Below are 115,343 nucleotides of genomic sequence, written 5' to 3'. Positions count from 1 at the left end.
CCTACGAGGCCGCCGGCATCCCGGCCCGGCTGCTGCACGTCATACCCAACGGGGTCGACCTGCTCCGCTTCCGCCCCGACCCGGCCGCGCGCCGCGCGCTGCGCGCCCGGCTCGGCGTCGCGGACCGGGCGCCCGTCGTCGTCTTCGCGGCCCGGTACGCCGCGATGAAGAACGTCCCGCTGCTGCTGCGCGCGGCCCGGACCTGGCTGGCCCGCGAGGGCGGCGGGCACGTGGTGATGTGCGGCGCCGGCATGACCCCGGACAATCCCGGACTGCGCGTGGACCTCGCCGACGCCTTCGCGGACGCGCCGTCCCTCACCGACCGGGTGCACCTGCTCGGCGTGCGGCACGACATGCCGGCCGTCTACGCGGCCGCCGACGTCGTCGCCCTGACCTCCGTCTCCGGGGAGGCGGCGCCGCTGTGCCTGATCGAGGGCATGATGTGCGGCGCGGTCCCGGTCACGACCGACGTCGGCGACAGCGCGTCGATCGTGGACGGCCTCGGCCGTGTCACCCCGCCGGACCCGGCCGCGATCGCCCTGGCCTGGTCCGCCGCGGCCGCCGCCCGCGGGGAACTGACCCCGGCCCTGGAACGCAGCCGCGAACGCTTCAGCCGCACCCGCATGATCGCGGCCTACGCCGCCCTCCTCGACGAGGTGTACACCGCACACGCCGCCGGGCGGGGGATCGTCGCGCAGCACGCGGTCGGCCTCGGTGCCGGCCTCGATCCGCACCACGGGGGTGTGGGCGAAGAGGCGGCGGAGGAGCGGTAGCCGGGCCCGGCGCACCCGTACCCCGCGGGGTTCAGGAGGTCCGGTCGAGGACCGGGAGGTAGCCGAGGGTCTGCCCCGGGGCCGTGGGGTGGTACGACTCGGTGGGGGCCAGCACGTCGACACTGTGCAGCCAGGGGGTCCGGGAACAGATCTCGTGTCCGGCGAAGGCGGCCCTGACGTCGGCGAAGGTGAACCCGTGGGCGGCGGCGCGACGGGCGATCACCGCGTCGAGGTGGTCCACCCCGTCGTTGATGGCGGCGCGCGCGCTGTCCTGGAGGCCGATCTCGCAGGAGCCCCTGAGGTGGTACAGGTGCGGGTAGCCGAGCACCACGACGCGGGCGGCGGGAGCCCGGTTCCTGATGGCCGAGTAGAGCCGGTCCAGGCTGTCCCCGAGGGACCTGTCCACCGTGGCGCGGGCGCCGGCGACGGCTGACAGGCAGCGGCTGGTGCCGCCCAGCGCGCAGGTCGTCATGACACCGACGAAGCCCGCGTCGCTGCCGCCGACGGTGAGGGTGACCAGCCTGGTGCCGGCGCCGAGCGCACCGAGCTGGCCGGACAGGACGTCGCTCGTCCGGGCGTGGTTGCACGCGGAGAAGGCGAAGGACGCCACCCGGTGCGCCGAGGCCCACAGGACCGGGTACGCCCGGCTGCTGCGCTTGCAGTTCGTGCCGGTGGGCAGGTAGTCGCCGGCACCGAGCCCGGCCGAGTAGGAGTCACCGAGGGCCACGTACCCCGGGCCCGTTCGCAGCGGCGCCGCCTGTGCCGTCCCGGGGGCGGCGACGAGGCAGGCGGCGGCGAGCAGCAGGGCCGACGAGCACGCGGCTGTCCGGGTGTGTCGCATACTCCCATCTTTCGTGACCCGGACGGCGCCGCCCGCGAGGTTCCTCCGTTCGGGTGAGAACGCAGCGTTACCTGGGGCCGCGACCGCGAGAAGGGGCCACCGGCACCGGCCCGGTGGCCCCTCCTCTTCCCTCCTGGCGCGCCTCCGGTCCGTCACTACCGGGGAAGCACCACGACGTACGCCGCCGGATCGCGGTCGGCGGAGGCCATCAGGGCCGTACGGATCACCGCGGCCTGCTGTTCCATCGCGTTCCTGAGCTTCTTCGGGGTGACGTACACGACCGTGATCCCGAGGCGTTCCAAATGTTCGCGTTTACGGGCGTACTCCGACCACTGCGCGTCGTCGTCCTGCCGGGGTGCGCGTGTGTCCAGCTCCACCGCCACCGCCTGGTCGGGCCAGTACGCGTCCAGGCCGCCGAGGTGCGGGCCGCCGGGCAGGCGCAGGTCGACGTTCCAGACGGGGTCGGGCAGCCCGTACTTGGTGACCATCCGGTACAGGCGGGCCTCGGCGATCGAGCGGCCCTCCGCCACCAGTGAGTCCACCGCCTCCACCACGTGCGGCCGGCTCAGCAGCTTGGCCCGGGTCAACTCCCGCACCACCGCGGCCGGTTCGCAGTGGCCGCCGCGCACCGCCTCGGTCAGCAGCCGTCGTACCGCCTCCCCGTCCGCCAGCTCCGCCACCGCGTCCGCCAGCGCCCGCGGCACCGGTGCCACCGGCAGGCCCGCCACCGTGCGGGGGGCGGGCAGGGCGGAGGTGCGCAGGACCCGGACGTAGCCCGTGGAGCGCAGCCGGCGCAGCCGCGGGACCAGGACGTCGACGTGGTCCAGGGCGAGCAGCGGCGGGGTCGTGGCGAAGCCGTGGAGGGAGAGGGCGGCGAGGCCGGTGATCATCGCCTCCGCGTAGAGCGGGCGGTGCGGTTCCTGCGCCGTCGGCTGGGCCGGGACACCCGGCGCGGACTCACGGGCCGCGTACAGCAGGGCCCCGTGCAGACGCTCCTCGCTCGTCGGCGGGCCGGGGTGCAGCAGGATCACGTTCGGCAGCAGCTGCCGCCAGGGCCCGCCGGGACGGCACTGCTCGTTCAGTTCGGCCGTCGTCACGCCGTGGGAGCGGAGCTGGGCCACCGTCAGGACGCGGCGGTGGGCCTCGGAGAGGTGACGAAGGGGGCGGGGGGAGAGCGGGGTGTTGTGCGTCATGGCGTCGGGATTCCCGCGCCCGGTCCCACCCTTAACCGCTGTTACACGGTCGTCGAGGAATGCGGACAAGGCGGGACTAAAGGTCAGGTGTTCGGATGCCGAGTAGGGATGGGAAACCCCTGGTCCGATCGGGTGCGGACCAGGGGTTACGGTTCCGATGGAACGAATTCCGTAACGGTCACCGGCGGCCCAAGCTCAGGCCAACGCTCGGGTGGTGTCAGCCGGCGCTCGCCGTCGCGTCGCACTCCTGTGCGCGCAGCGCCCGCGCCAGGTCGTCCCGCGCCTCCAGCACCAGTCGGCGCAGCGCCGGCGCCGCGTCCCGGTGCGCCTGCAGCCACGCGTCCGTCGCCCGGAGCGTCTCCGGGCGGTCCTGGAGCGCCGGGAACAGGCCCCGTACGACGTCCATGCCGATCTGGATCGACCGCTCCCGCCACACCCGCTCGATCGCCGCGAAGTACTTCTCCGCGTACGGCGCGGTCAGCTCCCGCTGGGAGGGCTGGTCGAAGCCCGCGATGGTCGCCTCCACCAGCGCGTTCGACAACGCGTCGGACTCCACCACCTGCGCCCACGCCTGCGCCTTGACCGCGGCGGACGGGCGGGCCGCCAGGCAGCGGACCTGGTGGCGCTTGCCGGACGCCGTGTCGTCGCGGGCCAGTTCGGCCGCCAGGACGGACTCGTCCGCCGCCCCCCGCGCGGTCAGCGGCTCCAGGAACGCCCAGCGCAGCTCCTGGTCCACCTCCAGACCGTCGATCGTCGTCGTCCCGTCCAGCAGGTCCCGCAGCAGCTTCAGGTCGGGCTCGGCGAACGCCACGTTCGCGAAGAACCGCGCCCACGCCAGCTGCTGCTCGCTGCCCGGCCCGGCCGTCCGCAGCTCCCGCAGCGCGCCCTCGGCCACCAGCTCCTCGCCGGTCGCCCGCCACTCGGGCGCCGCGTAGTGCACCAGCGCCGAGTTCGCCCACGCGTGCAGCATCTGCAGCACGCCGATGTCGGACTCGCGGCCCGCGAACCGCAGCACCAGAGCGACGAAGTCCCGCGCCGGCAGCAGCGCGTCCCGGGTCATGTTCCACAGCGCCGACCAGCACAGGGCCCGGGCCAGCGGGTCGGTCAGCGCGCCCAGGTGCGCCTTGAGCGTGGCCAGCGAGGTGTCGTCGAAGCGGATCTTGCAGTACGTCAGGTCGTCGTCGTTGACCAGGACCAGCTCCGGCGCCTCGGCACCCGCCAGGTCCGCGACGACCGTGCGCGGGCCCTCCACGTCGGTCTCCACACGCGCGTACCGCACGAGCGCGCCCTCGGGCGTACGGCGGTACAGACCCACCGCGACGCGGTGCGGGCGCTCCTCGGGGTGCGACTCGGGCGCCTCCTGCACCACCGCCAGCTCGGCCACCCGGCCCGCCGCGTCCAGCAGCACCTGCGGCGTCAGCGAGTTGACCCCGGCCGTCTGCAGCCACGAGCGCGCCCACGCGGACATGTCCCGGCCGCTGGTCTCGCCCAGCACCGACAGCAGGTCGCCGAGGCGCGTGTTGCCGTACGCGTTGCGCTTGAAGTAGCGGCGGGCACCCTCCAGGAACGCGTCCTGGCCGACGTACGCCACCAGCTGCTTGAGCACCGAGGCGCCCTTGGCGTAGGTGATGCCGTCGAAGTTCAGCTTGGCGTCCTCCAGGTCACGGATGTCCGCCGTGACCGGATGCGTGGACGGTAGCTGGTCCGCGCGGTACGCCCAGGCCTTGCGGCGGTTGGCGAAGGTGATCCAGGCGTCCTTGAAGCGGGTCGCGCCCACGTTCGCGAACGTGCCCATGAAGTCCGCGAAGGACTCCTTCAGCCACAGGTCGTCCCACCACTCCATCGTCACCAGGTCGCCGAACCACATGTGCGCCATCTCGTGCAGGATGACGTTGGCCCGCGCCTCGTACGACGCCTGCGTCACCTTCCCGCGGAAGATGTACTCCTCGCGGAAGGTCACCAGACCCGGGTTCTCCATCGCCCCCAGGTTGTATTCCGGCACGAACGCCTGGTCGTACTTCCCGAACGGGTACGGGTAGTCGAAGTGGTCGTGGAAGAAGTCCAGGCCCTGCTTGGTGACCAGGAAGACGTCGTCGGCGTCGAAGTGCGGGGCGAGCCCCTTGCGGCACATCGCGCCGAGCGGGATCTCCAGCTTGGTGCCGTCCTCGAAGACCCGCTCGTAGGAATCCGTCACATAGTGGTACGGCCCCGCCACCACGCACGTGATGTACGTCGAGATCGGCTTGGTCTCCGCGAACTTCCAGACGCCGTCGGCCCGTTCGCCCGCGCCGTTGCTCCACACCGTCCAGCCCTCCGGGGCCCGGACCTCGAAGCGGTAGGGCGCTTTGAGGTCCGGCTGCTCGAAGTTGGCGAAGACGCGGCGGGCGTCGGCCGGCTCGTACTGGGTGTAGAGGTAGACCTCGCCGTCCTCGGGGTCGACGAAGCGGTGCATGCCCTCACCGGTGCGGGAGTAGGCGCACTGCGCGTCCACCACCAGCTCGTTCTCCGCGGCCAGGTCCTCCAGGGCGATCCGCGCGCCGTCGAAGACCTCACCCGGATCCAGGTCCCGGCCGTTGAGCGAGACCGAGGTCACGCCCGGCGCGATCAGGTCGGCGAAGCTGGACGCGCCCGGCTCGTTGCAGCGGAAGCGGATCGTGGTCACCGACCGGAACGTGCGCGGCTGCCCGTCACCGTCACCGTCCCCGTCGCCGACGGCGGACCTGAGGTCCAGGGACACGTCGTACCCGTCGACGGACAGCAGGGCGGCCCGCTCCCGGGCCTCTTCACGGGACAGATTCTCACCGGGCACTGCGGCACTCCCTTGTGATCGCGTGGATGGCGGCCGGACAGCACCGATCCTGCCATGCGCCCCTGACAGCGGGCAGCAGGGAATGCGGGTCGCGAGGACGTCGTTGAGGCTCGGAAAGAGTCCTTTTCGTTGAGGAGAGCCATGTCCGAGTCCGGCAAGACCCCCGTCGACTTCTGGTTCGACCCGCTGTGCCCGTGGGCCTGGATGACGTCCCGCTGGGTCCTGGAAGTGGAGAAGGTCCGCGACATCGAGGTCCGCTGGCACATCATGAGCCTCGCCGTCCTCAACGAGAACCGGCTGGACGAGCTGCCCGAGGAGTACCGGGAGATGCTCGCGACCAAGGCCTGGCAGCCGGTCCGCGTGGTCACCGCGGCCTGGCAGAAGCACGGCGCGGACGTCCTCGGCCCTCTGTACACCGCGCTCGGCACCCGTATCCACAACAACGGCGAGGGCCCGACCCTGGAGGCCGTCGCCGGCGCCCTCGCGGACGTCGGCCTGCCCGCCGACCTCATCGACTACGCCGAGCAGCAGGACTTCGAGTTCGACGCCGAGCTGCGCGCCTCCCACAAGGAGGGCATCGAGAAGGTCGGCCAGGACGTCGGCACCCCGGTGATCGCGGTGCCCGGCCCCGACGGCGAGCAGATCGCCTTCTTCGGCCCGGTCGTCACCCCCGCCCCGAAGGGCGAGGAGGCGGCCCGCCTGTGGGACGGCACGATCGCCGTGGCCTCGGTGCCGGGCTTCTACGAGCTCAAGCGCACCCGTACCCAGGGGCCGGACTTCAGCAACCTGTGAGTCCCCCGAACGGGCCCGGCCCGCGCCGGGCCCGTTCGCGTGCCCGCGCCAGCAGTTCCAGGTGCTCCTCGTACCCCTTGGCGTAGTACGCCGCCCGGTCCGGGTCCGGCTCGACGACCCGGGCCGGCCCGGTCCAGGCCGCCGTGTCCAGCGGGACGCCGTACCGCCCGGCCGCCGCCAGCACCGCGCCCCGCGCGCCGACCTCGCCCTCCACCACCCTGAGCGGCCGGCCCAGCACATCCGCGAGCAGCCGGGTCCAGGCCGGGCTGCGGGTGCCGCCGCCGCACACCGCGAGCGTGCCGGTCAGCCCCGCCGCCGTCAGACAGTGCCGGGCCGCGTAGCCGATGCCCTCGCAGGTGGCGCGGACCAGATGGGTGGGCCGGGTCTCCAGGGAGACACCGAGCAGCTCGGCCCGCAGCCCCGGCTCCACGAAGGGCGCCCGCTCACCCGAGGGCGCGAAGTACGGCAGCACCCGCACCCCGGACGAGCCGGGCGGCGCCTCGGCCAGCAGGGCGTCCAGTTCCTGGTGCCGGGCGCCCGTCGTGGCCAGCACCCAGTCCAGGGCCGCCGTGCCGACCATCGCGGGCATCGCGCGCAGCCAGTGGCCCGGCCGGTCCGTGGAGATGTGCAGCCCGGCCGGTTCGCCGGCGAGGTCCAGCTCGGTGGTGGCGACCAGGCTCGCCAGGCAGGTGCCGACGATGAGCAGGCCGTCGCCGGGCGCGGTGACGCCCGCGCCCAGCGCGCAGGCCGGCAGGTCGTACGGGCCGTTCGCCAGCCGGGTGCCCGCCGGCAGGCCCTCGCCGGTCGCCTCGCCCGTGGCGACCGGGTCGCCGATCGCGGGCAGCAGCCGCCGCCGGTGGGCCAGCCCGAGCAGCTCCGTCACCCCGTCGTCGTAACGCCGGGTGCGCGGGTCCAGGAACGGCATCGACGCGTCCGACACGTCCGTCACCGCCCGCTCGGCGCCGGTCAGCCGCTGGAACACCATGTCCTTGCAGTACACGGCCGCCGCGGCCCGGTCCAGGGACGTCGGCTCGTGCCGGTCCAGCCAGGCCAGCAAGGGCCCTGGGCAGCCCGGGAACATGGCGCTGCCGGTGCGCCGGAAGACGGCCTCGAAGGTGCCGTCCGCGAGCCACTCGTCCACCAGCCGGTGCGCCCGGCCGTCCATCCAGGAGATCGCCTCCCGCACCGGGCGGCCCGCCGCGTCCACCAGCCACACCCCGTCGCCCTGCCCGGTCAGCCCGGCCAGTTCCACGGGCTGCTCCAGCCGCCCGGTCAGTGCCCGCACGGCACCGACCACGGCCGCGTACACCGCCCGCATGTCCTGCTCCACGGCCCCGTACCGGACGGCGAGCTCCACCGGCCGTGCCTCGACGCCCAGTTGGCGGCCGGCCCGGTCGAAGGCCGCCGCCTTCACCAGGGACGTGCCGACATCGATCCCGATGTACATGTGGCTCCCCCTCAGGTCAGACAGTGCGCGAGCGGCTCCCCGCGCACCCAGCGGCCCACCTCGGCCGCGGCGATCCGGGCCGCCTTCTCGGCCACCGCCCGGCTGGCCCCGCCGAGGTGCGGGGTCAGCACCACCCGGTCGGCCAGCGCGCGCAGCCGGGAGTCCGGCGGGAGCGGTTCGCGGGTGTACGTGTCCAGGGCCGCCGCGCCGAGCCGCCCGTCCGCCAGCGCGTCGCACAGCGCGTCCTCGTCCAGCAGAGGTCCCCGCGCCGCGTTGACCACCACCGCACCGGGCGGCAGCAGCGCCAGCTCGCGCGCGCCGAGCAGCCCCCGGGTCTCCTCGGTCAGCCGGGCGTGCAGGGTGACGACCCGCGAGCGGCGCAGCAACTCCTCCAGCGAGGCCAGCCGCAGACCGTGCACCTCCCCGCGCACATACGGGTCGTGGACCATCACCCGCGCCCCGAAGGCGCACAGCACCCGCGCGACCCGGCTGCCCACCGCGCCGTAGCCGACCAGCCCGACCGGCAGGTCCTCCAGCTCAAGACCGCTGTGCTCGTACGTGTAGTACGCGGCCCCGCCCCAACTCCCCTGCCCGGCAAGGAGGTCGTGGGCCTGCGGGATGCGGCGCAGGGCGGCGAGCAGCAGGCCGACGGTGAACTCGGCGGTGGCGGCGGCGTTGCGGCCGGGCGCGAAGCACACCCGTACGTCATGCCGTGTCGCCGCCTCCAGGTTGACGTTCACCGGTCCGCCCCGGCAGACCACGACCAGGCGGAGCGCGGGGCAGGCGGCCAGGACGCGGGCGGTGACCGGGCCCATCTGGGTGACGAGCACCTCGGCGCCGTCGAGGGCCGCGATCAGCTCGTCCTCGGCGTCGCTGGCCTCGCTCACCTCGGCGACCGGCCCGAACGGCTGAAGCGGCCAGCCGAGCGTCAGCTCCCGCACCTCGCAGTCGGCCTCCTTGCCGAGGGCCGCCGTGATCAGCGGCGGCAGGACGAAGTGGTCGCCGGCGGCCACCACACGCACTCGGGGTGTCATCGCGGGGCGTCTCCCGTCTCGGCGGGCGGGCCCGGAGGACACGGGCCGGGCGCGGGCCGCCGGTGTCCGGGCTCACGTGACTCCGGCGCGGTCATCGCCCTCCCCCGGATCCGTGGCGCACACCTCGTAGCGCACCTTGTGCTCGTCCAGGTCGCGCAGTTCCTCCGGCGAGGCGCCGTCGTCCACCAGCAACAGGTCGAAGCGGGAGAGCGGGGCCACCCGGTGCAGCGCGACCCGGCCCAGTTTGGTGTGGTCGACCAGCAGCACGTTGCGGGCGGCCGCGTCGAGCATCGCCCGTTTCACGGACACGATGTGCTGCTCCTGGTGGTAGGCGTAGCCGCCGTGCACCCCGGACGTCGACACGAAACCGACGTCCACCCGCAACTGCTCGACCGCCGCCACGCAGGACACCCCGAGGAAGGAGGAGTGCAGCGGGTCGTAGTCGCCACCGAGTGCCATCAGGTGGATGCCGCGCTGCCCGGCGAGCAGGTTGACCGCCTCCAGGAAGTTGGTGACGACCGTGAGCGGGGTGATCTCGCCGAGCCGCAGCCGGCGGGCCATCTCCAGGGCCGTCGTGGAGTCGTCGAGGAGGATCGCCATGCCGGGCTCTATCCCCTTCAGCGCCCGCGCGGCGAGGGCGGCCTTCTGCGGGCGCATGGTCTTCAGCCGGTACTGCACGTTCGACTCGAACACCCCCGACGGCTGCGCGGTCACCCCGCCCCGGAACTTCCGTACGACCCCCTGCCGTTCGAGCTCGTCGAGGTCCCGGTGGATGGTCATCAGGCTCACCCCGAACCGCTCGGCGAGCTCGGCCGCGGTCGCCGAGCCCGCGGCGAGGACGAGTTCGGCCACGGCGGCCTGCCGGGCGGCGGGGCCCTGCTGGGCGCCTGTGGTGCTGCTCATCGTTTCCCGATCCGTCGTCCTGGACGCTCCGGCCGGCCGGCCTCGAACGGCAGTGGGCTTGGCAGGGAAGGCGGCGAGGCCTGAAGGGAGCGCGGGGCGAGTCGACTCGACAACAGAGGGTGTAACGGCACGGCAACGCCGTCAATCCCTTGTGCATGGGGAAATCAGCGGGAAATCTCAAGGAGGAGTGGGAAGTTCACAGGGCCGTTCGCGATGTGCGGGAGGTTCGGATGACGGTGGCGTGGCTCGGGATCGATCTCGGCACGCAGGGGGTGCGGGCGCTGCTCGTGACGGCCGACGGCACGGTCCTCGGCAGCGGTGCCGCGCCCCTGGTGCGCGGCCGGCGGGACGGGGTGCGGCACGAGCAGGACCCGGGGGAGTGGTGGGAGGCGGTGTGCGCGGCCTGCCGGAGGGCGCTCGACGGGGTGCACACGCGGGTGGGCGGGCTCGCGCTGTGCGGGACCTCCGGGACCGTGCTGCTCACGGACGACACGGGACGCCCGAGCAGCCCCGCGCTCATGTACGACGACGGGCGTGCGGCCACCGAGGCGGGCGGGCTGCGCTCGGCGGGCCTCGCCGTGCAGGACACCTGGGCGCTGCCGAAGGCGCGCTGGCTCGTGGGCCGGTACGGCGCCGGGCGCGTGGCCCACCAGCCGGACGTGATCACCGCACGGCTGACCGGCAGCCGCGTCCCGGCCGACTCCAGCCACGCCCTGAAGACGGCGTACGACGTGGAACACGACCGCTGGCCCGACCTCACCGGCCTCCCCGCGGGCGCGCTCCCGGACGTCGTACGCCCCGGCACCCGGCTCGGCGAGGTCTGCCCGGCCGCCGCCGACGCCACCGCGATCCCCGCCGGCACCCCGGTGGTCGCGGGCATGACCGACGGCTGCGCGGCCCAGATCGCCTCCGGTGCGCTGCGCGCGGGCGCGTGGAACTCGGTGCTCGGCACGACGCTGGTGCTGAAGGGGGCCTCCGCCGAGCCCGTCCGCGATCCGGCCGGGGTCGTCTACAACCACCGTGCGCCGGACGGCACCTGGCTGCCCGGCGGCGCCTCCAGTGTCGGCGCCGGCGTCCTCACCGCGCGCTTCCCGGGCGCCGACCCGGCCGTGCTGGACGCCCGCGCCGCCGCGTACGAGCCCTCGGGCGCCGTCGCCTACCCGCTCGTCTCACCCGGCGAACGCTTCCCCTTCCGCGCCCCGCAGGCCACCGCGCTCCTCCTCGGCGCCCCCGCGTCGGACGCCGACCTGTGGGCGGCCCTCCTCCAGGGCGTGGCCTTCGGCGAACGCCTGTGCCTGGACTACCTCCACGGGCTCGGCGCTCCCGTGGACGGCCCCCTCACCTTCACCGGCGGCGCGACCCGCAGCACCTACTGGACCCAGCTGCGGGCGGACGTCCTCGGCCGCCCGGTCCGCGTCCCCGAACGCCCGGAACCGGCCCTGGGCATGGCGGCCCTGGCCGCGTACGGCACCGGGGCGGGACGGAGCCTCGCCGCGGTGGCCGAGGGGATGGCCCGGGTGGGTACGACGGTCGAACCGCGCCCCGGCCGGACGGCCCTGTTCGCGGAGCCGTACGCGCGGCTGGTGGGGGAGTTGGAGCTGCGTGGATGGCTGCCGGGGGAGGTGGCGGCGCACGCGCTGGCGCGGCTGGAGCGGTGACTACGTGGGCGACGACGTCGGGACCGGCACACCCGGCTTGAGGAAGAACAGGCCCGCGATCGCACCGGACTTGTCGAAGCTCACGCGGAACTCACCGGCGCTGTGCTCCATGCGCAGGGGCACCCGGACCACGGTGAACCGCCCGCTCTTGACGTCCTCGGGCTTCTCGTGGGACCGGTAGCGCCCGAACTGGGCCTGGTAGCTCTTCCACACCCGGCCGAGCACGTCCGGCGGCAGGTGCTTGCGCATGTTCGCGTCGAAGTGGGCGGTGGCGGCCTTGTAGTCGCCCTTGATGATGTCGTTCAGCGTCTGGAGGGCGACCGTGTCGTCCTTGGGCGCGGCCAGTGCGGGACCGGTGGTCGGCAGCAGTGCGGATGCGGCCAGCGCGACCGTGGCCGCTGCCCGGTCCAGTCGCCGCCTGCCGCGTGCGCTGTCTTTGTCGGACATAGGTTCATCGTGCGCCACTCGCCCCTCCCGCGCATGCCGGACGGTCACCGGCGGCGCTGCGGTCCGCGGGGATACTGCTGCCCATGACCTCCGCCACCCTTCTCCTCGTCCGCCACGGACAGACCGTCTGGCACGCCGAGAACCGGTACGCCGGTGTCAGCGACGTCGCGCTCACCGACACCGGGTACGCCCAGGCCGAGGCGCTGGGGAAGTGGGCCGCCGCGCATCCCGTGGACGCGGTGTGGACCTCGCCCCTGTCCCGGGCGATCGCCACCGCCGAACCGGCCTGCCGGGCCCTCGGCCTGACCGCGCGCCGCGAACCCGCCCTGCGCGAATGCGACTTCGGGGTGGTGGAGGGGCATACGCTCGCCGAGTTCGCCGCGCGGAACCCCCGGGCTGCGGACGCGTTCCGCGACGATCCCGTCGCCCATCCCTTCCCCGGCGCCGAGGACCCCCGCGCGGCGGCCGGGCGCGGCACCGCCGCCCTGCGCCGCATCGCCGCCGACCGTCCCGGCGGGCGGGTCCTGGTCGTCGCCCACAACACCCTGCTGCGGCTGGTGCTCTGCTCGCTCCTGCACATCCCGCTCGCCGAGTACCGCCGGGTCCTCCCGCGGCTCGGCAACGCGGCGGTCAGCGAGATCCGCGTGGACGGCGACCACACCGCCCTGCTGTCCCTCAACGTCCCCTGCGCCTGAGGGGAAGACCCCGCGAGTCATGTCCTCGCGGGGTCTTCCGTCCATCCGCCTGCCGCCGTGAAGGGTGAGAAGACGATCACGAGGCAGGACGTTCTCAGGGGGCCAGGAGCAGCGCGTCGGCGCGGGACTTCGCGGCCTCGTAACGGCGGGCGACATCCTGCCAGTCGACCACCTGCCACATGGCCTCGACGAAGTCCGCCTTCTGGTTGCGGTACTGGAGGTAGAAGGCGTGCTCCCAGGCGTCGAAGACCAGGATCGGGGTGGAGCCCTGGCCGACGTTGCCCTGGTGGTCGTAGACCTGTTCCACGATCAGCCGGCCGCTGAGCGGCTCGTACGCCAGCACCCCCCAGCCCGAGCCCTGGGTGGTGGCCGCGGCCTTGGACAGCTGGGTCCGGAAGGCGGCGAAGGAGCCGAAGGACTCCTTGACGGCGTCCGCCAGTTCGCCGACGCCGTCGGCCGCGAGCGGTTCGCCGCCGCCCTCCTTCGGGCCGGTCATGTTCTGCCAGTAGATGCTGTGCAGGATGTGGCCCGAGAGGTGGAAGGCCAGGTTCTTCTCCAGGCCGTTGACCGAGCCCCACGCGTCCTTCTCCCGGGCCTCGGCGAGCTGCTCCAGCGTGTCGTTGGCGCCCTTCACATAGGCGGCGTGGTGCTTGTCGTGGTGCAGCTCGATGATCTCCGGGCTGATCACGGGGGCCAGCGCGGAGTAGTCGTACGGCAGGTCGGGCAGCGTGTAGGCGGGCATGGGTGATCCCCTCCGAAAGCTTATTGCAAAGAGCTTGCAACTACACGCTAGCAACAAGAGTGGCCGGGCAACAGAAAGGCCCCCACGTGTCGCACGTGGGGGCCTGTTGCCGGAGCGGGGCTCAGCGCCTGGCGCGAGCCCGCTGCCAGAGGTAGCCCACGGCCGCCAGGGCCAGGGTCATGCCGCCGGTGGAGTAGAGCTGGACGCGGGTGTCCGGCTCGCGGGCCATCAGGACGAAGATCGCGGCCATGCCGGCCAGCGCCACCCAGGTCAGCCACGGGAACGCCCACATGCGCACGACCAGCTTCTCGGGCGCCTCGCGCTCGATGCGGCGGCGCAGCAGCAGCTGCGAGACCGCGATGAAGATCCAGACGACCAGGATGACCGCGCCGATCATGTTCAGCAGCCACTTGAAGGCGCCGTTCGGGCTCCAGTAGCTGAGCAGGACGCAGACGAACCCGAGGACGCACGAGACGAGGACCGCGATCCGCGGGACCCCGCCGGACAGCTTCGCCAGCGCCTTCGGCCCCTGGCCCCGCTCGACCAGCGAGAAGGCGATGCGCGAGGAGCCGTAGATGTTGGCGTTCATCGCGGAGAGCAGGGCGACCAGGACGACCACGTTCATCAGCTGACCGGCGCCGGGGATGCCGAGGTGGTCGAGCGCGGCGACGTACGGGCCCTTCTCGACGACCTCCTTGGAGTCCCACGGGACCAGGGTGACGACGACCGCCATGGAGCCGATGTAGAACAGGGCGATGCGCCACATCGCCGTACGGACGGCGGAGGCCACGCCCTTGACCGGGTTCTCCGACTCGGCCGCGGCGATGGTGACCGTCTCCATGCCGCCGTACGAGAAGACGGACGCGAGCAGGCCGATGATCAGGCCCTCGCTGCCGTGCGGGAGGAAGTGGGTGAGGTGCGAGGCGCCGGGGGAGTGCGTGCCGGGGAGCACGCCCGCGACGGCCAGCACGCCGAGGACCAGGAACAGGCTGATCGCGCCGACCTTCAGCGCGGCGAACCAGAACTCGAACTCGCCGAAGTTCTTCACGGCGGCCAGGTTCGTCCCGCAGAAGACCGCCATGAACAGGGCCACCCACATCCACTGCGGGGTGTGCGGCAGCCAGCCCTGGATGATGTTCGCGGCGCCGATGCCCTCCAGGCCGACGGCCGTGCACAGCAGGACCCAGAAGGACCAGCCGGCGGCGAAGCCCGCCCACGGGCCGATCGACCGCTCGGCGTGCGCCGAGAAGGAGCCCGACGACGGGTAGGCGGCCGACATCTCGCCCAGCATCCGCATCACCAGCATCACCAGCAGGCCGGAGAGCGTGTAGGCGATGACGATGGACGGACCCGCGGCGGCGATGCCCGCGCCGGAGCCCACGAACAGACCCGCGCCGATCACCCCGCCCAGGGCGATCATCGACAGGTGGCGCTGCTTGAGGCCGTGGGAGAGGGAGACGCCGTCCTGTTGCTGTGGCGGCGTCTCGGTGGTCGTGCTGCTGGGCATGGCGCGGCTCTCCCGGGCAATGGGCTGGCAAAAGCGCCGCCAGTCTGGGCGGCCCGTCCGCTCACGCGAAGGAGCCGCCCAGTATCCGGACACCCGCCGTACGCCGGGTGAGCGGACGGTTACGCCGCGAGCACCGGCGTGTAGTGCGAGGCGTCGCCCTCGATCGAGTAGCTCTCCTTGCCCTCGATGCCGACGGGGACGTCACCGGCGACGGTCACCCGGTGCAGCCGGCGCGGCTGTCCGTCGTAGTTGTCGATGGCGTAGTGCTGGGTGATCCGGTTGTCGAACAGGACCAGCTCGTTCTCCGCCCAGCGGTGGCGCAGGATGTTCTCCGGGCGCGTGACGTACGCCTGGAACAGGTCCAGGATCTTGCGGGACTCGCCGACGGACAGGCCCACGATCCGCTGCGCGAACCCGCCGACGAACAGCCCCCGTTCACCGGTCAGCGGGTGGACGCGGACCACCGGGTGCGCCGTGCGGTACTTGATGGAGGTGAACTGGGCGCGCTGGGCGGCCTTCTCCTCGTCGACCTCCTCCTCCGGCACCGCGTAGTCGTAGTCGTTGGTGTGCTCGGCCCACAGCGTGTCGGCGAGGCGGCGCAGCGGCTCGGGCAGGTCGCGGTAGGCGGCGGCCGCGTTGGCGATCAGGGTCTCGCCGCCGTACGGCGGGACGGTGATCGAACGCAGGGTGCTGGCCTGCGGCGGGTTGAGGACGAAGGTGACGTCCGTGTGCCAGTGGTTGGCGCGGCCCCGCTCGCTGTCCACGGGCAGCACGTTCGGGGCGCCGTCGACCGCGCCGACCGTCGGGTGGGCGGTGGTCAGGTCGCCGAAGTGGCGGGCGAAGGCCTGCTGGCCGGCGTCGTCCAGGCTGCCCGCGTCGAAGACGAGCGCCTTGTGGACGTTCAGGGCCTCACGGATCGCGGAGACGTGCTCCGGGGCGAGCGGCCGGGTGATGTCGACGCCGGTGACACGGGCGCCGATGCGGGCGGTGACCTTGGTGATCTCGATGGACATGTGCGGGTCCTCTCTAGGCGAAGGCCGGGGTCAGGTACTGGTTGGCGGGGCGGGGGAGGCCGTAGCGCTCCCGCAGGGTCTGGCGGGAGCCGTACGCGGTGCGGAACAGGCCGCGGGCGCGCAGGAGCGGCACGACGTGCTCGACGAAGGCGTCCAGGCCGGAGGGCAGTACGGCGGGCATGATGTTGAAGCCGTCGGCGGCTCCCTGCGTGAACCAGGTCTCGATCTGGTCGGCGACCTGCTCGGGCGTGCCGGCGAACGTGAGGTGGCCGCGACCGCCGCCGAGCCGGCCGATCAGCTGCCGGACGGTGAGCCGTTCGCGCCGCGCCAGCTCGACCACGAGCGTGTAGCGGCTCTTGGCACCCTCGACGGCGGACTCGGGCGGCAGATCGGCGGGCAGTGGCGAGTCCAGCTCCAGGGTGCCGGCCGGCAGTTGCAGCAGGCTCTCCAGCCGGGCCACCCCGTGGTCGTGCACGATGTGCTCCTCCAGCAGCCGCTCGGCGGCCCGCGCCTCCGCCTCCGTGGAGCCGAGTACGGGCACGATCCCGGGCAGCACCTTGATGTGTTCGGGGTTCCGGCCCGCCCGCTCCGTACGGGACTTGAGATCGGCGTAGAAGGCCTGGGCGTCGGCGAGGGTCTGCTGGGCGGTGAAGACCGCCTCCGCGTACCGGGCGGCGAAGGCCTTGCCGTCCTCGCTCGACCCCGCCTGCACCAGGAGCGGGTAACCCTGGGGTGTCCGGGGGACGTTGAGCGCGCCCGCGACGCTGAAGTACGTGCCCTGGTGGCGGGGTGAATGGATCTTGCTGTCGTCGCCCCAGACGCCGGCCGCCTTGTCGGCGACGATCGCGTCGTCCTCCCAGCTGTCCCACAGCTTCAGTGCGACGTCGAGGAACTCGGCGGCGCGGGCGTACCGCTCGGCGTGGGCGGGCTCGGCGTCCAGCCCGAAGTTCCGGGCCGCCTCGGCTCCCGCCGTGGTGACGATGTTCCACCCGGCCCGGCCGCCGCTGATGATGTCCAGCGAGGCGAACTTGCGGGCCAGGTTGTACGGGGAGTTGTAGGACGTGGACGCGGTGGCGATCAGCCCGATGTGCTCGGTGGCCGTCGCCAGCGCGGTCAGCAGGGTGAGCGGTTCCAGGGCGCCGGCCGGGCGCTGGGCGAGGTTGCCCCACAGCTGGGGGCCGTCGGCGAGGAAGAGGGAGTCGAAGGTGCCGCGTTCGGCGATCCGGGCCAGCCGCACGTAGTGCCGCAGATCCACGTGGGCGTACGGGTCGCTCTCCGGCAGCCGCCACGACGCCTCGTGGTGCCCGGTGTTCATCAGGAACGCGTTCAGGTGAAGTCTTCTCTGTGTCACCGGTGGTCCTCCGTGACGCCCAGTGCGGTCAGCAGTCGTTCGCGGTACTCGCCGAGGACGGGCTGGCGGTGGGAGCGGGGGTGGGGGCGGTCGATGGTCGGGTCGAGGCCGATGCGGGCCTGGTCCGGGGCGAGGGCCCGGTCGGTGGGCAGGGGGTGCCTGCGGCGCTTCCGCGGTCGGGGCGGGTGGCCGGCGTTTCTTGGTGGGGGGTTCGGGCGGGGGCGGCGGGTCATCCGTGGTCCTCCGTGACGCCCAGTGCGGTCAGCAGTCGTTCGCGGTACTCGCCGAGGACGGGCTGGCGGTAGGAGCGGGGGTGGGGGCGGTCGATGGTCAGGTCGAGGCCGATACGGCCCTGGTCCAGGACGAGGACCCGGTCGGCGAGCACGATCGCCTCGTCCACGTCGTGGGTCACCAGCAGCACCGACGGCCGGTGGCGCTGCCACAGGTCGCGCAGCAGGTTGTGCATCCTGATCCGGGTCAGCGCGTCCAGCGCGCCGAACGGCTCGTCGGCCAGCAGGAGTTCGGGCTCGCGGACCAGGGAGCGGGCGAGCGCGGCCCGCTGGGCCTCGCCGCCGGACAGCTCGCCCGGCCAGGCCCGTTCGCGGCCCTTCAGCCCGACCTCCGCGAGGGCGGCCCGGCCCCGCTCCTCGGCGTCCTTGCCGTCCGTGCCGAGCAGGACGTTGTCCAGTACCCGGTACCAGGGCAGCAGCCGGGAGTCCTGGAAGACCACCGAGACCCGCTCGGGCGCGGTCAGCCGGCCCGACCCGGCAACTCCGTGGTCGAGGCCCGCGACCGCCCGCAGCAACGTGCTCTTGCCGGAGCCGCTGTGCCCCAGCAGGGCCGTGAACTGGCCGGCGGGCAGGTCGAGGTCGATGCCGTCGAGGACCGTACGGCCGTCGAACGATCGGGTCAGGCCGCGCAGCCGTACGGCCGGCCGGGTCAGTTGCTCAGTGTGCGGCGCCACGACAGCACCCTCCGTTCGATCAGACGGACCACGCTGTCGGAGACCAGGCCGAAGACGCCGTAGACCAGCAGGCCGACCAGGATGACGTCGGTCTGGCCGTAGTTCTGCGCCTGGAACATCATGTAGCCGAGACCGCTGGTGGCGTTGATCTGCTCCAGGACCACCAGCCCCAGCCAGGAGCCCGTCACACCGAGCCGGAGTCCCACGAAGAATCCGGGCAGCGCGCCGGGGATCACGACCCTGCGGACGAAGCCGAGCCTCGACAGGCCCTGCACCTCGGCGAGTTCGACGTACCGGCTGTCGATGCCGGCCAGCGCGGCATGCGTGTTCAGATAGATCGGGATGTAGACGACGATCGCGATGATGGCGACCTTGAAGGTCTCGCCGATGCCCAGCCAGAGGATGAACAGCGGGATCAGCCCGAGGGTCGGGATCGCCCGGTTGAGCTGCACGGTCCCGTCGATCAGCGCTTCCCCGGTCCGGCTGAGCCCGGAGGCGAGCGCGAGCAGTACGCCCGCGGTCAGACCGATCGCGAACCCGTACGCGGCCCGCCTGAGGGAGGTCACGATGTCGGTGGGCAGGGTGCCGTCGGTCCACAGGTGACCGGCCGTCCGCACCACCGTCCAGGGCGCCGGTATCGCACCCGTGTCGAGTGCCCCGGCGGCCGAGGCGGCGGCCCACAGGGCGAGGAGGACGAGCGGGCCGGTCAGCCGGGCGGCGGGCAGCCGGCGGCCGGGGGAGAGACGACGGCGCCGGCGGACCTGGGGGAGTTCCCCGGCCTGAGCCGCCGCGACGGCGGTCGTCGTGGTCATGGCGGTCATTTCCGGTACTCCTCGGGTACGGCCTTGGCGGCGATCGACTCGAAGCGGTGGTCGAAGAGGGTGGAGACGTCGAACTTCTTCACGAACCCGCCCTCGGCGAGCAGATCGGCCGTCTCCTGCTCCCACTTGATCGCCTCGTCCCAACTGGTCGGGAACAAGGGCTTGTTGGCGAGCGCGGTGATGGACTTCGCCTGCTCCAGGGTCAGGTTCTGCGTCTTGACGTAGAACTCCTCGTTCCAGGCGTCCGGGTGCTCGTACTGCCACACCAGCCCCTTGGCCCACTGCGGGATGTAGGCGGCGATCGCGGCGGCCTTCGCGGGGTCGTTCAGCACGGACTGCGGGGCCCACAGCAGGTTCAGCAGGTCGACGACGTCGGTGGAGACGGTGCGGGCGCCCTTCGCCGCGTACTGCTTCAGATAGGCGGGGGCCTGGTTGATGGCGAGCGGGGCCACGTCGACCTGCCCGGACTGCAGGGCGGTGAAGAACTGGTTGCTGGTCAGCGGGACCAGCTTCACCTCGTCGTAGGCGAGGCCCGCCTTCTTCAGCGCCCGCAGCAGGACGACGCCCTGGGCCTGGCCCTGCGAGAACGCCAGCCGCTTGCCCTTGAAGTCGTCGACGGTGTGGATGTCGCTGCCGGGCTTGGTGGCGAAGAGGTAGTTGGGCTTGCGGGTGAGGTCGATCGCCACGATCTTCGCGTCGAAGCCCTGGTAGTGCGCCTGGATCGGCGGGATGCCGGCGTTGTTGGAGAGGTCCAGGGACCCCGCCCGGAACGCGTTGATCACGTCCGGGCCGGCCCCGATGTTCACCCAGCCGGCCACCGTGAACGGCAGCTTGGGCAGCTTCGCCAGCCGGAACTGCAGCTGCTGCTGGCCCAGGTAGGAGGCGATCTTCAGGCTGGTGCCCGCGGGGACCTTGTCCGCGAGCGGCTTGGTGGCGGCGCCCCGGGTGTCGGCGGCGGTATCGCCCTTCGCGCAGCCGCTGAGGCCCACGGCGGCGGCGGACGCGCCCAGCAGGGAGGAGAGAAAGACACGACGGTGCATGGGAGGACTCCCGGGAGGAAAAGGCCGGAAAGACAGGAGGAATTCCGGAAAAGGCAAGCCGAAGGAAGAGAACTCACGCAGTGGGAAACACGCGCTTCATGCGCGGCAATGTGTCAGCAACAGAGGGTGCGACAGCTCGTGAGGTGGCTCATGACCAGCATGTTCCCGGCCATGAGTGGCCCCTGTCAACATTCCGAGTTTCTGAATTAAATAGCCTCAGGTGACGCGCCCAGCGGATCACGGAAGACCATGTCAAGGGCCACCGAACCGCCCGCCACCGCGAGCACGGAATCCGGGAAACTCGTCGGTACCACCGCCGTGGAGCGATCCTTTCCGGCCGCTTCCCTGAGCGCGCTCAGGCAGTCCTCGAAGTGGATGACACCCACCTCGGTCACCACGACCGTCTCCGGATTGAGCACGTCCAGCAGCAGCCCGGCCGCCCGCCCGGTCGTCCGGGCCCGGTCCACCAGCAGCCGCCGTGCCACCACGTCACCGGCCGCCGCGGCGGCCACCACGTGCATCGGATTGGCCGAGCCGGTCACCCCGGCCGCACGGGACCGCCGGCACAACGTCCGCTCGCTCAGCTCCACTTGGAGGCAGCCGCTGCGGCCGCACGGGCAGGGCTCGGTGCCGCCCGGCACCGGCAGATGCGCGATCGCGCCGGCCGCCGAACGCGGCCCGTGGTGCACCTCGTCGTTGGTGGCGAAGGCCGCGTCGACCACATTGCCCACGAACAGATGCAGCACGCTCCGGCTGCCCCGGGCCCGCCCGAACAGCCGCTCCCCGTGCACCAACGCCCGCGCGTGCCCGTCCACATGGACCGGCAGACCGGTGCGGGCGCCGAGCAGCTCCCGCACCGGCACCTCGCGCCAGCCCAGCAGCTCGTGCTCGACCACGGTGCCCGTCTCCCGGTCCACCCAGCCGCCGACCGCCACCCCGACTCCCAGCGGCCGACGGCCCGGCACCCCGGCGAGCAGCGCCGCGAGCGCCTCCGCGGCCCGGGCCAGCACCCGGCCGGGATCGGTCCGTTCGTGCTTCAGCTCACGCCGGGCCACCACCCGGCCCCGCAGATCCAGCAGTGCGACCGTCGTGTACGGCACGGCCACGTGCACCCCGCCGACCACGAAACCCGTGACGTCCAGGTCGACGGGGACGTGCGGCCGGCCGACCCCGTTCGAGCGCCGGGGTGCCACCGACTCCCGGATCAGGCCGAGACCGGTGAGCCGGGCACAGTGCTCGGTCACCGACGCGGGGGACAGCCCGGTCAGCCGGGCGACGGTGCTGCGCGCCACCGGGCCGTGCTCCAGCACGGACCGCAGCACGAGGCTGGCGCTGGTGCGCAGCCGGTCGCTGTCGGCGGCGCGGGGAACGGGCGAGACAAGGGGGGGTACCGCGGTACGGGGCATGGGAACCGTCCTCGGGAAACGGGGCCGACACGTCTCGGAAGGCGGGGCGTGCCGAGCGGTCCGCCCCTACCCCGGGCGGCGACAGGTGGCCGTGCCCTGGCGTCGCAGGTCGACATAGCGACGCGACGTGAGGTACCGGGCCTGGGCAACCATGGCTGGAAGGGTAGGCCAGGAAAGGTGAATCCGACCAGACGACCAGGATTCGTTTGGTGGGACCCCACAGTCCCCTCGGCGCCCGGCCGAGTGAGCGACGCGTCCCTGCCTCAGTGACCAGTGTCACGCCCTGATCGGTGTAACCCACACTCTTTGTCCGGAGCCCACCAAGCTCTCGTTCCGCCATTTGTCGAGCGCTGACGGTGATCGGCCCGAGGCGGCTGGGATAGCGTCACCGTGTCCCAGCATGTCCCCGTCACCCGCGGAGTCCCCATGAGCACGGCCACCACCCTCGCCCGCCCCGGCGCAGTCCTCGCCGACCTGCTGCCCGCGTCCCGTGTCCGCGACGCGGCCCTCGTCGTCGGCGGCGCCGTGCTCACGGGCCTCGCCGCCCAGGTGGCCGTGCCGGTGCCCGGCTCCCCGGTGCCGGTGACCGGCCAGACCTTCGCCGCGCTGCTCGTCGGCACCGCCCTCGGTGCCCGCCGCGGCGTCCTCTCGCTCGCCCTGTACGCGCTCGCCGGCGTCGCGGGCGTGCCGTGGTTCGCGGACGGCACGTCCGGCGCGGCCTCGGTCTCCTTCGGCTACGTCCTCGGCATGCTGCTCGCCTCCGCCGCCGTGGGCGCCCTGGCCCGGCGCGGCGCCGACCGCTCCGCGCTGCGCATGGCGGGCACGATGATCCTCGGCGAGGCGGTCATCTACGCGGTCGGCGTGCCCTACCTGGCCCTCGCGGCCCATCTCTCCCTCTCCCAGGCCGTCGCGGCCGGGCTCACCCCGTTCCTGCTCGGCGACGCCCTCAAGGCGGCCCTGGCGATGGGCGCGCTGCCCACCGCCTGGAAGTTCGCGAACAAGCGCTAGAGCTCAGGCGCTGACGCCGTAGTTCCTGCGGAAGAGGTTCGCCGGGTCGTAGGTCTCCTTGACCCGGGCGAGCCTCTTACGCGTTCCGGGGTCGTACAGGCCGGAGTTCCTGTCCCCGGCGCCGAAGGCGAAGTTGAGGGACCGGCCGAGGGTGTCCCCGGACAGCAGCGCGAACGCCGGATCGAGCACGCCGCGCGCCCGCTCCCGGTCCCCGGCCGTCAGCAGCCGCACCAGGAACCGGCCCTCACGGTAGGGCACCGCGTTCGGCGCCGGCCGGGCGAGCGCGCCGCCCAGGTGGTTGATCTGCAGGACACACATCAGGTCCGCCTCCGGTCCCGTCGCCCGCAGCAGCGCACTGGCCCGCTCGGTGTCGAGGTCCCGCAGCACCGCGCTGTCGCCGTAGTAGGCGTGCGGGAAGTCAGGGTCGCTGTGGATGGTGTGGCTCTCGGCGTACGGCATCTCGCGCAGCGAGTCCGACAGCGCCGGGCCGATCTCCCGCAGCGGGGCGGTGATCCGCTCGCCGTCGCCGCCGGTGTGCGCGACGCGGACCGAGACGACGTACTTCCCGCGCAGGTGCGGGGGCAGGGCGGGCAGGTCCGGGTACGGTACCGCGGCGAAGGACGAGGTCAGCCCGTCGGGCACGGTCCGCGTCCAGGCCTCGTAGGCCCGCAGTACGGCCGCCGGGTCCACCGCGCGCCCGTCGAAGGCGAGCGAGCCGCCGTACAGCGTCCGCACCGGTACGAGCCCGATCTCCAGCTCCGTGACGATGCCGAGGTTCTGCCCGGCGCCGAGCACCGCCCAGTACAGCTCGGGGTCGGAGTCCGGGGCGACCCGGCGCGGCCCCCCGTCGGCGGTGACCAGCTCCAGCCACCGCACATGGTCGGCCGCGTACCCGAACTGCCGGGCCAGGATGCCGAGTCCACCGCCCAGGGTGTACGACACGGCGCCCACACCCGGCGCCGAGCCGTTCAACGGCGCCAGCCCGTACGGCTCGGCCGCCGCGACCACCTGCCCCCAGCGCACGCCCGCCCGCACCCGGACGGTACGGGCCCCGGGATCGACCACGATCCCGTCCATCCTCCGGGTGCTGACGAGGACCCCGCCCTCGTAACCGCCGGGCAGCCCGTGCCCGGTGGCCTGCACCCCGACGGGCAGGCCCCCGGCCGCCGCGTACCGTACGGCGGCCACCACGTCGGCGGTCGAGCGGGCGGGCACGACCACGGCCGGCCGCTGGGGGAAACCGAGCTGGAAACCGGCGAGTTCGTCGTCGTAACCGGTGTCGCCGGGGCGGAGGAGGGGCAGGTCCAGGCGGTCGTCCACGTGGGTCATGGCACGCAGCATGGCCGCATAACCTGACAACTGTCGTCAGGTTATGCGGCCATGTGCAGCCGGAGGGCGGATCAGCCGACGGACACCTTGTCGGCCGGGGCCTCGACCGCGGGGGCCGGGCGGTTCTTGGTGAGCGCCTGCTTGATCACGGCGATCACCACCACGACCGCCGCCACCGCCACCGACAGCAGCACGGTCGTACGGCCGCTGCTCTCGCCCTTGGTGTCGGTCAGCATGTAGCCGAGGACGAAGACGATGAAGGCCGCCGTCACCCAGGTGAGGTACGGGTAGAGCCACATCTTCACGACGAGCTTCTCCGGCGCCTCCCGCTGGATGATCTTCCGCATCCGCAGCTGCGAGAAGCAGATCGCCAGCCACACGAACAGGGCGACGGCGCCACTGGAGTTGAGCAGGAAGAGGAAGACGGTGTCCGGGTACTGGTAGTTGAAGAACACCGCCACGAAGCCGAACACGACCGAGGACAGGATCGCGGCCATCGGCACACCACGGGCCGTGGTGCGGGCGAACGCCTTCGGGGCGTCACCGCGCTGGCCGAGCGAGAAGGCCATGCGGGAGGCCGTGTAGAGGCCGGAGTTGAGACAGGACAGCACCGACGTCAGCACGATCACGTTCATGATCTCGCCGGCGTGCGCGATGCCGAGGGAGTCCAGGGCGGCGACGTACGAGCCGTTCTTCTGGATGGACGCGTCGTTCCACGGCAGCAGCGAGACCACGACGAGGATCGAGCCCAGGTAGAAGACGCCGATACGCCAGATGATGCTGTTGGTGGACTTGGTGACCGCCTTCTGCGGGTCCTCGGACTCGCCGGCCGCCAGGGTCGCGATCTCGCTGCCCATGAAGGAGAAGACGACCAGCAGCACACCGGTGAGGATCGAGCCGGGTCCGTGCGGCAGGAAGCCGCCGTGGTTCGCCAGATTGCCGAAGGACGCCTTGTCGGCGTGAACGCCCGGCAGTACGCCGAAGATGGCCAGCAGGCCGACGACGATGAAGGCGCCGATGGCGACGACCTTGATGCCGGCGAACCAGAACTCGAACTCGCCGTAGGAGCCGACGGAGACCAGGTTGGTCGCGGTCAGGACGGTCATCACGATGAGCGCCCAGCCCCACTGCGGTACGGCCGGCACCCAGCCCTCGAGGATCTTGGCGCCGGCGGTGGCCTCGACGGCCAGCACGACGACCCAGAAGAACCAGTAGAGCCAGCCGATGGAGAACCCGGCCCAGCGGCCGAGGGCACGGTCGGCGTGCGCGGAGAAGGAGCCGGAGGTGGGGTTGGCGGCGGACATCTCGCCGAGCATGCGCATCACGAGGACGACGAGGGTGCCGACGAGGGCGTACGACAAAAGGATGCCCGGTCCCGCGGTAGCGATACCGGAGCTGGAACCGACGAAGAGGCCGGCTCCGATGACACCACCGATCGCGATCATCGTCAGGTGGCGGTTCTTGAGTCCTGCTTGGAGGCCCGAGCCAGGGGTCATGGACGGATTTCCTTTTCGCCAGGCGGAGCATTCGTACGAGCGGTGTACGAGCCGGTCCAGTGAATCCGAGGTGAACGGATTCGGGAACCTCTGAATCCGTATCGTTACTTGAGGTTCCCTTGAGGTTCTATGGCCCCGCTCACATTTTCCCGAGGCCTGGCGGGGTGTCCCTCGGCGCCCGGCGGGGGTGCCGCGCCCCGAGGCTGCTGCCCGGAATGGGGCGTGTCACACTCATGGCATGCGCGTGTATCTCGGCTCCGACCATGCTGGCTACGAACTCAAGAACCACCTCGTGGAGTGGCTCGAGGCGGCGGGTCATGAGCCCGTCGACTGCGGGCCGCACATCTACGACGCCCAGGACGACTACCCGCCCTTCTGCCTCCGTGCCGCCGAACGTACGGCCGCGGACCCCGACGCCCTCGGCATCGTGATCGGCGGCTCCGGCAACGGAGAGCAGATCGCCGCGAACAAGGTGAAGGGCGTGCGGGCGGCGCTGGCCTGGAGCGAGGAGACGGCGACGCTGGGGCGGCAGCACAACAACGCCAACGTGGTCGCGGTGGGTGCGCGCATGCACAGCACGGAGGAGGCGACGAAATTCGTCGAGGTCTTCCTCAACACCCCGTTCTCCGGTGACGAGCGTCACATCCGCCGGATCGACATGCTGTCGTCCTACGAAACGACGGGCGACCTCCCCCCGATCCCGGCCCACCACCCCCAGCAGTAGCCCCCGCGGGCCGGCCCCCCTCGGCCCGCCGGAGGCCCGGACCGTACTCGTTCGTCCCTGGGCCGAGTGAGTCGGCTCGCCCGGCCCGTGCGCCGTTGGACCGGGCGGGCCGGCCCGCCCCGCTCGTCCGTTGCCCGGCCGATCGAGTCGGCTCGGTCGCTCGGGCACCGCTCGAGCGACCGACCGCTTCAGCCCCCGCTCGTGCACCTCTCGACCGACCGGATTGCGTGGGCGGGCGAACGACTCCGAAGGGACACCTCGCCGTGCCGGAAGGGCACACCATCCATCGGCTGGCCCAGGACTACGCCGCCCACTTCCTCGGCACGGCCCCGCGGGTGACCAGCCCCCAGGGCAAGTTCTCCGACGCCGCCGCCCTGCTGGACGGAGCCGCGCTGACGGCCACCGAAGCCCACGGCAAGCACCTCTTCCTGCGGTTCAGGGACAGCGACTGGGTCCACATCCACCTCGGCCTCTTCGGCAAGGTCGGCTTCGGACCGACACCCGCGCCCCCGCCGACCGACACCGTCCGCCTCCGCCTCGCGAACGACACCGCGCACGCCGACCTCCGCGGCCCCACCACCTGCGCGCTGATCACCGACACCGAGAAGCGGGCCGTACACGACCGCCTCGGCCCCGACCCGCTCCGCGACGACGCCGACCCGAGCACGGCGTACCGCAGGATCTCCCGCAGCCGTACGTCGATCGCCGCGCTCCTCATGGACCAGAAGACCGTCGCCGGCGTCGGAAACGTCTACCGCGCCGAGGTCCTCTTCCGGCACGGCATCGACCCCTGTCGCGCGGGCAGGGACGTCACACCGGCCGAGTGGGAGACCATCTGGGCCGACCTCGTCGAGCTGATGCGCGAAGGGGTCAGGAACAACAGGATCGACACCGTCAGGGCCGAGCACACCCCGGAGGCCATGGGCCGGCCACCCCGCGTGGACGACCACGGAGGCGAGGTGTACGTCTACCGCCGCGCCACCCTGCCCTGCCACATCTGCGGCGACGCGATCCGCACCGCCGACCTCGCCGCCCGCAACCTCTTCTGGTGCCCCACCTGTCAGCAGAGGTGACCGCGTATTAGAAGCCGTGCGGCAGCCACGGCGCCACCGGTGAGCCGAACCCCACCGAGGCCTCCGCCAGCGCCCCCTGCCGCAGCTCCCGTACCCGTCCGGCCGCCGCCAGCGACAGCAGCGTCACCCCGCCGAGATACGCCGCGCCCAACTCCCGTACGGAAAGGGACAGATCAGCGGCGTCGGTCGTACGTTCGCAGCACGCGCCCTTCGGGTCGCCGGTCAGCCGCCAGCGCCCCGCGTTCCACGGGCAGAAGGTGTCCTCCACCTCCAGCACGACGTCCACGGGCGCCTGGTACGTACGCGCCGCCAGCGCCGTACCCACGTCGACGAGACGGACGTACGCGTCGTCCCGCAGGCGCGGCCGGCAGCGGCGGGTGTCCGAGACCAGGTACCGCCAGGCGTCGTCGACCGGTCGCGACCCCACCGACAGCGTCGTCATCAGGTCGATGCCGAACAGGAACCGCCACAGCGCCGCCTCGGTGACAGGATCGACCGCGGCCAGGTCCTTCAGCTGGACCGTGCCGTCGTGCCCGCTCTCGCCCCAGCCGATCCTGGTGGTGAACCGGGCGTACCCCGTGACCTCGCCGTCCCGCTCGGCCACCACGCACTGCAGCGCAGACGCCCCGCCCCGCTCGCTCTCCGGGTCGAGGAGAGGGGCCCGCTCCCAGCCGGGCTGCCGGGCCAGCATCCCGGGCCGCAGCGGCACCAGCGCCGCGTACACCGCCTCGCACACGTCGAGGACGTCCGCGGGCGCCGCGTACCGCAGCCGTACGTCCTCGACGCCGGCCGGCAGGGACAGCGTCACCCGGCTCGTGTCGATCTCGGCGGACGTACGGAAGGTCGCCGCGGCGTACCCGAAGCGGCCGTAGATCGCGGGCTCGGACGCGGTCAGCACCGCGAGCGGCTCGCCCAGCGCCCGTACGTCGTCCAGTTGCCGGCGCATCATCGAGGTCAGCACCCCGCGCCGCCGGTGCGTGGCCGCCACCCCCACCATGGTCACGCCGGCCGCGGGGACCGCCGTACCGCCCGGCACGGTCATCCGGAAGCTGAACGCCCCCGCAGCACCCACGATCTCGTCGCCGTCCCATGCGGCGAGCGAACGGCCGAACTCGGTGAGGGACTTGTCCAGTTCGCGTTCCTCGGACGGTACCGCCGCGGCGCCGAAGGCGCGGAACAGGACGTCGTACCACCGGTCCCAGTCGGACTCGCGCAGCACCTTCAACTCGGTTCCCCGGTCAGTCCCCATGAACCATGCCTACCAGGGCATTGGCGGACGAGCCAGCGAATTTCTCCCGGACGGCCGCTCGCCGGGCCCGCGTGCCGTTCACTGTGAGGACGAACCGCGAAGTGGAGCCTCGCACGGGGGACAAGTGGGACCTCCCGTGCCAAGCAGCCGGTCCGATGGATAGGGTCCCGAACTAATGGCAGCAGGACGAGAGCGGCGCGCGAAGGCCGAGACGTTCACGGCCCGGTGGAAGATGCAGTGGCACCGGGTCCGTACCGGGCTGCGCAGAAGCGCCGTGGACTACTTCCGCGGCGACGGCTCCGACTGGATCGCCTTCGCCGGACTGCTGCTGACCGTGCCCGTCCTCGCGGGCATGACGCTCGTGGACTCGGTGTGGTGCTCCCCGGCCACCCTGGTGCTGCCGATCGTCGCCGGCGGCCTGCTGCTGCGCCCGGCCAGCCTGCTCGGCCTGTACGCGGCCGCGGCCACCGCGCTGATCGTGGAGTCGGTGCGGCTCGGCCCGTACACCGAGGGGCCCTCGCGGGTCACGCCGGGCGTGGTCCTGGTCGTGGCCGCGTGCGGTTTCTTCGGTCTGCTCACGGCCCAGTTCCGCAGCCGGGTCGGCGTGCCCTGGCGCCGCGGCGGCACCATGCTGTTCGACCTGCGCGAGCGGATCCGGGTGCAGAGCACGCTGCCGAAGCTGCCGCTGGGCTGGCACCACGAGATGGCGCTCCGCCCGGCCGGCGGCCAGTCCTTCTCCGGTGACTTCGTCGTCGCGTCCTGCACGAACGGCGGCCGGACGCTGGAGGTCGTGCTCACGGACGTGTCCGGAAAGGGCATGGACGCGGGCTCGCGCGCCCTGCTGCTGTCGGGGGCCTTCGGGGGCCTGCTGGGCTCCCTTCCCCCGCACGCCTTCCTCCCGGCCGCGAACGGCTACCTCCTGCGCCAGGACTGGGACGAGGGCTTCGCCACCTCCATCCATCTCGTCCTGGACCTCGACTCCGGCGACTACGAGCTGTACTCGGCCGGCCATCCGCCGGGGCTGCAACTGAGCGCGGGCAGCGGACGCTGGGAGGAGAAGGCCGCCGAGGGCCCGCTGCTGGGTGTGTACGACGGCGCCCAGTTCGACCCCGTGAAGGGCTCGCTGCGCCCCGGTGACGTGTTGATGCTGTTCACGGACGGTCTGGTGGAGACCTCCGACCGCGACATCGTGGAGGGCATCGACCGGCTCACCGGCGAGGCCGACCGCTATGTCGCCGGCGGCTTCCACGGCGCCGCCTGGCACCTCATCGAGGCGGTGGCCAAGGACGTCAACGACGACCGGGCGCTGCTCCTGATCTGCCGCCAGGCCACGGCGACGCTCCGCTGAGCGGCACGCCGACCGGCCCCGTGAGCGAGACTGGGGCGATGACACAGCTCACGCTCGCCGAGGTCGAGTCCCTGGCCCGAGCCGCCCATGAGGGCCAGACCGACAAGGCGGGACGGCCGTACGCCGACCACCTCGCCGCCGTCGCCGCGGGTGTGCGCGCCCGGGGCGGGGACGCGGAGCAGATCGCGGCGGCCTGGCTGCACGACTCCGTCGAGGACGACGCGCTGACCCGGGAGTGGCTCGCCCGGGCGGCACTGACCGCGCGTACGAAGGCCATCGTGGACGCCCTCACCAAGCGGCCGGGCGAGGAGCCGGAGGCGTACGCCCGGCGGATCCTCGCCACGGACGGCGCGCGGCTGGTGAAGGAGGCCGACCTGGCGCACAACGCCGACCCGGTGCGGCTGGCGGTCCTGGACGAACCGACCCGGAAACGACTGACCGGGAAGTACGCCCGGATGCGCGCGCTTCTCGGCCTCGACGAAAGGCTCGGCCGGGAGGTCGGCCGGGAGGCCGGCCAGGGACGAGACCAGGGACTCGACGAGGAGCGAGGCAGCTAGGCGCCGACCTTCTCGCGCTCCTTCTTCTGCCGCTCGCGGGCGAGTTCGGCCGCGTCCTGCTTGAACGCCCACTCCATCCTCGGCTCCATCGCGAACCGGAAGAGGCGCTGTACGGGTTTGGTGCACAGCACGGTGACGGCGGCGCCGAAGAGGACGGTCACCGTGATCTCGCCGAGCGGGTGGTGCAGCCAGCGGTGGTCGAACCAGCCGCGGTAGTCGGCGAACTTCACCAGGAAGCCGTGCAGCAGATAGCCGTACAGGGTGCCGGCGCCGAGGGGCGTGAACCACATCTTCCGGCCGGGCACCCAGGAGAAGAAGCAGGCCGTCAGCAGCAGCGAGCAGCCCATCATCGCGAGCGTCATCACCGGGCCGCACCACCAGGGCGCACCCAGCTCCTGCGCGGAGTCCCGGTGGTAGAACCACGCGGTGTTCATGCGCGGCACCGCCCACCAGCCGACGGCCAGCGCGGCGGCGAACACCGGCACCGCCGCGATCCGCACCGAGCGGCGGCGCACCAGCCGGAAGTGCTCGGGCTTCATGCACAGGCCGAGCACGAAGTATGGCAGGAACTGCAGGACGCGCTGCAGATCGAGGTCGTCACCGATGTTCGGGGTGACGGACGCCAGCATGGCGATGCCGAGGGCGACCGCGAACGGCGAGCGCACCAGCTTCCAGATCGGCGTCGTCAGCCGCCAGATGAACAGGGCGACCAGGAACCAGGTCAGATACCAGGGATCGAGGAGACTGATCTCCTCGTGCGAGCCCGTGATCAGGTTCTTGAAGGTCGGGTACGCGGTCTCGAAGACGACGTACGGCACCACGACACCGGTGATCAGCCGCTTCAGCCGGTCCGGGCGCATGTCGAAACCGCGCGAGAAGAAGCCGGAGATGATGATGAACGCCGGCATGTGGAAGGAGTACACGACCGTGTACACGCCCTCCAGGATCCGGCTGTCGCTCTTCAGCGGCTCCCACGAGTGCCCCATCGCGACGAGCACGATGGCCAGGTACTTGGCGTTGTCGAAGAACGCGTCGCGCTGTTTGCCGTTGCCCTGTTTGCCGGGTCTGTCCGCCTCGGGCTGCCCCTTCCGCGCGCTCATCGGGGTACGCGGACCGGGCACTCCGTCCGCCGGCGACTGTGCCGGGGGGAGTGGCCTGCGGTTCTGGCCGGGGGACGAGGCGGCGTCAAACATCTCAGGCACCCTAGCGTCGTCTGTGGGATTTCGTAAAACCCCCGCAGTCATTCCTGGTTATCGCCCTCGACTACCCCCGATTTACCGAACTTGGCATCTCTGTCTACGTGATGGTGCGCACACGAAGTCGGCGGATCGCCCCTCGATGTCCAGATTCATCCTGACTAAATGGGGCATACGGCCTCTCTGTGCCATCAATTCGAATTACCTGCGCACGGGATGTGTGGAGGCGGAAACGAAGTCGCGCAATTACCAGGGAAGTCGTGTGCAGGCGGCTCCGTCGAATTACTGTGCGGGCGGTCGTCCGGGGCGGTGGGGTGCCCGACGTTGTGTCACGGGCCGCATGGGCGGGCCGGGTTGGTGGCACGATGGTTCTGGCGGGGGTGCGCGGGCCGTACCCCCGGGCCGGGAGAGCGGACCGACCGAGGGTGTGATCAGTTGTGGCCATTTCACTGTCTGTGGTGCTGCTGTTGGCGATCATCCTGGTAGTGCTCCTCAGAGGGGGGAGCATCAAGGCGGGCCCCGCGATCGTCGCGGTCCTCTTCGGCTTCTTCCTCGCCTCGACCGGCATGGCCCCGTCCATCGACCGCTTCCTGAACTCGATAGCGGACTCCATCAGCTCGATCAAGTTCTGACCGGAGCGGGGCCGGACCGCCTCGGCAGCGGCGGCACGGGCGTGGTCTCCCTCGCCCGGTCCGCCTCCGGCCACCGGCTCGCGGTCGAGGCCGTCCACGGCCGGTACGCCGCCGACGACGGGTGCCGCTTCCGGTTCAGCCGCGCGCCAGGTCAGTGGGTGTCATCACGGCCCCGCGGTGGACGCGGGCGTCGACGCCCCGGGTCGCCACGCCCCGCGTCCCCGGCGGGGACCTGCGCACCCACGTCCGCAGAGGCCCGTACGGCGCGGGCGTCGTCCACCGGGACGCGGAACCGGCGAACGTCATGCCCGCCGAGGACGGCCCGCGCCCATCACCCCCGGAGTCTCCCGCGCCCACCACCGACGCCCTGCGCCACCCGGCGCGACCCCTTCGGCGCCCGGACGGCGCCCCGGCCTACAGACCTGGACCGCCGTTCGCGGAGACTCCCTGCTGTTCCCCGTCGGCCGCTTCCTCCTCGGGCATGCAGGGAGCACGTTGTCACTCGTAGAACCGCGCCGCACTCAGGGCCCGAGCCATGAACGTCCAGTCACCGTCGGCCGGTAGCTCTCGGCCGTGGTGCGCGTACCACCCCGGGGCGTCGCCCACCCACGCTTCCAGGGCCTCCAGGAAGCTGTTCAGCGTCCGGTTCTCCCACTGGTCGCCACTCGCTTCGAAGTCCTCCCGCAGACGCCTCAGAAAGCCGCTCAGGGCCTCGCGATCGGCAAGGCCCTCGTCAATTGTCAGTGGGAGGGGTTCGCGCTCGTCTCCCCAGTCATCGAGCCTGAGCTTGACTTGGCAGTTGTGCTCCGCATGGTCGACAACCCTCCCTCTGATCATGAACCCCAGCGGGGGAGGGACGGTTCCAGGCGGTGAGCCACCGATCTCGGCCATGCCCAGGGCGTACGGCGCCCCATCGATCTGCACGAACACGCCGAAGCGCTGCCGGCCGATGACCCTGCCGGTCACGCGGGCGCCCACTGGCAGTGCGGTCATGGTCGCCGGCCAGGCGCGTCTTATGTCCTCGGACGTCGGATCATCCACGCCGTTCGGCCACGTGTACTCCGTCATGCGCCGTATCCCCCGACGATCGTGAACCTGGACCTGTGGCCGCATCCTTATCAGGTCGATCACGGGGTGCGGCACCGTCGGTCAACCGGCTCTGCGCCTCGATCGATCGTCCACCAAGCTCCGGCGCCGACCGCTGCTGTTCGCTTTCAGCCGGCTGTGGCACAAGGCCTGCGACTACGCCGGGATCAAGGGCCTGCACTTCCATGATCTTCGGCACACCGGCAACACCCTCGCCGTCTCCACCGGAGCGAGCACGCGGGAGCCGATGACGCGCATGGGCCACAGCACCGCCCGCGCCGCGCTGATCTACCAGTACGCCGGCGCCGGCCGTGACCGGCTGATCGCCGACGCCGTGAGCAACCTCGCCGGCAAGGGTCGCAAGAAGAACCAGAAGGCGAAGAAGAAGCAAGATCGAAAGCCGGAGGGGCACGCGGGGGACACGGCGGACTGGTCCGGGCCCCCGGAAACGATCAGGGCCAGGCGGAGGAATCATCCTCTGACCTGGCCCTGAGCCGTACAGAGCGGGCGACGGGAATCGAACCCGCGTAGCTAGTTTGGAAGACTAGGGCTCTACCATTGAGCTACGCCCGCAACACCGCGCCGCAGGTCGGTGACCGCGGCACTGGACGCATCGTAGCGGGTCGCCCGGCGCCGAGGCCAACGAGTTGATCCCCGACGGCCCCGCGCGTGCCGCCTCTAAGAATGCGGCCGACGCGACCGGCGGGGGCATGTACCCTACGTGTCGCACCAGACGGGGTGTGGCGCAGCTTGGTAGCGCGTCCGCTTTGGGAGCGGAAGGCCGTGGGTTCAAATCCCGCCACCCCGACCAACGGCTCGCGACGTCGCGATGATCGCCTTTTGGGGCGCTGACCGGCTCCGGTTACTATGCAAGCTGCGCGCCCGTGTGTCCCGGCCCACTCGGCCTACGAACTCCTCCGGGCGGCGAAATCCGCCGGACCAGTCTGGCTCCGGCAGAAACCAAGAAGTCAGCCACAAGGAGACCGAACCGTGAAGAGCGCCGTGGAGACCCTGAACCCGACCCGGGTTCGGCTCACTGTCGAGGTGCCCTTCGAGGAGCTCAAGGACAGCCTCGACGCGGCGTACAAGAAGATCAACCAGCAGGTCACGGTGAAGGGCTTCCGCAAGGGCAAGATCCCGGCCCGCGTCATCGACCAGCGGTTCGGCCGCGGGGCGGTGCTGGAGGAGGCCGTCAACGACGCGCTGCCCAAGTTCTACACCGACGCGGTCAACGAGGCCGAGCTGAGCCCGCTGGGCCAGCCCGAGGTCGACATCACCGAGCTGAAGGACGGCGAGACGCTGAACTTCACCGCCGAGGTCGACGTCCGCCCGGCCCTGGAGATCCCGGACTACTCCGGCATCGAGGTCGAGGTCGACGCCGTCGAGGTCACCGACGAGGACGTCGAGAAGTCGGTCGAGCAGCTGCGCGAGCGCTTCGCCTCCACCTCCCCGGTCGAGCGTGCCGCCGAGGACGGCGACGTCGTCACCATCGACCTGGAGGCCAAGGTCGACGGCGAGGTGCTGGAGGACGGCATCGCCAACGGCGTCTCCTACACCATCGGCTCCGGCGAGCTGCTGGACGGCATCGACGATGCCGTGAAGGGCCTGGAGGCCGGCGCCGAGGCCACCTTCACCTCCGAGCTCAAGGGCGGCTCCGCCGCGGGCAAGGAGGCCGAGGTCACGGTCAAGGTCACCCAGGTCGCCGCCCGCGAACTGCCCGAGCTGGACGACGAGTTCGCGCAGCTCGCCTCCGAGTTCGACACCCTGGACGAGCTGAAGGCCGACAGCCGCAAGCGCCTCGCGAACATGAAGCAGTTCGACCAGGCCACCCAGGCCCAGGAGCGCGTCCTGGAGAAGCTGCTCGACCTGGTCGAGGTCCCGGTCCCCGAGAAGCTGCTCGAGGACGAGATCAACACCCGCAAGCACAACCTGGAGCACCACCAGCTCGGCCAGATGGGCCTCACCCTCGACAAGTACCTGGAGCTCCAGGGCAAGACCGCCGAGGAGTTCGAGACCGAGACCCGCGAGGCCGCGGTCAAGGGCATCAAGACCCAGTTCGTCCTCGACGAGCTGGTCAAGAAGGAGAACCTCAACGTCAACCAGGAGGAGCTCACCGAGCACCTCATGCGGCGTGCGGCCTCCTCCGGCATGTCCCCCGACCAGTTCGCCCAGGCCGTCGTCGAGGGCGGCCAGGTGCCGCTCCTGGTCGGCGAGGTCGCCCGCGGCAAGGCTCTGGCCGTCGTGGTCGAGGCCGCCACGGTGAAGGACACCAACGGCGAGGTCGTCGACCTGGACGACGAGGAGGAGGAGACCGAGGCCGCCGAGGCGTCGGAGACCTCCGAGGAGACCACCGAGGGCTGAGCGGCCCTACGGTGCCGGTAAGGCACGTACGACGGGCCCTGGGGACTGTCCCCGGGGCCCGTTCGTCGTTCCGGGGGCGGTGCCGACCTCGGGGGCGCGGGGAACCGCGCGAACAACCCCCGTGCACCGGCAGCCCGGCGATCACCTGCACCACCCCCCACGAGCCGCACCGGCCCTCCAGCGGAGCGCTACGCCCCCGGCGAACACCCGCATTCCCGGGATTCCCCGAAGGGACCATCGCGTTAGGGTCCATGAAAGGCAGAACAATGAGACGGCCCGGCGCCGTCGTAAGACGAGCAGGTGGATACGTGACGAATCTGATGCCCTCCGCCGCCGGCGAGCCTTCCATCGGTGGTGGCCTCGGCGACCAGGTCTACAACCGGCTGCTCAACGAGCGGATCATCTTCCTCGGCCAGCAGGTTGACGACGACATCGCCAACAAGATCACGGCGCAGCTGCTGCTCCTTGCCGCCGACCCGGACAAGGACATCTACCTCTACATCAACAGCCCGGGTGGCTCGGTGACGGCCGGCATGGCGATCTACGACACCATGCAATACATCCCGAACGACGTGGTCACGATCGCGATGGGCATGGCGGCCTCGATGGGCCAGTTCCTGCTCACCGGTGGTGCGGCCGGCAAGCGCTTCGCGCTGCCCCACGCCGACATCATGATGCACCAGGGCTCCGCGGGCCTCGGCGGTACGGTCTCGGACATCAAGATCCAGGCCGAGTACCTGCTGCGCACCAAGAAGCGCATGTCCGAGCTGACCGCGCAGCACTCCGGCCAGACGGTCGAGGCGATCATCCGCGACGGCGACCGCGACCGCTGGTTCACGCCGGAAGAGGCCAAGGAGTACGGTCTCATTGACGAGATCATCACGCACGCCTCGGGTGTTCCGGGAGGCGGCGGCACCGGTGCCTGACCGGCCCGGCCGCGCCACGCACCGCGAAGACACCACCCCCCGAACGCCACCAGGACGGTGAACCCCATGAGCAACTTCCCCGGCGCCGCCAGCGGCATGTACGAAGGGCCCCGCCCCGACAGCCGCTACGTCATCCCGCGCTTCGTCGAGCGCACCTCCCAGGGCATCCGCGAGTACGACCCGTACGCGAAGCTCTTCGAGGAGCGCGTGATCTTCCTTGGCGTCCAGATCGACGACGCCTCCGCCAACGACGTCATGGCGCAGCTGCTGTGCCTGGAGTCGATGGACCCGGACCGGGACATCTCGATCTACATCAACAGCCCCGGTGGCGACATGACCGCCCTCACGGCGATCTACGACACGATGCAGTTCGTGAAGCCCGACATCCAGACGGTCTGCATGGGTCAGGCGGCCTCCGCCGCGGCGATCCTGCTCGCCGCCGGTACGCCCGGCAAGCGCATGGCGCTGCCGAACTCCCGCGTGCTGATCCACCAGCCGGCGGGCTCCACCGGCCGCGGTCAGCTCTCCGATCTGGAGATCATCGCCAAGGAGTTCACCCGGATGCGTGACCAGCTGGAGAGCATGCTGGCCAAGCACTCGAACCAGCCGATCGAGAAGATCCGCGAGGACATCGAGCGCGACAAGATCCTCACGGCCGAGGAGGCGCTGGAGTACGGCCTCGTCGACCAGATCATCTCCACCCGCAAGCTGAACAACGCCGCGGTCCGCTGACGCGGAGTGGCGCACTCTTTGCCCCTCTTGGCACGGTGCACGTCAAAGTGAACCCTGCCAAGGGGGGCCCGAACACCGGGCCCGGCAAGGTACCGTCGGACATAAGGCAGCACCAGGAGCCGCTGGATTCGAAAGCGTCCAGGCGTCTCCCAGGCGAAGGGGAAGCACACCGTGGCACGCATCGGTGACGGCGGCGATCTGCTCAAGTGCTCGTTCTGCGGCAAGAGCCAGAAGCAGGTCAAGAAGCTCATCGCAGGGCCCGGTGTGTACATCTGCGACGAGTGCATCGACCTCTGCAACGAGATCATCGAGGAGGAGCTCGCCGAGACGAGCGAGGTGCGCTGGGAGGAACTCCCGAAGCCCCGCGAGATCTACGAGTTCCTGGAGGGCTACGTAGTCGGCCAGGAAGCGGCGAAGAAGGCCCTCTCGGTCGCGGTGTACAACCACTACAAGCGGGTCCAGGCGGGCGAGAACGGCGGCGCGAGCGGCCGTGACGACGCCATCGAGCTGGCGAAGTCCAACATCCTCCTGCTGGGTCCCACGGGCTCCGGCAAGACCCTCCTCGCGCAGACCCTGGCGCGCATGCTGAACGTCCCCTTCGCCATCGCCGACGCCACGGCGCTGACGGAGGCGGGCTACGTCGGCGAGGACGTCGAGAACATCCTCCTGAAGCTGATCCAGGCGGCGGACTACGACGTCAAGAAGGCCGAGACCGGGATCATCTACATCGACGAGATCGACAAGGTGGCCCGCAAGAGCGAGAACCCGTCGATCACCCGCGACGTGTCGGGCGAGGGTGTCCAGCAGGCCCTGCTCAAGATCCTCGAGGGCACCACGGCCTCGGTCCCGCCCCAGGGCGGCCGCAAGCACCCGCACCAGGAGTTCATCCAGATCGACACGACGAACGTCCTGTTCATCGTGGGCGGTGCCTTCGCCGGCCTGGAGAAGATCATCGAGGCCCGCGCCGGCGCCAAGGGGATCGGCTTCGGCGCCACGATCCTCTCCAAGCGCGAGCTGGAGGCCAAGGACGTCTTCGAGGACGTCATGCCGGAGGACCTGGTCAAGTTCGGCATGATCCCGGAGTTCATCGGCCGTCTGCCCGTGATCACTTCGGTCCACAACCTCGACCGCGAGGCGTTGCTGAAGATCCTGGTGGAACCCCGCAACGCCCTGGTCAAGCAGTACCAGCGCCTCTTCGAACTCGACGGTGTGGAGCTGGACTTCGAGCGCGAGGCCCTGGAGGCCATCGCCGACCAGGCCATCCTCCGCCAGACCGGCGCCCGGGGCCTGCGCGCCATCATGGAGGAAGTCCTCCAGGGCGTCATGTACGAGGTCCCCTCCCGCAAGGACGTGGCCCGCGTGGTCATCACAGCGGACGTGGTCCTGTCCAACGTCAACCCGACCCTGATCCCGCGGGATGCCCGGGGGCGGGGCTCGGGGGAGCAGAAGTCGGCGTAAGGGCCTGCGCTGCTGGGCGCTTGAAGAGGTGAAGGCCTCCTGAGACCGACGTGGATTGCACATCTATGCCGGACTCAGGAGGCCCTCATGTCCTACGTGCTGGGCCCTAGAGGTGAGCGCGGACGCAGGCTTCTACCGCGAAATGGATTGACGCGTACAAGTCAATCACGGAATCGATCACGTGAATGGGCAGGCGGTGTGGTGGTTGGCTCGAATGGTGTGGTCGCCTGGACTGGTGCGACTTCCTGATGATGTCTACGGTGCCGTACCCAAGATGCGAGAAAGGGCCCCGGTCGTTCGACCTGGGCCCTTCCGTCGTCGAACTGTAGGCGTCGTCAAGCCTTGACGCGCACGTCGTTGCGCAGCTTGGCCGCGAGGTCCGCGGCGTCGTCGACCGATTCGCCCTGGCCCGAGGCGAGGGAGGCGACGCTGTATGACGAGACGACGGCGACAGTGCTGTGGTCGCCCCAGATGCACATCGGCACCTTCATGGCCTTCGGCACCCCCGCATCCGAGGCCGACGAACCGCTGGTGTCGATCTCAGCCACCTGGCACTTCATGACGCCGTTGGAGAAGCCTGCCGGATGGACCGCCTGGGGGCTGCCGATCAGCTTGCCCTTGGTGTCGGAACCGCTCTGGTCCTTCTCGGACTCCGTCTTGACCTTGGCGAACATGGCGTCGACGACCGCCTCGGGGTTGTCGATCGTCCCGTACACGCCGCTGAAGCCGAGGCCCTTCATGGTCAGGCCCTTACCGTTCTGGTACTTGGCACTCACCTCGGTGGGGTTCTTGACGCCCCACTTCTCGAAGTCCGACTTGTCCGAGTCACTGATGTCGTCCGAGGAGTCGGCATTACTGGACTTCGCGTAGGTCCCGTTGATGACCGAGCTCGGCGTGGTCAGCTTGTGAGGCCCGTCGTCCGCCACGCCGTTGCTGCTGCCGCTCGCGCCGAACGCGAAGTACGCCCCCACCGCCACGGCCGCCACCACGGCCACCGAGCCGATGATCAGGCCCGTCTTCTTCTTGCCGCCGGCCGGGGCCGGGGGCTGCGGCATGGCGTAGGGCTGCTGGCCGTAGGGCGGCTGCTGACCGTACGCGTTCGGCTGCTGCGGCGCGCCCTGCTGCGGGTAGCCGTAACCCGGCTGCGGCTGCGGCTGCTGCGGCGGCGCCTGCTGGGGGTAGCCGTAGCCGGGCTGCGGAGCCTGCGGCGGCTGGCCGTACGGGCCCGGCTGGCCCGGCTGCCCCGCCTGGCCGTAGGGCCCCGGCTGGCCGTACGGACCAGGCTGCCCCGGCTGGCCGTAGGGACCCGGCTGCTGGGGCGGCTGGCCGTACGGGCCCGGCTGGTTGTTGCTCATTTCTGGGTTCCCCCTTGGATGCTTATGTGTTCCTGACATCCTGGACCAGGCCCGGAAACCGCACGGCACCGGGGGCCGCACCGTTACAGAACAAACGCGTTTCGGGACCACCCCGTGACACCTCTAAACTGACCCCCGTGACCGAGAACGCTCAGCAGCAGCCACCCGCGCCCGACTCCGAACTGCCGACCCAGTACGCGCCGGCCGATGTAGAGGGCCCGCTGTACGAGCGCTGGGTAGAGCGCGGTTACTTCGAGGCGGACGAGAAGAGCGACAAGCCGCCGTACACGATCGTCATCCCGCCGCCGAACGTCACGGGCAGCCTGCACCTGGGCCATGCCTTCGAGCACACCCTCATCGACGCCCTGACCCGCCGTAAGCGCATGCAGGGCTTCGAGACGCTGTGGCAGCCCGGCATGGACCACGCCGGCATCGCCACGCAGAACGTCGTCGAGCGGGAGCTGGGCAAGGAGGGCAAGTCCCGGCACGACCTCGGCCGTGAGGCGTTCGTCGAGCGCGTCTGGCAGTGGAAGGGCGAGTCCGGCGGGCAGATCAGCGGGCAGATGCGGCGCCTGGGGGACGGTGTCGCGTGGTCGCGTGAGCGCTTCACCATGGACGAGGGGCTGTCCCAGGCCGTCCAGACCATCTTCAAGCGCCTCTACGACGACGAGCTGATCTACCGCGCCGAGCGCATCATCAACTGGTGCCCGCGCTGTCTGACGGCCATCTCGGACATCGAGGTCGAGTACCAGGACGACGACGGCGAGCTGGTCTCCCTGAAGTACGGCGACGGGGACGACACCCTCGTCGTCGCCACCACCCGTGCCGAGACGATGCTCGGCGACACCGCCGTCGCCGTCCACCCGGACGACGAGCGCTACAAGCACCTCGTCGGCAAGCTCATCAGGCTTCCGCTCACCGACCGTTCCATCCCGGTCGTCGCCGACACCCACGTCGACCCCGAGTTCGGCACCGGCGCCGTCAAGGTCACCCCGGCCCACGACCCGAACGACTTCGAGATCGGCCAGCGGCACGACCTGCCGTCCATCACGATCATGGACGAGCACGCCGTCATCACCGCCCACGGTCCCTTCCAGGGCCTGGACCGGCTCGAGGCCCGCTCCGCCATCGTCGCCGCGCTGCGCGCCGAGGGCCGGATCGTCGCCGAGAAGCGGCCCTACGTCCACTCCGTCGGCCACTGCTCGCGCTGCAAGACCACCATCGAGCCCCGCCTGTCCATGCAGTGGTGGGTCAAGGTCGGCCCGCTGGCCAAGGCCGCCGGTGACGCCGTCCGCGAGGGCAAGGTCAAGATCCATCCGCAGGAGATGGAGAAGCGGTACTTCGACTGGGTCGACAACCTCCACGACTGGTGCATCTCGCGCCAGCTGTGGTGGGGCCACCGCATCCCCGTCTGGTACGGCCCGAACGGCGAGGTCGTCTGCGTCGGCCCCGACGACGAGGCCCCCACCGGCGAGGGCTGGCACCAGGACACCGACGTCCTGGACACCTGGTTCTCCTCCGGCCTGTGGCCGTTCTCCACCCTCGGCTGGCCCGAACAGACCGAGTCGCTCGCGAAGTTCTACCCGAACTCCGTCCTGGTCACCGGCTACGACATCCTCTTCTTCTGGGTCGCCCGGATGATGATGTTCGGCCTGTACGCGATGGACGGCACCCCGCCGTTCCACACCATCGCCCTGCACGGCATGGTCCGCGACCAGTTCGGCAAGAAGATGTCGAAGTCCTTCGGCAACGCGGTCAACCCGCTGGACTGGATGGACAAGTACGGCTCCGACGCGCTCCGGTTCACCCTGGCCCGTGGCGCGAACCCCGGTGTCGACGTCCCGATCGGCGAGGACTGGGTCCAGGGCTCGCGCAACTTCGCCAACAAGATCTGGAACGCCACCCGTTTCGCGCTGATGAACGGCGCGACGGTGCAGGGCCCGCTGCCGGACGCCTCGAAGATGTCGGCGACCGACCGCTGGATCCTCTCCCGGCTGAACTCGGTCGTGGCCGAAGTCGACGCCCATTACGAGGACTTCCAGTTCGCCAAGCTCTCCGACGCCCTCTTCCACTTCGCGTGGGACGAGGTCTTCGACTGGTACGTCGAGCTGTCCAAGACGGTCTTCCAGGCGGGCGGCGAACCGGCCGAGGTCTCCAAGCGGGTCCTCGGCGAGGTCCTCGACGTCACCCTCAAGCTGCTCCACCCGGTCGTCCCGTTCGTCACGGAGACCCTGTGGACGACGCTGACGGGCGGCGAGTCGGTCGTCATCGCCGAGTGGCCCAAGGACAGCGGCTTCCGTGACGCCGACGCCGAGCGGGAGATCGAGACCCTCCAGTCGGTCATCACCGAGGTCCGCCGCTTCCGCGCCGACCAGGGCCTGCAGCCCGGCCAGCGGGTCCCGGCCCGCCTGACCCTGGACGGTACGGCCCTCGCCCCGCACGAGGCCGCCATCCGCCAGCTCCTGCGCCTCCAGCCGGAGGGCGACTCCTTCACGGCGACGGCGACCCTCCCGGTCTCCGGCGCGGAGGTCGCCCTGGACCTCTCCGGCACGATCGACGTGGCGGCCGAGCGCAAGCGCCTCGCCAAGGACCTGGCCGCCGCCGAGAAGGAGAAGGCCCAGGCGAACGCCAAGCTCGGCAACGAGGCCTTCCTGGCCAAGGCGCCGGACAACGTGGTGGACAAGATCCGCACGCGCCTGGCCAAGGCCGAGGACGACATCGCGCGGATCACGGCCCAGCTGGACAGGCTGCCGCAGGCGTGAGCGATTCCGCCTGACAGAAGGCCCCGGTGCGTTCGAGGCGCCGGGGCCTTCGCCCGTCCGGGGTGCGCGGAACCGCGCGACCAGCCCCCACGCACCCGCAGCCGGCTCACGAGACAAGACACCCCATACCGGCGCCGCGAAGCCCCCGCCCGCTCCGTAGACTGGCACCGTGAGCGACCACCCCGGTACCAGCGACACCCCCGACCCCCTCGACAGCTTCGAGGAGATCATCGAAGCCGAGACCACCCGCGACCCCGATCTCGCCGTGATCGAAGCGGGCAGCCGCACCCTGCGCACCCAGGGCGGCCCGCCGCAGGCCGACGTGCCCGCACGGCCGGAGGACCCGGAGGTCGACAAGGCCCTGCGCGAGGTCGAGACGGAGCTGGCCACCCGATGGGGCGAGACCAAGCTGGAGCCGTCGGTCAGCAGGATCTCCGCGCTGATGGACGTCCTCGGCGAGCCGCAGCGCTCGTACCCCTCGATCCACATCACGGGCACCAACGGCAAGACCTCCACCGCCCGCATGATCGAGGCCCTGCTCGGCGCCTTCGAGCTGCGCACCGGCCGGTACACCAGCCCGCACGTGCAGTCGATCACCGAGCGCATCAGCCTGGACGGCGCGCCGATCTCCGCCGAGCGGTTCATCGAGACGTACCAGGACATCAAGCCGTACGTCGAGATGGTGGACGGACAGCAGGAGTACCGGCTGTCCTTCTTCGAGGTGCTCACCGGCATGGCGTACGCGGCCTTCGCGGACGCCCCCGTGGACGTGGCCGTCGTCGAGGTCGGCATGGGCGGCTCCTGGGACGCCACCAACGTCATCGACGGTGACGTCGCCGTGGTCACCCCGATCGACCTGGACCACACCGACCGTCTCGGCGAGACGCCCGCGGAGATCGCCGGCGAGAAGAGCGGGATCATCAAGCAGGACGCGACGGTGATCATGGCGCAGCAGCCGGTGGACGCGGCCCAGGTGCTGCTGAAGAAGGCCGTCGAGGTCGACGCCACCGTGGCCCGGGAGGGCCTGGAGTTCGGCGTCGTGGCCCGGCAGGTCGCCGTCGGCGGTCAGCTGCTCACGCTGCGCGGCCTCGGAGGCGAGTACCCCGAGGTGTACCTCCCGCTGTACGGCGCCCACCAGGCGCACAACGCGGCCGTCGCGCTCGCCGCGGTGGAGGCGTTCTTCGGGGTCGGTGCGCAGCGCGCCGAGCCGCTGGACATCGACACGGTCCGCAAGGCCTTCGCGGCTGTGTCCTCGCCGGGCCGGCTGGAGGTCGTACGGCGCTCCCCGGCCGTCGTGCTGGACGCGGCGCACAACCCGGCGGGCGCTCGGGTGACCGCGGCCGCGGTGCAGGAGGCGTTCGACTTCAGCCGGCTGATCGGCGTCGTGGGCGCGAGCGGTGACAAGAACGTGCGGGGCCTGCTGGAGGCCTTCGAGCCGATCTTCGCCGAGGTCGTCGTCACGCAGAACTCCACCCCTCGGGCGATGGACGCGGACGAGCTGGCCGCGATCGCCGTCGAGGTGTTCGGCGAGGAGCGGGTGCAGGTCGAGCCGCGGCTGCCGGACGCCCTGGAGGCCGCGATCACGCTGGCCGAGGAGGAGGGCGAGTTCGCGGGCGGTGGCGTGCTGGTCACCGGTTCCGTCATCACCGTCGGCGAGGCCCGGCTGCTGCTGGGGAAGGGCTGAGGCTCAAGAATGCGTACGCTCTGTGCATCGACGCTGATCGGCGAGTTCTTCGTCATCGGGTTCGCCGGACTGGTCGCCATGAAGGATCCGGGCCTGTCCATGTCCACCGTGTGGCTGGTCAGCGGCATCGCCATGCTGCTGTGCGTGCTGCTGTGCGGCATGGTGACCCGGCCCGGCGGGGTGGCCCTCGGCTGGGCCCTGCAGCTCGCGCTGGTCGTCTCCGGCGTCTTCGTCCCGACCATGTACTTCCTGGGCGCGGTGTTCGCGGGGCTGTGGTGGGCATCGGTGCACTTCGGGAGGAAGGTGGACGAGGCGAAGGCCAGGTTCGCGGCCCGGGCGGAGTCCGGCTCCTCTACACCTGACGCTGCGTAACGGACGTGCGGACACGCCCTGTAACCTCGTCCCACCACCGCAGACGTCCGTCAGAAGGAGTCCTCCCGTGAGCCAGCGCACCCTCGTCCTCCTCAAGCCCGACGCCGTACGTCGAGGCCTGACCGGCGAGATCATCAGCCGTATCGAGCGCAAGGCCGGCTGGCAGATCACCGCGCTGGAGCTGCGCACCCTGGACCGGGCCACGCTGGAGCAGCACTACGCCGAGCACGTCGGCAAGCCCTTCTACGAGCCGCTGGTGGACTTCATGTCCTCCGGTCCCGTCGTCGCGCTGATCGTCGAGGGCGAGCGGGTCATCGAGGGCGTGCGCGTGCTCGCCGGGCCGACCGACCCGATCGCCGCCGCGCCCGGCTCCATCCGTGGCGACTACGGCGTGATCGTCCGCGAGAACCTGATCCACGCCTCCGACTCCGAGGAGTCCGCCGAGCGCGAGGTGAAGATCTTCTTCCCGGGCCGGGTGTGAGTCGCGGCGGCTTGTTTTTCCGCTAATTTTTCTGAGTGGGCGTCAGCTCTGTCCGGTGGCGCCTGACCAGGGACGGCCGTATATTTCCGGCCGTCCCTTGGCATATGCCGTGCCGATCGGGGGAACGCGTGCCCCCGATGGACCGTCTCCACAAGCGGGGCGGGCCGCCATCTGGTGACAATGGCGGAGACCCTCGCGCAGTGTTCGTGCAGGCGCGTTTACGATGGAAGCCTTCACGTCACAGCACCCGCCTCGCCGTCCTGACATGCCCTCAAACGTTCAGGAAGGCCAGATGAATCCGGATGGGGAACTCAATGTCGTTCATCGGCCGTGACATGGCTGTCGACCTCGGGACCGCCAACACGCTGGTGTACGTCAGGGGTCGCGGAATCGTGCTCAACGAGCCGTCGGTCGTCGCGATCAACACCAACACGGGTGGAATCCTCGCGGTCGGTGCCGAAGCGAAGAAGATGATCGGACGGACGCCGGGCAACATCGTGGCCGTCCGCCCGCTGAAGGACGGCGTCATCGCCGACTTCGAGATCACCGAGCGGATGCTCCGCTACTTCATCCTGAAGATCCACAAGCGGCGGTATCTCGCCCGGCCGCGGGTCGTCGTCTGTGTGCCCTCGGGCATCACGGGCGTCGAGCGCCGCGCGGTGATCGAGGCGTCCTCCCAGGCCGGCGCCCGCCAGGTGCACATCATCGAGGAGCCCATGGCCGCCGCCATCGGCTCCGGCCTGCCGGTCCACGAGGCCACGGGCAACATGGTGGTGGACATCGGCGGCGGCACCACGGAGGTCGCGGTCATCTCGCTCGGCGGCATCGTCACCGCCCAGTCCATCCGTGTCGCGGGCGACGAACTGGACAACGCGATCATCCAGTACATCAAGAAGGAGTACAGCCTTCTGCTGGGTGAGCGTACGGCCGAACAGATCAAGATCACGATCGGTTCGGCGTACGACCTCGACGCCGACGAGCACACCGAAGTCCGCGGCCGTGACCTGGTGTCCGGGCTGCCGAAGACCGTCGTCATCTCGGCCGCCGAGGTCCGCAAGGCGATCGAGGAGCCCGTCAACGCCATCGTCGACGCGGTCAAGACGACCCTCGACAAGTGCCCGCCGGAGCTGTCCGGCGACATCATGGACCGAGGAATCGTTCTGACCGGCGGCGGAGCGCTGTTGCGCGGCCTCGACGAGCGGCTGCGCCGGGAGACCGGCATGCCGATCCACATCGCCGAGGACCCGCTGGACAGCGTCGCGCTCGGCTCCGGAAAGTGCGTCGAGGAGTTCGAGGCGCTGCAGCAGGTGCTGGACGCCCAGCCGCGCAGATGACATAACGCTTCGATTCCGCCGTACGAGACGTTCTCCTCTCGTGCGGCGGATCGTTGATTGCAGGCATAAGCTCCCACAAATGGCCCCCAGGGTTTGCGTTTCGCGCGAACGCCCGCAAAGGGGCTCCCGAATTCCTAGTGAGGAAGGGCACGGCCGCCGCACGTGAGGGACACGAAAGAGAGCCGGCTGCTCCTGGTCCTGCTGGTCGCCATCGCATTCGCACTGATCACGGTGGACATCCGCGGGGGCAGGAACTCCCCGGTGGACGGTGCCCGGCAGGCCGCGGCCGCCGCGTTCGGCCCGGTCGAGAACGGGCTGTCCTCGGTGGTCGACCCGGTCGGCAACGCCGTCTCCGCGATCCGCGACTCCGACGACCGCCACGACCGGCTCGCCCGGCTGGAGAAGGAGAACGCGGCCCTCAAGGCGAAGCTCGGCAGCGACGACCGCAACCGCAGCCGGCTGAACCAGCTCGACAAGATGCTGAAGATCGCCGGCGAGGGTCAGTACGGCATCAAGGGTGCCCAGGTCATCGCCATAGGGGCGGCGCAGGGCTTCTCCTGGACCATCACCATCGACGCCGGCGCGAACGACGGCATCAAGCGCGACATGACCGTCCTCAACGGCGACGGGCTGGTCGGCCGGGTCACCACGGTCGGCCCCGACACCTCCACCGTGCTGCTCGCCAACGACCCCGACTTCACCGTCGGCACCCGCATGGAGGGCAGCGACGAACTCGGCTTCGCGTCCGGGCAGGGCGACCGCCCGCTGCGCGTGGAACTCCTCAACGGCCAGGCCCAGGTGAAGAAGGGCGACCGGCTCGTCACCTTCGGCTCCCAGGCGGACCGGCCGTTCGTGCCCGGCGTGCCGGTCGGCGTGGTCTCCCGCGTCGAGCCCTCCAACGGCGGCCTCACCCGCACGATCTACGTCACCCCGTACGTCGGCTTCACCAAGCTCGACATCGTCGGCGTGGTCGTCCAGGCACCGAAGAAGGACCCGCGCGACGAGGTCCTGCCGACCAAGCCCAAGCCGGTCCCGACACCGACGGTGACCGTCACGGTGACGCCCTCCGCCGACCCGAACACGACCGGCCAGCAGCAGTAGGAGCTGACTCTTCCATGCGCCTCAACCGGATCCTGCTCTCCAGCGCGCTGGTCGTCGTGGCCCTGGTGATCCAGGTGAGCGTCCTCGCCCGCCTGCATCTGCCGGGCGCCGTGCCCGACCTGCTGCTGCTCACCGTCCTCGGCCTCGCCATGGTGTACGGGCATGTCGGCGGCGCCCTCGTGGGCTTCGGCGCCGGCCTGCTCGCCGACCTCGCCCCGCCCGCCGACCACGCGGCCGGCCGCTACGCCCTCGTGCTGTGCGTCATCGGCTACTTCGCCGGGCTCATCAAGCCGGAGAACGGCCGCCTGAAGTCGGCGACCGGACCGATGGCCGTCGTGGTCGCCGCCGCCGTCGGTTCCACACTGCTCTACGCCGGTGTCGGCGCCCTGGTCGGCGACACCGCCGCCCGCCATGTCGGCCTGCCCGGGCTGCTGTTCTCGGCGGCCCTGTACGACCTGCTGCTCGCCCCGTTCGTGGTCCCCGGGATCATGTGGCTGGCCCGCCGCGCGGACAACGACCCGCTGACCGAGACGGGCCCCGCCGCCAAGGCCGGCAACATCTCCGCCGGCTGGCTGTCCTCCGGCACCGGCCTGCGCATCGGCGGCCAGCGCGGCGGCCTGGGCGCCCTGAAGACCAAGGCCCGGACCCGCTCCGTGCGCGTCGGCCGGATCAAGGGGGTCAAGCGGCTGTGAGGGCGGACGAGTTCACACGGACGGGAAGTCGAACATTCACCCGAACGGGTCAGCTGTCGCGGAACGCGGGCTCACAGGCTGATCGTTCATCATTCGTACGCGCTGACGCATTCACGCACTGAGAGGGGGAGACAGCAGCAGTGACCAACATCCCCGAGACCGGCAGGAGCCCACGGGTCCAGATCCGGCTCGTCGTGATCCAGATCCTCGTCCTCTCCCTCCTCGGGACGCTCGGCGGCCGGTTGTGGTACCTGCAGATCCGCGAGGGCGCCCAGTACCAGAAGGAGGCCTCCGGCAACCACGTCCAGCAGGTCGTCGACCCCGCCGTGCGCGGCGACATCCTCGACGCCCGCGGCGTGCCCCTCGCCGACAACGAGACCCGCCTGGTGGTCTCCGCCTCCCGCACCGACCTGCTCAAGCAGAAGGACGACGGCAAGGCCGTCCTCACCAAGCTGGCCGGCGTCCTCGGCGTGAAACCCGAGGAAGTCATCCAGAAGGTCCGGCTCTGCGACGCCAAGACCCCCAAGCCGTGCTGGAACGGCTCGCCGTACCAGCCGATCCCGATCACCGACGAGGCGACGCCCAAGCAGGCCCTGCAGATTCGGGAACGCGCCGAGGACTTCCCCGGCATCACCGCCGAGCCCGAGGCCGTCCGCCGCTATCCGGCCCCGGGCAAGTCCAACACCGCGCAGGTGCTCGGCTACCTCTCGCCGGTCACCGACGCCGAGATCCAGCAGGCGAAGAACACCGACTCGCCCTATCTGCGCTCCGACATGGTCGGCCGCTCCGGCCTCGAGCGGGAGTACGACAAGGAGCTGCGCGGCAAGGCCGGCGTGACCCGCTACGAGGTGGACAACCTCGGCCGGGTCATCGGCAAGGCCAAGTCGGACGCCGCCGAGCCCGGCTCGAACCTGGTCACCAGCATCGACTCCCGCGTCCAGCGCGTCGCCGAGTACGAACTGGACAAGGCCATGAAGGCCGCCCGCCAGCAGTTCGACAAGAACACCGGCGAGAACTTCAAGGCCGACTCCGGCGCCGTCGTCGTCATGGAGGCCAAGACCGGCCGGATCGTCGCGATGGCCTCGGCACCCACCTACGACCCGAACGTGTGGGTCGGCGGCATCTCAGCCAAGGACTACAAGGCCCTCACCGGCAAGGACTCCGACTACCCGCTGCTCAACAGGGCCATCCAGGGGCAGGCGGCCCCCGGTTCGACGTTCAAGGTGGTCTCCACGGCCGCCGCGGTCAATGCCGGCTACGCCTGGGACGGCGGCTACCCCTGCACCAGCTCCTACTCGGTCGGCGGCCAGGTCTTCAAGAACTTCGAGGGCGAGAACTTCGGCGACATCTCCCTGGGCCGCGCCCTGGAGGTCTCCTGCGACACCGTCTTCTACGGCCTCGGCGACAACGAGTGGAAGAAGGACGGCGGCATCAACCCCAAGAAGGGCCAGCCCAAGGACTACTTCTTCAAGACCGCCCACCAGTTCGGCCTCGGCAAGGAGACCGGCGTCGACCTGCCCAACGAGGTCACCGGCCGCGTCCCCGACCGCCAGTGGAAGCTGGACTACTGGAAGGCCAACAAGGACGCCTGGTGCAAGTCCGGTAAGAAGGACGGCAGTTACGTCGAGAAGATCGCCTACGAGAACTGCCTCGAAGGCAACAAGATGCGCGAGGGTGACGAGATCAACTACTCCATCGGCCAGGGCGACACGCTCGTCACGCCGATCCAGGAGGCGATGATCTACGGCGCCGTCGCCAACGGCGGCACCGAGTACGTCCCGACCATCGGCAAGGCGATCATCAGCCCCGACGGCAAGAGCGTGCAGGAGATCAAGCCCAAGGTGCAGCGCAAGCTGCCGGTCAGCCAGGCCACCCTCAAGGGCATGGACGACGCCTTCGCGGGCGTCATCACCCGCGGTACGGCGGCGTGGAAGTTCAACGGCTGGCCGCAGAACAAGATCACGCTGCACGGCAAGACCGGTACCGCGGAGGTCTACGGCAAGCAGACCACGGGCTGGCTGGCCACGTACTCCAAGGACTACTCGGTGATCATGACGATCTCCCAGGCCGGTACGGGTTCCGGATCCGCCGGTGAAGCCGTGCGCAACATCTACAGCGCGCTCTACGGCGTCCAGGGCGACGGCTCCATCGACAACAAGAAGGCACTGCTGCCCGAGCCGCAGAAGGGCCTGCCGAAGGTGCGCACCGACGGCACCATCGACGCCCCGCAGGTCACCGGCGACCCGGCCAAGGACGCCGAGGCCTCCCAGCAGAACAACCCCACCAACGGCGACAACCAGCAGCCCGCCACCACCAGCCCGCCCACCACGGGCAACCGCAACACCCGCAGGCGTCCTCGCAGGAGGGGAAGCCGGAGGATGCCCTCATGACCGGCGCGAACAGCTTCTCCGTCTCCGGGTACGGCCCCGACCGGGCCGGCTGGACCAGGGTCTTCGCCCGTGACTCACTGGCCCGCAGGCTCGACTGGCCGATGCTGCTGGCCGCCCTCGTGCTGTCGTTGATGGGCTCGCTGCTGGTGTACTCGGCGACCCGCAACCGCACCGAGATCAACCAGGGCGACCCGTACTACTTCCTGGTCCGCCACCTGATGAACCTCGGCATCGGGTTCGCCCTGATGATCGCCACGATCTGGCTCGGCCACCGCGCCCTGCGCAACGCCGTGCCGATCCTCTACGGCGTCTCCCTGCTCGGGGTGCTGCTGGTGCTCACCCCGCTCGGCGCGACCATCAACGGCAGCCGGAACTGGATCGTGTTCGGCGGCGGCTTCTCGCTGCAGCCCGCCGAGTTCGTGAAGGTCTCGATCATCCTGGGCATGGCGATGATACTGGCGGCCCGGGTCGACGCCGGGGACAAGCCGTACCCCGACCACCGCACCGTGGTGCAGGCGCTCGGCCTGGCCACCGTGCCGATCCTGATCGTGCTGCTCATGCCCGACCTCGGCACGGTCCTGGCCATGGTGGCCATCATCCTGGGCGTGCTGCTCGCCTCCGGCGCCTCCAACCGCTGGATCTTCGGCCTGCTCATCGCCGGTGTGCTCGGCTGTGTCGCCATCTGGCAGCTGCACATCCTGGACCAGTACCAGATCAACCGCTTCGCCGCCTTCGCCAACCCGGACCTGGACCCGGCGGGCGTCGGCTACAACACCAACCAGGCCCGCATCGCCATCGGCTCCGGCGGCCTGACCGGGGCCGGCCTCTTCCACGGCTCGCAGACCACCGGCCAGTTCGTGCCCGAGCAGCAGACGGACTTCGTCTTCACGGTCGCGGGGGAGGAACTGGGCTTCCTCGGCGCCGGCCTGATCATCCTCCTGCTGGGCGTGGTCCTGTGGCGCGCCTGCCGCATCGCCCGGGAGTCCACCGAGCTGTACGGGACGATCGTGGCCGCCGGGATCGTCGCCTGGTTCGCCTTCCAGTCCTTCGAGAACATCGGCATGACCCTCGGCATCATGCCGGTCACCGGTCTGCCCCTGCCGTTCGTGTCGTACGGCGGCTCGTCGATGTTCGTGGTGTGGGTGGCCGTGGGACTGCTGCAGTCGATCAAGGTGCAAAGACCCATGTCGGCATAGCCCACCGTATGCCGGGTGGATGTGTGGAATTTTCCGCCGTCTGCCCGGATCGGCCCCTGCCGTGCCGCTCCACGGGCCACTAGATTCGGTTCATGGCGGATACGAAGCGCGAGATCGAGCGCAAGTACGAGTCCGACGACAGCGGGCTGCCCGACCTGACCGGCGTCGGCGCGGTGGCGGCCGTCCTGGACAAGGGCCTGATGGAACTCGACGCCACCTACTACGACACCGCCGACGAACGCCTGGCCGGCGCCTGCCTCACCCTGCGTCGCCGCACCGGAGGGTCGGACGCCGGCTGGCATCTGAAGTTCCCCGTCGCCCCCGGTGTCCGCGACGAGATCCGGGCCCCGCTGTCCGACACCGTCCCCGAGGAGATCGCGGCCCTGGTCCGCTCCCGGGTCCGGGACGCCGAGCTGGTCCCACTGGTCCGGCTGCGCTCCGCCCGCGACGTGCGCCACCTCGTCGACGCCGACGGCACCCTGCTCGCCGAGGCGAGCATCGACGCCGTCACCGCCGAGCGACTCACCGGCCGGGGCGGGGCCGCCCAGTGGACCGAGATCGAGGTGGAACTGGCCGACGACGGCGACCCCGCCTTCCTGGACCTGGTGGAGAAACGGCTGCGCAGGGCGGGTGTGCGCCCCTCGAAGTCGTCGTCGAAGCTCGCCCGGGCCCTGGCGCAGACCTCCGGGCACCGCCGTGAGAAGGTCAGGCCCGCACCGCCGGTGACGGCCGGCGACCACGTCCTCGCCTATCTGCGCGCCCAGCGGGACGTGCTGGTCGAGCTCGACCCCGCCGTCCGCCGGGACGTGCCCGACTCCGTGCACCGCATGCGGGTCGCCACCCGCCGCGCCCGCAGCACCCTGCGCAGCTTCCGCTCCGTGCTCGACCGCACCGTCACCGACCCCGTCGGGGCCGAGCTGAAGTGGCTCGCGGGCGAGCTGGGCGTGGACCGCGACCACGAGGTGATGACCGAACGCCTGACGGCCGCCCTCGACGCCCTCCCGCCCGACCTGGTCACCGGCCCGGTCCCCGAACGCCTCGCCACCTGGGCCGAGGCCCGGCGCGGCGGCGCGCACGCCCATCTGACCGGCGTCCTGGACTCCCGCCGCTATCTGACCCTGCTCGACACCCTGGACGCGCTCCTCGCCGACCCGCCGCTGCGCAAGGCCGCCGGGAACCAGCCGGAGAAGGTGCTCGCACAGGCGGTCCGGAAGGACCTGGCGACGCTGTCCGCCCTCATCGAGCAGGCCCTCGGCGCCCCGCCCGGCGCGGAGCGGGACACCGCCGTGCACGAGGCCCGCAAGAAGGGCAAGCGCACCCGGTACGCGGCCGAGGCGGCCACCGCGGCCCTCGGGAAACCGGCCCGCTCCCTGACCAGGGGCATGAAGTCGCTGACCACCCTCCTCGGCGACCACCAGGACAGCGTCATGACCCGCCTGACCCTGCGCGAGCTGTCCGCGGTCGCGCACGCGGCGGGGGAGAACACGTTCACGTACGGGGTGCTGTACGGGCGCGAGGAGGCACGGGCGGCGCAGGCCGAGGCGGAGCTGCCCGGGCTGTGGAAGGAGATCACGTCCGGGGCGGCCGTCTGAGCGTTCGGGGGAACCTCTCGGCCGGGTTAGGCTTGATGGTCACCCCTGTCAGCTCATGAAGGTTCGCGAGATGCCTGTCGAGTCGGTTTTCCCGCAGCTCGAAGCTCTGCTCCCGCACGTGCAGAAGCCGATCCAGTACGTCGGCGGAGAGCTCAACTCCACGGTCAAGCCGTGGGACGAGTGCGATGTCCGCTGGGCGCTCATGTACCCGGACGCGTACGAGGTGGGTCTGCCCAACCAGGGCGTCATGATCCTCTACGAGGTCCTCAACGAGCAGGAGGGCGTCCTCGCCGAGCGCACGTACAGCGTGTGGCCCGACCTGGAGGCGCTGATGCGCGAGCACGGCGTCCCGCAGTTCACGGTCGACAGCCACCGCCCGGTGAAGGCCTTCGACGTGTTCGGCCTCAGCTTCTCCACGGAGCTGGGCTACACCAACATGCTCACCGCCCTGGACCTCGCCGGCATCCCCCTGGAGTCCAAGGACCGCACCGAGGACGACCCGATCGTCCTGGCCGGCGGCCACGCGGCCTTCAACCCGGAGCCGATCGCCGACTTCATCGACGCGGCGGTCATCGGCGACGGCGAGCAGGCCGTCCTCGACATGACGAGGATCATCCGCGAGTGGAAGGCGGAGGGCCGGCCGGGCGGCCGCGAGGAGGTCCTGTTCCGCCTGGCGAAGACGGGCGCGGTGTACGTCCCGGCGTTCTACGACGTCGAGTACCTGCAGGACGGCCGCATCGCCCGCGTGGTCCCGAACAAGTCGGGCGTCCCGTGGCGGGTGTCCAAGCACACGGTCATGGACCTGGACGAGTGGCCGTACCCCAAGCAGCCGCTGGTCCCCCTGGCCGAGACGGTCCACGAGCGCATGTCGGTGGAGATCTTCCGCGGCTGCACCCGCGGCTGCCGTTTCTGCCAGGCCGGCATGATCACCCGCCCCGTGCGCGAGCGCTCGATCACGGGCATCGGCGAGATGGTCGACAAGGGCCTGAAGGCGACCGGCTTCGAGGAGGTCGGCCTCCTCTCCCTGTCCTCCGCGGACCACTCGGAGATCGGCGACATCGCCAAGGGCCTGGCCGACCGCTACGAGGACGACAAGATCGGCCTCTCGCTCCCCTCCACCCGCGTCGACGCCTTCAACGTCGACCTGGCGAACGAGCTGACCAGGAACGGCCGCCGCTCCGGCCTGACCTTCGCCCCCGAGGGCGGCTCGGAACGCATGCGCAAGGTCATCAACAAGATGGTCTCGGAGGAGGACCTGATCCGTACGGTCGCCACGGCCTACGGCAACGGCTGGCGCCAGGTGAAGCTGTACTTCATGTGCGGCCTGCCGACGGAGACCGACGACGACGTCCTCCAGATCGCCGACATGGCGACGCACGTCATCCAGAAGGGCCGCGAGGTCTCGGGCTCGAACGACATCCGCTGCACGGTCTCGATCGGCGGCTTCGTCCCCAAGCCCCACACTCCCTTCCAGTGGGCCCCGCAGCTCTCGGCGGAGGAGACGGACGCGCGCCTGGAGAAGCTCCGCGACAAGATCCGCGGCGACAAGAAGTACGGCCGCTCGATCGGCTTCCGCTACCACGACGGCAAGCCCGGCATCATTGAGGGCCTCCTCTCCCGCGGCGACCGCCGCATCGGCGCCGTCATCCGCGCGGTCTACGACGACGGCGGCCGCTTCGACGGCTGGCGCGAGCACTTCTCCTACGACCGCTGGATCGCCTGCGCCGACAAGGCCCTCGCGCCCTTCGGCGTGGACGTCGACTGGTACACCACCCGTGAGCGCACCTACGAGGAGGTCCTGCCCTGGGACCACCTCGACTCCGGCCTGGACAAGGACTGGCTCTGGGAGGACTGGCAGGACGCCCTCGACGAGACGGAGGTCGAGGACTGCCGCTGGACCCCGTGCTTCGATTGCGGCGTCTGCCCGCAGATGGACACCCACATCCAGATCGGCCCGACCGGCAAGAAGCTGCTGCCTCTGACGGTCAAGAACGCCGGTCCCGCGCCGGCTTCGAGTGGTCACACGCACTGAGGTGGGCGAGGGCCTCGATCGGGTGGTCGGGGTGCGGGCGGGGGTGGCCGCTGCGCTGGCGGTGGTCGGGGCTCCGCGTCCGCTGCCGCCGGCGCTGTCGGTCTCGCCCCCCGCCCCGCTCCCGTGCCCGGGTGTCGGCTCGCGGATCGTCTCCGAGGTGGAGTGGGTGTGAGGGTGAGGCGCCAGTACCTGGCTCATACGTGACGGTCTGCCCTCAGCCCTGCGCGACCTCAGCCGCGCCGGATCCTGCGGAACGCGCGCTGCCGGTCGGCGGGACTCGGCGACCCGCCCTCACTCCAGGTCTTCCCACGTCCACGTAAGCGCGGCACTCCCGTCGGGCTCCAGCCCCAGCGGGAACGGGTATTGGCGATCGCGGTCCGTCACGAACATGTCGAACTGCTTCAGGGCGGGAAGCCGCATGGTCAGAACCCTGGCCTGTTCGTGCGCCCCCGTCTCCTGCAGCTCCTTCAGCAGCATGGCCACGCTCTGCGGATTGCGGAGGGTGACATGGGCGGCGGGGTCACGCGCCAGCAGAGTGGTGATCTGCTGGTTCGCCCCCGCTTCCCGCAGCCTCAGCAGGAGCATGGCCACGCTGTACGGATTGCCCAGCGTGACGCGGGCGGCCGGGTCACGCGCCAGCAGGGTGGTCATCTGCTGGTTCGCCTCCGCCTCCCGCAGCCTTGCCAGCAGCATGGCCACGCCGAGTGGGTCCTCCAGGGCAACGTGGGTGGCAGCTCGCTCGGCCAGGACGAGCGCTTGTTCCGTGCTCGCTTCCCGCATCCTTGTCAGCAGCATGGCCACGCCGCGCGGGTCGTCCAGCGCAACGCGGGTGGCAGCTCGCTCGGCCAAGGCGAGCGCTTGCTCCCTGGCCTCCGCCTCCCGCAGCCTTGCCAGCAGTATGGCCAGGCCGTGCGGGTCGTCGAGGCGCACGTGCGTGACGGCTCGCTCGGCCAGGACGAGTGCTTGTTCCGTGCTCGCTTCCCGCATCCTTGTCACCAGCATGGCCACGCCGCGCGGGTCATCCAGGGCGACGTGGGCCGCGGCTCGCTCGGCGAAAGCGACCGCCTGCTGGTCCATCCTCGCCTCGCGCAGTTCCTCCAGCAGTTTGGCGACGCCGTACGGGTCGTCGAGGGCGACATGAGTGGCGACCCGCTCGGCCAGTGTGAGAGCCGGCTGCTCCGCCCCCGCCTCGCGCAGTGCCTTCAGCAGCCTGCCCACGCCCCTGGTGCGTACCGCGGCGACATGGGCGGCAGGGTCACGGGCCAGCAAGGCGGAAACCTGCTGCTCCGCCCCCGCGTTGCGCAGCTCCTCCAGCAGCCTGGCCACGCCGTCGGGGTCGTCGAGGGCGACGTGCGCGGCAGCTCGCTCGGCCAGGGCGACGGTCTGCTGCTCGGCCCCCGTCTGGCACAGTTCCTTCAGCAGCACGGCCACGTCATGGGGGTCGTCGAGGGCGACGTGGGCGGCAGGGTCACGGGCCAGCAAGGCGGAAACCTGCTGTTCCGCCCCCGCCCTGCGCAGCTCCTCGAGCAGCCTGGCCACGCCGTCAGGGTCGTCGAGGGTGACGTGGGCGGCCGGGTCACGGGCCAGCAGAGCGGTGATCTGCTGCTTCGCGCCCGCCGCGCGCAGCTCTCCCAGCAGTAGGGCCACCCGGTGAGGGGCGTCGAGGGCGACGTAGGCAGCGGCCCATTGAGCGGGGCGCTGGTCGGTGGGGTGGTGGATGCGGAAGTAGCGAACGAGGAAGGTCGCGGAGTACGGGTTCCCGAAGGCCGTGGCGCGCTTGTGGAGTTGGGCGGCGATGCGCAGGAAACCACGGTCCCAGGCGGCGTCTCCCAGTGCGTTCAGGTCCGCGGGATGGGCGTGGGTGGCGGCTGCACACCAGAACTCGGTGGGCGGGGTCTCCTTGGTGCGTTCGCGGCGGCCGTGCTGGTCGAGATAGTCGGCCAGTTGGTACAGCGGACCTGGCGTGAGCCGCGCGTGGGGATCGGTTGCGGACCTGACGGCACCGCTGGTACGTCGATTGCGGGCGGCGTTGGTGTTGACGAGGGTGAGGATGCCGGGGATGCCGTTGCAGGGCGTGGTGACGTAGTCGAGGGCTTTCGGCAGCCAGTCGTGGCCGGTCTGGTTCAACTCCGTGTCGGTCAGGTAGCCGAGGGCGGTATCGGTGAGCCAGGCGAGCGGGATGTGCGGCCCGGCGCCGAGGCGGCGGGCGTCCATGGCGGCGTGGATCAGAGCGCGGGTGGCGCCTCGGGCCGCCTGGTAGCGGTCGAGTAGGGCGGGCGCTCCGGCCAGGTACTGGATGATGCGGGCCTCGCGGGCGTGTTTGGCTGCCTCCTTGAGGCGGGGATCGACGTCGAGAGTGTCGGCCAGCGCGGCGAGATCGGCGCGTGTGAACGTGTCGGGCACATCGATCTTGTGGCCTTTCAGCAGCTCACGGGCCTGGGGGTGCGCATCCAGGCTGGTGCCGGTGGTCAGGGCGTCCCAGTGCTCGGGCCAGAGGGTGGCCAGGACCAGCACCGGAGCGCGCCCGGGATCGCGCAGGAGGCTCCGCAGTCCCGCGGCCACCTGTTCGCCAAGGGTGTCCGGTGCCAGGTAGTAGTGGGCTTCGTTCAGCCATACGACGGTGTACGGGGCGATGTCGTCCAGTTCCGCCAGGACAGCGTCGGGGCGTGTGGGGCTGATGGGGTGCCACAGGCGCCACCGCTCGGGAAGCTCGCGGACCGCTTCCCACAGCGACCGGGTCTTGCCCGTGGAAGAGCCGCCGACCAGCACCGCGACGCCGCTGTGCCCAGTGACGGCGGAGTCGACCACCCTGGCCAGCGGACCATCGAACTCCCGTGGAACGTAGGCGGGCAGTGCACCGAACCGGCCCTGAGCCGCACCCGTGTCGAGAGCCGGATGAACCTCCAGATCGTCCAGGATGAGCCGGTCGTCGAACTCGGCGATCGGCCGACCCGCGCCCGTCGCCATCCGGGCCTCGATCCATAGCGCCCGGACCCGCGCGGCCACCTCCTGCACGTTCCATGTGGCACCGCGGGCCAGGGCCGTGCTTACGGAGACCGCGTCGGCCTGGCTCGCCGGCAGGGTCGATTCGCTGATGCAGCGCCGGACGGTGTCCCGGCTCGGCGCCCCCGGCAACCTGTCGTCGCCGGCGATGGCGGCGGCGATCTCGTCCAGGCTTGGCGCGCCCGCCGCCAGGTAGGCCTCGTACAGCAGGTCCTTCAACTCCCGCAGCGCTCGAGGCCATCCCACTCGCGCCCGCTCCAGCGTGCGCGGTCGACGGGCCTGGCCGTCCCCCCTGTTGCGGCTCATCGCATCATCATGCCCATCACCCTGCCCGCACAGGGTCTGAACAGGCCCAAGACCCCCGCGTTTTCCGTGGTTGTCGCGACTGGGAGCCGACCTTCGAGCCGGGCCGAGGGTGGATGTCGAGCCGGCTGGCTCTCGATCCGCGACCGCGATCTGTGGAGGTCTCATGCCCCGGTCACGTGTGACACGCCGCGAGCGCCTGGCCGTGGTCCGCGCCGTCCTGAGTGGTGCCGTGTCCGGCATCAGCCGGACCCTCCTCGACCGGCTGCTGAGTCTGCTCTCCTGAGCACGCGCTGCGCTGCGATGGCGCGGACCCGGTCCGGTCCGGTCCGCAAGGACCGGCTGCGGAGAAGAGACCCAGGGATTCGTCCGACCGGCTCGCCCGTGCCGTCGCCGCCCCGTAGGTGTCGGTGCGTGCGGCGATGCCGGCCGGTCTTGGGGGCGCGGTGGTGTCGTACCCGGGCCGCTCGAGACGCGCGGACACTGGTGGCCGCAAGATGACGGATGGCGTTCGGCCTCGGACTGGCGGCCGGGCAGCTGGACGCTTCGCGGGACGGCGCCGATGTCCTGTTGGTACGCGTGGGACGGTGTGCCGGCGGAGCCGGGCCGGGGTTCCAGGAAGTCCCTGATCGGCGCGTCGACGGGTTGGGAGGCCACGCGCACCGACGTGCGCGAGGGCCTCGGTCGGGTGGCTACGCCGGGGTGCCGGAGTCCTGCGTGGAGGCCGCGAACGCCTCGGGGCCCCGTTCCACCGCCGCCGGGTCCATCCACATGACCTGCCAGCCGTGGCCGTCGAGGTCGAAGAAGCTGCGTGAGTACATGAAGCCGTGGTCCTCGGCGTCGTCCGCCTTGGAGCCGCCCGCGGCGAGCGCGGCGGCGCTGACCCTGTCGACCTCCTCGCGGGACGACACGCTGAAGCAGTACAGCGCCAGCGTGTGTGTGGTGGGGTCGGCCATCGGCAGTTTCGCGAATTCCGCGAACTTCTCGCGGGTGAGCAGCATGACGAAGGCGTGCTCGCCGACCAGCATGCAGGCGGCGGTCTCGTCGGTGAACATCGGGTCGAAGGCGAACCCGAGCTCGGCGAAGAACGCCTTGCTGCGCTCGAGGTCCGCCACGGGGATGTTCACGAACAGCATGCGGCCGGGGTGTGCGGGAGTGGTCACGGTGGGTCTCCAGTCGGTGGCTCGATGGCGTACGTCCTGGTGGACCGGACCGGCCGGCGGAACTCATCGGTGGATCCCGGCCCGGTCCGCAGTCGCAGCTCAGGACCGGTGGGACGCAGCGGGCGGTGCGATGCTGGTCGGTGAGAAGGATTCCCTCACGCAGCCTAAACCGCCCAAGTTGTACCGTTTAGCATGGATTCCAGGGATGTAGGCCGCTGCCGGTACACATCCCGCATGCAGCCCAGTGGGTGAGCGGAGGCGACAGTCGACAGTGGTGAACACCAGAAGCGGCGATGCGCCCAACACCGACCCGTCCATGCCCCGCTCCACCCATCCGCGGGGCATGGGGACGATGCAGGCCGTACGGCCCCTGGAACGGCACCGCATGCGGATGCGGCTGCTCGACGCCGTGGACGAGGACCGGCGCGACGTCGACGTGCTGCTGACCGCGCTCCAGCAGGCCGTGGCCGAGGTGCACGGCCTGGGCGGCATGGTGCACCTCCCCGGCGGCGGCATGAGCGGCGTCCTCTACCTGGTCGCCGACAGCGGCCTGCCGGAGTCGATGACCCGGCCCTGGCTGATCATCCCGGCACGGGGCACGGCGCCGCCCAGCAAAGCCGCCCGCAACGACACCACCACCTGGGGGCCCGAGCTGGCCCCGCCCGACCCGGTGCCGGGCCGGGACCCCGCCGCCCTGTGGCCCTCGGGGCTCCCCGCCGGCATCGGTCACCTGGCCGTCCCCATCCCGGGTGGTGGCCGGCGACGTGGCGCGCTCTCCGTCCTCTTCGCCCCGGGCGCCGAGCCCGGCGCGCCCGAGCGCGCGTTCCTGAACGAGGTGGCGGTCTGGATGTCCGTGCGGCTCAGGGCGTCCGGGATCCTCAACCCGTCCCCGACCCTGCTGCGCGCCCTGGAGAACGAGCCGGGACCGCAGGAGTCCGTAGCCCCCTGGGAGGGAGGGCCCTCCCTCACGTACACCTGGGACCTGCGCACCGGCGAGCTGACCGCCGACCGGCCCGTCCAGGAGGTGCTGCCCGACGTCGATCCGGGCGTGATGATCGGCGGCATCGAGGCATGGGCGGCGCTGATACACCCGGACGACCTGCCGGCGGCGGTGGCCGGCTTCGACACGGGCATCCAGCTGCGCGGCGGGTTCCAGAACGAGTACCGGATCCGGCGCCAGGACGGCACGTACATCTGGATCGAGGCCCGTGCCCGGACGCTCACGGACGACGAGGGCACGCCGGTGAAGGTGATCGGCACCCTGCGGGACAGCAGCGAGACGCATGCTGCCGCCGAGTCGGTGGGGTGGGCGTTGCGGCACATGAGCGACGGTTTCGTCTCCCTGGACGCGGAGTGGCGCATCGGATTCCTCAACCAGGCCGCCGAGCGGCTCTTCGGTGCCGCGGGGGACGTGGCCGGGGCCCTGCTCTGGAACGTTCCCGCGGTACAAGCCATGCCGGGGCTGGAGCAACAGTGCCGGGCCACGGTGGCCGAGGGCCGGCCCGCCGGGTTCGACGTACCGGGGCCGGATGGGGCCTCCTGGTACCACCTGCGGCTGGTGCCGGTACCGGAAGGCCTCACGCTCTACATCACCGACACCACCGAGCGGCATCTGCGGGAGGCCGAGCGAGCCGCCGCGGAGCGCGCGTCCGCGGAGCGTTCGGCCCTGGTGCAGCGGATCACGCGGGAGCTGGCCGAGGCGGTCACGGCCCAGGACGTGATGGCGGCGGTGGCCGACGGCGTCATGACGCCCCTCGGGGCCACCGGACTGATCATGCTCGGCGCGGTCGGCGACCGGTTGACCGTGGTCGGCTCCCGCGGATATTCGGAGCGCTTCACCCGAATGCTGGACGGCCTGTGGATGGTGGGGGACACCACGAATCCGGCGGGGGACGCCCTGCGCAGCCGCACCCCCCTCTGCATCTCCTCCCCGGAGGAGTTCCTGAGGCGTTACCCGGCGACCGAGGCCCTGACCCGGTCGAGCGGCAAGAAGGCGTGGGCCTTTCTGCCGCTGGCGGTGTCCGGGCGCGAGATCGGCACGGCGGTGATCTCCTTCGGCGAGCCACGGGTACTGGACGACGACGAACAGACACTGCTGACCGCGCTCAGCGGACTGATCGCGCAGGCGCTGGAGCGGGCCGGGCTCTACGACGAGGCGACGACCCGGGCCCGTACCCTCCAGCGCAGCCTGCTGCCGCAGGCGCTGCCCGAGCTGCCCGAGCTGACGACGGCGGCGCGTTACCAGCCGGCCAAACAGGGAGCGGACGTCGGCGGCGACTGGTACGACGTGATCCCGCTCTCCGCGGCCCGGGTGGCGCTCGTGATCGGCGACGTGATGGGTCACGGCATGGCCGAGGCGGCCACCATGGGCGCGCTCCGCACGGCCGTGCGCACCCTCTCGGAGCTGGAGCTGCCGCCCGACGAAATCCTCGGCCACCTCAACGACATCGTGGCCGAGCTGGGCACCGATGCGTTCGCCACCTGCCTGTACGGCGTCTACGACCCGGTGAGCGGGCGTCTGTCGTACGCCAGCGCCGGTCAGCCGCCCCCGGCGGTGGCCCAGCCCGACGGCACCGTCACCTTCCTGCCCATGACCCCGGACCCGCCGCTGGGGGTGGCCACTCCGCCCTTCGAAACCCTCGAGACCCTGCTGCCCGCCGACAGCCTGCTCGCCCTCTACAGCGACGGCCTGGTCGAGAGCAAGGACAGGGACGTCACCACCGGCATGAACCGCCTTGCCGAGCTCCTCTTCCAGTCCGTGAACGCCATGCCGGGCTCCCCGGCGGACGCGTCCGACCTGGACGCCCTCTGCGCCGGCCTCACCTCCGCCCTCCTCCCCGCCCACGGCGTGCTGATCGACGACGCCGCCCTGCTGCTGGCCCGCACCCACCCGCTGGACGCGGAGAACGTCGCCGAGTGGTCGTTGCCGGAGGACCCGGTGGCGGCGGGCCAGGCCCGCGACCTGGTCCGCGCCCAGCTCACCGACTGGGGACTGGTCGACGAGGACCTGGTCATGACTACCGAACTCCTGGTCAGCGAGCTGGTCGGGAACGTCGTGCGGCACGCCTGCGGCCCGATCCGGCTGCGCATGCTCCGCAGCCGCGCACTGATCTGCGAGGTGTCCGACGCCAGCCTGACCACGCCGCACATCCGCCACACCTCCGCCACCGACGAGGGCGGCCGTGGCCTGCAGCTCATCTCCGCACTCTGCCAGCGCTGGGGCACCCGTCACACCCGCACCGGCAAGTCCATCTGGACCGAACAGCCCCTCCCCACGGCGGCTTGACGTCCGCGGCTCAGCCCTGGAACGTGTCGAGGACCGCGAGGTGGTCGGCGGAGCCGCCGTGCCACTCGATCATGAAAAGGGTGGCGTCGTCGGTGGTGAGCCCGCCGCGTTCCTTCTTCAACGTGTGGGACAGGCGGCGCATGTCCGCACGCACGCTGCCCGAGGGCTCTTCCCCCAGGCGGTTGACGCAGCGGACGAGGCGTTCCTCGCCGAAGGCCTCCCCGCCGGCGACATGCTCCTCGATGATGCCGTCGGTGTAGCAGAGCACCCGGTCGCCCTGCTGGAGCACGTGTTCCCGGACCCGGGGCAGGTCGCCGCCGAAGCCGACGGGCAGCGTCGTCGCGCTGTCCAGCTGGTGCACGACCCGGCCGCCGCGGATCAGCAACGGCGCGGGGTGACCCGCGTTGACCAGCTCCATCACCCCGGTGGCGATGTTCAGGTGCATCAGCTGCGCCGTGACGAAGTGGTCCGGCCCGAACTGCCTGGAAATGGCATCGTCCATGAACGCGTACTTCTCGTCCAGGCTGATGAACACGCGCCGGGCATGCCGGTAGGCGCCGATGGCCACGGTCGCCATCGTGGCGGCGTCCAGGCCGTGGCCCATCGCGTCGATGACGGCCATGTGCAGGAGGTTGCCGTTGAGGGCGTAGTCGAAGCTGTCGCCGGCCACGCGGTAGGCGGGCTCCAGGGCACCGGCCACCTCGACCTGGGGCACGGACATGGTCAGCGGCGGCAGCAGGCTCCACTGGATCTCCGCGGACACGCTCATCGGCTCCCGGCGCCGGGCCTGGAAGAACTGGTCGGTGTAGGCGTTCTTGGTGACCAGCATGTCGGCGACCAGTCTGGCGAGCCTGAGCAGCAGGCGCCGGTCGTCGTCGCCGACCGCGTCCAGGGTGAGGGCCATGACGCCCACCTGGTCACTGCCGTCCAGCAGCGGCAGGTACATGCGGATGCCGCCGCGGGGCTGCGCCACCTCGACCGCGTCCCCCTGGAGGAAGGCCCGTCCGGCGGGGGAGTCGACCACCGGCTCCGGCTGGGCCACGTGCAGTCTCCTGCCCGGCAGCGGCACCAGCAGCTCCTGCGCGTAGTCCTGGAGGAGGATGGAGACGTCACGACCACCGATCCTGGCCACCCCTTCCGCGATCAGCGGGGCGATCATGTGGGGCGGCAGCAGCCGCGCTCTGTCCAGCAGCAGGCCGAGCAGCCGCTCGCCGAATCCCTCCGAACGGTCGATGTTGTCCGTGCCCATGGCCCGGTCCGCCACCCGCCTTCCCGCGTCCACGCCGGTCACCGCCTCCGCACAACGTGACCCTGGAAGCCCCCGGAGCGGTTCATTACGCCATGCGCGGCATGTCGGCCGTATGCCATGTGCGAAACCACGGCCGTTGCGGAAGCATCGTCGGGGGCGGCACGCACCGTACCGGAGCATTCAGATGACGAAACGCAACAGAGGCCGGCCCTCGGACGCTGGGCGATCCGCGACCCAGCGGGACGCCGGGGAGGGGCTGTCCGCCGGAGACTGGGGACTCCTCCTCATCAGGCTGACCTTCGGGCTGTTCATGGCCGGACACGGCTCCCAGAAGCTCTTCGGCCTGTTCGGGGGGCCAGGGCTGACGGCCACCGGCAGGGGTTTCGCCCACCTCGGCTATCACCCGGGGAAGGTCTTCGCGGTGATCGGCGGCCTCTCCGAGTTCCTCGGCGGCCTCGGACTGGCCGTCGGGCTGTTCACGCCGCTCGCGGCCGCGGCACTCATCGGCACGATGATCAACGCCATGGCGACCGTCACCGGGGCGCACGGACTGTGGGAGGCCGACGGCGGCGTCGAGTACAGCGTCGCCATCGCCGTCGTCGCCCTGGCCGTCGCGGCGATCGGCCCAGGGCGGCTGGCCGTCGACCGGTTCTTCCCCTGGGGCACCGGCGGCTGGCCCGAAGCCGCCTTCGCGCTGGGACTCGGAGGCGTGGCTGCCGCGATCACGCTGAGCCTGTGACCCCGCCCGCATTTCACTTTCAGCGTTCCGGGCCGTCTGTCAATCGAGGAAATTTCTCCGCCTCGACCTGCGGTTCAGGGCGTGTCAATTGAGTCGCCTCGAAATGCATCGGTATCCTGTGATATAGGCGAGCAATTCCGGGCGCGCCCTCCAAGTGACCAAGGAGGACTATGTCCATCCAGGGTTTCGCGGGACTGTCCGTACTCGATGTCCACCCACTCAAAGTCGCCCCGTGCGGGGCGGAAGACCGCCCCAAAGCCGTGATCACCCTGGCAGGTGCACTGGCCTGTGTGGTCAACGGCGACACGATGACCGGTGTGCTGCACGAGGCCTCCTGGCTGGTGGTGGCGATCACCGTCCTGGTTCTCGTGCAACTGGTCGCGGCCCGCCTCCCCGGCAGGGCCGCCGAATCTCCCGCCACACCCGACACCAACGCCTGACACCGGCACGGCGCACGCGGGGAGATCAGGGCGGATCCGACAACCGGTCCCGGGCCGCACGGGTCCGCGCTGATCGCCCCGGATGCCGAGGCTTGAATTCTTCTCCTGAATTTCGGGGCGTGAAAGGCCGACTTCTTCGATTTCGAGCGCGCCCCGTCAAATTCAACCACCTGTCCTTGCCCTGTGCGGACTTCAATGTGAGCGGTAATAACGGTGATTCTCGTTCCGGGCTGGATGTGGCGGCTGGGACCGGCGGGCCGCGCCGTGGGCGCCGGACTCCCGGCCGGCGCGTTCTTCGGGGCTTTCGTGCTCGTCGAGGCGGGGTCATGGACGGGTGCCGCGGTCGTCTTCGTGGTGCTGGGCCTGTTCTACGGGACCCGCGTGGCGCGCCGCACGAAGAACGTCTGGCCCGCGGCCGAGGGCATGAGCGGCGCCGATCGCACGGCCGTGGTACGCGCCACCCGGCGGGGCGAGGCCGTTGACGATCCACGGCTGGCGCCCGCGGTCGTCGAGTACGCCCACGCCCTGCGCCGGGCCGCGCAGGAGGACCGGTTGCGCCGCTGGGTCGTCCTGGTCGTGACCGCGCTCGCGGTCGTACTCGCCGTGTACGACACCCTGAGGGGTTCCACCGGGGAGACCGTCGTGTCGTGGCTGGTGGTCGTGCTCCTCGTGGCCGACCTGACGTGGTGGCCCCGCGGCCGGGCCCGCCTGCTGGCCCGGGCCGATCGGGCGGAGGCGTCGGCCCGCCGTACGACGGGCGCGGGCCGCCCGGCCGGGTGAACAACCGGTCGGCACGGGTGACGCCTGCCCTTTTCACCCGGATGTTTGTGGGCACCCAACCGGTATGGGCAGCCCCGTTCCTCCCGGCGCGCCGTCGCGTCGCCTGTCTCCGGTGCCGGAGAGTGCCGCGAGGGCCCGGCGGTTCGTGCGCTCGGTACTGGACGGTGTCGCACCGGATCTGCTGGACACCGCCGAGCTGCTGGTCGGCGAGCTGGTGACCAACGCGGTGCTCCACGCGCGCACCGAGACCGAGGTGCGGGCCTGGGCCGTCGACGGCCGGGCGCATGTGCGGGTCAGTGACGGCCGACCGGACCGTGGGCTGGTGCCGCACGAGCGTCACCCCTACGCCTGCACCGGCAGGGGCCTGGCCCTGGTGGAGGAGCTGGCCACCAGCCACGGCGTCCACGGCGACGGACACCGCAAGACGGTCTGGTTCGAGCTGTGGCCGAAGGCGCCGGCGCCGCCCACGTCCGCGTGGGAGACCGTGCGGCCGTCCGGCCGCACCGTGACCGTGACGCTGAACGACGTGCCGTACGCCTTGTACTGGGCGGCGCAACAGCACTGGGAGGGGCTGCTGCGCGAGCTGCTGCTGGCCACGCACGCCACCGGCTGGACAGGGGGGCGGCAGCGGGACCTCTTCGTCGCTCAGGACATGAGCAACATGATCTGCGCGTGCATGACGGCGGCGGTGGAGCAGGAGAGCCCGGACAGCTCGACGCTCTCCCTGCTCGTCGGCTTCCCGGAGGGCGCCGCGGCAGGCCTGGTGACCCTGCGCCAGGTCCTCGACGAGGCCGATGCGGCGGCCCAGCAGGGAAACCTGCTCACCCTCCCGGCCCTTCCGCAGATCCGGGCCTTCCGGCACTGGCTGTTCGACCAGATCACCGGCCAGCTGTCCGGGGGCGACCCCACCGCGTGGACGCTGATCCGCGGGGCGCCGAGCGCGATGCCCGCGGAACTGGCGCCCTGGGACGCGAGCGAGGTGGAGGCCGCCCATGTGCCGACCATCGCGGCCGACGACCGCAACCGGATCATCGCGGTGAACAACGCCGCGGCGAGCCTGCTGGGCTGGCAGGCGCACGACCTCGTCGGGCAGCGGCTGACCACGCTGATCCCCGAACACCTGCGCAAACGCCACGTGGCGGCCTTCACCTCGCTGCTGCTCACCGGCGAGCCCCGCATCCTCGGCCGCTCCATCCCGGTTCCCGCACTGCACCATGACGGCCGGCTGATCCCCATCCGCCTGGCCATCGAGACCCAGGAGGCGGTGGACGGGCGCACCGTGTTCGTCGCCCAGCTCACCACGACGACGGCTCCGCCCGCCCCGCCGGAGGCGCCGCAGGACGGCCGGCACGCCACGCGCCCGTCGCCGGGCCCGGTGCACCTGCCGAGCAACACCAAAAAGGCGACGGTGACCAGCCTCGACACGGCGGCGCCGGAGTGGCTGTCCCTGTTCGCCGACACCGGCAGAGCGCTGACCAGCACCCTCGACGCACACGGGAGGCTGCAGCGGGTGTGCGACGTCCTGACCCGGCAGCTGGCCGACTGGTGCGCGGTCGATCTCCTCGACGGGTCCGGTCACGTGGAGCGTGTCTGCATCGCTCACCGCGATCCCCGGGTGCCGATTCCCGGGCGGCACCTCGGCAGGCTCCCCCCGCTGTCCGAGACCACGCAGGGATCCCTGCCCCGGGTGCTGCGCGGCGCGGGTCCCCTGCTGATCACCGACATCCCGTCGCTCGGGCAGGCCCGCAGCCCCCTGGACGCCCGGCAACTGGAGCTGGTGGAGCGGCTCGGCGGAAGCAGCGCCGTCATCGCCCCGCTGCGGGCCCAGCGGGAGGTGTTCGGCGCCCTGACCATGGTCCGCGTCCGGGACGAGCACCCTTTCACCAAGGAGGACATCCTCCCGATCGCGGAACTGGTACGCGGTATCGCTCTCGGGGTGGACAACGCCCGTCTGCACCAGTACGCCCACTCCAACGCCGAGAAGCTCCAGCGCGCCCTGCTGCCCGAGCTGCCCCAGGCCGGCCATGTGGAGCTGGCCGCCCGCTACCTCCCCTCCAGCACGACCGCCGAGATCGGCGGGGACTGGTACGACGCCTTCGTCCTGCCCAGCGGAGACACCGCGCTGGTCGTCGGCGACGTGTCCGGCCACGACCTCAAGGCCGCCGTCTCCATGAGCACCCTGCGCAACATGCTGCGCGGTATCGCCGTCGACCGCCAGGAACCGCCCGGGGACGTCCTGCGCCGTCTGGACCTCGCGAGCCAGACGCTCGATCCGCACGCCACAGCCACCTGCGTCTACGCCGTGATCAAGAGCGACGAAGGCGGCGGGAGCAGCCTGCACCACGCCTCCGCCGGCCACCTGCCGCCCCTTCTGACCACCCGGGAGGGCGAGACCCGCTACCTGGAGGACGGCCGGGGCCTGATGCTCGGCATGGACGCCGGCCTGCCCCGCCCGTCCGCCTGCGACCCGCTGCCGCCCGACTCCACCCTGCTGCTCTTCACCGACGGCCTCATCGAGCGCCGCGGCGAGCCCCTCGACGACGCCATGACCCGACTCCGCCGGCACACCCCCGGCCAGGCGCAAGACCCCCTCGACGTCTTCTGCGACGAACTGATCATCAAATTCGGCGCCGACAGCACCGACGACATCGCCCTGCTCGCCCTACGGCCCACCCCGCCCCGCCGTCCCGGCTGAGACCGCCGGCGGCGAAGGCGGCCGGCGTGCCTCCCCGACGCCTGCGAAGGTCAGGCGGAGGAGCCGCACTCGTCGCGCCGGCCATGGTCGGTCAGCCACTCCTCCAGCGCGTCGCGCTCCGCGAGGATCCGGGCCCGCAGGGCGGCGGACCAGCCGGGGGCGAAGGCCGCGAGGGTGCGGTTGGCCGCCCACATGCGGATCTGGGCCACGGTGATCTGGTCGAGTTCCCGGCTGGTGCGCCAGCGGGCGCCGGCTCCCTCGCACAGGGACATGCCGTGGTCGAAGAACTCGTCGATGAGGGCGTGTACCCGGGCATCGCGGTCACGCACGGCGGCCTCCTCGCTCGGCCATGGTCTCGTCACAGCGAGCCGACCCCGACCGCGTCGCGCACCGTCTCGTGCACCTGGAGGTCATGGGTCGGCCTCGCGATGCGCAGTAGCCTGCGCACGCGCCCCTGGGGAACCACCACACGGACCGTGCCTCCACGCCGGACGGCCGTCTGGTGGGCGTTGATGAGCACGCCGAGGCCGTGCGCGTCGCAGAAGGTGACGCCGCCGAGATCGACGATCACCCGGGGACGCCCGCCGTGGTCGGCCACGAGCGCTCCCAGGTCCGTGCGCAGCCCCGGCACGGTGAAGATGTCGATCTGCCCGGCCAGGCTGGCGATCGTCCAGCCGTCGAGGCGGTCCACGGACACCTTCAGCACCGCATGTCCATCCCCCCGCCGGTCTTCCCTGTCCATGGCGCACCTCCACTGACGCCCATACCGGCAGGTTCAGGTGCGCGGCGGTGAGCCGACAGGGGCTGACGGTCCCCGGTGTGGTGCCGTAGGTCCCGGTGCCGTGGACCGTTCGGCTCACGCCGTGGGCAGGGACGCGGGGCCGTGCGCCGGCCGGCGGCGTTCCCGCTGTCGCCGCTGCCCTGTTGCGCGGGCATGGGGCGCGCGTTGGAATCAAGTGTGTGGCACTTCGGCGGCGCCGTGCCGGCCGACCGCCCCGCGCCTGGGGCGGGGGCCGGCCAGAAGGGGCTCAAAAGCGATGCCCTGGGCATGTTCTCCTCGGTGGCCATGGGCCTTGCCTCCACCGGCCCGGCGTACAGCCTGGCCGCCACGCTGGGCATCATCGTGGCCGGCGTGGGACTTCAGGCCCCGATCGTCACGATGCTGGCGTTCGTCCCGATGCTGCTGGTCGCCTACGCCTTCCGGGAGCTCAACGCGAGCAACGCCGACTGCGGCACCACCTTCACCTGGGCCACCCGGGCCTTCGGACCACGCGTCGGCTGGATGGGCGGCTGGGGCCTGATCGTCGCCAACGTCCTCGTCATGGCGAACCTCGCCGAGATCGCCGCTGCCTACGGCTTCCGGCTGGTGGGCCTCGACGGAATGGCGGAGAGCCGGCTGTGGACCACCGTGGGCGGCATCGTCTGCATCGCCGCGCTGACCGTGATCTGCTACGTCGGCATCGAGTTCTCGGCGGCCGTCCAGCGCTGGCTGCTGTGCCTGGAAGTGGCCATGCTGGTCCTTTTCGCCGTCGCGGCGCTGGTCAGGGTCTACACCCACCCGCCCCCGACGGCGATCCACGTGTCCGCCTCCTGGTTCAACCCGTTCGAGGTGCCCTCGATGAGCGCCCTGACCTCGGGCGTCCTCGCGGGGGTCTTCATCTACTGGGGCTGGGACACCGCGTTCACGGTCAACGAGGAAACCGTCGACAGCACGCGCGTCCCCGGGCGGGCCGCGGTCACGTCCACCCTTCTGCTCCTGGTCATGTACGGCCTGGTGTCCACCTCGGCGCAGGCGTTCGCGGGCGTCGGCACCTCGGGCATCGGGCTCGGCAACACGCACAACTCGGACGACGTGCTCTCCGGACTGGGCAGGGCCGTGTTCGGGAGCGACGAGACGGGGCTGACGCTGTCGAGAGTGCTGATCCTGATGGTGCTGACCTCCGCGCTGGCCTCCGCCGAGACCACCATCCTGCCCCTGGCCAGGACCGTCTTCTCCATGGCGGTCCACAAGGCGCTCCCCTCCCGGCTCGCCCGGGTCCACCGCAGGTTTCTCACCCCGACCTGGGGCACGATCGGCATGGGCGCGGCCTCGATCGCCGTCTTCGTCCTGCTGGCGTCGTTCAGCCGGAACATCCTGGCCGACTCGATCGACTCGGTCGGTCTCGCGATCGCGTTCCAGTACGGGGTGACCGGCTTCGCCTGCATCTGGTACCACCGCAAGATCCTCACCCGCAGCACCAGGGACCTGGTCTTCAAGGGGGTGCTGCCGGGACTCGGCGGGTTGATGCTGGCCTCGCTGTTCCTCTACGCGGCCTTCGTCGTCTACGCGGATCCCGAGTACGGCACGACCGCCGTCGATCTGCCGCTGATCGGCAGAACGGGCGGGGTCACCGTCCTGGGCCTGGGCGCCCTGCTGATCGGTCTGCTGCTGATGCCGGTGGTCACCCGTGGCCACGGCGTGGCCCTCAAACTCCAGCGGGGCCTGCTTCCGCGCCGCCTGCCACCGCACGCCGCCGTCCACTCGGCGAGCCGCTACCAGCCCGCAGACAGCCGGTCCGGGGTGGGCGGCGACTGGTACGACGTCATTCCCCTGTCGGGAACCCGGGTCGGCCTGGTCGTCGGGGACGTGCTCGGTCACGGCCTGCGCGCCGCGGCCACCATGGGCCGCCTGCGTACGGGTGTGCGCGTGCTGGCCCGGCTGGACCTGAGCCCGGACGAGCTGCTGTCCCGGCTGGGCGACCTGGTCGAGCAGACCGTGCACGAGGGCGGCTCCGGCCGGGGTCCGGGCCACCGCAGGCCGCACGCCGACGCGGCCCTGGGCGTCAGCTGCCTGTACGCGGTGTACGACCCCCTCTCCGGGAAGTGCAGCCTGGCGCGGGCGGGGGAGCCGGTGCTGGCGGTCGTCGACCCGCAGACGGGCGCCGTCGACCATCCGGACCTGCCGGTCGGTCCGCCGCTGGGCATCGAGGGCCTGCCTTACCAGAGCACGGAACTGCAGCTGGCGCCCGGCAGCCTCGTCGCCCTCTGCACGGAGGGCTTCCTCCAGGCGGCCGACGACCGTGACGCCGGGCTCGCGCAGCTGTCCCGCGTGCTGGCCGACGGCCGGGGGTCCTTGGAGACGCTGTGCGACAGGGCGGTGGCCGCCCTGCTGCCCGGACCGGTGGACGTGGACGCGACGCTTCTCCTGGTCCGCACCCGCCTGCTCGACCGGAACCGGTTCGCCGAGTGGGGGGTCGTCCCGGAGCCGGCGACGGTGGCCACCGTCCGCACCGCCGTCACCAAGCAGCTCGGCGACTGGGAGCTGGACGACCTGGCGTTCACCACCGAGCTCATCGTCAGCGAACTGGTCACCAACGCCATCCGCTACGTCGGCGGTCCGATCCGGGTACGCCTGATCCGCGACCGGACCCTCATCTGCGAGGTCTCCGACACCGGCCACACCGCGCCCAACCTGCGGCACGCCGCGAGCGACGAGGAGGGGGGCCGGGGCCTGTTCATCATCGCCCAGATGACCCACCAGTGGGGCACGCGCTACACCCGCTTGGGCAAGACCATCTGGACCGAGCAGGACCTGCCGCAGGCGGATCACCAGTAGCACAACCGGCGTAAATCCGGGCGATCTTGAGAGCATGAGCCGGATCCACCGGTATGAACAAGGTGAAGTCGTCCCGGTCAACAGCCGTTCAGCGGCACACGATCGCCGTTGAGGGGTCGTTTCTCCGTTCGAGGCGTCACACGTTCCGCTGAAAAGTCGGCGACACAGCGACCGCCGCTCGCGTACGGCGTCCCCTTGATCAAGCTGGTGTCTTCTGCGAAGGAGACGCCACCGTGCGAATTTCTGACATTCAGCGCTGCGAGGTCCGGCCCGGACAGCTCGTCGAGTGGACGATCAGCCCGGCGACCATCGCGGCCGCGGCAGCGCTGCCGCCCGATCCGCGGCCGCCGGCGTACATCCAGGAGTCGCACATCAGAACGGCCCGCTCGGTGCGGGAGGACGGTCTGTTCGTACCGACCTGGCTCGGCACGGCGTTCGACCTGCCGGGCCGGGCCGATCTCGACGCGCTGGAAAGGGCGTTGAGAGGCTGGACGCTGCGTCACGAGACGCTGCGCAGCGGCTTCAGGTGGGCCGGCGACGACATGCAGCGGTTCACGCTCGACGAGGAGGAGGTGTCGCTGCACCGCGAGGTGATCGGCGACTTCGCCGACGCGGGTGCGCTGATCCGGTACCTGCAGGACCGGTTCGACGCCGCGGCGGACGCCCTCGGCTGGCCGAACCTCATCTACGCGGCGGTCGTTCGCGAGGACTGCACCAGCGTGTACATGGCGTTCGACCACACCAACGTCGACGCCTACTCCATCCATCGCATCCCCGACGAAATCCACGAACTGTACACGGCGGGCGTCACGGGGCGGCCCGTCAGCGGCCCGTCCGTGGCGAGTTACGTCGACTTCTGCGAGCAGGAGCGGGCGAACGCGGACGGCATCGACGACACGCACGCGATCGTCGCACGCTGGCGGGAGTTCATCAGCCGATGCGACGGCAGGCTTCCGGAATTCCCCGTCGATCTCGGTCTGCGGCCCGGTGGCGCGCTGCCCGCCCAGAAGTTGGTGTGCGAACCCCTCGTCGACGCGGACGCCGCCGCCGCGTTCGAGGCGCACTGCCGGCCCTACGGCGGCAGCCTGGTGGGCATTCTGGCCGCGACCAGCCTCATCGTCCACGAGCTCGGCGGGCAGCCGGTCTACCGCACGGTCGTGCCGTTCCACACCCGGCTGAAGTCCGAGTGGTCGGACTCCGTGGGCTGGTACGTCGGCGGCGCGCCCATCGAGGTGCCCGCGGCACGGGACTTCGACAGCGCGCTCGACATGGTCCGCGCCGAGTTGCGGGCCAACCGGTCGCTGGCACGCATTCCGCTGGCCCGCGTACTGCGGCTGCTCGGCGCGGACTTCCGCCCGACCTCGCCCGACATGTACTCGATCATTTCGTATGTCGATGCCCGGCTCATTCCCGGCGCGCCCCACTGGGACCAGCGGAAGGCGTACGGGCTGATCCGGGTGTCGTACGGCGATCAGGTGTGCGCCTGGGTCAACCGGCTGCACGAGGGGCTGTGGTTCGCCTGCCGGTACCCGGACACCGACGTCGCCTACAAGAACGTGCGGCTGTATGCCGAGGGGCTGCGCGACCTGATCGCCTCCGTGTCCGCGGGCGGGCGCTCGCGGGTCGCGGAGCCGGCGTTCTCCTGACACAACTCTCGTCCGTCCCGCCCGCGTTCGGCCCGCGCGGCACCGCAATCCATGCCCGGGTGACGCCAGTTGGCATCCATTCGGTGGTTCTGTCATGACACATCCCCATCGGTGCGGATGTCCGGTGTGGAACGCTCCACTCGACTACTGATAGTGTTTGGGTCGTCACGCTAGGCAACACGTTTCACTGCAAAAGAACCGAGGGTTCCATGCGCAAGCTTCAGCAGGTCGTGATCGCGGCGGTGGCGGCGGCCGGCGGTCTGACCGCCATCGGCGCCGGCTCCGCCATCGCCGACACCAACGGCGGTGAGCTGCAGGTGTCCAACCTCTACCGCCCGTACCAGGAGTGCAGCCCGCAGACGGTGGCGGAGAACGACGTCCCGATCGGCGTGCTCGGCCTCGCCGACACCAGCGACACGGCCTGCGGCCAGTACAACAACGCTTTCACCGGCTGAGTCCGGCGGCGTCGTCGTGTGCGACGCCTGGTGCGGGGCTCTTCGTGGTCGGTCTCGAAGGGTCCCGCTTTTCCGGCCGGTTGTCCGAGTGTCGAAGACGGAGCCCGGCGCACCGGGCACCTTTGCAGAGGAGGCACATCACATGTTCGGCAGGAAGAGAATCGCGGTCGTCTCGGGGCTCGTCGGGGGCGTTGCCGCGGCGTGCGTCGGCGTCACCCCGGCGGCGAACGCCGCTGCCGGCCCGGGGAAGTGCACGCGCGATCTCCTGGGCAACGTCGCCTGTGTCCAGCGGATCAGCGGTGAAGTCCCCAAAGGCGCCGCCATCCCGCACCAGGAGCTGTGTCAGTCGGTGCAGCCGACGGAAGTCCCCTCCTTCCTGGGTGGCGGGACGCAGCAGTTCGAGACCGAGGTGACCTGTACCCCCGTGGCCCGGGGCGGCGTGCCCGCAGCGAACCGCGACGAGGTGGAGTCGCCCGACGTGTCCAATTGAGCCCGGACGCCGGACCCTTCCGGTCGACACCTCGTGGCGCCGACGCGACGTGCCGGGGTGTAGATCCTCAATAACTACGGACTGTGTGTATATGCTCACATTAAGTAGTCAAGCCAGGCGCTTCCGCCTGGGTTAGGAAGGGTCAACCATGCGTAAGTTTCAGCGCGTTGCAGTCGTAGCCGCGGCGATCGCGGGGCTGTCCGCCTTCGGCGGCGGCGTCAGCTTTGCCGCCGGCGGCGAGGACGCGCCTCCGCAGATCACCGCCGTGGCCAACTCGACGGCCAACGCCGTTGCGGTCGGCGGTAACAACACCACGGAGACCGAGCCGAAGGCCGGGCAGGAAGCGGGGCCGCAGGACGAGGGGAACTCCGGCCCGGAGCAGGGCGACGACCAGCACCAGGGCGACGAGTAAGGACGTACCGAGGGCTCACCCTCTCGGAGTCGGCGCGGGGCGCACCGGCCTTCTTCGGAAATCTGATGTGCACCGCACGCATTCGGCACACCGGGCCGGCACCGTTTCGGTCTGTTCACCGGTCTGCCGAGTGACACCCGTGGCGAAGGCAGCCCGGACGCACGACGGTCCCGTCGGGGTACGCGTCCGGGCTGCGGCATTTCCGCCATCGGCGCGCTTGGTAACGCATCCAGGCGCGGAATGCTCAGTTTCGACCTTCTCGGGCCCGGGCGCACGCCAGTCAATGGCGCATGCGCCCGGGCCCCTGTCGTAAAGGAAGACAACTCATGTTCACTGTACGGAAGATCGCCACCGTCTCGGGGCTCGTCGGAAGTCTCGCCGCGTTCTGCGTCGGCGCCGGACACGCGTACGCGGACGGGTCCTCGGACGACTGCAGGAGCACCGAGCAGGGCGGCACCGTCTGCGTTCACAAGAACGAGACCCGCACTGACAAGGGCGGGGTGCACGTCGTCAAGCAGCTGCTCGACTGCTCGACGTCCGACCGCCCGCGCCTGGTGTTTCCGGAGGACCAGCTGCTGGACGGCGGTCCCTCCGGAAACGGGCAGCACGTGGACTGCTCGAACACGGAAAAGCTGCCCAAGGGCTTCAAGAAGCCGCACTTCGAGTTCTGAGCGCCGCCAGTACATGCCGGACCGGAGAAACAGTAATCCCCGGTACCCAACCAGTTGTCGGATACCGGGGATTACTGCTCTGCGTTACTTGCCGAACGCCTCGTTGCTGCAGCTCAGCTTCGAACCGGTGTTGTTGCTCTGGGCGCCCGCGTTGCCCTCGTCGTTCAGGCCCAGCAGGCCGTTGAGGAGTCCGACGTTGCCGAGGATGTTGAGGTTCAGGTCGTGCGACCTGCACTGGTTGCTCTGCTGGACGTTGAACTCGTTGCCGTCCTTGCCCCAGCCCTGGTCGGCGTGGGCGGTGCCGACACCCAGGAGTCCGACGCTCCCGAATGCGGCGAGGACAACGGCAGCAGTGCGGAGCTTGTGCATGTGATCTCCGTTGGAATGAGATGGAGGCGATGTGCGAGAAATCGCCGTATGTGCCGACATGAATGCTGATACGAAATACCCGGATGAATCGAGCGACGCGCCGAATGCGAGTGCTTTTTCGCTATCTTGGAGGTCCGTCGGCGCACACGAATGGTCCCGACGCCCGGGCTGGGGCCGGGTGCCGGGACCATTTCACCGCCCGGCGCCTGGGCGCCGCACGCAACTCAGAAGGCGCTGTTGCTGCAACTCAGCGTCGATCCGGTGTTGTTGTTCTGGGCGCCCGGGTGGCCCTCGGGGTTGAGGTCCAGCACGCCGTTGAGGAGTCCGACGTTGCCGAGGATGTCGACGTTCAGGTCGTGCGACTTGCAGTGGTTGCTCTGCATGATGTCGAACCTGTCGCCGCCGTGGTCGCCGCCGTGCTCGCCGCCGGCGTAGGCCGTGCCGCTCATGAGGCCGATGCTGCTGAGCGCGGCTACCAGGACGGCAACATTGCGAAGCTTGCGCATGTCATCTCCGTGGGAGTGGGGGTTTGCGATCTGTGACAGATCGACTTTTTACAGTTACCGGAGATTAGTACGAAATACGCCAAAGCTCGCAACGGCACGCCGTTTCCACAGTCAAGAGGCAGAGCCACCCGAAAGTCGGTATGCGCATGCGAACGGGCTCATCGATCGGGTCGAAAGCCCGTGCAGCGCATTGGACCCAGAGCGTCAGCCCTGATGCTGCGCGCTGGCGAGGGAGTTGGACTGGCTGTTGGCCTGGGTGCAGGCGACGCCTCGGGTCTCGGCGGCCGCGAGCAGGGCGACCGGGATGTTCGCGTCGAGCAGGTTCTGAGGGCTGCACTCCTGGTACGGCCGGAACAGGTTGGTCTGGCCCACCGAACCGCCCTGTGCCGTCTGCGGGGCCTGTGCCGTCTGCGGGGTCGGCGAGGAGATCTGCGGGCTGATCTGCGGGTTGAGCTGAGGGTTGACCTGCGGGGTGACCTCGGTGCCCCGCTGCGGGTACGCCTGCTGCGGCGTGCCGTAGGACTGCGTGGTCGCCTGGGCGGAGGTGGCCGAGGCGGCCTGGGCGTCCGGCTGTGAAACGGGAGTCGGAGCCGCCCCGTTGTAGGCGGGGGCGGCGGAGCTTGGGCCGGCGCCGACGGCTGACAGGCCGCCGGCTGCTGCGACGATGAGCGCGACTTGCTGAAGCTTGCGCATGGAATCCTCGGCCCTTCATTGACCTGTGTACGGAACCTGGTGAAATGCTGACGGGCGGCGCGGTTGTCGCCGCTTTCGCCGCCCTGGACGGCTGCGATGGACCATCGTTCTCGCCCCGAGGGGAACGAAATGCGCGCGGGCTCGGACACGGGCGTCGGCGCGTGGTCACCCATTTGACACAACGACTCTGGCCCGCAATGCCAGTTCCGGTGAATGGCAAATGGGTGACGAGCCGCCAGGAGCCGTGACCGCGGCGGGGGAACCGTCGTTCCGACGAGAGGAGGGCAGCGAACGTGAACTCAAAGAGGAGTGCGAGACTTTGCTGCCGGCTCCGATGCGACGTCCGCGTACCACTCAGGAGTTACCGCTACTGACGGTGCGGTGTGATGAACGCACCAACTGTACGTGTGACCGCACTGAATTCAGTGGGTTTCCCTTTCAGGTATCGAAGGGCCGAGGGTTTTCATGCGCAAGCTTCACAAGGCCGCGCTCGTTCTAGCAGCGGCCGGCGGTCTGTCCGCCATCGGCGCCGGCGTCAGCTATGCCGACTCCCCCGTCGGATATGGCGGTCCCGCTCCGGCTCCTGCGCCGGACCAGCCGGCTCCCCAGGCCGCACCCCCGGCACCTGCTTCGCAGGCTCCGCCGCAGCAGCAGGCCGGTTACGCCGCGGGCTCGACGCAGGGAACGGCACAGGCGACCGTCACGCCGCCGCAGCAGCAGGCCGCCCCCGCCTACCCGCAGCAGTACCCCCAGCCGTACCCCCAGCCGTACCCCCAGCAGCAGGCCGTCCCGCCGCCACAGCAGGCCGGTTACGCCTCCGCCATGGCCTCGTCGCAGGGCTCGGCGCAGGCCACCACCGCGCCGCCCCCGCAGCAGCAGGCCGCCCCCGCGTACCCGCAACAGCAGGCCGCCCCCGCCTACCCGCAGCAGTACGCCCAGCCGCAGGCCGCTCCGCCACCGCCGGCGCAGGTCATCCCGCAGGTCATGCCGCAGGTCGCCCCGCAGGTGGCCGTACCGCAGGCCGCCACCCCGGAGACCCCGATGCGTGTCGGACCGCAGGTGAACCCGCAGGTGAACCCGCAGGTGAATCCGCTCATCAACCCGATGCTCGGGTCGCCGAGCGTGCCGACGCTGGCTCCCGTCGGCCTCGGACAGCTGGCGGCACCTCCCGTCGGTCAGCTGGGACTTCCCCGGCTCGGCTGACGGCCTCACGAAATCGTCCGCAGCCCCCATGCGATCTGTTGCAGATCCCATCCGCTCGACCAACGGAGAACCAATGCGCAAGTTCCACAGGGCAGTCCTCGTGGGTGCCGTGCTCGGCAGTGTCTGCTCCTTCGGCGGTGCCACCGCCTTCGCCCACGGTGAGCCGGGCCATGACAGCGACTTCGACGTCACCCAGAGCAACGAGTGCCGTTCGCACGACATGAACATCGACGTGCTCGGCAACCTCGGCGCCTTCAACGGCCTGGCAGGCAACCTGCTGAACGGCGAGGGCAACCCGGGCGCGCAGCTGAGCCACCTCGGTTCGGACGTGAGCTGCAGCAACCGGGCGTTCTGACGGCCCTCGCCTCCACTCGCTCCACCCCCGAACCGGCGGGGGTGAGCGAGGACGAGGCGGCCGCGGTGGGGCACGGCCCGGATCGTTGACATCTCCCCGACGGGGCGTTCATCGCCCTGCGTCGCCTCGCGTCCGTCCGGCCCGGCACACCTTCACCGCGCGGTGCACCCGGGAAAGCCGGGCCGCCGGATCCGAACCGGCGGTCCCGGCGTCTGTCCCGGTATGGAACCGAACCAGCCGCCTCCTCGGCCCCGGCAGCCGGAAGGGTGCCTCACCGTCGCGATCCGCGTCCCCCTGCGGATCGTCGTCCTGGTGCTGGTGGTGCCGGTGCGCATGGCGTGGGACACACTCGTCGTCGCCGGACGGATTCTGCGGGACACCGTGCTCAGGCCGGTCGGCCGGGCTCTGCTGTGGGCCGGGAAAGCCCTGTTCGTCCGGCCGTTCGTGGGCCTGTGGCGCCATGTCCTCGTCCCCGTCGGCAGGACGCTCGCCCGGCTCGGCACCGTCCTCGTCGTCGTACCGGCCGGGTGGCTGTACCGGCACGTGCTCACCCCCGCCGGCCACGCCGTCGCCGGGCTCGCGCGCGGGGTGGGCACCGGGCTCGCGTGGGTGTACGCGCGCGTGCTCCGTCCGGCCGGGCATGCGGTCACCCGGCTGCTGCGGGACATCGGCGCCGTACTCGCCGCCGTGGGCATCGGCGGGTACACGGCCGTCGCCCGGCTGGTCCGGTATCTGATCGTCGTCCCCGCCCGATGGCTGTACGACCGGGTCCTCGCGCCCGTCGGACGTGCTCTCGCCCGGTGCGGCCGAGGGGTGGCACGGCTGCTGGACGTGATCGCCACCGGCATCGGAGCCGCCCTGTACTGGACCCTCCGCGTCCTCTTCGTCCTGCCCGCCCTCGTGCTGTGGCGCCGGGTCCTCGCGCCCGTCGGCCGGTTCCTCGCCGTCGTCGCCCGCGAGGTGGGTGACGCCCTCGGGCACGCCTGGCGGATCGCCGGACGCGTCTCGCGGGCCGTCGGGCGGGCGCTCGGGACCTTCTTCCGGTGGGTTTTCGTGGAGCCGGTGCGCTGGGCGTACCGCACCGTCCTGACTCCGGTCGGCCACCTCGTCCGGGACGCCGTGCTGCGGCCCGCCGCCGAAGGCGCGCGCGTGCTGGGCCGGGCCGTCCGCGAGGCGCTGACCGGCGCCCGCGACACGGTGCGGCAGGCCCGCGCCGACATCCGGCGGATGCTGTTCGGCGAGCCGCGCCAGCCGGCCGCGGTGAACCGGCGGGAACCTCAGCGGCCCGCGGCACGTACTCTTGGTAGCAGTACGACCGCACTCACGAAGGACTAGGACACTGGGCAAGCGACAGCCCGAAGGCCCGCCGCCCGCACCCGCGGTGCAGCGCATCCGACTGCGCTACACCAAGCGCGGCCGCCTGAGGTTCACCAGCCACCGAGACTTCCAGCGCGCCTTCGAGCGGGCGCTGCGCCGCGCCGAGGTGCCGATGGCGTACTCGGCCGGTTTCACGCCGCACCCGAAGGTGTCGTACGCCAATGCCGCACCCACCGGCACGGGCAGTGAGGCGGAGTACCTGGAGATCGCGCTCACCGCACCGCGCGACCCGGAGACCCTGCGTGTCCTCCTCGACGAGTCGCTGCCCCCCGGGCTCGACGTGATCGAGGCGGTGGAGGCGCGGACCTCCGGTCTCGCCGACCGGCTGACGGCCTCCGTCTGGGAGCTGCGGCTGGACGGCGTCGACCCGGCCGACGCCGGGCGTGCGGTCGAGACCTTCAACCGGGCCGGGACCGTCGAGGTCCAGCGGATGACCAAGAACGGCGTCCGTACCTTCGACGCCCGCCCGGCCGTGGTGAGCCTGGAAACGCACGGTTCACCGGCTGATAGGCCGACCGGCCAGCCCTGTGCGATACTGCGGCTGGTTGTTCGGCACGTGACGCCTGCCGTACGACCCGACGACGTCCTGTCCGGTCTCCGCGCCGTGGCCGACCTGGCGCCGCCGGTCCCCGCAGCGGTGACCAGGCTGGCGCAGGGGCTGTTCGATGAAGAGACCGGCACGGTGACCGACCCGCTCGCGCCCGACCGCGAGGCAGCCGAGGCCCTGACGGCCGCACCGGCCGCCGCCGCGACGGCGCCGGAAGGTCCCGCGTAAGGACGGACGTCGTAGCGCCGCCCTCGTACTCGGGAGCCACCTGGGTCGGGCAGCGCACCGACCAGAAGACTTTCGCCAGGCCGTACCGACAAGGCGTACGGAACCGGCGAGACAGGACACAGAGTGCTCCCGTGCGGCGCCCGCGCCCCGGACGGCGGCCATCGCGGATCGCGCGGGCCGTGGACGTCAACGGCGGACGGTCTTTTCGGACCGTCGCCGGACCAGGCGCGGCGCCCGGGGGCCTGACGGGAGAAACGCCCGCATGCTCGAGCCGACCGAACCCAACGAGGGTTCCGAACTGAACACACCGAGCGACACCCTGCCGCCGCGCAGGCGTCGCCGTGCCGCCTCCCGCCCGGCGGGCCCGCCGGCCGCGGCCGAGGCTCCCGCCGAGGTGACCGTGCCGGCCATACCGGCCGCCGACCCCGACGAGGTCGCCGAGGTGATCGCGGCCGAAGAGGCCGAGGAAACGCTTGTGGCCGCGGAGGACGTCGAGGCCGCCTCGGCACCCGCCGCCGAGGAGGCCCCTTCCGCCGGCCGTCCGCGCCGCCGTGCCACCCGCCGCGCCTCCGCGCCCGCGGGGTCGCCGTCGACCGCCGACGTTGTCGAGACCGTCGTACCGGCCGCCACGCCCGCCGCCGAGACCGAGAAGCCCGCTGCCGTCGCCGAGGGCGGCGAGGTCGTCGTCGGTGAGGAGGCCGCGCCGCGCCGCGTCCGCCGGCGCGCCACCCGCAGCGTCTCCACTCCGGCCGAGCCCGTTTCCGGTGCCGCCGAGGCCACCGCGGACGAGTCCGCCCCCGCCGAGGAGGCCGCGCCCGCCGGACGAACCCGCCGTCGGGCCACGCGCCGCGCCTCCGCGTCCACCGGGTCGCCGGCTGCGGCCGAGGCCGCCGAGGCGACCGTGGTTGCCGCCGAGGCCGGGGAGGCGCCGGAGCAGGCCGTCGTCGAGACGCCCGCCGCCGTGGAAGAGGCCGCGCCCGCCGCCCGTACGCGCCGTCGCGCGACCCGCCGCGCCTCCGCCCCCGCCGGTGCCCCGAAGGCCGTCGAGGAGGCCGAGGCCGTCGAGGCCGCCGTTCCGGCCGCCCAGGAGGCGGAGGGGACCGCGGAGGCCGTGGAGGCGCCGGCTGCCGAGGAGGCGGCCCCGCGCCGCACCCGTCGCCGTGCCACCCGCCGGGTGTCCGCGCCCACCGCCGAGGACGGCGCCGAGTCCGCCGAGGCGGAGGAGGCCCAGGAGCAGCCCGCCGTGCAGGCCCCGGCCGCCGCGCAGGCGCCGCAGGCTCCCGCCGAGGAGGCCGCCCCGCGTCGTGCCCGGCGCCGGGCCGTGCGGCCCGCGTTCGGGTTCTCCGAGCCCGAGCGGACGACGCAGCCCGCGTCGGAGACCACCGAGAGCGAGGCCCCCGAGGACAAGACCTCGCGCCGGCCCGCCCGCCCCGCCGTCGCCGTCTTCCAGGCGCCGGTGTTCACCGAGCCGAGGTTCCAGACCCCGGAGCGCGCCGCCGCCGAGGCCGCCGCGGAGACCGCCGACACGGAGGAGCCCGAGGAGTACACGGAGGCGGACGAGCGCGCCGAGACCGGCTCGCGCCGCCGTCGCCGCCGCCGGGGTGCCGCCGAGGAGACCCGTGTGACCGAGGCCGCCGCCGAGACGGAGGAGGCCGAGGAGGCCCCGGAGTCCGCCGAGGACCTCGCCGAGGGCGAGGAGGGCGAGGAGGCCGAGGAGACGGAGGGCGCCGAGGGCTTCGAGGAGTCCGGCTCGCGTCGCCGTCGCCGTCGTGGCGGCCGCCGCCGTCGTCGCGGTGAGGCCGCCGAGGGCGAGGCCGGCGAGGACGCCGAGGGCGAGGAACTGGCCGCCGAACAGGCCGCGCAGGACGCCGAGGACACCGCCGAGCAGGAGGAAGAGGACGCAGAGGAGGACCGCGACGAGGCCGGTGCCTCCAGCTCCAGCAGCCGCCGCCGGCGTCGCCGTCGTCGCCGTGCCGGTGACACCTCCGTGGACGCCGAGCCCGGCGAGGGCGACCCCGAGCGCACGGTCGTCAAGGTCCGCGAGCCGCGCAAGCCCAGCGAGCCGTCCGACGAGGTGCAGTCCATCAAGGGCTCGACCCGCCTGGAGGCCAAGAAGCAGCGCCGCCGGGAAGGCCGGGAGCAGGGCCGCCGCCGCGTTCCGATCATCACCGAGGCCGAGTTCCTGGCCCGCCGCGAGGCCGTCGAGCGCGTCATGGTCGTGCGCCAGCACGGCGAGCGCACCCAGATCGGCGTCCTGGAGGACGGCGTGCTCGTCGAGCACTACGTCAACAAGGAGCAGTCGACCTCGTACGTCGGCAACGTCTACCTGGGCAAGGTCCAGAACGTGCTGCCGTCGATGGAGGCCGCCTTCATCGACATCGGCAAGGGCCGCAACGCCGTCCTGTACGCCGGTGAGGTCAACTTCGAGGCGCTGGGCATGGCCAACGGCCCGCGCCGCATCGAGTCCGCCCTGAAGTCGGGCCAGTCGGTCCTCGTGCAGGTCACCAAGGACCCGATCGGGCACAAGGGCGCCCGTCTGACCAGCCAGGTCTCCCTCCCGGGCCGCTACCTCGTGTACGTCCCCGAGGGTTCGATGACCGGCATCAGCCGCAAGCTGCCCGACACCGAGCGGGCCCGGCTGAAGACGATCCTCAAGAAGATCGTCCCCGAGGACGCGGGCGTCATCGTGCGCACCGCCGCCGAGGGCGCGAGCGAGGACGAGCTGCGCCGGGACGTCGAGCGGCTGCAGGCGCAGTGGGAGGAGATCCAGAAGAAGTCGAAGAACGGCAACGCCCCGACGCTGCTGTACGGCGAGCCGGACATGACCGTCCGGGTCGTGCGCGACATCTTCAACGAGGACTTCTCCAAGGTCATCGTCAGCGGCGCCGACGCCTGGGAGACGATCCACGGGTACGTCTCCCACGTGGCCCCGGACCTGGCCGGCCGACTGCAGAAGTGGACCTCCGAGGTCGACGTCTTCGCCACGTACCGGATCGACGAGCAGCTCGCCAAGGCGCTGGACCGCAAGGTCTGGCTGCCCAGCGGTGGTTCGCTGGTGATCGACAAGACCGAGGCGATGGTCGTCGTCGACGTCAACACCGGCAAGTTCACCGGCCAGGGCGGCAACCTGGAGGAGACGGTCACCAGGAACAACCTGGAGGCGGCCGAGGAGATCGTGCGCCAGCTGCGGCTGCGCGACCTCGGCGGCATCGTCGTCATCGACTTCATCGACATGGTCCTGGAGTCCAACCGCGACCTGGTGCTGCGCCGTCTGCTGGAGTGCCTGGGCCGCGACCGTACGAAGCACCAGGTGGCCGAGGTGACCTCGCTGGGCCTGGTGCAGATGACCCGCAAGCGGGTCGGCCAGGGCCTGCTGGAGTCCTTCTCCGAGACCTGCGTCCACTGCAACGGCCGCGGTGTCATCGTGCACATGGAGCAGCCGAGCGCGGCGGCCGGCGGCGGTGGCGGCAAGCGCAAGAAGCGCGGCCGGGGTGGTGAGGTGCACGAGCACGTGCACGAGACCGCCGCGGTGGCCGTGGAGACCGGCGAGGCCGTCGAGCCCGAGGTGGAGACCGCCGTCGAGGTGGCCGCCGAGGTCGCCGAGCCGGTCGCTCTCCCCGCCCCCGAGTTCGCGCCGGACGAGGAGCTGTACAGCAGCATCGCCGAGGCGGAGGCGGCGGCCACCCGCGGTCGTTCGCGCCGTCGCGCGAGCCGCCGTTCCTCCGCTCCCGCGGGCGCGCCGAAGGCGGAGGCCCCTCGCGAGCAGGCTCCGAAGGCCGAGGCCCCGAAGGCGGAGGCCGCCGTGGCCGCTGCCGCGCCGACCGCGCAGGACGTCACCGCCCAGGAGGCGGCTGCGCGTCCGGTGCGTCCGGAGCCGGCCGCCGAGGCGCTGGCCGAGCCCGCGGCCGTCGAGGACCAGGTGGTCCCGGCGCCGCAGACCGAGGCCGTCGAGGAGGCCGCGCCCAAGGGCCGTACGCGCCGTCGTGCGACCCGGAAGGTGTCGGCGCCGGCCGGTTCCCCGGCGGGGGCCGAGGCGACCGTGGTGACGGTGCCCGAGACCGAGCCCGCGGCCGAGGTGCCGGTGGCCCGGCCCGCGGCCGAGGCGCCCGCCGAGGAGACCCCGGCCGCGGCCGCCGTCGAGGAGGCGGCCGAGCCCGTCGAGAGCGCGGCCCCGGCCCGCCCGCGCCGTCGTGCCGTACGCAAGGTCGGCGCGCCGACCGCGTCCGAGGAGGCCGCCGTGGTGGTCCTCCCGTCGGCCGCGGCGGAGGAGGCACCGGCCGGCGACGTCACGGCCGAGGAGGTGGCCGAGGCGACGGCTCCGGCGAAGAAGGCGGCCCGCAAGACCGCCAAGAAGGCCACGGCGAAGAAGGCCGCCGCCAAGAAGACCGTGGCGAAGAAGACCGCGGCCAAGAAGACGGCCGCCAAGAAGACCACGGCCAAGAAGGCGGCCAAGACGGCCGCGGCGAAGTCGACGGCGAAGAAGACCACCACGGTCTCCACCGAGGACGTCGCCGACGAGGGCTGACACCCCGGGTGTGGGGCCGGTCCGCGTGACCGGCCCCACACCCACCGGGGCCCGGTTTGACCCCCCAGGTCATGGCCCCGTAACCTTGACCGTCGGCGTGTCCACTGAACATGCCACATCCCCGTAAACCTCTTCCTCCCGGGCGCAAGGTTGGCCGGGAGAGGTCGTCCGTGATGGTTCTGGGCGGCTGGCCTGCGGGGGTGCCGTTTCTTCGAGCGAAAGAGAGATCCGCGTGTACGCCATCGTGCGCAGCGGTGGTCGCCAGCACAAGGTTGCTGTCGGCGACATCGTTGAGGTTGACAAGATTTCCACCGCCAAGGTTGGCGACACGGTCGAGCTCTCGACCCTGCTCGTTGTCGACGGCGACGCTGTGACCAGCGACCCGTGGGTGCTGGCCGGCATCAAGGTCCAGGCCGAGGTCGTGGACCACCACAAGGGCCAGAAGATCGACATTCTGCGCTACAAGAACAAGACCGGCTACCGCCGTCGGCAGGGCCACCGCCAGCAGTACACGGCGATCAAGGTCACGTCGATCCCCACGGCTGCGAAGTAAGGGACTGAGGAGACATGGCACACAAGAAGGGCGCATCGTCCACCCGGAACGGTCGCGACTCCAACGCCCAGCGGCTCGGCGTGAAGCGCTTCGGCGGTCAGGTCGTGAACGCTGGTGAGATCCTGGTCCGTCAGCGCGGCACCCACTTCCACCCCGGCGCCGGTGTCGGCCGTGGCGGCGACGACACGCTGTTCGCCCTGCAGGCCGGTGCGGTGGAGTTCGGTACCCACCGCGGCCGCAAGGTCGTGAACGTCGTTCCGGTCGCCTGAGCCCAGGCCCAGACCGAACGTTTCGCGAGGCGGACCTCACTTCCCGGTCGGGAAGGCGGGTCCGCCTTTCGCGTGTTACAGCAGAGACATATCCGTACGTTTTCGCAGTGCTGGAGGCACCCCACCATGACCACCTTCGTGGACCGCGTCGAACTGCACGTCGCCGCGGGTAACGGAGGCCACGGCTGTGCCTCCGTCCACCGCGAGAAGTTCAAGCCGCTCGGCGGCCCGGACGGCGGCAACGGCGGCCGCGGCGGTGACGTCATCCTCACCGTGGACCAGTCGGTCACGACGCTGCTGGAGTACCACCACTCCCCGCACCGCAAGGCCACCAACGGCAAACCCGGCGAGGGCGGCAACCGCTCAGGCAAGGACGGTCAGGACCTGGTCCTGCCGGTGCCGGACGGCACGGTCGTGCTCGACAGGGCGGGCAACGTGCTCGCCGACCTGGTCGGCCACGGCACGTCGTACATCGCCGCGCAGGGCGGCCGTGGCGGCCTCGGCAACGCGGCGCTGGCCTCAGCCCGCCGCAAGGCGCCCGGCTTCGCCCTCCTCGGCGAGCCCGGGGACCTGCACGACATCGTCCTGGAGCTGAAGACCGTCGCCGACGTGGCGCTCGTCGGCTACCCGAGCGCCGGCAAGTCCTCGCTGATCTCCGTGCTCAGCGCGGCCAAGCCGAAGATCGCCGACTATCCCTTCACCACGCTCGTGCCGAACCTCGGTGTGGTGACGGCCGGTTCGACCGTCTACACCATCGCCGACGTGCCGGGTCTGATCCCGGGCGCGAGCCAGGGCAGGGGCCTGGGCCTCGAGTTCCTGCGGCACGTGGAGCGGTGCAGCGTGCTGGTGCACGTGCTGGACACCGCGACCCTGGAGTCCGAGCGCGACCCGGTCTCCGACCTCGACGTCATCGAGGAGGAGCTGCGGCAGTACGGCGGACTGGACAACCGGCCCCGGATCGTCGTCCTGAACAAGGTCGACGTGCCGGACGGCAAGGACCTCGCCGAGATGGTCCGCCCCGACCTGGAGGCCCGCGGCTACCGCGTCTTCGAGGTGTCGGCCGTCGCCCACATCGGGCTGCGCGAGCTGACGTTCGCGCTCGGTGAGCTGGTCGGCAAGGCGCGCGCCGCGAAGCCGAAGGAGGAGGCGACCCGGATCGTCATCCGGCCGAAGGCCGTGGACGACGCCGGCTTCACCGTGACCCGCGAGGAGGTCGGCGGCGAGCCGCTGTTCCGGGTGCGCGGCGAGAAGCCCGAGCGCTGGGTCCGCCAGACCGACTTCAACAACGACGAGGCCGTCGGCTACCTCGCCGACCGGCTCAACCGCCTCGGCGTGGAAGAGCAGTTGATGAAGGCGGGCGCCCGGTCCGGCGACGGTGTCGCCATCGGCCCCGAGGACAACGCGGTCGTCTTCGACTGGGAGCCCACGGTCATGGCCGGTGCGGAGATGCTGGGCCGCCGCGGCGAGGACCACCGCTTCGACGGGGAACGGCCCGCGGCGCAGCGCCGGCGGGACAAGCAGGCCGAGCGGGACGAGGCACTCCGTGAGTACGACGACTTCGACCCGTTCGAGTAGGACGCGGTGCCCGTGACCTCCTGAGTTCTTCTGAACACCGGGAAAACACAGGGTGCACTCAGGGCAACCCTGGCCCGCCCAGGTGAGTCGAACCGTGCGGCGCCGAGATCTCTCGGCGCCGCACTCCTGTCTCCACGACTCCCGGAGCTCACGTGTCCCACCCCCGTCCCCGCCACCGGCGCACCCTGACGATCGCCACCGGCATCGCCCTGGCCGTCGGCGGACTCGCGGTCCCCGCCCACGCGGCCACCGCGTCGGTGCCCAGCAGCAGGCATCTGCACGACGACTTCAACGGTGACGGCTACGCCGACCTCGCCGTCGCCGCGCCCTCGGCGACCGTGGACGGCAAGAAGGGCGCCGGTTACGTCGCCGTCGTGTACGGCTCGCCGAGCGGGCTGAAGACCTCGACCAAGCAGGTCCTCAGCCAGAACAGCGCCGGCGTGCCGGGCGGCGCCGAGACCGATGACGGCTTCGGCAGCGCCGTGTCCACCGCCGACCTCGACCGGGACGGCTACGCCGACCTGGTCGTCGGCGTCGGCGGCGAGGACTCGGCCGCCGGCACCGACGCCGGGCTGATCGAGGTGCTCTGGGGTGGCCCCAACGGGCTGTCCGGCGGAGCGTCCCTGGCCGGCGGGAAGGCGTACGACTCGTTCGGCGGTCCCGGCCATCTGACGGTCGGGGACGTCAACGGGGACGGTGCACCCGATGTCGTCACCGTCGAGAACGCCAAGGACCTGCGGGTGCTCAGCGGGCCGTTCACCCGGACCGGCTCCACCACGCACGGCGCGCAGCTGATCACCGACCCCGGCAACAGCCGTTTCCTGGACCTGGCCACCGGCGATGTGAACGGCGACGGGATCACCGACGTCGTCGGCGCCGTCAACGACGGCGACGAGTGGGACGCCCGCGCGGTCGCCGTCTGGACCGGCACACACAACGGGCTCAACCCGTACACGATGGTGCGGGACAAGAGCGGCTACGCCATGCAGGGCGGCGAGAGTCTCGCCGTCGGTGACGTGAACCGGGACGGCTACGCGGACATCGTGGTGGGCCGGGCGATGGAGGGCGCCGACAGCGATGTGGACACCCCGCTCGCCAAGGGCGGCCGGATCGCCTGGATCCCGGGCACCGCGGCCGGACCCGACGGGACGAAGGCGGTCATCATGAACCAGGACAGCTCCGGTGTCCCGGGCACCGCCGTGCCGGGGTCCCACTTCGGTGCCGCCCTCTCGATCGCGGACATCGACGGCGACGGCTACCGCGACATCGCGGTCGGCGTGTCCGGCGCGAGCAGCGGCGGACGGATCGTCACCCTGCGCGGCACCGCGAACGGCCCCACGGGCACCGGCGCGAAGGCGTTCAGCCAGGACACCGGGGGCGTGCCCGGCGCCGGCGAGTCGGGCGACTCGTTCGGTTCGGCTGTCCGCCTGGTGGACGCCAACCACGACGGCCGGGCCGACCTGGCCGTCGGCGCACCGGGGGAGAACACGAGGGCCGGGGCGGTGTGGGTGCTGCCCGCCACCTCCTCCGGGCTCACCGCGACCGGCTCGTTCAGCTTCGCGAGTGGCACGCTCGGCACGGTGGCGACGGGCGCGCAGCTGGGCTACCGCTTCGGCTCCTGATTCCGCGGCCCGATTCCGATCTGCCGTCAGATCCGTTGTGACGCGGAGGTGTTCCCGCGTCGCAACGGATCTCCTGTTGTCTACTCATTTGTCATGCTCGCGATGGTCGTACAGCAGGCGGACCGTCCGGCCGTGGGAGCTTCGCCCTGTCCGAAGGGGCCATCGCGGCAAGGGAGTCAGCGTATGACCGCCCCGTCGCCCGACCGCCGCCGCTTTCTGACCGCCGGGGCGACCCGCTGCCCGACGGCATCGTGCTGTGGACCGTGGTCCGACCGTCGGTGCGGGCGCCGTGGGACTCAGCGCAGTCCCATGGCGCTCTCAGGTAAGCCTTAGGTAAATCTCTTACCGTCCGGTGACCATGGAGACGGACTGTACGACCCCCGCACCCCTGCCGCCCGGCACCCGCTTGCTGCACATCGGCCCGCACAAGACGGGTACGACCGCCATCCAGGGAGCCCTCTTCGCGGCGAAGGGCCGGCTGCCGGAATGGGGCGTGGAGTTCCCCGCCCACACCCGGCACCCCATGGAAGCCGCGCTCGCCGCCTGCGCCCGGCCCGCGATGATGGGGGACACGGCGCCCACCGGCCGGCACTGGGGGAGGCTGCTGGAGCAGGTGGCCGCCACGGGCGGGCGGACCTCGGTGATCAGCAGCGAGTTCTTCGCCGACGCCGACGGTGACGCGACGATCGCCCGGATCGTGGAGGAGCTGGGCGGTGACCGGGTGCACGTGCTGGTCACGTTGCGACCCCTGGTGAAGATCATGCCCTCGCAGTGGCAGCAGTACGTGCAGAACGGGCTGCGCATGGGGTACGCGGACTGGCTGGAGCACATGCTCCGCAAGCCGCCGTACGAGAAGCCCAACCCCAGTTTCTGGCACCGGCACCGGCACGGTCTGCTGGTCGAGCGCTGGGCGCGGGCCGTCGGTCCCGAGCGGGTCACCGTGGTCGTGGTGGACGACCGTGACCGCGGGGGCCTGCTGCGCACCTTCGAGGCGCTGCTCGGCCTGCCGGAGAATCTCCTCCAGCCCGTCCCGGACACGGCGAATCGCTCTCTTACCCTCGCCGAGACCGAAATGCTGCGCAATCTTAATGTCGAATTCCGCGGCAATGGACTGCCGGACGAGCTGTATTCCCGTCTCGTCCGCGGCGGTGCCGTGCTCCATATGAAGAACGCGTGCTCTCCCGAGCCCGGAGACGTGAAGATCGTGACCCCGTACTGGGCGGCCCGGGCGGCGGCGGAGATCGGCGCCGAATCAGCCGGGCGGATCGCCGCGCTGGGGGTGCGGATCCTCGGTGATCCGGCACTGCTGTCCGCGCTCCCCGGACACCCGGAGCCCGGTCCGGCCGAGCCCCGGATCGCCCCGGAGGTCGCGGCCCGGGCGCTGTACGGAGCCCTCGCCGCCGTGGCCTCGGCGGCGGGTGGCGGGGCGCCCGCGCGAACCGTGCACCAGACGTCGTCGAAGGACCTTCTGCGAGTACTCGGGCACCGCTGTCTGAAACGTCTCGGACGGCGCTGAACGGGCCTGTGCGTTCCCCTGTGACCGAGCTGTGGACCGACCTGTGGACTTACTCACAGCAAATTCACGGGGGTTCGCGGGACCCGTCCCCAATCACCGGGAGTGCAAGGTGAATGACAGGTTGCGCTCACATATGCATGGGATGTCGCTCACCTTGCACTGCGCTTACCTAAAGTGGGAGCATTTCACGGTTCCCTGACGCCCCAAGGTAGGTCATCTGTGTCCCAGCACATAGCCAAGCCCCGAACCACCGCAGTGATCCTGGCCGGTGGCACCGGTCAGCGGGTGGGTCTGTCGATCCCCAAGCAGCTGCTGAAGATCGCCGGCAAGGCAGTCATCGAGCACACCCTGACCACCTTCGAGAAGGCCGACTCGATCGACGACGTCATCGTGCTGATGGCGCCGGGCTACGTCCCGGACGTCGAGAAGATCGTCGCCAAGGCCGGCTTCACCAAGGTGAAGAAGATCATCGAGGGCGGCTCGACGCGGAACGAGACCACCGAGCGCGCCATCTCCGCGCTGGGCGAGGGCCTGGCCGAGGGCGAGGACCGCAACGTCCTCTTCCACGACGCCGTACGCCCCCTGCTCTCGCAGCGCGTCATCGACGACTGCGTGAGCGCGCTGGAGCGTTACGAGGCCGTGGACGTCGCCATCCCGTCGGCGGACACGATCATCGTGACCCGCACCCACGGCCAGGACGGCGAGTTCATCACCGAGATCCCGGACCGTTCCCGGCTGCGCCGCGGCCAGACCCCGCAGGCCTTCAAGCTGTCCACGATCCGCCGCGCCTACGAGGTCGCCGCCGGCGACCCCAACTTCCAGGCCACGGATGACTGTTCCGTCGTGCTCAAGTACCTGCCGGACGTGCCGATCCACGTCGTCGCGGGTGACGAGTACAACATGAAGGTGACGCAGCCGGTCGACGTCTTCATCGCCGACAAGCTGTTCCAGCTCGCCTCCACCGCCGCGCCCGAGCAGGTGAGCGAGGACGCCTACCGCGACCTGCTCACCGGCAGGACGATCGTCATCTTCGGCGGCTCCTACGGCATCGGCAAGGACATCGCCGAACTCGCCGGGTCCTACGGCGCGAACGTCTACGCGCTGGGCCGCTCCACCACCGGCACCCACGTGGAGAACCCGGAGGAGGTCGACGACGCGCTGTCCAAGGCGTACGCGGAGACCGGCCGGATCGACTACGTCGTCAACACCGCGGGCGTGCTGCGCATCGGCAAGCTCGCCGAGACCGACAACGCCACCATCGAGGAAGCGCTGAAGGTCAACTACCTGGCCCCGGTGCAGATCGCCCGTTCCAGCTACAAGTACCTCGCCGAGACCAAGGGCCAGCTGCTGCTCTACACCTCCAGCAGCTACACCCGCGGCCGCGCCGAGTACTCGCTGTACTCCTCCACCAAGGCCGCCATGGTGAACCTCACCCAGGCGCTGTCCGACGAGTGGGCCGGCGACGGCATCCGCGTCAACTGCATCAACCCGGAGCGCACCGCCACCCCGATGCGGACCAAGGCCTTCGGACAGGAGCCCGCGGGCTCGCTGCTCTCCTCCGAGGCCGTGGCCCGTACCTCGCTGGACGTGCTGCTGTCGGAGCTGACCGGCCACGTCATCGACGTCCGTCAGCAGGACCCGACGGCGGGCGCGGCCAAGGCCTCCGGGTTCGAGCAGGCGCTGGCCACTGTTCTGGACCGCCAGGACGGCGTGTAATAATTCGTCAATAGCTTTTAGGAATTTCAGGCCTCTGTTGTCGCTCATTCACCGGGCGTTAGCAGAGGCCTGAATCCGTACATCCCCCGCATTAATGAATAAAACCGGCACTCCCCTCCCAGAGCAGGTTTCCCCGTGATATCCACCGCTATTCGCGTCGCCCGGGTGGGCAGCGCGGCCGAGCTGGCCGCGGCGGCCCTCATGATCCTGGGCTTCCCCGCGCTCATGCTGGCCGCGCTCGTCCCGAGCGTGCCCGCCTTCGCGGCCCTGGCCGCCGTGACGTACCTGGCGGATCACTATCTGCACCGCAAGGGCAGCTACCTGATCAACCGCCTCAGCAAGATCCGGGCAGGTCTGTCGATCCGCTTCCTGATCCGGCAGCTGCTGCTGATCCTGCTGCTGGCCCGCCTCTCGCACGCGGACGACCTGATCTTCTACGGCGCCGTCGCCTGCTTCATCGCGTTCTACGGCCTCCAGGCCCCGCACGGCGCGCTGGTCACCCTCATCCGCAACCGCCGCCGGATGCCGGTCGCCACCCGCAACATCGACCTGAAGTCCCGTATCCGCATCCCGGACGCCCCGCCGCGCCGGCTGCTGCACCGCAGCGCGGAGAAGATGCTCCACCTGGACCTGTTCGCGGTGATCGGCATCCTGGTCTCCGCCGAGCTGGACTCCTCCACCGCCGCGGGTTACGCCGGCATCTGCCTCACCGTCGGCCTCGGCGTCCTGTACGTGCTCGTGCTCGTGCCGTACGTGCGCGGCCGGAAGATCCCGCCGAGGGCCGACGTGGTCCTCGCCGCCGTCGACGACTGGCTGGCCGCCTACCGGCCGGAGACGGTCCTGTACTTCTCCGGCTCCAAGGACTCCGCGTACCAGGTCAACATGTGGCTGGAGACGATGGAGCAGCTGGACACCCGGCCGCTGATCATCCTCCGCGAGCGCGCCATCCTGAACAGCCTCGCGCCGACCACGGTCCCCGTCATCTGCGTGCCCGGAGGGGTGCACCTGATGAACCTGGACCTGACGACCGTGCGCGTGGCCCTGTACGCGGCCAACGTCGGCAAGAACATCCACCTGCTGCGCGTCCCCACCATGAAGCACGTCTTCATCGGCCACGGTGACAGCGACAAGCTGGCGAGCGTCAACCCGTACAGCAAGGTCTACGACGAGGTGTGGACCGCCGGCCGCGCCGGCCGCGACCGCTACGCCATCGCCGACGTCGGCATCCGCGACGACGACATCGTGGAGGTCGGCCGCCCGCAGCTCGCGCCCATCCAGGGCTGGCAGGGCGTGCCCGAGGACCGCATGCCGACGGTTCTCTACGCGCCCACCTGGGAGGGCTGGGACGGCAACCCGGGCAACACCTCGATCGTGCTGGCCGGCGTGAACATCGTGAAGAAGCTGATCACGGCCGACCCGCCGGTCCGCGTCCTGTACAAGCCGCACCCGTTCACCGGCACCGTCAGCAAGGAGGCGGGCGCCGCGCACCGGCGGATCACCGCCCTGGTCGAGAAGGCCGCCGCCGAGCGCGCCGCCGACCCCCGCTTCACCGCGGACGCGGCCGCCATGGACCGGGCGAAGGCCGAGCTGAGCCGGATCGAGGCCCGCCTCGCCCAGCTGACCGCGGCCGGCGGGGACAAGGGCGACGAGGCCGAGGCCACCCGTGACGGCGTCGTCGACGTGGCCAAGCACGAGGAGATCGCCCGGCTGCGCGCCGAGTGGAACACCGCCTACTGGCGGTCCTTCCCGTCGTACGAGCACCGCGTCATCACGGGCGCCGAGCCGCGCCTGTACGACTGCTTCAACGTCTCCGACGCGATGGTCTCCGACATCTCCTCCGTGGTCTCCGACTTCATCGCGAGCGGCAAGCCGTACGCGGTCACCGACTCCGCCGAGCTCGGTCCCGAGGAGTTCAAGCGGCAGAACACGGCGGTGCGTGCCGCGGTGATCCTCTCCAACGACGCGGGCCAGCTGGGCGGCCTGCTGGACGCCGTGCGCGATCCGTCCGCCGACACGCTGCTGGACGCCCGCAAGGAGCTCAAGCAGTACCTGCTGGGCCCGGACGAGCCGAGGTCCATCGACCAGTTCAACACCGCGGTGGCCGACCTGGGCCTCAAGGCCGAGGCCCGCAACGTCGGCCAGCAGTCCCGGCTGGGTGCCGCGAACGCGGACCCCGCCGAGGCGGCCGAGCTGACCAACGCGGTGCCCGGTCCGCGCACCACGCCCGCCGGTGACCAGGACGGTGTGAACGCGGGCTGACCCGAACCGTCACGAGGGGCCGGCCCCGGGATCGCTCCCGGGGCCGGCCCCTGTCGTCGCCCGGATCCGTTGTTCAGGTTTCTTACCGGGTGCTCTTACCCCTGCCGCCCGCCGAAGGTGAGCAGCTCTTACCGACCCTACGTACTGTCGGGTGAACACCCCACCCCGTGTGACGTGCACCACTGATTGCCGGGTGCAGGGCAACCGCTCTCACCCTGAGGTCGTCTAACAAGTTGCCATTAAGGCGATACGGGGGAAATGTTCTTTTGGTAAGTAAGGGGGAAGTGTGACCGTCGTGCCGCAGCCTGATGTGAGCGTGATCATCGGGGCGTACGAAGCGATGCCGTACCTGGTCGAGTGCCTGGCGTCCGTCGAGGCCCAGACCATCGACCCGGCACGCCTGGAGGTCATCGCGGTCGACGACGGTTCGACGGACGGCACCGGCGAGTACCTGGAGGAGTTCGCCGCCCGCGCTCCCATGCACGTCACCGTCATCCGCCAGGAGAATTCCGGCGGCCCCAGCGGCCCCCGCAACGTCGGCCTCGGCAAGGCGGCCGGGCGGTACGTGTTCTTCCTGGACGCCGACGACCGGCTCGGCCCCGAGGCCCTTCAGCGCATGGTCGCCATCGCCGACGAGAACGGCACCGACGTGGTGCTCGGCAAGGTCGAGGGCGTCAACCGCATCCCGCCGAAGTCCATGTGGGGCAAGACCCTCGGCCGTACCGACGTCTTCTCCTCCAACATCAAGTTCACGCTGAGCGCGCAGAAGCTGTTCCGCCGTGAGCTGCTGGACCGGCACGGCATGCGGTTCGACGAGTCGCTGTTCACCGGCGAGGACGCCCTGTTCACCATGGAGGCGTACCTGCGCGCGGACGGCGTCTCCGTCGTCGCCGACTACCCCTGCTACTACCTGGTCGGCCGCGACGACGGCAAGCACGTGACCAAGAGCGGCAGCTACACCCTGCGCTTCGACTCGGCGCGCGCCCTGATGAAGCTCATCGACGAGATGGTCCCGGCCGGCGACAAGCGTGACCTGCTCATGGTCCGGCCCTTCCTCATCACCCTCCTGCCGCAGTTCGGGCCGAAGTTCCTCAAGGACAGCGACAAGGTCCGCCGGCACAAGCTGGAGCTGGCCAAGCCGCTCATGGACGCCTACTGGACGCCGGGAGTGGCCCGGCGGCTGAAGGTGCACGAGCGGCTGCGACTGCACCTGGTCGCCCTGCAGCGGTCCGATCTGCTGCTGGACGTCGTGGAGTTCGTCAAGGCGAAGAAGCAGGCCGGCGCGATCCTGGAGAAGCGCGGCACCCGCGTCTATCTCGCCTACCCGCACTTCCGGTCCAGGACGGTCGGCGTCCCCGACGACATCTACCTCGCCGAGCCCCGTGAGGCCCGCGCCGTCCACGGCTACCGCGAGGCCGCTGCCAACTCCTTCCTGCGCCGGGCACTGCGCAAGGTGCGGCGGATGCTCTCGGCGAAGGACTTCAAGGCGGTGGCCTGAGCGACGCCGGGCGGGCGGGCCCGGGCGTCACTCAGGCTTGGGCCCGCTACTGCTTGCCCGGCTGCAGCGCCCGCCGCAGCGGCCGGCCCACCACCCGTCGGGCACGCCGGTAGACGGAGGCGGTCGGCGCCGGGGCCGTGCCCTGCGCCTTGCGCGACCGGGCGAGCTCCTTGCGCAACTTCGCGTTGTCCTCGCTCAGTTCGCTGACCCGGGTGTGCAGCCAGCCGAACCGGCTGCTGAGCGAGGCGAGGTCGGTGTCGTTCCACGGCCGGATGCCCGGCGGGAAGGACAGCGAGCGCATCCGCTCCTCGAATGCGGCACCGCCGTCGCCGTGCGTGAAGGTGTTCGACAACCCGTTCTTGTCCAGGAACCCGACGAACCGGTCGAAGCGCTCCCGGTGACGGCCGACCAGACCGCCGAGGTCCGCCTCCTCGTACAGCCGCGCGGGGTCCGCCGCCTGCGGGTCCTTCACGGCCCTGTCCAGGCGCAGGTGCGGGATCTCGAAGTAGCGGCACAGCTCCAGCGTCCGCGAGTCGCCGCACAGCACGGTCGCCGGCGTCCCCGCCAGCAGTGCGGCGATGTTCCCGTGGATCCGGGAGCCGAAGGAGAAGTCGAAGCCGCGCAGATCGTCGATCCAGGTGACCGGGTCGACGTACACACGGACCTTGTCCTCCCGGTACATCGGGTGGTCCGGGTGCGTCGGCATCGCGGTCACCAGGGAGTTGGGGTCCGTCAGGTCCCGCCAGTGCAGCTGCCGTGCGTCGCTGAGGTTCTGGCCGATGAACCGCAGATGCGGATAGCGCGCGTGGGCAGGGCCGATGATCCGGTCCAGGCCCTGCTTGTGCACCGCGCTGTGCGAACCGTTGACCGCGATCCGCGACTCGGCGGTCAGGCCGGGCACCCGCTTGCGGACGTCGAGCGCGGAGCCGTACAGGAACATCGACGGGCAGCCGATGACCTCCACGTCACGGAAGCCCATGTCCCGCAGGTACTGCTCGGTGAACTCGCCGCGCACCCCGATCGACGCACTGCGCTCCAGCACCGCCGCGCAGAACTCGCGCACGGACTGCTCCATCGGCTTCAGCCGGGCCGGGTCGTAACCCACCCCGGTCTGCGCGCCGACGCCCAGTACCACGACGGGGATCCGGAGCTTGCCGATCAGCCGGGTCAGCCGGTTGAGCTGACGCTCGAAGGACGGCCGGAACGCGTTGGCCAGCGGCACGACGAAGGCGTCGTACTCCTCGTTGATGCGGGCGGCCGCGGCCAGGTCCGTGCCGGTGCCGTTGGAGACGACCTCGGTGTCCGGTGTCTCGAGGATCTTGTGCGCCGCGTCGCTGAAGATCAGGTTGCCCGAGTTGGTGGCGATGACGTCCCGGTGCAGGGCCTCCTCGACGGACAGGACGTCGTACGGGCTCTTGCCCGATCTCAGCAGAATGCGCTTCACAGGGCGATTAGGTGACACAAAATTCAACTTATGTTTGTGACAGCTTTAATTTCTATGCGGAACCAGTACAACCTTTTTGCCATACGCACATGGTGAGCGAACGACTACGCAGCGCCTGTCCGGAGGCTGGACCGGTGGGCGCGGACCGATCCACTTCGCGTAGATTGCCGCACAGGCGGCCGGAACCGCGCGCGGGGCCGCGAGCGGGTGCAAGAGGGCACAAGAGGGGAACAGAGGGCAAGGTGGCAAGGCTGAGGAAGGCCGTGGGCGAGGCCCGCAGGATCGTCGTCAAGGTGGGCTCCTCGTCACTGACCACCGCGGCCGGCGGACTGGACGCCGACCGCGTCGACGCGCTGGTCGACGTGCTGGCCAAGAGCCGCAGCGGGGGAGAGCGGGAGGTCGTCCTCGTCTCCTCCGGCGCCATCGCCGCAGGCCTGGCCCCGCTCGGACTGCGCCGCCGGCCGAAGGACCTGGCCCGCCAGCAGGCCGCCGCCAGCGTCGGCCAGGGCCTGCTCGTCGCCCGCTACACCGCCTCGTTCGCCCGCTACGGCGTCCGGGTCGGCCAAGTCCTGCTCACCTCCGACGACATGAGCCGCCGCGCCCACCACCGCAACGCCTCCCGCACCCTCGACAAGCTCCTCGCGATGGGCGCCTTCCCGATCGTGAACGAGAACGACACCGTCGCCACCGACGAGATCCGCTTCGGCGACAACGACCGCCTCGCCGCCCTCGTCGCCCACCTCGTCCATGCCGACCTCCTCGTGCTCCTCTCCGACGTCGACGGCGTCTACGACGGCGACCCCAGCAAGCCCGGCACCTCCCGGATAGCGGAAGTGAAGGGGCCGGAGGACCTCGCGGGGGTGGAGATCGGCAGCGCGGGCAAGGCCGGCGTCGGCACCGGCGGGATGGTCACCAAGGTCGAGGCCGCCCGGATCGCCGCCGCCGCCGGCATCCCCGTGGTCCTCACCAGCGCCGTGCACGCGGCGGAGGCCCTGAGTGGCGGCGACACCGGCACCTACTTCCACCCCGCCGGCAAGCGGTCCGCCGACCGGCTCCTGTGGCTCCAGCACGCCTCCACCCCGCAGGGCGCGCTGATCCTGGACGACGGGGCGGTGGACGCCGTGGTCAAGCGGCGCACGTCGCTGCTGCCCGCCGGAATCGCCGCCGTGGAGGGCGAGTTCAGCGCCGGTGACCCCGTCGAACTGCGCGACACGGCGGGTCGTGCGGTGGCCCGGGGGCTCGTCAACTTCGACGCCAAGGAGATCCCCCGGCTGATCGGGCGTTCGACCCGTGAGCTGGCCCGGGATCTCGGCCCGGCGTACGAGCGCGAGGTCGTACACAGGGACGACCTGGTGCTCCTGCACGCGTGACACTCGCAAAACCGCTCGTAAGCGGGTCGTGGGGAACGCCCCCGGCGGGGGACGTTCCGTAAAACCACCACGCGGAGCCCGACGGCCTGCTCAACTTTGTCTTCGGGACTGTTACCGGAACACGTTCCGTCGAGGGCCGAGCGAGCCAAGCGTGAAGGAGGCCGTGGTGAGACGAGCGCGCCCTGGGGCGACGTCGCGCGGCGCTCTGACGAGCGTCGCGGCCGGGGACGCCTACGAGGAGCCCAGGGACCTGCCCCGGCTCTGGCACGTCACCCTCAGCGTCTCCGGCAAGCAGGTCCCCCTGCCGGAACTGCGGCGGGCCCTGGAACAACTGGCCCACGACCACCCCTTCCTGCTGACCAGCAGATACGCCACCGACCACGCCGAGATCCGGTACTGGGAAGAGGCCCGCGACCTGCACGACGCCGCCGCCGTCGCCCTGCGCCTGTGGGGCGAACACCGGCAGAGCGCCGGCCTTCCGCCCTGGGAGATCGTCGGCCTGGAGGTCATCGACCGCGAGACGTACCACCACCGCATCGCCGAGGGCTACGGCCCGGCACCGGCCACGCCGGTGGGGGTGCATCCGTTCTGAGCCGGGGGCCGCGCCCGGCCCAGGGGGGCGGCCGGGCTGGGGTGCGCCGGTGCGCGCGGGAACGGTGGGCCGGAACGCACGGCGTGAGCGGCATGCCGTGTGCGGGACGCCCTGTGCGGGGGACCGCGTCGTGGTGAGCGGGGCCGCGGCGAGCGGGCCGGGCCGGCGCGGCGTGTGCGGCGGGCTGGGCGGACGCGCCGGGTCGACGGGCTCGGGCCGGGAGGGCCTGGCCGGGCGGGCTCGTGGCGTGGGCCCGCGCCGGGGTGGCGGTTCACCCCTTTTGCGGTGTCTCGCCGTATGGGACACCAGCTGAACCGTCCCGCGCGGCGCACTACCCTTCCCCCATGACCACGCTCTCGCCGTACGACTCCATGTCCCCGGTCACCCAGGCCGCCTACCGGGCCAAGGCCGCCGCGGCCGACCTCGCGCCGCTCCCGCGCGCTGAGAAGGACGACGCGCTGCTCGCCATCGCCGACGCCCTGGAGGTCCGGACCAGCGAGATCGTCGAGGCCAACGCCAAGGACGTCGCCAAGGCCCGGGAGAACGGCACCAGCGAGGCCATCGTCGACCGGCTCACCCTCACCCCCGAGCGGGTCCGCGCCATCGCCGCGGACGTCCGTGACGTGGCCAAGCTGCCCGACCCGGTCGGTGAGATCGTCCGTGGCTCCACCCTCCCCAACGGCATCGACCTGCGCCAGGTCCGCGTCCCGCTCGGCGTCGTCGGCATCATCTACGAGGCCCGCCCGAACGTCACCGTGGACGCCGCCGCCCTCTGCCTGAAGTCCGGCAATGCCGTGCTGCTGCGCGGCTCCGCCTCCGCCTACGAGTCCAACACCGCCCTCGTCCGCGTCATCCGGGACGCCGTCGGCGGCTCCGGGCTGCCCGCCGACGCCGTCCAGCTGGTGCCCGGCGAGAGCCGCGAGTCCGTACGCGAGCTGATGCGGGCCCGGGGGCTCGTCGACGTCCTCATCCCGCGCGGCGGCGCCTCCCTGATCCAGACCGTGGTCAACGAGTCCACCGTCCCGGTGATCGAGACCGGCACCGGCAACTGCCACGTCTACGTCGACGCGGCCGCCGACATCGACATGGCGATCGACATCCTGATCAACTCCAAGGCCCAGCGGGTCAGCGTCTGCAACGCCGCCGAGACCCTCCTCGTCCACCAGGACATCGCCCCCGAGTTCCTGCCGCGCGCCCTCGACGCCCTCGCCGCGGCCGGCGTCACCGTGCACGCCGACGAACGCGTGATGGCCTACGCCAAGGACTCCAAGGCGACCGTCGTGGAGGCCGTGGCCGAGGACTGGGAGACCGAGTACCTCTCGTACGACATCGCCGCCGCCGTCGTGGACTCCCTCGACAAGGCCGTCGAGCACATCCGGCTGTGGACCTCCGGCCACACCGAGGCGATCGTCACCACCTCCCAGCAGGCCGCCCGCCGCTTCACCCAGCTGGTCGACTCCACCACCGTCGCCGTGAACGCCTCGACCCGCTTCACCGACGGCGGCCAGTTCGGCTTCGGCGCCGAGATCGGCATCTCCACCCAGAAGCTGCACGCCCGCGGCCCGATGGGACTGCCGGAGCTGACCAGCACGAAGTACATCGTCACCGGCGACGGCCACGTGCGCCCCTGAGGATCACCTGTTCGGTCCCGCGTCCCGAAGATGGCGGGCGGCCGAAACGGTGTCTCTTCAGTCAGACGAATTTCCATACCGTCTGCCCAAATTGACCCCCCAGGTCTACTCTGGATGCGTGCCGGAGGACGTGGGGGGCACGCCGTTCCCTGACGGCTGGGAGCCCGACGACGACCACGACCACGGGGTGTCGGACGAAGAGTTCGCCTCCGTGGTCTTCGACGAGGCCTTCGTGCAGGCGGCCACGGTCCATGAGCCGACCGCCGTCGAGCGCCTCCTGGCCGCCGCGCAGGCCAGAGCCGAGGCCTCCGAGGCGGAGGCCCGTCGCGCTCACGCCCGAAGCGAGCACTACGACGACAAGTACTCACCCGAGGGGACCGATCTCGGCCAAGATCGGGACGAGGACGAACTGGAGGACACCTACGTCCTCGACGACCGTCACGGCCCCTTCGGTGCCTACGGCCGACAGGTCCGCTGGCACCGGCCCGTGGCCTGGGTGCTCGCCGTCGTGATGGGCATAGGCATGGTCGCCCTGGCCTTCGCCGCCGTCTACCGGGGCGGCTCGGCCGGCACCCGCGACGGGGTCCCCACGCCCGCCCGGACCGGCCTGGAACAGGGCAGCGCCGCCGCGCCCTCCGCCTCCGCCGAGTTCTCCCAGCCGGCGGCCTCGGCCACCCCGCGCACCCCCTGAACTCCCGGCCCCGCTCTTGGTGAGCACCTGTCAGAAGTTGTCGCGTAGCAGGGCGTTTACCCAGGGCTCGCGAGACCTACTCTGAAAGTATGGGCGGGCCAGGAGACCCACCGGAGGGCACACCCGAGGGCGGCCCCGGAGGTGGCGAGGACGAATACCGATCCGTCGTGTTCGACGAATCGTTCGTCCGCGCTGCCCGCCTCCAGGAGTACTCCGCCGAGGAGCGGATGGCCGACCACGCGCCCGCCGTACGCCGCCGCCCGCCCCTGCACCGCGGGCTCACCCGGCAGGCCCTGATCCTCGTCCTGCTGATCGCCGTCGCCTTCGCCACCGCGATCTACATGGGCGTCCGCCACCCTTACGGCCCCCCGCAGACCAGGCGCCCCGTCGAGCCCCTGCGGATGACGGTGATCCCGCTGGCCCCCACGAGCAAGGTGCCGGGCGCCGCCGACGCCGAGAGCCTGTACGCGCACAGCCCGGCCGCCCAGTTCGAGGTCGGTGCCGAGGGCATACCGCTGCCGGCCTCCCGCAGCACCGCCCACTTCTCCGACAGCCAGGTGGTGACCGCGCTCACCACGGCCAAGGACTACATCGTCCGCTCCTCGCTCTACCCCGAGGTGCTGACCGGCCGTGAGGTCCGTCCCGCCCGGTCCCTCCTCGACGCCGACCAACTCGACCAGTTCGACCAGAGCTTCGACCACCCGGCGGCGGACGGACGGCACGCCCCCACCGGCTGGCTGGTCCGCCTCGACCCCTCGCGCGCCCAGCTCGCCGACGACCGGATCCGCGTCCAGGGCGACCTCGCCGCCAGTGAGAGCGACTCGGGCGCGCTGGAGGTCACCGCAGACCACACCTTCGTCTACGCGCTGCGTCCCACCGGCGCCGCGGCGAACGCACCCGTGTCCCTGTTCACCGTCCGCCGCGAGCTGACCTTCCGCTTCACCCGCGACGACCTGCGCACCCACCAGGTCCAGCTGGTCACGTCCTACGTCCAGGCGGGTCCCCTCGCCTGCGCCGAGGACTCCACCGCCTACCTCCGCCCCCTCCTGGCCGGCCAGACGGCCCACACCGGCGGGCCCGCGGGCACCGACCCCTATGAGACGGACAGCCCCACCGCCCTGTGCGGGACGCTGGCCACCGGGGCCGAGCCGAAGGTGTGAGCGGGGAGGGAAGGCGGCACCACCACCGGACCCCGCCGGCGTGGGACGAGCACCGTCGCGGCGGTGACGACGTCAGCCCTCCTGAGGCGCGTCCGCCGGGCCCTCCTGCGCCGGGGGCGGGCTGCGGAAGCCGTCGAAGCCGCGGCGGACCCGGCCGCTCAGGTCGCCCGCGCCGCCCGCGAGATCCGTGACCAGCTTCATCAGCGGGTCCTTGGAGGCCTTCACATCGCTCGCGTAGCTCGCCGCCGACTCCCGGAAGGAGTCGCTGACCGAGGTGTCCTTGTCCTCGTCGCGCCTCGGGTAGTGGCCGTCCATGATCCGCTGGAAGTCCCGGGACTCGGCCCACTTCTTCAGCTCGGCCGCACGGATCGTGGCGAAGGGGTGCGAGCGGGGCAGCACGTTCAGGATCTTCAGCACCGAGTCGCGCAGATCGCCCCCGGACTCGTACTCCTCGGCCTGCTCCAGGAACGCGTCCACGTTCATCTCGTGCAGGTGGTTACCGCCCGCGATCTTCATCAGGCCGCGCATGGAGGCCCGCACGTCCTGCCCCACCAGCAGCCCCGCCCGGTCCGCCGACAGCTCCGACTTGCGGAACCACTCCCTGAGCGCCGTGATGATCGCCATGACCGCGAAGTTGCCCAGCGGGATCCAGGCGACCTTCAGCGCGAGGCTGGTCAGGAACAGCAGGATCGTGCGGTACACCGAGTGCCCGGACAGCGCGTGGCCCACCTCGTGTCCGACGACCGCGCGCATCTCCTCCTCGTCGAGGAGTTCCACGAGCCCCGTGGTGACCACGATGATCGGCTCGTCCAGGCCGATGCACATCGCGTTCGGCTGCGGATCCTGGTTGACGTACATCGGCGGGACCTTCTCCAGGTCCAGGATGTAACAGGAGTCCAGCAGCATGTCGTGCAGGTGCTGGAACTGCCGCTCGGAGACGCGCACCGAGTCGGACAGGAAGAGCAGCCTCAGGCTCCGCTCGGGCAGCAGCCCGCTGAGGGCCTTGAAGACGGTGTCGAATCCGCTCAGCTTGCGCAGCGCGACCAGGGCCGAGCGGTCGGCCGGGTGCTCGTAGGCACGCGAGGAGATCCCCGGGAAGCGCCTGCGCTGCCTGCTCGGCACGCGCTCGTGCCCCGTGTGCTGCTGGCCGTCGTCGGACATGACTTCCCCCATGTGCGTGTGAGTGCCCACTGTGCCCCCGAGGCGGAGCCCAGCCTAGGCGGAGATACCGTGGACGGGCAGTACAGCCGAAGGAGTCCAGTCATGGAGCACCACCCCGCAGCCGCCTGGCTGACCGAGGCCGCGACGAGCGCCGTCCAACAGCACGGGTCGGGCAATCTGCTCCGTATCGTCCTGATCGTGATGGTCCTGGGCTGTGTACTGACCGCATGGTTCCTGCTGCGCGGCTACAAGCGGAAGGACGACTGACGGCCCGCGAAAGTTCCAGCGCTCGTCCTCAACGGCGGAGTCGGCGTGATCGCCGCGGAGCCGCCCGCTTACGATGAGCCGACATCTTTATCCCGCCCACACGCGTTAGGTCCTGCCGAAGATGAGCCTTCACAGCGCCGCAGCCCCGTTGGTCAACCTCGCCGAAGCCGAGGGCGGCCACCACACCAGCCTCAACCCGGCCGTCACCGGTGGCAGCGCCCTGGTCATCCTGCTCCTCCTGCTGTGGATCACCACCCGCTTCAACCGCGACCGCTGAGCAGGGACCCCGTCCCCGGCCGGACGTCCGAGACCGGGCCGGTAGGGTCTGCACGCATGGGAGAGCAGGACATGCCTACCGGTCCGGCGCGCGAGACGGCCGACGACCCGGTGAAGCGCCCGCGGTACCGGCAGTTCCGGCCGGGCCACGGCCCCGCCCACACGGGCAAGCGACGTCTCGGCGTCATGGGCGGGACCTTCGACCCGATCCACCACGGGCACCTCGTGGCGGCCAGCGAGGTCGCCGCGCAGTTCCAGCTGGACGAGGTGGTGTTCGTGCCCACCGGCCAGCCCTGGCAGAAGTCCCACCGCAAGGTCTCCCCGGCCGAGGACCGCTACCTGATGACGGTCATCGCGACCGCCGAGAACCCGCAGTTCTCCGTCAGTCGCATCGACATCGACCGCGGCGGCCCCACCTACACCGTGGACACGCTGCGCGACCTGCGCGCGCTCAACCCCGACACGGACCTGTTCTTCATCACCGGCGCAGACGCCCTCGCCCAGCTGCTGACCTGGCGGGACAGCGAGGAGCTGTTCTCCCTCGCCCATTTCATCGGCGTCACCCGGCCCGGCCACCACCTGACCGACCCGGGCCTTCCCGAAGGCGGTGTCTCGCTCGTCGAGGTGCCCGCGCTGGCCATCTCCTCCACGGACTGCCGTGCGAGAGTCGCCAAGGGAGACCCCATCTGGTACATGGTGCCGGACGGAGTCGTGCGCTACATCGACAAGCGCGAGCTGTACCGCGGCGAGTGAGCCGAGAGGGGCACCGGTGAACGACCGATACGACGCGGGTGAGGCCGGCTACGGCGCAGGCCCGTACGAACTCGTCGGCTACGACGAGTACGGCCAGCCCATGTACCGGCAGGTCCCGGCACAACAGGCACCGCAGGCTCAGCAGGCGACCTACGACCCGTACGCCCAGCAGCAGGGCTACGGCTACGACCCGTACGCCACCGGCCAGCCGCCGCCGGTGCCTCCCTCCTACGCCACCGGCCAGCCGCCGCCGGTGCCTCCCTCCTACGACACCGGCCGCAGGCCGCCCGCGTACGACGGCTACGGCACCCAGGCCCCGTACGACCCCTACGGCACCGGCCCCCAGCACCCCGTCGGCCACGACCCCTACGGGCAGACCGCGACCAGCGGGCAGCAGCCCCGGGTCACCGGGCAGACCGCCCACATCCCGCAGCAGGCCGGCCCCGCGCAGGACCCGCACGCCCCGGCGCGGCCCGCGGAACCGCGGGACGACGGCGAACGGGACTACCACACCGAGCAGTTCGCGTTCGTCGAGGAGCCGGACGGCGACTCCGAAGACGTCATCGACTGGCTGAAGTTCACCGAGAACCGCACCGAACGCCGCGAGGAGGCCCGCCGCCGCGCCCGCAGCCGGATCATCGCCCTCCTGGTCGTCCTCGCCCTCGTCGCCGTCGGTGGCGTCGGCTACCTCTGGTACGCCGGCAAGCTGCCCGGCCTGACCTCCTCCGGCTCCAAGCCCGGCGCGGCCACGCCGGTCAGCGCCCAGAAACGCGACGTGATCGTCGTCCACCTGCACAACACCGGCAAGGGCGGCACCTCCACGGCGCTCCTCGTCGACAACACCACCACCAAGCAGGGCAGCACCGTGCTGCTGCCCAACTCGCTCGCACTGAGCGACGACGACGGCTCCACGACGACCCTCGCCAAGTCGGTGGACGACGACGGCGCCTCCGGCACCCGCGACCAGCTCGACACCGTCCTCGGCACCAACATCCAGGGCACCTGGCGTCTCGACACCCCCTACCTGCAGAACCTGGTCGACCTGGTCGGAAACATCGACGTCGACACCAACACCGACGTGCCCGACCCGGACGCCAAGAAGAAGGGCAGCGAGCCCATCGTCCACAAGGGCAGCGCCCAGACCCTCAGCGGCAAGATGGCCGTCGCCTACGCCACGTACCGCGCCGCCGGCGAGGCCCAGAACGCCCAGCTGGAGCGGTTCGGCCAGGTCATGCAGGGCGTGTTGCGCAAGCTGTCCTCGGACCCGTCGTCCGCCACGACCACCGTGCAGACCCTCGCGCAGATCCTCGATCCGCCGCTCACCGACAAGGACCTGGGCACCTTCCTCGCCAGGCTCGCCGACCTCGCCAAGACCGGCGACTACAAGACCGCCCTGCTGCCCGTGCAGGCCGACGGCACCCTGAGCGCGAAGACCAGCGACAGCGTGGTGAAGGACATCCTCGGCGGCACCGCCAAGAGTCCCGACGCCGGCTCCGCGGTCCGGGTCTCCGTGCAGAACGCCACGGGTGTGAAGGACGACACCGAGAAGGCCCGCGTGGTGCTGCTCAACGGCGGCTTCACCTTCCTGGAGGGCGGTAGCGCCTCCGGCGCCCAGGCCGCCTCGAAGGTGGTCTACTCGGACGCCGCCCACAAGTCGGACGCCGCCGAGGTAGCCAAGACCCTCGGTCTGCCCGCCGGCTCCGTGGCCAAGGGAACGGTCACCTCCGGAGCCGACGTCTCGGTCGTCCTCGGGCAGGACTACAAGCCCGCCGTCTCCTGACCGGGCCCGCGCACCCCACGTGCCGCTCTTATCGCGTGGGGTGCGCCGGTCGGTCCGTGAGACCCTTGAGGTCCAGTGACCGCCGACCGAAAGCTTCGTAGTGACCGCCACCGACCGTTCTCTTGAGCTCATCAACACCGCCGCCCAGGCGGCGGCCGACAAGCTCGCCCACGACGTCATCGCCTACGACGTCAGCGACGTGCTGTCGATCACGGACGCCTTCCTGCTGGCCTCAGCGCCGAACGACCGCCAGGTCAGGGCCATCGTCGACGAGATCGAAGAGCGCCTGCTGAAGGAACTCGGCGCCAAGCCGGTGCGCCGCGAGGGCGACCGCGAGTCCCGCTGGATCCTGCTCGACTACGTCGACATCGTCGTCCACGTGCAGCACAGCGAGGAGCGCGTCTTCTACGCCCTGGAGCGGCTGTGGAAGGACTGCCCCGAGCTCGAGCTGCCCGCCGACGCCAAGGCCACCCGGGGCAAGGCGGAGGAGCACGCCAGGCTGCAGGCCGCCGAGGCCGAGCAGGAGCCGGGCGGGGAGTGGTGATGAGCTCCACCGGTGAGGTGACCGACCGCAAGGACCGTGGTCGCCGGATCATCCTGTGGCGGCACGGGCAGACCGCCTGGAACGTCGAGCGTCGCTTCCAGGGCAGCACGGACGTCGCGCTGACCGAGACCGGCATCGGCCAGGCCCGCCGCGCCGCCCGGCTGCTGGCCTCCCTGCGGCCCGACGCGATCATCTCCTCGGACCTGCAGCGGGCGTCGAACACGGCCGCCGAGCTGGCCACCCTCACCGGCCTCGACATCACCCGCGAGGAGGGCCTGCGCGAGACGTACGCGGGCGTGTGGCAGGGGCTGACGCACGAGGAGATCATCGCCCGCTACGGCGAGGAGTACGCCGCCTGGAAGCGCGGCGAGGCCGTACGCCGCGGCGGCGGCGAACTGGAGACCGAGGTCGCCGACCGTGCCGCACCCGTCGTGCTGCGGCACGCCGAGAAGCTGCCCGAGGACGGCACCCTCGTCGTCGTCAGCCACGGCGGCACCATCCGCACCACCATCGGCCGGCTCCTCGGCCTGGAGGCCCGGCACTGGGAGAGCCTCGGCGGCCTCTCCAACTGCTGCTGGTCCGTGCTCGGCGAAGGCGCGCGCGGCTGGCGGCTGCTGGAGCACAACGCGGGCACCCTGCCGGAGCCCGTCCTCGGCGACGACGACTGAGCTTCGAAGGCTCACCGGCCCCCGGATTTCACTTTCTGGCAGGTCACAGGCTAAAGTTCTTCTTGTTCGCCCCGCCGAGCGGGAAGCGAGACACCATGCGGCTTCGCTGCATGGCAAGGGGCTATAGCTCAGTTGGTAGAGCGCCTGCATGGCATGCAGGAGGTCAGGAGTTCAATTCTCCTTAGCTCCACTGGTCGACACTCTGTTGAGTTGTCAAAGATCGGTGATGAAGGTCCCGTCCCCGTCAGGGGGCGGGATTTTCTGTGTTCCAGCGGCGGATGACGTCCTCTGCCTCCTCGTCCTCGTGTGCCGGGGGCCACAGCCGCTCCCGTCGCTCCCGCAGCAGCTCGACCTTCTCGCGCGATGCCTCGTCCTCCGGGGTGTAGACCACGATCCGGCACTCGGGCATCCCGTCGATGGACAGCGACTGCGAGGTCATCCGCATCTCGCCCACCGCCGGGTGCCGGAACGTCTTCACCCGCGGTCCCGGAAGCACCACCTCACCGCTCGCCCACAGCTCCGCGAACCAGGGGCTCGCCGCGGAAAGGGCGCGTATGTAGTCCTCCCACGCCGGCTCGCCGACATGTCTGCCGTACGCCGACCGCAGCGTCGCCACCATCAGCGGCAGCTCACGCTCCCGCCACACCACGGGGCAGGCGTGTGCCGGCAGGGTGAACAGCGTCCACAGCACGTTCGGCAGGCCGATGCCGAGGGCCTCCGGCACCACGAACAGGTCGCGGTAGGCCGCGTTGGTGGCCAGGACGTCGTAGCGCGCGTTGTAGACCACCGCGAGCAGCGGGTTCAGGGCGTCGAGGATGCCCTGGACTTCCGGCCCGATCCGGCGGGTCAGGGACTCCCGGTCCGGCGCGAAGGCCACCTCCGCCAGCCGGTACAGATGCTCCCGCTCCGGGGCGTCCAGCCGCAGCGTGCGGGCGACCGCGTCCAGCACCTGCGGCGAGGCGTTGATCGGCCGGCCCTGCTCCAGCCACGTGTACCAGGTCACGCCCACGCCGGAGAGCTGTGCGACCTCCTCACGGCGCAGCCCGGGTGTGCGCCGCCGCAGGCCCGGTGGCATCCCCACGTCGGCCGGTGTCACCCGGGCGCGCCTGCTGCGCAGGAAGGCGGCCAGCTCCGGCCTGCGGCGCTGGGCGCTCGCCGCCCGCGTCGACCTGTGCGTCGTGTTCCCCGTGTCCGTCGTCATCGTCCGTCCCCCGTCCCCGTCGTCCCGTCCTCATCGTCGGCACCCGGACCGGGCCCTGCCAGGTGCTGGCAGTACCAGCATCGACGGGCACTCGGCACCGGTACCGGACCGTCGTCACGCTCGGTTGGCATGACGACGACATCCCGGACCGGGCCGGGCACCGAGCCCGTTCCGAACCCTGCGACCAGTGAAGCACCTGCCACTGACAGTCACCGACCGACCGCCGGCCGACCCGATTCATCCATCACGGACAGTGAAGCACCCGCCACTGACAACCGGCCCCGGCTGCTGCTCGCGGTCCTGCTCACCGCCCTGTTCATGTCGGCTCTCGACGCCTTCATCGTGAACGTCGCCGCCCCGACGATCGGTTCCGGGCTCCATGCCTCGGGCGCCGACCTGCAGCTGATCGTCGCCGGCTACACCATCTCCTACGCCGTGCTGCTGATCACCGGCGCCCGGCTCGGCGACCGGCTCGGCCACGGCCGGGTCCACCTCGCCGGCGTCGCCCTGTTCACCGCGGCCTCGCTCGCCTGCGGACTGGCGCAGGGGGCGACCGAACTGATCGTCTTCCGGCTGGTGCAGGGCGCCGGTGCGGCGCTGGCCATCCCGCAGGTGCTGAGCCTGATCCAGCGCACCTTCACCGGCGAGGCCAGGGCCCGGGCGCTCGGCGGCTACGCGGCGGTCCTCGCCGTCGGCGCGGCGGCCGGGCAGGTCGTGGGCGGGTTGCTGGTCAGTGCCGATCTGTTCGGCACCGGCTGGCGGCCGGTGTTCCTGGTCAACGTGCCGGTGGGTGCCCTGCTGCTCGTGCTCGGCCGCCGGTGTGACTGAGCGCGATAGTTGGCCCGTCTGGCCAAGTAGTTGCTCAGATCCGCGCCCGCAAGTCAGCCGCCGTGGAGCACAGCCGCCGCAATCTCCCGCACGCGGTCCAGGGTGATCCCGGTGCGCTGTTCGACGGCGAGGGGATGGTCGGTGGGCTCGAGCTCGACGAAGGGGCGCTCACCGAACGGGCGGGTGTGCACGTGCGTTTTCAGATTGAGGGTGGCCGGGTAGACCGGTAGGTCGGTGGTGAGCCAGCCGAAGCACGGCTTCTCAGCCTCGCGGCCGGGGGTGTCCAACAGGTCCGCAGTCTTGGAGAAGCTTTCGCGGCTAAGCGAGACCCAGACGCCCCAGGAGAACACCTCGTCACTGCCGATGACCGGTATCTCGATCATGTCCTTGACGAAGTAGTGCTGTTCGCGGACCACGCACTGGTCCGCGAACAGCAGGCAGTCATCGGCGTCGGCGAAGGCCGGATTCCACACGGCCGGAGCCTCGGCCGTGTTGTTCTCAGTCGTGGGTGACGTTCTCGGTGAGCAGGCGGAGCAAGTGCTTTGCGGTGGCGTCCTGCTCGGGGGTCAGACCCATGGCCTCGCCGATGGCCAGCGGGACGGCGCGGGCCTTCTCCTGAAGGTCCGCGCCGGCTGGGGTGAGGCGTACGGCGACGGAGCGTTCGTCCTCGGCGCGTCGTTCGCGGCGAATCAGGCCACCGGCCTCAAGGCGCTTGAGGAGCGGCGAAAGGGTGCTGGATTCCAGCTGGAGCGCCGTGCCCAGCTCCCGTACGGAGACCGAGCCCTGCTCCCACAACACCAGCATGACGAGGTACTGCGGGTAGGTCAGCCCCAGCTCGTCCAGCAGTGGACGGTAGCGGGTCGTGACCGCCCGCGAGGCCGCGTACAGGGCGAAGCAGAGCTGGTCCTGAAGCAGCAGCGAACCTACTGCGGCGTCGTCGCGCGTGTTCTGGCCCATGAGCGCCGTCCTTACCTCTGGTGATCGGCCAGGCACATCCTACCCATTCCAAGCGTCCTCGACTATGTCTTGTTCGATTCAGTTGTGCGCGACTAAATCGAGCGCTACGGTGTTCTCGTGACCGCCGAACGGCCGGACACATCCCTCGCCGAGGCTGCCGCCCCGGCATCAGCCCAAGGAGTCCCCATGCCCGAGAACATCACCGGCCCCGTACTGGAACCGGCCGCCGCCGCGTTCGCCGAGGCCACCGCCAACCCGCCGTATCTGTTCGACCTCGGTCCGGTCGAGGGCCGCAAGGCGGTCAATGAGGTCCAGTCCGGCGACATCGCCAAGCCCGAGATCGCTGAGGAGTGGGTGACCGTGCAGGGCGGGCCCACCGGCACCGTCCGGGCGCGCATCGTCCGTCCCGTCGGCGCCGCCGGCCGGCTGCCCGTTGTCCTCTACATCCACGGTGCGGGCTGGGTCTTCGGCAACGCCCACACCCACGACCGCCTGGTGCGCGAACTCGCCGTCGGCGCGAACGCCGCGGTCGTCTTCCCCGAGTACGACCTCTCCCCCGAGGCGCGCTACCCCGTCGCGATCGAGCAGAACTACGCCGTCGCCCGCTGGGTCGTGGAGCAGGGTTCGGCGAAGGGCCTGGACGCCAGCCGGATCGCGGTGGCCGGGGACTCGGTGGGCGGCAACATGGCCGCCGCGCTGACCCTGATGGCCAAGCAGCGCGGTGACGTTCCCCTGGTGCAGCAGGTGCTGTTCTACCCGGTCACCGACGCGAGCTTCGACACCGCCTCCTACCACCAGTTCGCGACCGGCTACTTCCTGCGCCGGGACGCCATGCAGTGGTTCTGGGACCAGTACACGACCGACGCGGCCGAACGCGCCCAGATCACCGCCTCTCCGCTGCGCGCCACGACCGAGCAGCTCACCGGTCTGCCCCCGGCCCTGGTCATCACCGGCGAGGCCGACGTGCTGCGCGACGAGGGCGAGGCATACGCGGGCAAGCTCCGCCAGGCCGGCGTCCCCGTCACGGCCGTCCGCTACCAGGGCGTCATCCACGACTTCGTCATGCTCAACGCCCTGCGCGAGACCCACGCCGCCGAAGCCGCCATCAACCAGGCCATCGACACACTGCGCACCGCACTCGGCACCGCCTGAGCGCGCTCAGCCACATCCGGCGCCCGTAACACCCCCGCACTACACCCGGCCGGACCGCCCGGGTCCCGCCTCCGTACCCGCGTGGCGTGCGCCCTGCGCCGCGCACCAGGAGTTCCCCATGCGCACCGCACCTGTCCGAATCAACCGCAAGATCGCAGTCGCCGCAGCAGCCGCCCTCATCGCCGGGGTAACCATCACCGCCCACGCGTCGGCCTCACCCGCTGCACCGTCCGCCACCACAACCGCCCCGGTGCTGGAAAAGGACGCCCAGGCGTTCGCCGACGCGGCCGCGAAGAACCCGCCCATCTACACCCTGTCCTACGGCGACGCCCGCAAGGCACTCGACAGCGCCCAGGCCGGCCCTGCGGACAAGCTCCCGGCGGACATCAGCCACCGCACCCTCAAGGTGGGACCCACCGGCGAGGTGACCATCCGGATCGTCCGTCCCGCCGGAGTGAGCGGCAAGCTCCCGGCCGTCATGTACTTCCATGGCGGCGGCTGGGTCCTCGGCAACGAGAACACCCACGACCGGCTGGTGCGGCAGATCGCCAACGGCGCCCGCGCTGCGGTCATCTTCGTCGACTACACGCCCTCGCCCGAGGCGCGTTACCCCATCGCCATCGAGCAGGCGTACGCGGCCACCAAGTGGGTCGCCGAGCACGGTGACGAGATCAATGTCGACGGCTCCCGGATCGCCGTCGCCGGCGACAGTGTCGGCGGCAACATGACCGCCGCCGTCACCCTCATGGCCAAGCAGCGCCGCGGCCCTGCCCTGCGCGAGCAGGTGCTCTTCTACCCGGTCACCGATGCCAACTTCAACACGGCCTCCTACCGGGAGTTCGCCGACGGACCCTGGCTGACCCGCAAGGCCATGAAGTGGTTCTGGGACGCCTACGCCCCCAACGCCAAGGACCGCAAGCAGATCCTCGCCTCGCCACTGCGCGCGAGCCTCAACCAGCTCGAAGGCCTGCCCAAGGCCCTGGTCATCACCGACGAGGCCGACGTCCTGCGCGACGAGGGCGAGGCGTACGCCGCCAAGCTCCGCGCCGCCGGCAACGACATCACCACCGTCCGCTACCAGGGCACCATCCACGACTTCGCCATGCTCAACGCCCTCGCCCACACCAACGCCGCCAAGGCAGCCGTCGACCAGGCCAGCCACTTCCTCTACACCGGCCTTCACAGCGGCTCCTGACGCCCGCTCCAGAGCGGACCGGCTCCGGCAGTGCCGCCGAGCCCGGTCCCGCGGGGAGCGTGAGGACCAGTCCGACCCCCGCCGGCGCACGGGACGGCGCCGCCACGGACGCGGCCTTCGCCCAGCCGCAGCCGGGCTGCAGAGCCAGTGGGACGTGGTCCGCAGCCCGCCCGCTGCCCCAAAGACCCAGAGAAGTATCAGAGATGCCGCCGCGCTCTTCCCGGATCCGCTAACTTATGCAGCACCAGCGGCCCGACGGCACGGTCACCGTGCCCGAGGTGCTGCGGCGCTGGGGGCTGCCGGAGGTGCTGGGCAGGCCGTGAGCCACCGGCC

96 protein-coding genes, 3 tRNA genes and 3 pseudogenes (1 of these 102 running past the window's edge) are annotated in these 115,343 nt (G+C 71.0%); 66 read left to right on the top strand and 36 right to left on the bottom strand.

Annotated elements, in window-relative coordinates:
• Window positions 1–773, top strand: partial view of a glycosyltransferase gene (locus AB0D93_RS12690; protein WP_362118186.1) — the 3' portion only. The gene continues 490 nt to the left of window position 1, outside the view; only the last 773 of its 1,263 coding nucleotides appear in the window; the start codon falls outside the window, past its left edge; it ends in the stop codon at window positions 771–773.
• Window positions 774–804: 31 nt separating this feature from the next.
• Here the strand turns inward: AB0D93_RS12690 and AB0D93_RS12685 are convergent, their stop codons facing one another.
• The 3 genes from AB0D93_RS12685 to pepN all read right to left on the bottom strand — a co-directional run bounded on the left by AB0D93_RS12685 (window position 805) and on the right by pepN (window position 5,616).
• Window positions 805–1,614 carry an SGNH/GDSL hydrolase family protein gene (locus AB0D93_RS12685; RefSeq protein WP_362117548.1) on the bottom strand — a complete coding sequence of 270 codons (810 nt, stop codon included), beginning with the start codon at window positions 1,612–1,614 and terminating at the stop codon, window positions 805–807.
• A 155-nt stretch (window positions 1,615–1,769) separates the two neighbouring features.
• A complete protein-coding gene (locus tag AB0D93_RS12680) occupies window positions 1,770–2,807 on the bottom strand; it encodes a hypothetical protein (RefSeq protein ID WP_362117545.1) in 1,038 nt (345 codons plus the stop codon).
• 217 nt (window positions 2,808–3,024) lie between these two features.
• Window positions 3,025–5,616, bottom strand: coding sequence for an aminopeptidase N (gene pepN, locus AB0D93_RS12675; protein WP_362117542.1), 2,592 nt, complete (start codon window positions 5,614–5,616; stop codon window positions 3,025–3,027).
• Window positions 5,617–5,757: 141 nt separating this feature from the next.
• On the opposite strand from pepN, the gene AB0D93_RS12670 reads away from it, so the two are divergent.
• Complete coding sequence (locus AB0D93_RS12670; RefSeq protein ID WP_362117539.1) at window positions 5,758–6,408, top strand: DsbA family protein; 651 nt, start codon at window positions 5,758–5,760, stop codon at window positions 6,406–6,408.
• Here AB0D93_RS12670 and AB0D93_RS12665 read toward each other — a convergent pair.
• The 3 genes from AB0D93_RS12665 to AB0D93_RS12655 form a co-directional block, all read right to left on the bottom strand.
• A complete protein-coding gene (locus tag AB0D93_RS12665) occupies window positions 6,395–7,855 on the bottom strand; it encodes an FGGY-family carbohydrate kinase (protein ID WP_362117536.1) in 1,461 nt (486 codons plus the stop codon). The genes AB0D93_RS12670 and AB0D93_RS12665 overlap by 14 nt on opposite strands.
• An 11-nt stretch (window positions 7,856–7,866) precedes the next feature.
• Window positions 7,867–8,889, bottom strand: a complete 1,023-nt coding sequence (locus tag AB0D93_RS12660; RefSeq protein WP_362117533.1) for a 2-hydroxyacid dehydrogenase — start codon at window positions 8,887–8,889, stop codon at window positions 7,867–7,869.
• A 72-nt stretch (window positions 8,890–8,961) separates the two neighbouring features.
• Window positions 8,962–9,792, bottom strand: a complete 831-nt coding sequence (locus AB0D93_RS12655; protein WP_362117530.1) for a DeoR/GlpR family DNA-binding transcription regulator — start codon at window positions 9,790–9,792, stop codon at window positions 8,962–8,964.
• A 230-nt stretch (window positions 9,793–10,022) separates the two neighbouring features.
• Here AB0D93_RS12655 and AB0D93_RS12650 point away from each other — a divergent pair, with 230 nt between their 5' ends.
• On the top strand, window positions 10,023–11,450 hold the full coding sequence (locus AB0D93_RS12650) for an FGGY-family carbohydrate kinase (protein WP_362117527.1): 1,428 nt from the start codon (window positions 10,023–10,025) through the stop codon (window positions 11,448–11,450).
• Here the strand turns inward: AB0D93_RS12650 and AB0D93_RS12645 are convergent, their stop codons facing one another.
• Window positions 11,451–11,897 (bottom strand): DUF3887 domain-containing protein, encoded by a 447-nt coding sequence (locus AB0D93_RS12645; protein WP_362117524.1) that lies wholly within the window; start codon window positions 11,895–11,897, stop codon window positions 11,451–11,453.
• 83 nt (window positions 11,898–11,980) lie between these two features.
• Between AB0D93_RS12645 and AB0D93_RS12640 the strand changes: the two genes are divergently transcribed.
• Window positions 11,981–12,592 carry a histidine phosphatase family protein gene (locus AB0D93_RS12640; RefSeq protein ID WP_362117521.1) on the top strand — a complete coding sequence of 204 codons (612 nt, stop codon included), beginning with the start codon at window positions 11,981–11,983 and terminating at the stop codon, window positions 12,590–12,592.
• 94 nt (window positions 12,593–12,686) lie between these two features.
• On the opposite strand, the gene AB0D93_RS12635 is transcribed toward AB0D93_RS12640, so the two are convergent.
• The 9 genes and pseudogenes from AB0D93_RS12635 to AB0D93_RS12595 form a co-directional block, all read right to left on the bottom strand.
• Window positions 12,687–13,334: a superoxide dismutase gene (locus AB0D93_RS12635; protein ID WP_362117518.1), complete on the bottom strand. Its 648-nt coding sequence runs from the start codon at window positions 13,332–13,334 to the stop codon at window positions 12,687–12,689.
• A 121-nt stretch (window positions 13,335–13,455) separates the two neighbouring features.
• A complete protein-coding gene (locus AB0D93_RS12630; RefSeq protein ID WP_362117515.1) occupies window positions 13,456–14,841 on the bottom strand; it encodes an amino acid permease in 1,386 nt (461 codons plus the stop codon).
• A 119-nt stretch (window positions 14,842–14,960) separates the two neighbouring features.
• Window positions 14,961–15,854 carry a TauD/TfdA family dioxygenase gene (locus tag AB0D93_RS12625; RefSeq protein WP_362117512.1) on the bottom strand — a complete coding sequence of 298 codons (894 nt, stop codon included), beginning with the start codon at window positions 15,852–15,854 and terminating at the stop codon, window positions 14,961–14,963.
• A gap of 13 nt (window positions 15,855–15,867) precedes the next feature.
• Window positions 15,868–17,205: an LLM class flavin-dependent oxidoreductase gene (locus AB0D93_RS12620; protein WP_362117509.1), complete on the bottom strand. Its 1,338-nt coding sequence runs from the start codon at window positions 17,203–17,205 to the stop codon at window positions 15,868–15,870.
• Window positions 17,202–17,348: pseudogene (locus AB0D93_RS12615) on the bottom strand (sulfonate ABC transporter ATP-binding protein); the annotation flags it as partial. The gene AB0D93_RS12620 and the pseudogene AB0D93_RS12615, both read right to left, overlap by 4 nt.
• An 86-nt stretch (window positions 17,349–17,434) precedes the next feature.
• Window positions 17,435–18,169, bottom strand: a complete 735-nt coding sequence (locus AB0D93_RS12610; RefSeq protein WP_362117506.1) for an ABC transporter ATP-binding protein — start codon at window positions 18,167–18,169, stop codon at window positions 17,435–17,437.
• Window positions 18,145–18,990: an ABC transporter permease gene (locus tag AB0D93_RS12605; RefSeq protein WP_362117503.1), complete on the bottom strand. Its 846-nt coding sequence runs from the start codon at window positions 18,988–18,990 to the stop codon at window positions 18,145–18,147. Before AB0D93_RS12605 ends, AB0D93_RS12610 begins: the two co-directional genes overlap by 25 nt.
• On the bottom strand, window positions 18,987–20,030 hold the full coding sequence (locus AB0D93_RS12600; RefSeq protein ID WP_362117500.1) for an ABC transporter substrate-binding protein: 1,044 nt from the start codon (window positions 20,028–20,030) through the stop codon (window positions 18,987–18,989). Before AB0D93_RS12600 ends, AB0D93_RS12605 begins: the two co-directional genes overlap by 4 nt.
• A 206-nt stretch (window positions 20,031–20,236) precedes the next feature.
• Window positions 20,237–21,436, bottom strand: a complete 1,200-nt coding sequence (locus tag AB0D93_RS12595; RefSeq protein ID WP_362117497.1) for an ROK family transcriptional regulator — start codon at window positions 21,434–21,436, stop codon at window positions 20,237–20,239.
• Window positions 21,437–21,862: 426 nt separating this feature from the next.
• Between AB0D93_RS12595 and AB0D93_RS12590 the strand changes: the two genes are divergently transcribed.
• Window positions 21,863–22,444: a biotin transporter BioY gene (locus AB0D93_RS12590; RefSeq protein WP_362117494.1), complete on the top strand. Its 582-nt coding sequence runs from the start codon at window positions 21,863–21,865 to the stop codon at window positions 22,442–22,444.
• A 3-nt stretch (window positions 22,445–22,447) separates the two neighbouring features.
• Here the strand turns inward: AB0D93_RS12590 and AB0D93_RS12585 are convergent, their stop codons facing one another.
• Together AB0D93_RS12585 and AB0D93_RS12580 are read right to left on the bottom strand one after the other, a co-directional pair.
• On the bottom strand, window positions 22,448–23,773 hold the full coding sequence (locus AB0D93_RS12585; protein ID WP_362117491.1) for an FAD-binding oxidoreductase: 1,326 nt from the start codon (window positions 23,771–23,773) through the stop codon (window positions 22,448–22,450).
• A gap of 71 nt (window positions 23,774–23,844) precedes the next feature.
• Entirely contained in the window at window positions 23,845–25,269 is a 1,425-nt protein-coding gene (locus AB0D93_RS12580) for an amino acid permease (RefSeq protein ID WP_362117488.1), read from the bottom strand.
• A 238-nt stretch (window positions 25,270–25,507) separates the two neighbouring features.
• On the opposite strand from AB0D93_RS12580, the gene AB0D93_RS12575 reads away from it, so the two are divergent.
• Together AB0D93_RS12575 and AB0D93_RS12570 are read left to right on the top strand one after the other, a co-directional pair.
• Window positions 25,508–25,993, top strand: coding sequence for a ribose-5-phosphate isomerase (locus tag AB0D93_RS12575; protein ID WP_362117485.1), 486 nt, complete (start codon window positions 25,508–25,510; stop codon window positions 25,991–25,993).
• Window positions 25,994–26,256: 263 nt separating this feature from the next.
• The gene (locus AB0D93_RS12570) at window positions 26,257–27,066 is read left to right on the top strand and encodes a DNA-formamidopyrimidine glycosylase family protein (protein ID WP_362117482.1); all 810 of its coding nucleotides are present in this window, start codon (window positions 26,257–26,259) and stop codon (window positions 27,064–27,066) included.
• A gap of 7 nt (window positions 27,067–27,073) precedes the next feature.
• On the opposite strand, the gene AB0D93_RS12565 is transcribed toward AB0D93_RS12570, so the two are convergent.
• Window positions 27,074–28,315: a GNAT family N-acetyltransferase gene (locus AB0D93_RS12565; protein WP_362117479.1), complete on the bottom strand. Its 1,242-nt coding sequence runs from the start codon at window positions 28,313–28,315 to the stop codon at window positions 27,074–27,076.
• A gap of 175 nt (window positions 28,316–28,490) precedes the next feature.
• Here AB0D93_RS12565 and AB0D93_RS12560 point away from each other — a divergent pair, with 175 nt between their 5' ends.
• Window positions 28,491–29,663: a PP2C family protein-serine/threonine phosphatase gene (locus tag AB0D93_RS12560; protein WP_362117476.1), complete on the top strand. Its 1,173-nt coding sequence runs from the start codon at window positions 28,491–28,493 to the stop codon at window positions 29,661–29,663.
• Between the two features lie 38 nt (window positions 29,664–29,701).
• Window positions 29,702–30,220 (top strand): HD domain-containing protein, encoded by a 519-nt coding sequence (locus AB0D93_RS12555; RefSeq protein ID WP_362117473.1) that lies wholly within the window; start codon window positions 29,702–29,704, stop codon window positions 30,218–30,220.
• On the opposite strand, the gene AB0D93_RS12550 is transcribed toward AB0D93_RS12555, so the two are convergent.
• Window positions 30,217–31,320 carry an acyltransferase family protein gene (locus AB0D93_RS12550; protein WP_362117470.1) on the bottom strand — a complete coding sequence of 368 codons (1,104 nt, stop codon included), beginning with the start codon at window positions 31,318–31,320 and terminating at the stop codon, window positions 30,217–30,219. The two genes, AB0D93_RS12555 and AB0D93_RS12550, sit on opposite strands and share 4 nt — an antisense overlap.
• 533 nt (window positions 31,321–31,853) lie before the next feature.
• Between AB0D93_RS12550 and AB0D93_RS12545 the strand changes: the two genes are divergently transcribed.
• A complete protein-coding gene (locus tag AB0D93_RS12545; protein WP_351615137.1) occupies window positions 31,854–32,048 on the top strand; it encodes a hypothetical protein in 195 nt (64 codons plus the stop codon).
• A gap of 498 nt (window positions 32,049–32,546) precedes the next feature.
• On the opposite strand, the gene AB0D93_RS12540 is transcribed toward AB0D93_RS12545, so the two are convergent.
• A complete protein-coding gene (locus AB0D93_RS12540; RefSeq protein ID WP_362117465.1) occupies window positions 32,547–33,116 on the bottom strand; it encodes a hypothetical protein in 570 nt (189 codons plus the stop codon).
• Window positions 33,117–33,390: 274 nt separating this feature from the next.
• Between AB0D93_RS12540 and AB0D93_RS12535 the strand changes: the two genes are divergently transcribed.
• A complete protein-coding gene (locus AB0D93_RS12535; protein ID WP_362117462.1) occupies window positions 33,391–33,627 on the top strand; it encodes a hypothetical protein in 237 nt (78 codons plus the stop codon).
• Window positions 33,628–33,636: 9 nt separating this feature from the next.
• Here the strand turns inward: AB0D93_RS12535 and AB0D93_RS12530 are convergent.
• Window positions 33,637–33,707 (bottom strand) — tRNA-Gly (locus tag AB0D93_RS12530).
• Window positions 33,708–33,868: 161 nt separating this feature from the next.
• Between AB0D93_RS12530 and AB0D93_RS12525 the strand changes: the two genes are divergently transcribed.
• The 5 genes from AB0D93_RS12525 to clpX all read left to right on the top strand — a co-directional run bounded on the left by AB0D93_RS12525 (window position 33,869) and on the right by clpX (window position 38,611).
• Window positions 33,869–33,945: transfer RNA gene (locus AB0D93_RS12525), tRNA-Pro, on the top strand.
• 179 nt (window positions 33,946–34,124) lie between these two features.
• Entirely contained in the window at window positions 34,125–35,495 is a 1,371-nt protein-coding gene (tig, locus tag AB0D93_RS12520; protein ID WP_362117459.1) for a trigger factor, read from the top strand.
• Between the two features lie 320 nt (window positions 35,496–35,815).
• The gene (locus AB0D93_RS12515) at window positions 35,816–36,421 is read left to right on the top strand and encodes an ATP-dependent Clp protease proteolytic subunit (protein ID WP_107423707.1); all 606 of its coding nucleotides are present in this window, start codon (window positions 35,816–35,818) and stop codon (window positions 36,419–36,421) included.
• Between the two features lie 66 nt (window positions 36,422–36,487).
• A complete protein-coding gene (locus AB0D93_RS12510) occupies window positions 36,488–37,153 on the top strand; it encodes an ATP-dependent Clp protease proteolytic subunit (protein ID WP_362117456.1) in 666 nt (221 codons plus the stop codon).
• A 171-nt stretch (window positions 37,154–37,324) separates the two neighbouring features.
• Window positions 37,325–38,611, top strand: coding sequence for an ATP-dependent Clp protease ATP-binding subunit ClpX (gene clpX / locus AB0D93_RS12505; protein ID WP_069780904.1), 1,287 nt, complete (start codon window positions 37,325–37,327; stop codon window positions 38,609–38,611).
• 335 nt (window positions 38,612–38,946) lie between these two features.
• Here the strand turns inward: clpX and AB0D93_RS12500 are convergent, their stop codons facing one another.
• Complete coding sequence (locus AB0D93_RS12500; protein ID WP_362117452.1) at window positions 38,947–39,966, bottom strand: hypothetical protein; 1,020 nt, start codon at window positions 39,964–39,966, stop codon at window positions 38,947–38,949.
• Between the two features lie 137 nt (window positions 39,967–40,103).
• On the opposite strand from AB0D93_RS12500, the gene AB0D93_RS12495 reads away from it, so the two are divergent.
• The 11 genes from AB0D93_RS12495 to AB0D93_RS12445 all read left to right on the top strand — a co-directional run bounded on the left by AB0D93_RS12495 (window position 40,104) and on the right by AB0D93_RS12445 (window position 55,602).
• A complete protein-coding gene (locus tag AB0D93_RS12495) occupies window positions 40,104–42,728 on the top strand; it encodes a valine--tRNA ligase (protein ID WP_362117448.1) in 2,625 nt (874 codons plus the stop codon).
• 169 nt (window positions 42,729–42,897) lie between these two features.
• Window positions 42,898–44,412: a folylpolyglutamate synthase/dihydrofolate synthase family protein gene (locus AB0D93_RS12490; protein WP_362117445.1), complete on the top strand. Its 1,515-nt coding sequence runs from the start codon at window positions 42,898–42,900 to the stop codon at window positions 44,410–44,412.
• 9 nt (window positions 44,413–44,421) lie between these two features.
• Entirely contained in the window at window positions 44,422–44,784 is a 363-nt protein-coding gene (locus tag AB0D93_RS12485; RefSeq protein WP_362117442.1) for a DUF4233 domain-containing protein, read from the top strand.
• Window positions 44,785–44,851: 67 nt separating this feature from the next.
• On the top strand, window positions 44,852–45,265 hold the full coding sequence (ndk, locus tag AB0D93_RS12480; RefSeq protein ID WP_362117439.1) for a nucleoside-diphosphate kinase: 414 nt from the start codon (window positions 44,852–44,854) through the stop codon (window positions 45,263–45,265).
• 314 nt (window positions 45,266–45,579) lie between these two features.
• Window positions 45,580–46,599 carry a rod shape-determining protein gene (locus AB0D93_RS12475; protein WP_031158632.1) on the top strand — a complete coding sequence of 340 codons (1,020 nt, stop codon included), beginning with the start codon at window positions 45,580–45,582 and terminating at the stop codon, window positions 46,597–46,599.
• 162 nt (window positions 46,600–46,761) lie between these two features.
• Window positions 46,762–47,700, top strand: a complete 939-nt coding sequence (gene mreC, locus AB0D93_RS12470) for a rod shape-determining protein MreC (protein WP_362117435.1) — start codon at window positions 46,762–46,764, stop codon at window positions 47,698–47,700.
• 14 nt (window positions 47,701–47,714) lie between these two features.
• Entirely contained in the window at window positions 47,715–48,392 is a 678-nt protein-coding gene (mreD, locus tag AB0D93_RS12465) for a rod shape-determining protein MreD (RefSeq protein ID WP_362117432.1), read from the top strand.
• Between the two features lie 140 nt (window positions 48,393–48,532).
• The gene (gene mrdA / locus AB0D93_RS12460) at window positions 48,533–50,782 is read left to right on the top strand and encodes a penicillin-binding protein 2 (protein WP_362117429.1); all 2,250 of its coding nucleotides are present in this window, start codon (window positions 48,533–48,535) and stop codon (window positions 50,780–50,782) included.
• The gene (gene rodA, locus AB0D93_RS12455; RefSeq protein WP_362117426.1) at window positions 50,779–51,978 is read left to right on the top strand and encodes a rod shape-determining protein RodA; all 1,200 of its coding nucleotides are present in this window, start codon (window positions 50,779–50,781) and stop codon (window positions 51,976–51,978) included. The genes mrdA and rodA overlap by 4 nt, the downstream gene beginning before the upstream one ends.
• Before the next feature lie 92 nt (window positions 51,979–52,070).
• The gene (locus AB0D93_RS12450; RefSeq protein WP_362117423.1) at window positions 52,071–53,570 is read left to right on the top strand and encodes a CYTH and CHAD domain-containing protein; all 1,500 of its coding nucleotides are present in this window, start codon (window positions 52,071–52,073) and stop codon (window positions 53,568–53,570) included.
• Between the two features lie 70 nt (window positions 53,571–53,640).
• Entirely contained in the window at window positions 53,641–55,602 is a 1,962-nt protein-coding gene (locus AB0D93_RS12445; protein ID WP_362117419.1) for a TIGR03960 family B12-binding radical SAM protein, read from the top strand.
• A gap of 291 nt (window positions 55,603–55,893) precedes the next feature.
• Here the strand turns inward: AB0D93_RS12445 and AB0D93_RS12440 are convergent, their stop codons facing one another.
• Both AB0D93_RS12440 and AB0D93_RS12435 read right to left on the bottom strand, forming a co-directional pair.
• Complete coding sequence (locus AB0D93_RS12440) at window positions 55,894–58,911, bottom strand: hypothetical protein (protein ID WP_362117416.1); 3,018 nt, start codon at window positions 58,909–58,911, stop codon at window positions 55,894–55,896.
• A 689-nt stretch (window positions 58,912–59,600) separates the two neighbouring features.
• Entirely contained in the window at window positions 59,601–60,044 is a 444-nt protein-coding gene (locus AB0D93_RS12435; RefSeq protein WP_362118181.1) for a VOC family protein, read from the bottom strand.
• Window positions 60,045–60,345: 301 nt separating this feature from the next.
• On the opposite strand from AB0D93_RS12435, the gene AB0D93_RS12430 reads away from it, so the two are divergent.
• On the top strand, window positions 60,346–63,357 hold the full coding sequence (locus tag AB0D93_RS12430; RefSeq protein ID WP_362117413.1) for a SpoIIE family protein phosphatase: 3,012 nt from the start codon (window positions 60,346–60,348) through the stop codon (window positions 63,355–63,357).
• Window positions 63,358–63,367: 10 nt separating this feature from the next.
• Here the strand turns inward: AB0D93_RS12430 and AB0D93_RS12425 are convergent, their stop codons facing one another.
• The gene (locus tag AB0D93_RS12425) at window positions 63,368–64,606 is read right to left on the bottom strand and encodes a PP2C family protein-serine/threonine phosphatase (RefSeq protein ID WP_362118178.1); all 1,239 of its coding nucleotides are present in this window, start codon (window positions 64,604–64,606) and stop codon (window positions 63,368–63,370) included.
• A 310-nt stretch (window positions 64,607–64,916) separates the two neighbouring features.
• Between AB0D93_RS12425 and AB0D93_RS12420 the strand changes: the two genes are divergently transcribed.
• The 4 genes from AB0D93_RS12420 to AB0D93_RS12405 all read left to right on the top strand — a co-directional run bounded on the left by AB0D93_RS12420 (window position 64,917) and on the right by AB0D93_RS12405 (window position 69,260).
• The gene (locus AB0D93_RS12420; RefSeq protein WP_362118175.1) at window positions 64,917–65,345 is read left to right on the top strand and encodes a DoxX family protein; all 429 of its coding nucleotides are present in this window, start codon (window positions 64,917–64,919) and stop codon (window positions 65,343–65,345) included.
• A 170-nt stretch (window positions 65,346–65,515) separates the two neighbouring features.
• Window positions 65,516–65,785 carry a hypothetical protein gene (locus AB0D93_RS12415; RefSeq protein ID WP_362117409.1) on the top strand — a complete coding sequence of 90 codons (270 nt, stop codon included), beginning with the start codon at window positions 65,516–65,518 and terminating at the stop codon, window positions 65,783–65,785.
• 213 nt (window positions 65,786–65,998) lie between these two features.
• A complete protein-coding gene (locus AB0D93_RS12410; RefSeq protein WP_362117406.1) occupies window positions 65,999–66,565 on the top strand; it encodes a hypothetical protein in 567 nt (188 codons plus the stop codon).
• A gap of 64 nt (window positions 66,566–66,629) precedes the next feature.
• The gene (locus tag AB0D93_RS12405) at window positions 66,630–69,260 is read left to right on the top strand and encodes a SpoIIE family protein phosphatase (protein ID WP_362117403.1); all 2,631 of its coding nucleotides are present in this window, start codon (window positions 66,630–66,632) and stop codon (window positions 69,258–69,260) included.
• Window positions 69,261–69,310: 50 nt separating this feature from the next.
• Here the strand turns inward: AB0D93_RS12405 and AB0D93_RS12400 are convergent, their stop codons facing one another.
• Both AB0D93_RS12400 and AB0D93_RS12395 read right to left on the bottom strand, forming a co-directional pair.
• Complete coding sequence (locus tag AB0D93_RS12400) at window positions 69,311–69,589, bottom strand: hypothetical protein (RefSeq protein ID WP_362117400.1); 279 nt, start codon at window positions 69,587–69,589, stop codon at window positions 69,311–69,313.
• A 29-nt stretch (window positions 69,590–69,618) separates the two neighbouring features.
• Window positions 69,619–70,002, bottom strand: a complete 384-nt coding sequence (locus AB0D93_RS12395) for an STAS domain-containing protein (protein ID WP_362117397.1) — start codon at window positions 70,000–70,002, stop codon at window positions 69,619–69,621.
• Between the two features lie 204 nt (window positions 70,003–70,206).
• Between AB0D93_RS12395 and AB0D93_RS12390 the strand changes: the two genes are divergently transcribed.
• From AB0D93_RS12390 to AB0D93_RS12365, 6 genes are all read left to right on the top strand, one after another.
• Window positions 70,207–72,855 (top strand): amino acid permease, encoded by a 2,649-nt coding sequence (locus tag AB0D93_RS12390; RefSeq protein WP_362117394.1) that lies wholly within the window; start codon window positions 70,207–70,209, stop codon window positions 72,853–72,855.
• A 233-nt stretch (window positions 72,856–73,088) separates the two neighbouring features.
• On the top strand, window positions 73,089–74,501 hold the full coding sequence (locus tag AB0D93_RS12385) for a condensation domain-containing protein (RefSeq protein WP_362117391.1): 1,413 nt from the start codon (window positions 73,089–73,091) through the stop codon (window positions 74,499–74,501).
• Between the two features lie 209 nt (window positions 74,502–74,710).
• Complete coding sequence (locus tag AB0D93_RS12380) at window positions 74,711–74,956, top strand: hypothetical protein (RefSeq protein WP_362117388.1); 246 nt, start codon at window positions 74,711–74,713, stop codon at window positions 74,954–74,956.
• 142 nt (window positions 74,957–75,098) lie between these two features.
• Window positions 75,099–75,446: a hypothetical protein gene (locus tag AB0D93_RS12375; RefSeq protein ID WP_362117385.1), complete on the top strand. Its 348-nt coding sequence runs from the start codon at window positions 75,099–75,101 to the stop codon at window positions 75,444–75,446.
• Between the two features lie 148 nt (window positions 75,447–75,594).
• Window positions 75,595–75,858: a hypothetical protein gene (locus tag AB0D93_RS12370; RefSeq protein ID WP_362117382.1), complete on the top strand. Its 264-nt coding sequence runs from the start codon at window positions 75,595–75,597 to the stop codon at window positions 75,856–75,858.
• 326 nt (window positions 75,859–76,184) lie between these two features.
• On the top strand, window positions 76,185–76,529 hold the full coding sequence (locus tag AB0D93_RS12365; protein ID WP_362117379.1) for a hypothetical protein: 345 nt from the start codon (window positions 76,185–76,187) through the stop codon (window positions 76,527–76,529).
• A gap of 84 nt (window positions 76,530–76,613) precedes the next feature.
• Here AB0D93_RS12365 and AB0D93_RS12360 read toward each other — a convergent pair whose 3' ends face one another.
• The 3 genes from AB0D93_RS12360 to AB0D93_RS12350 all read right to left on the bottom strand — a co-directional run bounded on the left by AB0D93_RS12360 (window position 76,614) and on the right by AB0D93_RS12350 (window position 78,097).
• Complete coding sequence (locus AB0D93_RS12360) at window positions 76,614–76,898, bottom strand: hypothetical protein (protein WP_362117376.1); 285 nt, start codon at window positions 76,896–76,898, stop codon at window positions 76,614–76,616.
• A gap of 224 nt (window positions 76,899–77,122) precedes the next feature.
• Window positions 77,123–77,404, bottom strand: coding sequence for a hypothetical protein (locus AB0D93_RS12355; RefSeq protein ID WP_362117373.1), 282 nt, complete (start codon window positions 77,402–77,404; stop codon window positions 77,123–77,125).
• Between the two features lie 204 nt (window positions 77,405–77,608).
• Window positions 77,609–78,097, bottom strand: a complete 489-nt coding sequence (locus tag AB0D93_RS12350) for a hypothetical protein (RefSeq protein ID WP_362117370.1) — start codon at window positions 78,095–78,097, stop codon at window positions 77,609–77,611.
• A gap of 465 nt (window positions 78,098–78,562) precedes the next feature.
• Between AB0D93_RS12350 and AB0D93_RS12345 the strand changes: the two genes are divergently transcribed.
• The 13 genes from AB0D93_RS12345 to AB0D93_RS12285 all read left to right on the top strand — a co-directional run bounded on the left by AB0D93_RS12345 (window position 78,563) and on the right by AB0D93_RS12285 (window position 97,340).
• A complete protein-coding gene (locus tag AB0D93_RS12345; RefSeq protein WP_362117367.1) occupies window positions 78,563–79,300 on the top strand; it encodes a hypothetical protein in 738 nt (245 codons plus the stop codon).
• Window positions 79,301–79,373: 73 nt separating this feature from the next.
• A complete protein-coding gene (locus AB0D93_RS12340; protein WP_362117364.1) occupies window positions 79,374–79,655 on the top strand; it encodes a hypothetical protein in 282 nt (93 codons plus the stop codon).
• 222 nt (window positions 79,656–79,877) lie between these two features.
• Window positions 79,878–80,990, top strand: coding sequence for a hypothetical protein (locus AB0D93_RS12335; protein WP_362117361.1), 1,113 nt, complete (start codon window positions 79,878–79,880; stop codon window positions 80,988–80,990).
• A gap of 46 nt (window positions 80,991–81,036) precedes the next feature.
• Entirely contained in the window at window positions 81,037–81,807 is a 771-nt protein-coding gene (locus AB0D93_RS12330; RefSeq protein WP_362117358.1) for a TIGR03936 family radical SAM-associated protein, read from the top strand.
• 262 nt (window positions 81,808–82,069) lie between these two features.
• A complete protein-coding gene (locus AB0D93_RS12325; RefSeq protein ID WP_362117355.1) occupies window positions 82,070–86,332 on the top strand; it encodes an Rne/Rng family ribonuclease in 4,263 nt (1,420 codons plus the stop codon).
• A 232-nt stretch (window positions 86,333–86,564) separates the two neighbouring features.
• Window positions 86,565–86,885, top strand: coding sequence for a 50S ribosomal protein L21 (rplU, locus tag AB0D93_RS12320; RefSeq protein WP_009188585.1), 321 nt, complete (start codon window positions 86,565–86,567; stop codon window positions 86,883–86,885).
• 14 nt (window positions 86,886–86,899) lie between these two features.
• The gene (gene rpmA / locus AB0D93_RS12315) at window positions 86,900–87,154 is read left to right on the top strand and encodes a 50S ribosomal protein L27 (protein WP_055703572.1); all 255 of its coding nucleotides are present in this window, start codon (window positions 86,900–86,902) and stop codon (window positions 87,152–87,154) included.
• Window positions 87,155–87,280: 126 nt separating this feature from the next.
• Window positions 87,281–88,729: a GTPase ObgE gene (obgE, locus tag AB0D93_RS12310; RefSeq protein WP_362117350.1), complete on the top strand. Its 1,449-nt coding sequence runs from the start codon at window positions 87,281–87,283 to the stop codon at window positions 88,727–88,729.
• A gap of 152 nt (window positions 88,730–88,881) precedes the next feature.
• The gene (locus AB0D93_RS12305) at window positions 88,882–90,351 is read left to right on the top strand and encodes an FG-GAP-like repeat-containing protein (protein WP_362117347.1); all 1,470 of its coding nucleotides are present in this window, start codon (window positions 88,882–88,884) and stop codon (window positions 90,349–90,351) included.
• Between the two features lie 358 nt (window positions 90,352–90,709).
• Window positions 90,710–91,867, top strand: a complete 1,158-nt coding sequence (locus AB0D93_RS12300) for a hypothetical protein (protein ID WP_362117344.1) — start codon at window positions 90,710–90,712, stop codon at window positions 91,865–91,867.
• A gap of 219 nt (window positions 91,868–92,086) precedes the next feature.
• Window positions 92,087–93,583 (top strand): bifunctional cytidylyltransferase/SDR family oxidoreductase, encoded by a 1,497-nt coding sequence (locus AB0D93_RS12295; protein ID WP_362117341.1) that lies wholly within the window; start codon window positions 92,087–92,089, stop codon window positions 93,581–93,583.
• Window positions 93,584–93,718: 135 nt separating this feature from the next.
• The gene (locus AB0D93_RS12290; protein WP_362117338.1) at window positions 93,719–95,842 is read left to right on the top strand and encodes a hypothetical protein; all 2,124 of its coding nucleotides are present in this window, start codon (window positions 93,719–93,721) and stop codon (window positions 95,840–95,842) included.
• Window positions 95,843–96,128: 286 nt separating this feature from the next.
• Complete coding sequence (locus AB0D93_RS12285) at window positions 96,129–97,340, top strand: glycosyltransferase (protein ID WP_362117335.1); 1,212 nt, start codon at window positions 96,129–96,131, stop codon at window positions 97,338–97,340.
• A 46-nt stretch (window positions 97,341–97,386) separates the two neighbouring features.
• Here AB0D93_RS12285 and AB0D93_RS12280 read toward each other — a convergent pair whose 3' ends face one another.
• Window positions 97,387–98,784: a polysaccharide pyruvyl transferase family protein gene (locus AB0D93_RS12280; protein ID WP_362117332.1), complete on the bottom strand. Its 1,398-nt coding sequence runs from the start codon at window positions 98,782–98,784 to the stop codon at window positions 97,387–97,389.
• Window positions 98,785–99,047: 263 nt separating this feature from the next.
• On the opposite strand from AB0D93_RS12280, the gene proB reads away from it, so the two are divergent.
• The 5 genes from proB to AB0D93_RS12255 all read left to right on the top strand — a co-directional run bounded on the left by proB (window position 99,048) and on the right by AB0D93_RS12255 (window position 104,228).
• Entirely contained in the window at window positions 99,048–100,154 is a 1,107-nt protein-coding gene (proB, locus tag AB0D93_RS12275) for a glutamate 5-kinase (protein WP_362118172.1), read from the top strand.
• A gap of 166 nt (window positions 100,155–100,320) precedes the next feature.
• On the top strand, window positions 100,321–100,746 hold the full coding sequence (locus AB0D93_RS12270; RefSeq protein ID WP_362117329.1) for a hypothetical protein: 426 nt from the start codon (window positions 100,321–100,323) through the stop codon (window positions 100,744–100,746).
• Between the two features lie 344 nt (window positions 100,747–101,090).
• Entirely contained in the window at window positions 101,091–102,377 is a 1,287-nt protein-coding gene (locus AB0D93_RS12265; protein WP_362117326.1) for a glutamate-5-semialdehyde dehydrogenase, read from the top strand.
• 91 nt (window positions 102,378–102,468) lie between these two features.
• Window positions 102,469–103,068: a hypothetical protein gene (locus tag AB0D93_RS12260; RefSeq protein ID WP_362117323.1), complete on the top strand. Its 600-nt coding sequence runs from the start codon at window positions 102,469–102,471 to the stop codon at window positions 103,066–103,068.
• A gap of 89 nt (window positions 103,069–103,157) precedes the next feature.
• A complete protein-coding gene (locus tag AB0D93_RS12255) occupies window positions 103,158–104,228 on the top strand; it encodes a hypothetical protein (protein WP_362117319.1) in 1,071 nt (356 codons plus the stop codon).
• Window positions 104,229–104,300: 72 nt separating this feature from the next.
• Here AB0D93_RS12255 and AB0D93_RS12250 read toward each other — a convergent pair whose 3' ends face one another.
• On the bottom strand, window positions 104,301–105,389 hold the full coding sequence (locus AB0D93_RS12250) for a M48 family metallopeptidase (protein WP_362117316.1): 1,089 nt from the start codon (window positions 105,387–105,389) through the stop codon (window positions 104,301–104,303).
• Window positions 105,390–105,491: 102 nt separating this feature from the next.
• Between AB0D93_RS12250 and AB0D93_RS12245 the strand changes: the two genes are divergently transcribed.
• From AB0D93_RS12245 to AB0D93_RS12215, 7 genes are all read left to right on the top strand, one after another.
• Window positions 105,492–105,656 (top strand): hypothetical protein, encoded by a 165-nt coding sequence (locus AB0D93_RS12245; protein WP_362117313.1) that lies wholly within the window; start codon window positions 105,492–105,494, stop codon window positions 105,654–105,656.
• Window positions 105,657–105,777: 121 nt separating this feature from the next.
• Window positions 105,778–105,933 carry a hypothetical protein gene (locus AB0D93_RS12240; protein ID WP_362117310.1) on the top strand — a complete coding sequence of 52 codons (156 nt, stop codon included), beginning with the start codon at window positions 105,778–105,780 and terminating at the stop codon, window positions 105,931–105,933.
• 56 nt (window positions 105,934–105,989) lie between these two features.
• Window positions 105,990–106,685 carry a nicotinate-nucleotide adenylyltransferase gene (nadD, locus tag AB0D93_RS12235; RefSeq protein ID WP_362117307.1) on the top strand — a complete coding sequence of 232 codons (696 nt, stop codon included), beginning with the start codon at window positions 105,990–105,992 and terminating at the stop codon, window positions 106,683–106,685.
• Between the two features lie 16 nt (window positions 106,686–106,701).
• Window positions 106,702–108,465 (top strand): LytR C-terminal domain-containing protein, encoded by a 1,764-nt coding sequence (locus AB0D93_RS12230; protein WP_362117304.1) that lies wholly within the window; start codon window positions 106,702–106,704, stop codon window positions 108,463–108,465.
• Between the two features lie 100 nt (window positions 108,466–108,565).
• Window positions 108,566–109,009 (top strand): ribosome silencing factor, encoded by a 444-nt coding sequence (gene rsfS / locus AB0D93_RS12225; protein WP_362117301.1) that lies wholly within the window; start codon window positions 108,566–108,568, stop codon window positions 109,007–109,009.
• Window positions 109,009–109,677 carry a histidine phosphatase family protein gene (locus AB0D93_RS12220; RefSeq protein ID WP_362117298.1) on the top strand — a complete coding sequence of 223 codons (669 nt, stop codon included), beginning with the start codon at window positions 109,009–109,011 and terminating at the stop codon, window positions 109,675–109,677. Before rsfS ends, AB0D93_RS12220 begins: the two co-directional genes overlap by 1 nt.
• Before the next feature lie 117 nt (window positions 109,678–109,794).
• Window positions 109,795–109,867, top strand: a tRNA-Ala gene (locus tag AB0D93_RS12215).
• Window positions 109,868–109,921: 54 nt separating this feature from the next.
• On the opposite strand, the gene AB0D93_RS12210 is transcribed toward AB0D93_RS12215, so the two are convergent.
• Complete coding sequence (locus AB0D93_RS12210; protein WP_362117295.1) at window positions 109,922–110,878, bottom strand: helix-turn-helix transcriptional regulator; 957 nt, start codon at window positions 110,876–110,878, stop codon at window positions 109,922–109,924.
• 300 nt (window positions 110,879–111,178) lie between these two features.
• On the opposite strand from AB0D93_RS12210, the pseudogene AB0D93_RS12205 reads away from it, so the two are divergent.
• Window positions 111,179–111,697 (top strand): annotated as a pseudogene (locus AB0D93_RS12205) (MFS transporter); the annotation flags it as partial.
• Window positions 111,698–111,759: 62 nt separating this feature from the next.
• Here AB0D93_RS12205 and AB0D93_RS12200 read toward each other — a convergent pair.
• Window positions 111,760–112,197: pseudogene (locus tag AB0D93_RS12200) on the bottom strand (DUF2199 domain-containing protein); the annotation flags it as partial.
• Window positions 112,198–112,204: 7 nt separating this feature from the next.
• Window positions 112,205–112,663 (bottom strand): MarR family transcriptional regulator, encoded by a 459-nt coding sequence (locus tag AB0D93_RS12195; protein WP_362117292.1) that lies wholly within the window; start codon window positions 112,661–112,663, stop codon window positions 112,205–112,207.
• Window positions 112,664–112,849: 186 nt separating this feature from the next.
• Here AB0D93_RS12195 and AB0D93_RS12190 point away from each other — a divergent pair, with 186 nt between their 5' ends.
• The gene (locus tag AB0D93_RS12190; RefSeq protein ID WP_362117289.1) at window positions 112,850–113,815 is read left to right on the top strand and encodes an alpha/beta hydrolase; all 966 of its coding nucleotides are present in this window, start codon (window positions 112,850–112,852) and stop codon (window positions 113,813–113,815) included.
• 118 nt (window positions 113,816–113,933) lie between these two features.
• Entirely contained in the window at window positions 113,934–115,010 is a 1,077-nt protein-coding gene (locus tag AB0D93_RS12185; protein WP_362117286.1) for an alpha/beta hydrolase, read from the top strand.
• Window positions 115,011–115,343: the final 333 nt, after the last annotated feature.

It is taken from the genome of Streptomyces sp. NPDC048191 (assembly GCF_040652655.1).
In the GTDB taxonomy this organism is placed as follows: domain Bacteria; phylum Actinomycetota; class Actinomycetes; order Streptomycetales; family Streptomycetaceae; genus Streptomyces.
The sequence above is the reverse complement of the archived record's forward strand: the minus strand, read 5'-3'. Positions and strand labels throughout refer to the sequence as shown.

Excerpts from the sequence above, each read along its gene's own strand:
- AB0D93_RS12685 (WP_362117548.1), bottom strand. The coding sequence starts at position 1,614 with ATGCGACACACCCGGACAGCCGCGTGCTCGTCGGCCCTGCTGCTCGCC.
- AB0D93_RS12680 (WP_362117545.1), bottom strand. The coding sequence starts at position 2,807 with ATGACGCACAACACCCCGCTCTCCCCCCGCCCCCTTCGTCACCTCTCC.
- AB0D93_RS12670 (WP_362117539.1), top strand. The coding sequence starts at position 5,758 with ATGTCCGAGTCCGGCAAGACCCCCGTCGACTTCTGGTTCGACCCGCTG.
- AB0D93_RS12665 (WP_362117536.1), bottom strand. The coding sequence starts at position 7,855 with ATGTACATCGGGATCGATGTCGGCACGTCCCTGGTGAAGGCGGCGGCC.
- AB0D93_RS12660 (WP_362117533.1), bottom strand. The coding sequence starts at position 8,889 with ATGACACCCCGAGTGCGTGTGGTGGCCGCCGGCGACCACTTCGTCCTG.
- AB0D93_RS12655 (WP_362117530.1), bottom strand. The coding sequence starts at position 9,792 with ATGAGCAGCACCACAGGCGCCCAGCAGGGCCCCGCCGCCCGGCAGGCC.
- AB0D93_RS12650 (WP_362117527.1), top strand. The coding sequence starts at position 10,023 with ATGACGGTGGCGTGGCTCGGGATCGATCTCGGCACGCAGGGGGTGCGG.
- AB0D93_RS12645 (WP_362117524.1), bottom strand. The coding sequence starts at position 11,897 with ATGTCCGACAAAGACAGCGCACGCGGCAGGCGGCGACTGGACCGGGCA.
- AB0D93_RS12640 (WP_362117521.1), top strand. The coding sequence starts at position 11,981 with ATGACCTCCGCCACCCTTCTCCTCGTCCGCCACGGACAGACCGTCTGG.
- AB0D93_RS12635 (WP_362117518.1), bottom strand. The coding sequence starts at position 13,334 with ATGCCCGCCTACACGCTGCCCGACCTGCCGTACGACTACTCCGCGCTG.
- AB0D93_RS12630 (WP_362117515.1), bottom strand. The coding sequence starts at position 14,841 with ATGCCCAGCAGCACGACCACCGAGACGCCGCCACAGCAACAGGACGGC.
- AB0D93_RS12625 (WP_362117512.1), bottom strand. The coding sequence starts at position 15,854 with ATGTCCATCGAGATCACCAAGGTCACCGCCCGCATCGGCGCCCGTGTC.
- AB0D93_RS12605 (WP_362117503.1), bottom strand. The coding sequence starts at position 18,990 with ATGACCGCCATGACCACGACGACCGCCGTCGCGGCGGCTCAGGCCGGG.
- AB0D93_RS12600 (WP_362117500.1), bottom strand. The coding sequence starts at position 20,030 with ATGCACCGTCGTGTCTTTCTCTCCTCCCTGCTGGGCGCGTCCGCCGCC.
- AB0D93_RS12595 (WP_362117497.1), bottom strand. The coding sequence starts at position 21,436 with ATGCCCCGTACCGCGGTACCCCCCCTTGTCTCGCCCGTTCCCCGCGCC.
- AB0D93_RS12590 (WP_362117494.1), top strand. The coding sequence starts at position 21,863 with ATGAGCACGGCCACCACCCTCGCCCGCCCCGGCGCAGTCCTCGCCGAC.
- AB0D93_RS12585 (WP_362117491.1), bottom strand. The coding sequence starts at position 23,773 with ATGACCCACGTGGACGACCGCCTGGACCTGCCCCTCCTCCGCCCCGGC.
- AB0D93_RS12580 (WP_362117488.1), bottom strand. The coding sequence starts at position 25,269 with ATGACCCCTGGCTCGGGCCTCCAAGCAGGACTCAAGAACCGCCACCTG.
- AB0D93_RS12575 (WP_362117485.1), top strand. The coding sequence starts at position 25,508 with ATGCGCGTGTATCTCGGCTCCGACCATGCTGGCTACGAACTCAAGAAC.
- AB0D93_RS12565 (WP_362117479.1), bottom strand. The coding sequence starts at position 28,315 with ATGGGGACTGACCGGGGAACCGAGTTGAAGGTGCTGCGCGAGTCCGAC.
- AB0D93_RS12560 (WP_362117476.1), top strand. The coding sequence starts at position 28,491 with ATGGCAGCAGGACGAGAGCGGCGCGCGAAGGCCGAGACGTTCACGGCC.
- AB0D93_RS12555 (WP_362117473.1), top strand. The coding sequence starts at position 29,702 with ATGACACAGCTCACGCTCGCCGAGGTCGAGTCCCTGGCCCGAGCCGCC.
- AB0D93_RS12550 (WP_362117470.1), bottom strand. The coding sequence starts at position 31,320 with ATGAGCGCGCGGAAGGGGCAGCCCGAGGCGGACAGACCCGGCAAACAG.
- AB0D93_RS12540 (WP_362117465.1), bottom strand. The coding sequence starts at position 33,116 with ATGACGGAGTACACGTGGCCGAACGGCGTGGATGATCCGACGTCCGAG.
- AB0D93_RS12535 (WP_362117462.1), top strand. The coding sequence starts at position 33,391 with ATGGGCCACAGCACCGCCCGCGCCGCGCTGATCTACCAGTACGCCGGC.
- AB0D93_RS12515 (WP_107423707.1), top strand. The coding sequence starts at position 35,816 with ATGCCCTCCGCCGCCGGCGAGCCTTCCATCGGTGGTGGCCTCGGCGAC.
- AB0D93_RS12510 (WP_362117456.1), top strand. The coding sequence starts at position 36,488 with ATGAGCAACTTCCCCGGCGCCGCCAGCGGCATGTACGAAGGGCCCCGC.
- AB0D93_RS12500 (WP_362117452.1), bottom strand. The coding sequence starts at position 39,966 with ATGAGCAACAACCAGCCGGGCCCGTACGGCCAGCCGCCCCAGCAGCCG.
- AB0D93_RS12485 (WP_362117442.1), top strand. The coding sequence starts at position 44,422 with ATGCGTACGCTCTGTGCATCGACGCTGATCGGCGAGTTCTTCGTCATC.
- AB0D93_RS12475 (WP_031158632.1), top strand. The coding sequence starts at position 45,580 with ATGTCGTTCATCGGCCGTGACATGGCTGTCGACCTCGGGACCGCCAAC.
- mreD (WP_362117432.1), top strand. The coding sequence starts at position 47,715 with ATGCGCCTCAACCGGATCCTGCTCTCCAGCGCGCTGGTCGTCGTGGCC.
- rodA (WP_362117426.1), top strand. The coding sequence starts at position 50,779 with ATGACCGGCGCGAACAGCTTCTCCGTCTCCGGGTACGGCCCCGACCGG.
- AB0D93_RS12450 (WP_362117423.1), top strand. The coding sequence starts at position 52,071 with ATGGCGGATACGAAGCGCGAGATCGAGCGCAAGTACGAGTCCGACGAC.
- AB0D93_RS12445 (WP_362117419.1), top strand. The coding sequence starts at position 53,641 with ATGCCTGTCGAGTCGGTTTTCCCGCAGCTCGAAGCTCTGCTCCCGCAC.
- AB0D93_RS12440 (WP_362117416.1), bottom strand. The coding sequence starts at position 58,911 with ATGAGCCGCAACAGGGGGGACGGCCAGGCCCGTCGACCGCGCACGCTG.
- AB0D93_RS12435 (WP_362118181.1), bottom strand. The coding sequence starts at position 60,044 with ATGCTGTTCGTGAACATCCCCGTGGCGGACCTCGAGCGCAGCAAGGCG.
- AB0D93_RS12425 (WP_362118178.1), bottom strand. The coding sequence starts at position 64,606 with ATGGGCACGGACAACATCGACCGTTCGGAGGGATTCGGCGAGCGGCTG.
- AB0D93_RS12420 (WP_362118175.1), top strand. The coding sequence starts at position 64,917 with ATGGCCGGACACGGCTCCCAGAAGCTCTTCGGCCTGTTCGGGGGGCCA.
- AB0D93_RS12415 (WP_362117409.1), top strand. The coding sequence starts at position 65,516 with ATGTCCATCCAGGGTTTCGCGGGACTGTCCGTACTCGATGTCCACCCA.
- AB0D93_RS12405 (WP_362117403.1), top strand. The coding sequence starts at position 66,630 with ATGGGCAGCCCCGTTCCTCCCGGCGCGCCGTCGCGTCGCCTGTCTCCG.
- AB0D93_RS12395 (WP_362117397.1), bottom strand. The coding sequence starts at position 70,002 with ATGGACAGGGAAGACCGGCGGGGGGATGGACATGCGGTGCTGAAGGTG.
- AB0D93_RS12380 (WP_362117388.1), top strand. The coding sequence starts at position 74,711 with ATGCGCAAGCTTCAGCAGGTCGTGATCGCGGCGGTGGCGGCGGCCGGC.
- AB0D93_RS12375 (WP_362117385.1), top strand. The coding sequence starts at position 75,099 with ATGTTCGGCAGGAAGAGAATCGCGGTCGTCTCGGGGCTCGTCGGGGGC.
- AB0D93_RS12370 (WP_362117382.1), top strand. The coding sequence starts at position 75,595 with ATGCGTAAGTTTCAGCGCGTTGCAGTCGTAGCCGCGGCGATCGCGGGG.
- AB0D93_RS12365 (WP_362117379.1), top strand. The coding sequence starts at position 76,185 with ATGTTCACTGTACGGAAGATCGCCACCGTCTCGGGGCTCGTCGGAAGT.
- AB0D93_RS12360 (WP_362117376.1), bottom strand. The coding sequence starts at position 76,898 with ATGCACAAGCTCCGCACTGCTGCCGTTGTCCTCGCCGCATTCGGGAGC.
- AB0D93_RS12355 (WP_362117373.1), bottom strand. The coding sequence starts at position 77,404 with ATGCGCAAGCTTCGCAATGTTGCCGTCCTGGTAGCCGCGCTCAGCAGC.
- AB0D93_RS12350 (WP_362117370.1), bottom strand. The coding sequence starts at position 78,097 with ATGCGCAAGCTTCAGCAAGTCGCGCTCATCGTCGCAGCAGCCGGCGGC.
- AB0D93_RS12345 (WP_362117367.1), top strand. The coding sequence starts at position 78,563 with ATGCGCAAGCTTCACAAGGCCGCGCTCGTTCTAGCAGCGGCCGGCGGT.
- AB0D93_RS12340 (WP_362117364.1), top strand. The coding sequence starts at position 79,374 with ATGCGCAAGTTCCACAGGGCAGTCCTCGTGGGTGCCGTGCTCGGCAGT.
- AB0D93_RS12335 (WP_362117361.1), top strand. The coding sequence starts at position 79,878 with ATGGAACCGAACCAGCCGCCTCCTCGGCCCCGGCAGCCGGAAGGGTGC.
- AB0D93_RS12325 (WP_362117355.1), top strand. The coding sequence starts at position 82,070 with ATGCTCGAGCCGACCGAACCCAACGAGGGTTCCGAACTGAACACACCG.
- rpmA (WP_055703572.1), top strand. The coding sequence starts at position 86,900 with ATGGCACACAAGAAGGGCGCATCGTCCACCCGGAACGGTCGCGACTCC.
- obgE (WP_362117350.1), top strand. The coding sequence starts at position 87,281 with ATGACCACCTTCGTGGACCGCGTCGAACTGCACGTCGCCGCGGGTAAC.
- AB0D93_RS12300 (WP_362117344.1), top strand. The coding sequence starts at position 90,710 with ATGGAGACGGACTGTACGACCCCCGCACCCCTGCCGCCCGGCACCCGC.
- AB0D93_RS12265 (WP_362117326.1), top strand. The coding sequence starts at position 101,091 with ATGACCACGCTCTCGCCGTACGACTCCATGTCCCCGGTCACCCAGGCC.
- AB0D93_RS12255 (WP_362117319.1), top strand. The coding sequence starts at position 103,158 with ATGGGCGGGCCAGGAGACCCACCGGAGGGCACACCCGAGGGCGGCCCC.
- AB0D93_RS12250 (WP_362117316.1), bottom strand. The coding sequence starts at position 105,389 with ATGTCCGACGACGGCCAGCAGCACACGGGGCACGAGCGCGTGCCGAGC.
- AB0D93_RS12245 (WP_362117313.1), top strand. The coding sequence starts at position 105,492 with ATGGAGCACCACCCCGCAGCCGCCTGGCTGACCGAGGCCGCGACGAGC.
- AB0D93_RS12240 (WP_362117310.1), top strand. The coding sequence starts at position 105,778 with ATGAGCCTTCACAGCGCCGCAGCCCCGTTGGTCAACCTCGCCGAAGCC.
- nadD (WP_362117307.1), top strand. The coding sequence starts at position 105,990 with ATGGGAGAGCAGGACATGCCTACCGGTCCGGCGCGCGAGACGGCCGAC.
- AB0D93_RS12220 (WP_362117298.1), top strand. The coding sequence starts at position 109,009 with ATGAGCTCCACCGGTGAGGTGACCGACCGCAAGGACCGTGGTCGCCGG.
- AB0D93_RS12210 (WP_362117295.1), bottom strand. The coding sequence starts at position 110,878 with ATGACGACGGACACGGGGAACACGACGCACAGGTCGACGCGGGCGGCG.
- AB0D93_RS12195 (WP_362117292.1), bottom strand. The coding sequence starts at position 112,663 with ATGGGCCAGAACACGCGCGACGACGCCGCAGTAGGTTCGCTGCTGCTT.
- AB0D93_RS12190 (WP_362117289.1), top strand. The coding sequence starts at position 112,850 with ATGCCCGAGAACATCACCGGCCCCGTACTGGAACCGGCCGCCGCCGCG.
- AB0D93_RS12185 (WP_362117286.1), top strand. The coding sequence starts at position 113,934 with ATGCGCACCGCACCTGTCCGAATCAACCGCAAGATCGCAGTCGCCGCA.